This window comes from Lautropia dentalis (genome assembly GCF_003892345.1).
GTDB lineage: Bacteria > Pseudomonadota > Gammaproteobacteria > Burkholderiales > Burkholderiaceae_E > Lautropia > Lautropia dentalis.
This window is the reverse complement of record NZ_RRUE01000002.1, coordinates 1320619-1435961: the sequence shown is the minus strand read 5'-3', so window position 1 is coordinate 1435961 and position 115343 is coordinate 1320619. Positions and strand designations below refer to the sequence as shown.

The window sequence follows — 115343 nt, the reverse complement described above, 5'->3', positions numbered from 1 at the left end:
GCGCTCACCGCCTTTGCGCTGGTGGCAGCCCTGGCCCAGGCGGCCGGTGGTGGCGGGCTGCGCAACAGCGGCCAGATCATTCTGGCCGGTATTGCCGGCTCGCAGCTGTTCAACGCGCTCACCTCGCTGATCATCGCCAAGTCGGGCAGCGCCGAGCAGGCCCGCGGCATCATGTTCTGGCTGCTGGGCAGCCTGAGCGGCGTGCGCTGGCCCGACGTGCCCATCGCCACCCTCGTGGCCATTGCCGGTCTGGTCATCTGCATGCTGCACGCCCGCGCCCTGGATGCCTTCACCTTCGGCGCCGAATCCGCCCAGGCCCTGGGCGTGCCGGTGCGCCGCGTGCAAGGCATCCTGATGGTGACGGCCGCGCTGATGACCGCCGTCATGGTGTCGGTGGTGGGTGCCATCGGCTTCGTGGGTCTGGTGATTCCGCACGTGGCGCGGATGCTGGTCGGCGTGCGCCACCAGCGGCTGCTGCCCGCCAGTGCGCTGATCGGTGCCCTCTTCCTGATGCTGGCCGACATCACGTCGCGCGTCATGATCAAGGGTCAGGTACTGCCCATCGGCGTCGTTACCGCCCTGGTGGGTGCCCCGGTATTTGCCTTCATCCTGCTGGGTCGCGGCAAGGCACAGCGCTGAACGGAGCAGACATGAACATGAACGCAACCCCGTCACCGGCCACGCCGGGCACCGCCACCGCAAACCCGGCTACTGCGGCCAGCACCGGCCAGCCGGCTGGTGTGCACCTGATCCGCGAAGTGCCGGCGCTCGAAATCAATGGTGTGTCCTGGAACGCCGGGCGCCAGCGCATCGTCCACGACGTGTCGTTCAGCGTCAAAACGGGCGAGCTGCTGGGCCTGATCGGCCCCAACGGCTCGGGCAAGTCCAGCCTGATGCGCGTGATCGCCGGCATCTACCATCCGTCGCAGGGGTCGGTGCACCTGCAGGGTCACAACCTGAAGTCACTGCGCCGGCGCCAGATCGCCCAGGTGATGGCCATGGTCTCGCAGACTGCCGACACGCTGGATGCCATCAGCGCCCGCGATGCCGTGGAGCTGGGCCGCACCCCCTGGCTGTCGGCCCTGCAGAGCTGGTCCGAGCATGATGACCAGCTGGTGCAGGAAGCCCTGCGGGCCGTGCAGATGCACGAGAAGCAGGACCGCCAGTGGGGCCAGATGTCGGGCGGGGAGCGCCAGCGCATCCACATCGCCCGCGCCCTGTGCCAGCAGCCGCAGATCCTGCTGATGGACGAGCCAACCAATCACCTGGACATCCACCAGCAGCTGGCGCTGATGGACCTGGTGCACAGCCTGCCCATCACCAAGGTGCTGGCCATCCACGACCTGAACCAGGCCATGCGCTGCGACCGGCTGGCCGTGATGTACAACGGCCGGCTGCATGCCATCGGCACGCCGCAGCAGGTGCTGACCCAAGAACTGATGCGCGACATCTTCCAGGTACAGGCCGACGAACTGACCGACCCGGCCGATGGCGCCCGGGTGCTGCGCTTCCGGTCCCTGCCCGGCCAGGCCGCTGCCTGAACGGCAAGGCAGCAGGGTGTGCCCGCGCGCATGCCCTGCCCGCCGGATCACCCTGCCTGCGCGCATGGCATGACGCCCGCCGGCGGCGTCTGCCACCCCGGCACATCCTTTTCTGGCAGGATTCATGCCAGCCAGAACCCTTACCCTCCCTGGTGCGCGTCATGGATCCATTCGTCCCCGCGACACCACCTTTGCAGACAGAACCATGAACATGAAAACCCTTGCCTCCCGTCTCTCCCTCGCCGGCGCCCTGGGCGCCCTGCTGCTGGCCGCCACGCCGGCCCATGCCGAAACCGTCGAAGTGAAAATGCTCAATCGCGGTGCCAACGATGCCATGGTGTACGAGCCGGAGTTCGTGAAGATCAAACCGGGTGACACGGTGAAATTCCTCGCCTCGGCCAAGGGGCACGACGCCGTGGCCATGAAGGACATGATCCCCGAAGGCGCCGAGCCCTTCCGCGGCAAGATCAACGAGGAAATCGCCGTCACGCTGACCAAGCCCGGTTTCTACGGCGTCAAGTGCCTGCCCCACTATGCCATGGGCATGGTGATGCTCATCCAGGTGGGCGATGACGCCAAACTGTCCGAACTGAAAGTGCCGGCCGACGCCCCTGCCAAGGTGAAGAAACGCTTCGAGGAAATTGCCGAACGCGCCTCGAAGCAGTAACAAACACCGGCCCTCCCCCACGGCCCGTCGCCCTCCGGCACGGGCCATTTTTTTGGTCCCGACGCCTCCTGGCGTGTGTCATGGGCTCATTCGCACCCACGCTGGCCCAGGCCGTGTGCCGACATGGCGCACTGCGCATACAGGGCTGGCCGCCCTGCCAGGCAATGCAGCGCCGGCAGCGCAAGGTTACAGGTACGCGCCATGAGTTTGACGCACCCGCGTGCGCCTCTCTATACTGGCGCCGCTCTGGTTTCGCCAGTCGCCCGCCCGGTTTTCCGGTGGTGTGGTCCGCCTGCTGCTGCAGCACAGGCTCACCCCACTGCCGACAGGCCCGGACAGGCGCCGTGCGGGAGTCACCCGGGGGCCGTCGTCTGCCCTACCGCTTCCGGGCCACTCAGGGAATCCAGTGCGGACATGCGCAGTGCGCCACCCACCAGCCCCATTCACCCGTGTCCTGCCGCAGCCATGCTGCAGGCAGTCCGGCACCGCAATGGCCGGTTGCAACGGTGCACCACACGCCTGCCCGCCCAAAATGGAACTGCCCCCGCAACTGTAGGCATGGAGCCGGCTTCAGCGGAATCTGCACACCACCCGGTCTGCACATCCGTCACACCACTGAACTGCCTAGACAGCGCAGCCCCGCCTCCGGCGGACTGGCCTTCCCTCCGGGAACTGTCTGCACGGTTCGGGAAGGCGAAGTCCGGCGCTGAAGTGCCAGTCAGGAGACCTGCCCGAGCTGAAGGAACCTCACAGGCCTTTGCCGCGGTTCCTTGACGGTTCATGGCCGGCGGGGTGTCTGGCACTGTGAGCGATCCTTGCTGCATCGTGCCTCATCCGCAGGCAGGGCTGCACACACCGGCGGGCTGTACAGGCCCGATAGTGGTGCCGGTCATTTGCCCGCTCCATCCGGCCAATGCCACCAGGGTTCCCCTCCCATGCTCGCCCCCACGGTCCCGGACCACGCCGGCGCAGCCGCGTCGCGCCCGTTCTGTCCCCGACTTCAAGGAGCGAGTCCCATGTTCTCCCGCAACACCGTTTTTTCCCGCATGGCTGCGTTCAGCCACGGCCCCTCCGTCTCCGGCCCGGCCAGCCTCCCCCGCCGGGCCATGGCTGCGGCCATGCTCGTGCTGGGCCTGGGCTCCCTGCCCATGTCCGCACAGGCCACCACCTACCCGCTGAAGGTGGACAACTGCGGCCACACGCTGGAGTTTGCGAAGGCCCCTGCCTCGGCCATCACCATCGGCCAGGCCGGCACCGAAATGCTGTATTCGCTGGGTCTGGGCGACAGACTGAAAGGCACCTCGGTGTGGTTCAACCCGGTGCTGCCGCAGTTCAAGGCCATCGATGACAAGGTGCCCCGCCTGGCCGACAACGACCCGAGCTTCGAGTCGGTGGTCGAGAAAAAACCCGGTATCGTGATCACCCAGTTCGAATGGCACGTCGGCAAGGAAGGCGTGGTGGCCACCCGCGAGCAGTTCCACGACCTGAAGATCCCCACCTACCTCATGCCGTCGGACTGCGAGGGCAAGGACAACCTGACCGGCTCGGACGGCACCCGCACCGCCGAATACAACATCGACGCCCTCTACAAGAGCATCAGCCAGCTGGCGCAGATATTCGATGTGGAAGCGAAGGGCAAGGCCCTGGTCGATGACCTGAAGGCCCGCCAGGCCGCCGCCGTCGACAAGGTGAAGCAGGCCCAGGTGAAGAACCTGTCGGCCGTGGTGTGGTTCTCCAGCGCCGAAATGGACATGGACCCGTACGTGGCCGGCCAGAAGGGTGTGGCCAGCTACATGCTGAAGGAGCTGGGCATCCGCAACGTGATCAAGTCGAATGAAGAATGGCCGACCGTGGGCTGGGAAACCATTGCTAAGGCCAATCCGTCGCTGATCATCATCGCCCGCATGGACCGCCGCCGCTTCCCGGCCGACGACTACGAGAAGAAACTGGCATTCCTGAAGTCCGACTCGGTGACGAAGCACATGGACGCCGTGAAGCAGGGCCGCATCGCCATCGTGGACGCCGACGCCCTGCAGGCATCGATCCGCATTGCCGATGGCATGGAGTCGATTGCGGACGCGGTGGCGAGGATCAAACGCTGAGTATGTCCGGCGGGTGGCCAATGCGATTGGCTACCCGCGAGATCAGCGCCGAGCGTGTTATGGACGCATTCGTCCCCACGCTGGTCCCGAGTCCATGTGCTGACAAGGCGCACTGCACAGTCACCGGATCTACCAGGATGCTGAACCCGCGGTACGGCGGACGCCAGCACACGGTCTGGCAGGAGAATTGACGGGTGACGGGTGACGGGTGACGGGTGACGGGTGACGGGTGACGGGTGACGGGTGACGGAAGGACAGGATAACGGGGCCATTTTTGCATTGGCCCCGCGCTTCTGGGCATACTGTCCCGCTGGTTGACGGGCATTGGCGTGTGTCATGTACGCATTCGCCCCGTCACGCCCGTTTCCTTTCTTCCTGCCTGCGCCCGGCCCATGAATTCACTCCTGTCCATCGCCTTCGTCTATCTGTTCTCCGCCGTCGTGGCGGTGCCCATTTCCAAACGCCTGGGGCTCGGCTCCGTCCTGGGCTACCTGATTGCCGGCATCATCATCGGCCCCGTGCTGGGACTGGTGGGCAGCGAAACCCATGAGATCCAGGAAGTGGCCGAATTCGGCGTGGTGATGATGCTCTTTCTGGTGGGCATGGAGCTGGAGCCGGCCACGCTCTGGCGGCTACGCAACAAGCTGCTGGGGCTGGGAGGGCTGCAGATACTGGGTACCGTGGCCGTGATGGCCGGACTGGGCATGGCCTTCGGCATGCCGTGGCAGGTGGCCGTGGCGGCTGGCTGCGTGGTGGCCTCGTCGTCCACCGCCATCGTGCTGCAGACACTGGGCGAAAAGGGTCTGCTGGGCTGCCCGGGTGGCCAGAGCGCATTTTCCGTGCTGCTCTTTCAGGACATTGCCGTCATCCCCATGCTGGCGCTGCTGCCGCTGCTGGCCATGCCGGAACTGGCCGGCCATGCGGGCGGTGGTGAAGCAGAGACCACCGCCACACTGCTGGACGGCCTGAGCAGCTGGCTCAAGACGCTCATCATCCTTGGGGTGGTGGGTGGCATCGTAGTGGGCGGACATTATCTGTCGCGCCCGGTGTTTCGCTACATTGCCGAATCGCGCCTGCGCGAGGTGTACACCGCCTTTGCGCTGATGCTGGTGGTAGGCATTGCCGCGCTGATGAACCTGGTGGGCCTGTCACCGGCACTGGGCGCCTTTCTGGCCGGCGTGGTGCTGGCCGACAGCGAATATCGCCACGCCCTGGAAAGCACGCTCGATCCCTTCAAGGGCCTGCTGCTGGGGCTGTTCTTCATCACGGTGGGCGCCGGCATGAATTTCGGGCTGCTGGCCAGCGAATTCTTCACCATTCTGGGCATGACGGTGGGGGTCATGGTGGTAAAGGCCGCCGTGCTGTATGCGCTGGGCAAGGCATTTCGCCTGAAGCGTCTGGACAACCAGCTGTTTTCCCTGTCACTGTCGCAGGCCGGCGAGTTCGGCTTCGTGCTGATTTCCTTCGTGGTGCAGCATGCGGTGATGCCGTCGGCCATGGGCGAACGGCTGATGCTGGTGGTGGCGCTGTCGATGCTGCTCACCCCCACGCTCTTCATCGTGTACGAGAAGCTGCTGGCCCCTCGCGCCGCCACCAGCGACACGCGCGAGGCCGACAGCATCGAGGAGGAGAATCCGGTCATCATTGCCGGCCACGGACGCTTTGGCCAGATGGTCAGCAGCCTGCTGCTGGCCTGCGGCCACCGGTCCACCGTGATCGACTACGACGCCGAAACGGTGGACGGCATGACCCGCTACGGCATGAAGACCTACTATGGCGACGCGACGATTCCCGCCCTGCTGGAAACGGCCGGCATCGCCCGGGCCAGACTGCTGATCCTGGCCATCGACGGCCGCGAACAGGCCGTGCAGATCGTCGAGTATGTGCATCGCCTGTACCCGGACCTGCCCATCATCTCGCGCGCCTACGACCGGCTGCATGTGTACGAACTCCACCGCGCCGGCAGCATTGCCCTGATTCGTGAGCTGTTCGACTCGTCCATCCGCTGCGGCCAGACGGCCCTGGAGTTCCTCGGCATGGACGCCGGCCAGGCCGAACGGATGGCTTCGTTCTACGCAGCCCGCGACCGCCGCAGCGTGCGCCTGATGGCGGAAGCCTGGCAGCCAGGCCAGGGCCGCTTCAGCAACCCGGAAATGGCAAAGATTGGCCAGGACGACGATGCCGAGACCCAGGCCATGATGGCCGCCCTGATGCGCGGCGAAGCCGTGGACTGGCAGCCGGGCGAGGAAGGCTGGCGGGAGCGGCTGGCAGCACGGCGAACGGCACAGCGTAGGAGCACGGACAAGGCCGGCAGCGCAGAACGGACGCAGCCCCCGAACACCCGCCCGTGACCTCCGGAAGAAGCGGCGACCATCCGCTCACGGAGCAGCCGGCGGCCACGGATGAAGGCCGGCAGCCATGGATGAAGGCTGGCGGCCATGGATGAAACGGCCGCCTTCCCCGCGGGACGGCTCATGCGCAGACTGCAGTTGCAACATCGGATATCCCCGCATACCGCGGGCGTTGCAAAACGGACTCAGGAAAAACCATTAATATCTTGCAGACGACACCGGCCAGTGACGGGGCATTCCCGCCCCTCCCGGCCCCTGACCGCGCACGACGCAAGGAGTTACGCATGGGTCTGAACGCTCTCTTTCTCGGGTACGGCCGCATGGGCGCGGCCCTGGGTGAAGCCTGGCTGACTGCCGGCCTCGTGGATGGCATCGACGCCGTGGATCCACTGCGTGCCCAGGACGTGAAGGCCCGCATCTACCGTCAGGCCGCGGACCTGCCAGCCACCCGGTACGATCTGGTGGTCATGGCCGTCAAGCCCGCCATGGCCCGCGAGGCACTCAGTGCCCTGCCCGCCTCCCAGCTGGAAAAGGCCACCGTGATGTCGGTGATGGCCGGCGTGTCCATCGACACCCTGCGGGCCGCCCTGCCGGTTCAGCGCCCGGTGGTGCGCAGCATGCCCAATACGCCAGTGATGGTCCGTCAGGGCTGTGTGGGCCTGTACGCCGGCAACGATGTCTCCTCCACCCTGCGTGACACCCTCACCCGGCTGCTCAACGCCGTGGGCCGCGCCTTCTGGGTGCAGAACGAGGACCAGCTGCATGCCGTCACGGCCATCAGCGGCAGTGGCCCTGCCTACTATCACCTGTTCAGCGAGGCGCTGGCCGACGCGGCCGTGCAGCTGGGTCTGCCCCGGGATCTGGCCCGTCAGCTGGCCGCGCAGACCGCGCTGGGAGCCGCCACCCTGCAGGCCCAGGAAGGCGCCGACTTTGCCGAGCTGCGCCAGGCCGTCACCTCCCCCAATGGCACCACCCACGCGGCCATCGAGGCGTTCGAAGCCGGCCATGCCCTGCGGCGGCTGGTGCACGAGGCCGCGGAACAGGCACGCAAGCGGTCGGTGGAGCTGGCCGGAGGCTGAGGCGGCGGCATGCCCGTCCGGTTCCCCGAACGGGCAGTCCTTTCATATGCCATCCAGCCCCGCACAAAACTTCTGCAACGGCATAGTCTGGCGCCCGGCTCCACGGGGGCGATTCGACCATGGCACCATCAAACCGGGCGACAAGGCTGGCAATCACCGCGGCCGTGGCCGATGACGGCACACCCGGCGTAAAGACGCTCGATGTCCACACCGCCGCTACCGGCACCGGTGCGCCATGAATTCCGCCACATAATCGCTGGAGGGATTGTCCACCAGCTCCCGTGGTGTGCCCTGCTGGATCAGCTGGCCCTCGTTGAGAATGGCGATGCGGTTGCCCATTTTCAGGGCCTCATCGATGTCGTGGGTGATGAAGATGATGGTCTTTTTCAGGCGCTGCTGCAGGTCCAGCACGCGATCCTGCAGCTTGATGCGGATGAGCGGATCCAGCGCCGAAAAAGCCTCGTCCATCAGAATGATGTCGGTATCGGCCGCCAGTGCCCGGGCCAGACCGACACGCTGGCGCATGCCACCGGAGAGCTGCTCGGGGTAGCGGTCTTCCTGCCCGGTCAGCTCCATTTCATCCAGCCAGTGACGCGCGCGCTCCTCCTGCTCCCTGCGGGAAAGCCCCTGCACACGCAGGCCATAGCAGGTGTTCTGCAGAACCGTCATGTGCGAAATCAGCCCGAAATGCTGGAACACCATGCTGACGCGGTGACGGCGAAATTCGCGCAGGCCACGTTCGTCCAGTCCGGTGACATGGGTGTCGCAGGCCCAGACCTCGCCGCAGCTGGGTTCGATGAGGCGGTTGACGTGGCGCACCAGTGTGGACTTGCCCGAACCGGACATGCCGATGATGCAGAAAATCTCTCCCTCGTCGATGCCGAGATTGATGTCGCGCAGCCCCACCTGGCAGCCGGTGCGGGCCAGGATGTCGGCACTGCTGGCGCCGTCGCGCAGCATCTCCAGCGCAGGCCCCGTCTTTCGGCCGTAGATCTTGCTGATGTGTCTGAACACGATGCTGGTCATCGCACAGGCCTCCCCGCCATCGGACGCGCCCGGCCCGTCAGGTCCACGCGCCCCCTGGCGTGCCCCTCCCCCGTCCCGGTTCCGGTGAAGCCCTGGTCCATCAGGCGCATCTGCCCCATCATGCCTTCCTCCCATATGCCTGCGTGATGCGGTCGATGACGATGGCCAGAATCACGATGGCGGTACCCGCCTGCACCCCTTGCCCGATGTTGAGGGTCTGGATGGCCTGCAGCACGTGCTCACCCAGCCCCCGGGCACCGATCATCGAGGCCACCACCACCATGCCCAGCGACATCATCACTGCCTGATTGATGCCGGCCATGATGCTCGGACGTGCCTGCGGCAGCAGCACCCACCACAGCAGCTGCCAGCGGGTATTGCCGAAGGAATCGGCTGCCTCCACCATCCGCGCATCCACCTGCCGGATACCCAGTGCCGTGAGGCGGATGAGCGGCGCAATGGCATAGACCACGGTGGCAAACAGCGCCGGTACCTTGCCAATGCCGAACAACATCAGCACCGGAATGAGGTACACAAACGACGGCATGGTCTGGATGATGTCGAGCACCGGCGTGAAGATGCGGCACAGGCGTTCGTTGCGCGCCATGATGATGCCCAGCGGAAAGCCCAGCAGCATGATGAAGAGCGACGAGGCGATCAGCAGGGCCAGCGTCTGCATCAGCGCCGTCCAGAGGCCAAAGCCCCCCACCACATAGAAGCCCGCCATGCACAGCACAGCCATCCAGAGCCGACGGGTGGCGTGCCACGCCACCAGGCCGAGCACGGCCAGCACCAGCCAGGGTAGCAAACCGTCGAGCGCCTGCTCCAGCGGCAGCAGCAGGCCATCGAGCGTGAGCTGGCTGATGCGGCGGAACTGCTCGCCATGCTTCTGCACCGTACGGGCCAGCGAATGGTTCAGGGCATCGGCCACCGACCACGACGGGAAAAAGCCCGCAGGCTGCGCAGGATTTTCTGCGGCACTGCCGTATTTCTGCTGCAGGCGCACGCGGGCATCATCCGATACCCAGTGTTGCCAGATATCGGGATTGTCACGCAGGAAGATACCGGCCTGTTCATCCCCCTTGCGCCGGTGTTCGGCCATGTCGAGGATCATCCGGTTCAGAATGGCCGGCTCGAACTGCAGCTTTTCCAGCAGGGCCACCAGCTCGGGATGCTGCTGCCGGAACGGCATGGATACGGCAACCGTCAGTTTCGAGACGGGAAAACCCGACACACAGCCGGGGCCTCCTCGGCCATCCCTTGCCTTGCCGTCCTTTTCCCCGCCGGCCTGCGCCCCGGCATCCAGCGCCTTGCCATCCTTCGTCTTGCCGTCCTTCGTCCTGCCCTCCGTGCCGGAGGCTGTGCCGTTCACATCCGGTGTACTGTCTGTCGCCGCATCCTGACCGGCAGCAGCATCGTCTTCGGCCTTCAGCAGCGTTTTCCAGCACCCTTCATCGTAGGCCGGAAATTCGATGGGCCGCATGTTGTACTTCGCCATCAGGCCCGAGGGCTGCCAGTAATAGAAGAGAATGGGCTTGTGCTGCTCGAAGGCGGCCGAAATCTCGGCATCCAGCGCAGCGCCGGTACCGGGGTGGACGTTGTTGTAGGCACCGGAGAGGCCGGTGTTTTTCAGCAGGCGGGTGTTGAAGGTTTCGCACACCCAGCCGGAGGGGCAGTTGAGCAGGCGGGCCTTGCCGGGTTTTTCCGGGTCGGGAAACAGGCGGGCGTAGCGGGCCAGATCCTGCACCGTTTTCAGATCGGGATATGCCTTCTGCACATAGTCGGGCACATACCAGCCCTGCACGGCACCACCCTTGAGCGTGTCACCGATGATGGCCACGCGGTGCTCGCGCTCGGCCTGGTCCATCACGGCAGAGCGCCCCACCCACTGTTCGGCAATGAGCTGGATGTCGTTCTGCATCAGCGCCGTTTCCAGCGACGCAGACGAACCGGGCACGATTTCCGTACGGCAGCCATAGCCGTCACGCAGCAGGCGGTCGATGATGGCGGTGGTGATCTGGCCGCTTTCCCAGTCCAGACCGGCAAGGCGGATGGGCGCTTTCGAGGCACAGGCGCCGGTTGCAGAACCGGGCGCCGTGCCGGCAGCAGAACGGCCCTCGTCTTCCCCTGCTGGCGTCCCATCTTCGGTACCGGCTTTGGTACTTGCCTTGGCGCTGTTTTCGGTACCAGCCTTGGCGTTGCTTTCGGTACCGGCTGACGCAAGTACCACCCTGCCGTCAGAGGCACGGGCCGCAGCCGGCGCAACCATGACGGCGCTGCTCGCCATCAGCAGCAAAAACAGGGCAATGAGCCACTTCTTCGGCATGCGCGCGTCTCACTCTCGCGAAGGGAGTTTTGTGGAAAAGGGAGCGCACGCTGCAAGGCGGCAGGACACGCTTCGAAAAGTGTGCCACATCCGGCGCGACAGACGCATGGGTGTTTTGCAGCGATGTAACAGCGCCAATCGCTGCCCTGAATCCCCCCGCCCGTCGTCGCCAGCACGGTCGGGTTGCGTTGCGCCCCCGTCACGCCCTGTCCAACTGCCCTGCCCGCTCGCCCGGTCAGCCCGCCAGGGCGCCCCGCCCTGCCAGCCCACTCTGGCTGCCTGCCAGACTTGCCCGGGTCGTCTGACTTGCCCGGGCAGCCTGCATTGCCCGGGCTACCGGTATGGCGCGTCTTTTTGTTATTTGCGCTGTTTGCCCGCCTTGCCGGACTCGGCCCGGAAGAAGGCCCACTCTTCCACGACGCGGCCATCGGGCAGGTGGCAGTAGCCCACTTCGCCGGCGGCTTCCTGGCGAATCTCCAGCTTGCCGCCCTGCTGGATGCAGAAGTCGGAAGCGGGGTTGGACATGCCGATCATCGGGGATTCCTCCCCGGGCTGCCCACTGGAAGGCTGAACGCCCGATGACGGCTTGCCGGATGACCGGGTTTGCGCAGAGGCGCCACCGGACGGACGGGTGCTGTGTTCGTGCTGCATGGTCTGGCCCGAAGCGGAAGTGCTGTTCTGGACAGCGGTGTTCTGTGCGGAGGATGTCGTACCCTGTGCGGAGGACACCGGTTGCTGCACGGACGACGCTGCATCCTGGACGGGGGTGGTGCACGCAGCCAGGAGACCGGCAGACAGGATCAGCAGCAGTTTCTTCATGAGTTTTACCTCTCAAAATACAACGGTACGCGGCTTCCCGGCACACAGGCACGGCAACACCATGCACCAGGCCGGGAGTACGGCAGCCACACCCCGGCAAGACCGGAACGTCTCCACGGCGAAAAACCGGGAAACCCTGCAATGCCGGACGCCCCTGACGCAACGACGCCCGGCACCGGCACCTGCGTACAGGCACCGGTACCGGGCGTGCAGGAAAACCGGCAGCCCGATGTGATCAGCCGCAGCTGCCCAGCATGCCACACTGGGTGCAATAGTCGCAGCCATCCTTGCGGATCATGGCGTAGGCGCCACACTCGCTGCATTTCTTGCCGGCCATCACGCCCGATTCTGTTCCGGACACCGCCGACTGGACCGCTGCCGACGACTCGGCCGGCAGCTCGTCCGGATCGAACAGCGAGGCCTGCACCGCCTCCTGCCGGCGGGCAATGAGGTTCTGCAGCGCATAGGCAATGGCCGCCACCTCGCTGTCGTGCCAGCGCGGCACCCGGGTGCCATCGGCCTTCTCGTAAAAGCCCAGACGCACCGGACCGCGGTCCCACGTGACCTTGCGCATGTCGGACAGCGCCCGGTCGAGGAAGCCGCCACGGGCGGCCAGGCTCAGCATCCGCATGGTGGCGGTAATCCACTGCTGCGATTCGCCGCTCTGCCCCACCGGCATGAAGAACTCGATGGCGCGTTCCACATGGCTGCCATCACCCGCCTCCACGGGCAGGAAGGACACGATGAGATAAAGGCGCTGCTGACCCTCCTGCGTCCAGTATTCGATCTTCTCGGCCACGGCGTTCAGCGCCCCCGGCGGGCGGCGCTCGATCACCCGGCGCATCGGATCCACGTCCGGCACGGCCGGAGCGGCCGCGTTTTCTGCAGGCTTTTCCTCCGGTTTCGCCGGTGCAGCTTCCAGCACGGCACCCAGCACGTTGTTGGGACGGTAGGTGGCCAGCCCCTTCAGGCGGGCCTTCCAGGCCTGCTGGTACAGGTCCTTGAAGTCCTCGTACGGATAGTCGGCCGGCACGTTGACCGTCTTGGAAATGGACGTGTCGATGAACGGCTGCACCGCTTCCATCATCGCCACGTGTTCCAGCGCCGTCATGCCCAGCGCGTTGACGAAATAGTCGGGCAGGCTGTTCACGTCACCGCCCTGCTCCCGGTAGAGGCGCCAGGCGTGATCTTCCACCACGTACTCGCTCTTCGAACCGTCGGCCTCACGCTTGCGGCGGGTGTAGGTCCAGGAGAACGGCGGCTCGATGCCGTTGCTGGCATTGTCGGCAAAGGCCAGGCTGACGGTGCCGGTGGGCGCAATCGACAGCAGGTGGCTGTTGCGGATACCGTACTTGCGAATGTCGGCCTTGATGTCGTCGGGCAGGCGGGTGGCAAAGGTGCCCTCACCCTTTTTGCTGCCCTTGCCGAGGTACCTGTCGGCATCGAACTCGGGGAAGGCGCCCTTTTCCTTCGCCAGCTCCACCGAGGCCCGGTAGGCCGCGTTGCGCATGGTTTCGGCAATGCGGGCGGCCATGGCACGGCCCTCCGCACGGTCGTAGCGCAGCTTCAGCATGGCCAGCGTGTTGCCCAGACCGGTGAAGCCCACGCCGATGCGGCGCTTGGCGGCAGCCTCGGCACGCTGTTTGTCCAGCGGCCAGAAGGTCACGTCCAGCACGTTGTCGAGGGCGCGCACCTGAATGGCCACCACCTCCTCGAAGGCCGCAAAATCGAAGGCCGGCTCACCGCCCTGGCCAAAGGCATGGCGCACGAAACGGGTGAGGATGATCGGCCCCAGGTCGCAGCAGCCATAGGGCGGCAGCGGCTGTTCACCACAGGGGTTGGTGGCCTCGATGGCCTCGCAGTAATTGAGGTTGTTGTCGCGGCGGATGGCGTCGAGGAACAGGATGCCCGGCTCGGCGAAGTCGTAGGTGGACTTCATGATGGTGTCCCACAGCTGCCGGGCAGGCACACGGCGATAGACCCACTTGCCGTCGGCGCGCTGGGTGGCGCCGGCCTGCATGATCTTGCGACCCGGACGGGCCTTGTGCACCAGCTCCCAGTCGGCGTCGTCGGCCAGGGCCTGCATGAAGGCATCGGTCACGCCCACCGAGACGTTGAAGTTGTTCCACCGGCCCGGCGTGCGCTTGGCAGTGATGAAATCCAGCACGTCCGGATGGTCGATGCGCAGCACCCCCATCTGCGCGCCCCGGCGGCTGCCGGCACTCTCGACGGTGGCGCAGCTCTGGTCGAACACATTGATATAGCTGCACGGACCGGAGGCAATGGAATGCGTGCCCTTCACTTCCGCGCCGTTGGGACGGATGCGGGAGAAGTCGTAGCCCACGCCACCGCCACGGCGCATGGTTTCGGCCGACTCGCGCAGCGCCTCGTAGATGCCGGGGTAGCCGTCGTCGTCGAAGCCCTGGATACAGTCACCCACTGGCTGGACGAAACAGTTGATGAGGGTGGCCTGGATGTCGGTACCGGCGGCACTCATGATGCGGCCGGCACCGATGGCCCCCGCATGCAGGTTGCCCAGGAACTTCGCCTCCCATTCGGCACGGATGTCCTCCTTCTCGACCGAGGCCAGCGCACGGGCCACACGGGCGTACAGGTCGGCCGCCGTCTGCTCATTGCCCTTCAGGTACTTCTCGGCCAGCACGTCCTGGCTGATGGGCTGTACGGGCAGCGTCAGAGCGGTATTGGCGGCAGGCAGGGGATCACGTTTCATGGGAGACAGATTCCAGAACGACAGGGCGCAACAGGGCTTCCGGCCTGTTTTGCCAGAAAGACAGGGGCGTCGAAACCCGCGGGCACAGGGCCCCGGCGGGCAGCATGCGGATGGAGCCGGTGGCTCCGGGAGGAGGCTGGCCGACGCAGCGGCAGCGCTGGACAGGAACAGATGCCTGCCCCAGCGAAGACCGCAGCATAGCACAACATACAGTGCCCAAAAACCCTACACCACACTAGCGACCGGGCGGACACGGAAAGCATTGTAAGCCCGGACGGGCATGGCGGGGTGTTTCAGACAGAAAAACGTTGTGGTGTGGTGAGCGACGCCACGGCGCCCGGCAGAAGACGTGGCAGCCGCGCAGCAGACACGGCAGGCACGGCAAACCCGGCTGACCCCGGCCAACCCCGGGAGGGAGGGCGCCCCCCTTGTGGAAGGGAGGGAAATGGATTAGGATACACAAAAAACATGCACGGAATACACAATGCGCACAAACATAGACATCGATGACAACCTCATGGCCGCCGCCATGCAGGGCGGACAGTACAAAACCAAACGCGAGGCCGTCGAAGACGGGCTCCGGCTCATCGCCCGCCGCAACCACGCGCGCGAAGTGCTCAAATGGGAAGGCAAGCTGCACTGGGACGACCAGCCCGATCCGGCCGCCATCCACACGGACATGCCGATGGAGCCCCGGCCTGCCTGGCCGGGTTCGTCCGAAGGTGCCGGCCAGCCCGGCAGCCCCCGCAAACGGAGCCGCCATGGTTCCGCGGCGTGAAAGCCTCATGACACCGGGTGAAGGCGCCATGATCGTCGTGGACAGCAGCGCCTGGATCGACTTCTTCCGCGGTGCCGGCACCCCGGGCCAGCACATGCTGAAAGAGGTACTGCAGCAGGATGATCCGGCCATCGTCGTGCCGGATCTGGTGCTGTACGAGGTGCTGCGCGGCTTTCGGCACGCCCGCGACTACGCCAACGCCCGGCGGCTGCTGGAAGGCTTTGACGTGGTGCCCGCCTTCAGCCCTGCCCTGGCGTGCCTGGCGGCCGAGCATTACCGCACCCTGGTGGCGCGCGGCTTCACCATCCGCAGCGCGCTGGACGTGATGATCGGCACGTTCTGCCTGTATCACGACCATCTGGTGCTGGACAACGACCGGGATTTCGAGGTGATGGAGCGGGTACTGGGGCTGAGGCGGCTGACAAAGGGGTGAGGGCGAACAGCCCTGCCCCGGCGCGCCATATCGGCACCGCCGCTTTCGGGCATAACCGGGGCAAACAGCCAGGGCATTCATGCGGATGCTTCATGGCGGCAAGGCCATGCGACCGGGCCGCCGCCCGACTGAACGACTGAACGACTGAACGACTGAACGACTGAACGACTGAACGACTGAACGACTGAACGGCTGAATGGCCGGAACGGTGCCGGCTCAGGCACCGACGCCCTCGAAGAGCACGGCGCGGCCTTCGGTAGCAGCCAGCCGGAGTGGCTTCGACTGGCCATACTCGGCACTGTCGTACCAGGCTCGCGCAGACGCCATGTCCGGAAAGCGAAGCACGACCCCGCCATCCGTTGCCGGCCCCTCCAGCGCTTCATTCGCGCCATTGAACACGATGATCTCGCCGTGGTACTTCTCCAGCGTGGGTGCCGCCTCGCGGATGTACTGGTCGTACGCCGCACGATCCTTCATTTTGTCCCGGATGAAAACGATATAGGCAGACATGGCATGCTCCTGGGCTGTTGCGTTTGATGGCCCTGGGATGTGTCATGGACACGTTCGTGCCCGCGTCGACCCCATCCGTGTGCTGACCGGGGCCGCCGGGCGGGTGTTTGGAATAATACTCCTGGAGCGTGTCATGGACTCATCCGAAAAGGATGAACTACCACCAGGTCGACTGGCAAAACTCTGGCATGCTGTGACGGTTGTTGAACCAGGTCACTGTGCAGTTTCCAGCGTATTCGGACATACGCCATGAGCAATATGCCGATACAAGCAAAAGAGCGCCAACCAATACACCAAAAAAACAAGGCTCCCACCCGAGCCTCCCTTCCCCTGACAGCCTGGCCGACGCCAAACTGTATCGGGAACCAAACCACGCCAAAACAAGGGATCCGCATGCCGAAGGAACAAAATACAGCAGGATGGGAATCACCCACGGGCACTCAAGACAGAATATCAGCCAATGAAATGGCAAACCTGAAGTTCCGTCTATCGTCCCATATGAATTGAGCGCGATAGCCCCAAAAACAATCGACACGACAACCACAGTAACAGAGGAGACATTCCCCGCACAGTCCCGAACAAGCCGTCGGTCATCAACCGACATCAGCCAGGAATACCGTTTCCCGGCTCGTCTCCCTGCATCACAACAGGCCATCACAATCGTGCAAAACAGGATTGACAGGACCTGCCCTGAAAGTGAGCCAGTCCAGCCATCAGACAGTGCTGTTGCGGCATTCGCCAGGCCGAGAATCAGGGGAATCCACACAAGAACCGCTGCTATCACTCTCATGAACCACGCTGCTCCATGTACTGCGCCGACTGGCTTACAGCCAGCCCCACTCATCGTAAACAACCATCATTCACTTGATTCAAGATTAATGATTGATTGCCTGTCGACAGTTTTCTGCGTACTTCGAAGAATAAAATATCGCCTTGTCAAGCAAAAACTTGCAATACAAGCTCATATCCATGGAGTTCTCCTGTTGCCAGTACTTGCTCTCCGGAATACGGGAGGCAGAATGAACTACGGGATCATCCCGCCCATCTCTGAACATCCCTATCTCGTTCTCCGGCTCCACCTTGAAGGGGTGCAGACGCGAATCAGGTTTTACGCCATAGAACCCCAAGTGAGCATCATCCTTCCACTCACCATCTACAAGGTACGTTCTCCCGTCTCTTCCCTGTGCAAGGTTCATTATAGACCCTGAATTCTTGTGATTGACTGGCAAATCGATCCGTTTCAAATAATCTGGAAGATCGTGCATAACCACACCCGCATGCTCCGCGCGATCCATCAACACCCACAGCGAAGCATCCGACAGATCACTATCCGGCGCTTTCGATTCGGGGGACCTCCATCCACCTCCAATATCCGAGTGGGCGCCTGCCAGAACGATTTCCTCACGGATGCCGGTCCATCCGCCCGTCGCCGGATCTCGTCGCAGTTTTCTGACCACGTTCGGATCAAGTCCGGTCAGGTCCCCATTGGGTCTCATGTTGATCTGACTACCCAGAGACGTACCCTTGAACAGAATGCCCCGGCGATCATGCGCTGCAACGATGTTCAGGACATTCTCCCAACGATCATCGACATCCATGGGTTTGCACTTCTGCTCCCATCCATCCACGCCCGAATACATGTTCGTCATGACGGGATCCATGAGTCCCATGAATCGGAGCTTGACCCGATCGGCATGGGCTACCTCCCCATTGTTCAGCATTCGTGCAACGATACGTCCGAATTCCAGCGCCTGAACAGCCCCACGTGAGAATCCGACCACATCGATATTCAGCGTTTCGTCTTCCTTGAGGTCTTCCACCGCTTTCATGAAGCGCATCACCTGGAACTCGACGTTATCCTTCCATTTCCACGAAAATATCGGCTCCAGAGTCTCCCGTGTGACACTTACCATGGTTCGTCCATAGGCAGCATCCGGCCCCTGTGCGACGCCAACGCCCTCCAGATACGGTCGTGTAACCCTGCCCGGCCCATTGGCCTCCGTGTTGTAGAGCTGATGGAAATACCAGACATTCGTTGGCGCATCGGGGGCGTTGTACGTCCCATCAAACGCAAACAGCATCAGCCCTGTCGGGTCCACATTCCTGAGCGGATCTGCCCCCGCATACAGGTAGGGGTTCGGGCCCGCCCGTACACCCAGGGGGTCCGGAGAAACGTATCGGCCCATCATCGGGTCATAGTCCCGCTTCATGTTGTAGTACAGTCCCGTAGCTGCATCAGCCCACTGACCCGGCAGCCTGAGCATGAGGTAGCCTGACTTCCGTAGACACCCACATGAGGGAGAATGGCCATGGAGGGTCAACGGATGAAACAGAATCAGAGTTACACAGCCGAGTTCAGGACGGAAGCCGTCAGGATGGTCCTTGAACAGGGACTTTCGCAAGCCGAGGTCGCCGCCAGGCTGGGGGTTCCGAAGGGGTCACTGGCCAACTGGGTGGTCAAGGCCAAGGGGCCGAGCAAGCCATTCTCGGGTGTGGCCGAGGCCAGCCGCGAGGAGCTTCAGGCCGAGGTGGTGCGACTGCGCCGGGAGCTGGCCCGTGCCGAGATGGAGCGAGAGATCGTAAAAAAGGCCGCCGCGTACTTTGCGAAGGAGTCCCTGCAAGGTACGCGTTCCTGAAGGACAGGGTTCACGGCAAGGGGTACCCGTTGACCGTGGCCTGTCGGGCTCTGGAGGTTTCTCGCAGCGGCTATCTGGCCTGGCTCAAGCGCCAGCCCAGCCAACGGGCCAGGGACGACGAGCGCCTGCGTGTTCACATCAGGGCGGCTCACGAGGCGGGGCGCCAGACCTATGGGGTGCGACGCGTACATGCGCTGTTGCGGCACCAGGGACAGAAGGTCGGACGGGATCGTGTCGGACGTCTGCGGCGCGAGATGGGCCTGTGCTGCCGGCAGAAACGCTGCTTTCGCACGACCACGGACTCGGCACACACCTTGCCTGTGGCGCCCAATCTGCTGGCCCAGGACTTCAGTGCCGACGCACCGGACAAGGTCTGGCTGACGGACATCACCTATGTGCGTACGGATGAAGGCTGGCTGTATCTGGCTGGCGTGAAGGACGTGTTCACTCAGGAGATCGTCGGCTACGCCATGTCGAAGCGCATGACACACGAGCTGACACTGGAGGCTCTGAACCGGGCTGTCCGGTATGCCCGCCCCGAGCCCGGACTACTGCATCATTCCGATCGGGGAAGCCAGTACTGCGCAAGTCGCTACCGTGAAAGACTTGATGCCCTGGGCATGCAGGTGTCGATGTCACGGCGGGGAAACTGCTACGACAACGCACCGATGGAGAGTTTCTGGGGATCACTCAAGAACGAGTTGCTGTACCAGCGGCGTTTCGCCACGCGTGCGCAGGCACGAGCGGCGATCACCGAGTGGATCGAGGTGTTCTACAACCGTCAGCGACTGCACAGTGCACTTGGCTACCAGTCGCCAGTGGCCTTCAGGCAAGGTTTTCTTTGAACGGACTTCACATTAAAGCAACTGTCTACGGTTGACAGTACACCTCAACACGACTGTAGCTCTGCCGCAGTTTCAGGCCACACGCCCTGGCAGCCTTGACCAGATGCTGTCTGGTACGCTCCAGAAGCCGGGAATCCGTTGGATGCGCAATCGCCTTCGGCATGACCGTCGTGTCCACGATCACCGTCTTGAAGCTGGATTCCTTGAGCATGCCAAGTTCCTGCGCCAGAACCAGCGTCAAAGACAGCATCTCTTCCACGCCAGCCTCGCCCAGCCTTTTGCGCCAGCGCGTCAGGCTGGACGGATCAATCGGCGGCCTGGTCTGCAGATAGATCTCCCCGGTAAAGACCTGCCAGTACGGGTTTTCCACCCAGGTTGCCACCACTTCTTCATCAGACAGATCGAAGGCGTGCTGCAGATACAGCAGCCCCGCAATCAGACGAGGGGACGTGGCGGGCCGCCCTGTACGGGACTTGAACTGGTCCGCCACCAGTTCATCGATGCGCTCCCACTGGATCCGGTCGCCCAGCAGGATCAGCGGATGCTTCAGGTTCAGGTGATCGCGCAGCGGATACCCGAACAGCTCGCCAGTCTGTGGTTGTGATGGCTTTGGACCCATGAAGACCCCGGAGAAATTGCAAGAAAACGAGCCCTATGATCGCAAATCCTGCAATCTCTGCAGGGTGGTTCCCGGGGTCAGACACTGGGTATCAGGGGGTGAGACGGGTTGTTCAGGACCGACTAGAGTAGCCCCGGATCATCTCAAACATTTCCACCGATCACATCCGAAAGCGCACCAAACGCCCCCGCTGTCAGTTCGATGTCCGCAGCGGAAATGCGGTGCCGACGGGCCACGGCCCGCCAGTCCGACACGGCACGAATGACTTCACGCAGAATGCGCGTCGCCTCCGTGTCGGACAGGTCGTAAAAAGGCGCAGTTTCCAGTACCGTTGCCAGCTCCGGCCTATTGTCGCTGTCATCGATATTCAGGACATGTTCGGCCTTGTCGATGTTCGGGTTCACATCGAAGGCCGGCGCCAGACGCCACCCCCCCTGCCCCAGCAAAAAGCCGTGATTGCGCAGGTGATCGTCCCGGTTCCCGACCGCCACATTGAAGGCAACGCGCCGGAACAGCTGGACAAGATCTGATTCGACATGTTCAGGGTCACCATGAGACCGAATGAACTGGGCCAGCTCCAGATAACTGCTGCCCTCACTCCGTTCTTTCTGCAGGAGCGTCATGGCCGAGGCGTAGAAGCGACGTCTGCCACTCTTTCGGTCAAAGCGTTGAACGCAGAAAGTATGGTAGTCGTTGTTGAACCGCGCCAGCCGGGCGGGTGGAACCACGATACCTGCCTGCTCGGCCATTTGATGCGTGGCATACTCCCATGCGCCAATATCACGGTCATCATCCCGTGTCGGGAATTTGCCAATCCAGAGAGAACCGTCCAACTCAGTGAAGTTGGCTTTCGGACGAGCCCCGCCCAAAGACGCACCGGGCGCGACCAGCACAGCCAGCCAGCGACGCAGTTCATCCAGATCATCCAGCCGACGATGCGTCAGGCGGTATGCTACGGCTTCCAGTTCCCGCAGGCTGGTGACGGGAGGCGCAGCCATTTTCTCGTTATCCAGAAAAACATCGGAACCAGGCAGGCAGAAGCGCAGCGCCCCCTGACGGGTCAGGTCCTGTACACCGACCAGATAATCCCACGCGTACAGGGTGCGGGGAGAGCGCTGTTCATCCCTGGCCTGCAGGGCCTCGCGGCGCTTCATCAGCGTCTGCCCCCAGCGGTCCGGTGACGAATCCAGAAAGATGCCGAAATTTCCCTGGTCAGGCCGGGGAAAGAACGGATGGGAGTCCAGCTGCAGCGCAGGGTCAAGTGCAAAGGCGCGAGGGCTCTTCAGCCATGCCGTGTCGTAGGTGAAGCGGGTCTGGCCACGATCATGCGCCAACATCCCGACCCTGCAGGCAGGGCCAAGATCGTCATCCAGCCAGACCTCGAGCGAACTGGTGTGCTGAATCATGCCCCGCCCTCCTCTTCGAGCAACGACGACGAACGCGCCTGGTCGGTCAGGCACCCAGACGCCTGACAGTCAGCCGCCGAGACCTCCATGCCCGGCTCCCCTGCCATCACAGAAACTTCTTGCTGTGAGACTTTGCCACCGGCGGGAGCGCTGCGCGACCGTGGTCGTATCTTGCGTTTGGGCCGCGGCGGCGGTTCGAGCCCCAGATCCTGCAGTTTTCGGCCCAGCCGGTCATCGGCTGCGATGTGGTCGAAGTCATTGACCAGACTCAGGCAGGCCAGCACCCGAACGCAGGAACCCAGCGTGACACCGGGGTCGCCGGCTTCGATCTTGTGCAGGGTGCTGCGGGAAATGCCCGCCCTGCCCGAGACCGTGGTGGTGCTGAGACGGCGCCGGCGACGGGCAAGGCGGATGCGCTCTCCCATGGAGGTGAGAACGCGCTGTTCCTGCGGAAAGACGATGGGAGGTTTGCTGGGCATGTCCGCCATTATGAACAAAAACATACCATATTGTCCATAATGGCGGACATTGACGCGCTGATGGGAGCGCTGATGGGATGCCGATTGGGGGTCGATGGGATAACGGAGAGGGTGCTGGTGGACGGGCTGATATCCCCTGCCCGACCCCTTCTCTCTCAGCCCTTATTCCCCCGCGCCGACAGTACGGTGGCGAGGATGATCAGCCCGGCCCCGGCCAGCATGCGCAGGCTGGGCTGGTCACCGAAGAGCCACCAGGCGCAGGCAATGGCGTACACGGGCTCCAGCGCGATGATCATGCCGGCGCTGCGGGCATCCAGTCCATCGAGGCTTCTGACGAACAGGGTATGTGACAGGCCGGTGCAGAAGATGCCCAGCACGGCCAGCCAGAACCAGTCGGCAAGATGGGAAGGCGTTGCCACAACGGAACCGGCAGCATCGACGGCATGCGTGGATCTGGCCACCTGGGTGGAACCAGCCGTATGGCCAGCAGCCTCCTTCTGAGCGGAACCGGCCACATGGACCGCAGCTTCCTGCATGGTGGACACGTCGCCGGCCTCCATGCCACCCATCGCACCGGCCAGCGGCAGCACCAGCAGAAACACGATGGTGTTCTGCCACAGGGCGACCTGAATGGCGTCGACACCGCGGCTGCCCCGGCGGTTGAGCACGGCCAGACATGCGAAGGACAGGCCCGACAGCAGCCCCCAGAGCAGGCCGATGGTGCCGCTGTTGCCAAAGTCGAAGGACGGGGTGACCAGGATCAGCCCGAGGGTGACCAGGGTGAGCAGCGTGCCTTCACCGGCGCCGATGCGCTCGCGAAAGACCAGCACATCGAGCAGGGCGATGAAGGCCGGAAAGCTGGCAAAGCCGAGCGTGGCAACCGCCACGCCGCCCACCTTCACGGCCAGAAAGAAGGTGACCCAGTGAACGGCCAGAAAGATGCCGCTGGCCAGCAGGACACGAATATGGCGGACGTTGAGGGCACGCACCACCGGGCGCCTCTGCAGCAGTGCCAGCACCAGGAGGGAAACGGCGGCAAAGCCCGCGCGACCGGCGGTGATGGTGGTGGGGGCGAAGTGAATGAGCGCCCCGAGGATGCCGGTCATGCCGAACAGCACGGCCGCCACGTGGGCAATGATCAGCGCCCTGCGTGGCGAGGTGGCGGGGGAAGTGTCCAGACGGGAAGATGGCATGCTGGCTTGTCTCCTGCCGGCAGGAAAACTCTCTGCCCCAGAGGCCCCTGCCGCCTCGTCCCGCCCCCCAGGAGAGGTTGCGCGGGTGGCGAATGGGCCATTTGTTCCAGGCGGGGCGTGTAAAGGCGGAATCAGTCCAGCCAGTGCACGTTGTGGATCTGCAGGTTGCTGCTGTGCTCCTGCAGCTTCTTGACGCCCTCGATGAAGTGCGGGGTCTTGTTGTGGAAGTCGACGGCGGCCTGATCCTTCCAGTGTTCGACGATGTAGGCGGTGATGCCGTCGTCGGCGTAGGCGGCGTTGTACGAGACGCAGCCGGCTTCCTGACGGCTGCCAGCGACGAGGCCGGCAATGGCCTGCTGCAGGGCTTCCATCTGGCCCGGTTTGGCCTGCAGGGTGACGAAGAGATGAACGGGTTTGGACATGGAGGCTCCTGAATGAGGAGGGGGAAAGAAGGCGTTATGGTAGCGCCCATGGCCGGGGGCCATGGTTCGGTCTCCGGCCAGGGCGGGGTTTTCCATGATGCGGGCCGGATCGGCCCGACGTGGCCATGCAGAGACAGGAGCAGGAACGGCGAAGCGCGCCCCCGGCCATGCCGGGCAGCGCGCTTCGTGCACCTGCGCGGGGCTGTGCTCAGTGGGCCTGGGTGACGGCCGTGGTGATGGCGTCGAAGATGGGCCGGTCGAGGTCCGTGGGTTTGGGCTCGATGTTCAGGTTCACCTCGGAGGCCGTTTTCACGATGACCAGTTCGTTCTGCGGATCGATGTAGATGCGCTGGCCGCCGAAGCCCTGGGCTTCGAAGCTGTGGTCATTGCCCGGGGCGATCCACCACTGGTTGTGGTAGGAGGAACCTTCACGGGCATTGGGACGACCGGCCCGGAAGGCATTCTGGTCACCGCCCTTGCGCAGTTCGGCCACGGTGCCCGGCTGCAGGAAGGCCTGACCGTTGTAGCGGCCTTCCAGGCGGACGGCTTCGCCAAAGCGGGCCAGGTCACGCGTGATGGCCCCCATGCCGGCACCGGCCAGATAGGCGTTGCCGCTGTCCTGCAGTGCGTAGGCGGCCGTCTGGGCACCGATGGGCGCCCAGATGCGTTCGGACACCAGGGTGGGGAAGGACTTGCCGGTGATCTTCTCGATGATCAGGCCGATGACCTCGGCATCCACCGTCTTGTATTCGAATTTGGCGCCATGATCACCGTTTTTCTTCAGGGACTTCAGGAAGTCGATGATCTTCTTGGGCCCCTGGTACAGTGGCCCAACGTTGAGCAGGTCGGCGGCAAACATGTACTGCACGACGCCCGGGTCGGCATCGGGACGCTCGGCGTAGTCAACCGCCGTGGTCATGTCCAGCGTCTGCTGCACGCTGGCACCGTCCCAGGCACTGCCCTGCAGCTCCGGCACGTACTGGGTGACGGGAGCACTGGGGTCGAGCTGGCCGGACTGGATCAGGTCGGTGGCGATCAGGCCGGTGAAGGATTTGGTCATCGACCACAGGGCATGGCGCCGCTCCTCGATCATCCCGTGGGCGTAGTGCTCATAGACGATCTGGCCGCGATGCAGCACCAGCAGGCTGTCGACGTCACCGCGGTTCTGGTAGTCGGCCAGCGTGACCGCGTTGCCATTGCCGTCCGTGACGGAGACGCCGGAGAGATCCACACTGGCCGTTTCCAGCGCCGACGGTGCCGAGCCCGTGGCGATGGCGCTGTTGCGCGGATGGACGAAGTCCAGGTGCTGGTTGACCCAGTGGGTGCCGGGCAGCTTGAACTCTTTCCGGGCGACATGGGAGCCGGACGGTTCGCTGACCGCGGACGGCGTGCTGGCCGCGCCCGGGAGCTGGGCGCGAATGGCGGCCTGGATCTCGGCCTGGGAGAGCGGTGCAGACTCCCCTGCCTGGGCCTGCGATGCCGATGCGGCCTGCGAGGCATCGCTGGAGGCGGCACCTGCCAATGGCGCTTCACTGGAAGCTGCCGCCGCCTTGTCTGCTGCAGGTGATTCGTTACCGGCTGCCGAGGCCACCGACGGGAACAGTGCGGAAACGGCCAGGGCCAGAATGAGGGCGCGGGCGGAAGCGGGGGCACGAAGCCCGGAGAAAGGACGGTTTGACTGGTTCATGTAGACGGTTCCCTGTTCTGGTCTGCGGAATGCATGGGTGAACCGGCACTGGCCCGAGGTTGGGCCTGCCGGCGCTTCCCCGGAACCTTAAGGGAAGCCGCCAGGAAACACATTATCAAGGTGCTGCAGAAATGTATGAAGTTGGCCGCAGATCACAGCATTTATAACAGGAAACGGGGCAAAACCCGGCAGAAACAGGGTTTTCCGGTGGGAGAACCACCAAAAAACAGACATAAAGCGGGGGGTGTACACTGCCTTGCCCTGCACGCCCGAAGGGGGCTTTGCAGGGCTGAATGAGTCCATGACACGCTCCAAGGGGTTTCGCCATGCAAAAACTGTTCTCCTACGGCACGCTGCAACAGGAAAACGTGCAGCTGGCCACGTTCAGCCGGAAGCTGACAGGATCACCGGATGTGCTGGTGGGCTATCGGCTGGACGAGATTGCGATCAGTGATCCAGCCGTGGTGGCCACGAGCGGCAAGACGCACCATCCAATGCTGATCAGGACGGAGAACCCGGCCGATGAGGTGCCCGGCGTGATTTTCGAGATCACCGACGAGGAGCTGGCACAGGCCGACCGGTATGAGGTGAAGGAGTACGCGCGGGTGATGGCGACGTTCCGGTCGGGGGCACAGGCGTGGATCTATGGGGATGCGCGGGAGGCAAAAGGACAGGGATGAAAGCCCCCTGCCCGTCCGTCATCTGAGCGAACAGGGCCAGCCGTTGAGCATTAGCTGGCCATTGGAACGGATTCGCCACTCCACAACACGCTCAGGTACACCCGCCCCTTCGATAGACGCATCGTAGCGTTGTGTCAGGTAATGGAAGCGCTGGTTGGTCGACCCAACCCAGTTCCGCTGCAGGTCAGGGCTTGACGCTTCGTATGGCCCATCCACAAGGACATCCGTCCAGTCGAGAAGCGCTTTCGTCCCCGGCAGTGCCAGATCATCCAGCTCCTGGATGGTATACCCACTGAAGACCATGACGGACAACCCCGCGCGGGATACGCCCTCTGCCACTTCTGCAAGGCCCTGTGCCTGCAGGAAGGGCTCGCCGCCAAGAAACGTCACGCCCTCCAGGGATGAGGCTTCATGCGCAGCCAGAATGCGGTCGATCATGCGGGATGAACTCAGAAGATCCCGTTCGACGATCTTCAGGTAACCCGGATTGCAACATCCTGCGCAGCGCTTGTCGCACCCCTGAACCCAAAGGGCCGCCCTTCTTCCAGGCCCCTCAGCCTCAGTACAGGGAACCCATGATGCAAGATTCAACCAGTGCATGTGCTACTCCAAATCAAACTCGAAGATTGGCCTGTCCCCGGCTTGCATGACCGTGATGCAACGCCCCTCGGACCGGGAAGGAGTTCCTACCTCATCAAACAGAAAACGCGCCATGGGATCAAACAGAGCGGATATCAATGCGTTGAGCACTCCTCTGCCACCACTGCTTTTGTCCACCATGCGCACAACGGCCTGAAGTGCTCTGGTTTCATCCTCAAAAACAAGCTGTTTGATTCCCCACTTCTCCTTGAGACGACGACGCAGGGGCTGAAGCTTGACCCGGGCAATGTCCACAAGGAATTTCTCATCCTTCATGAAATTAAAGGGGATGATGTTGCCTCCACCAATCCGCCCGAGAAGCTCAGGACGCTTCAGTTCATGAACAAAATGTCTGCGGACATGCTCAATAAAGGCATCTCGTGAACTGGGATCATCGGGGCTGATCTGTGCCGCACCAATGTTGGAGGTAAACACAATGAATGTGTCAGAAAACTGGACCGTATCTCCCTTTCCATCCGTGAGTCGGCCATCCTCGAGGATCTGCAGAAACTTGTCGAGGATTCGAGGGTGCGCTTTCTCGATTTCATCGAACAGCAGCAAGGAGAAGGGACGACTTTTGACCGCATTGGTCAACTGTCCGCCCTGTTCAAACCCCACATACCCCGGGGGAGCGCCAACCAGACGCTGATCCGCATGTTCATGATTGAACTCGGACATATCGAATCGAATGCACGCCTCTTCATCTCCAAACAGGAACTGGGCAAGGGATCTGGCAAGCTCTGTCTTTCCGACACCCGTTGGTCCAACGAAGAACAGAGCGCCTTTTGGCGTCCGCTGCTTGCTGGAGTGTTGCAATCCGGATAGCCCGGTATAAGCCCTGATGAGTATCCTGTTGACGGCCTCAATGGCAGATTCCTGTCCCTTGACCCGTTGCTCCAGCGTTTCCTTTGCCTTGCGGAGTTTGTCGTGACTGAGCTGTTCCCAGGGGCTGTGACGCTCTCCAAAGCGATACAGACTGATTAGAGACTCATGAGTCATGCCACGCTGCTGACGCGAAAGTATGGCCAGATTGTGAATATCACGAAGTGTAAAGCCGTCCATGGCGTCCACCATGTCTGCGAGCGATCTGCTCTGGGGCTGAACAGGGGGATCAATATCGAACAAATCCTGAAACCGTAAAACAGCAGCCTGACGCTCATGACGCGAAGGCAATGGAATGTTGATCTCCTTGAACAGGGGGTTGCCCTGATACAGAATCGGCGGCAGGACCGTAAGCCCCTGACAGATGAACACGACGATGCTCTGGACCACGGCCCCACCATTACCTGCAATCGGGTAAAGCCCGGGGTCTCCATCCCGTATCGCCTTGCCCATGCGAAGCAGCCAACCCCGCTCTGTCTCGGTCAGCGCATTGTTCTCGCCAAACAGCAGGTGAGACCAGTCGATCACAAACGCTACCGGATCAGGACGCGCCTTCAGCATGGCCCGGGACACTACTGCCAAAAAGTCGTCTGGCGTCACCATCATTGCCCCCCCTTGCTCTCGCGCCTGGGGGGTACGAACGGTCCGCGAAGGCTCCCCAAAATCGTACGCAACCCCCTCAGCCGTCACATCCCGTTCCACAGCAGAACTGGCCAGATCTCGCCATGTTCGGGGAGCAACACCGGAAACACCGGAGACACGGTCCCAAAAAACGACCTCACGAAAGCCGCGCGTCTTCAGCAGGCGTTCGACCACAGCAGGAACCGTTTCCCAAGCACCGTCCATCCCACCGGAAGAAAGGAAACTATCACCCACATTCCCATGAAGGATGATCCCACGGCGAATGCCACTTTCGCGACGGAAGGCTTCCTGCCAGAAAGAATGTTCTCCAGTCATTTACCTGCTCCTCCGTTTGGTCGGTTGCGGGACGGCGTCACAGCTCCTGTCGTCCGGGTTACGCCACAGAACCCTTTCATCGGAAAGATTGATTCCATAAACAGACTGAATAGCAGGAATGACTTGGTCAATATCGGCTTTGCACTCACTGCCACGATAGCGATCAAATTTGTAGACCACCTCCCTGTTGAGACCAATGCGAAACTCGGCCTGAGACCCTGCGGGCTTGCGTCCCCGGATCAGGACCTCATCAGTATCGCCGTCCCGGATAAGCCTGGGGCCGTCCACCTGAAAACCAGCATCTACCATAGTGTTGACTACGGCGCGAACCATCTCGCGCCGTACCGATTCATCGATACAGCAGGAGTCCACCTCGGCCATCAAGGCCGGAAGCATGCTTTCAACTTCCTCTGCGGGAAGCCGTCGCAGCCCATCAAGCCGCTCCTTAAGATGCTGGGTTTTCTCTCCAGTAATAGAGTCGATCCTTTCGGCAAGCGGGCGAAGAAACTCCTCGACAGCTGCCTGCCGGGACTCCCTGTGCACCTGCTCTCTCTGATCGCGGGCCTCCCTCTCGAATCGGATACGAAGTTCATGAAGCGACGATCGAAGGCCATCCAGGGACACCGCACCATCTTCTCCCAGCAGATTGCCCCGAAGGGCCAGAAGCTCCGGACGTGCGAGAGAAAGCGCGAGCCGGTCACCCCAAGCCGAAAGCTCGTGCTGCCAAAGCAGCTCCGCCTCCTGCCGGACATGCCGTTTGCGTTCGGCCTCCCGCACGGCGGCTTCCCTTGCGGCCTGCTCCTCAGCTTGCCGCACCTCGAGGTACTTCTTTCGAACATTTGCCCCAAGCTCGAGCAGACCTTTTACCCTCGTCCAAAGGGTCGCGCACAGACCCCTGGCCAGAACTGGATCAGTCTCAACCAGCACAGACAGGCGATGGAGCTCGATTTCAGCTTCGTTGAACTCCTCCGGAATATACTGTACAAAATCACGTTGCAGCACCTGATCGAGAGATCGTCTCATGACTGAAAGCAGGTTACTGGCGCTTGCCCGGGCCTGCTCACGAATCAGTTCCTGCTGACGTTGCTGTTGAAGCTCCCACTGAGCCTGGCTCATATGACTCACTTTCTTTTGCCTCCTTTGCCTTTAGCAGAAGAACCTTTCCCTGCATTCAGGTATTCACCAGGACTCATGACACGAACACCAAAGGACACAGCCTTTGCCCGTAGATTATTGTCACCGCTGACAAGAATCACATCATTCAGTTTGTAGTAGCCCGCCGTCGCCAGGATTTGATTGTCTACTATCCCAGCATCAAGGCCACCCAGAAGGCGACGAACAGTATCCTCGTCCAGATTCTGAATGCGCCAGGAAAATTTCTCACTAACAAGCAGGCGGTTAGCCGCACGCACTCTCCCCGCCTTGCGTTGATCGCCGGAGTTCTTCAGCCGCTCCAACTCATCAAAAACCGGGGCGGGAATGACAAGAACATCGCTTTCGTTCACCGAAAGTGCCGTTACCCTGTCGTCCATAAGCGCATTACTATCCAGCACCACGACTCGACGCCCCTCCTCTTCACGAGGAGCGAATCTACTGCTGACTACATCAAGCCACTCTTCCACTTCACGTCTCAGGCGTGTAAGCTGCGAATTCTCATAATGTGAATCAGAAACAGGGTTACGGAAAACAAGCCGATCAGGATGAGTTACATCAAGCCACTTAAGGGCGGCATTCAAAGCAGAGGGTGTGACCGAACGAAAATCAAAATCACCAGACTTCACCTGATGAATATTAAGCAGCCCAATATCGCGATGCACAGCCTTATACGCACGAGACAGTTCAATCATAATTTTCGCGTACGCATGAGGACCATAAACAGAACCAGAAACATCTCGTCCAGAAGATATGACCGAAATCCATTCGTTCAGAATACTCTCCTTGAACATTTTTACCGGGATATCAAACCCCTCTCCTGCAATGAAACGAAACATCTTGATTTCTTCAACATTGGAAATCCGATCGCAGCATTCGACGAGTGCCTCCATGACGCTCGCCTCCCTTCTAAACCCGATCTTCTCAAGATCGAAAACAACCCCCTTTATTAACTCAATCGAATACTTTGGGTAGCCATTAATGGAAATACATCTTTCAAGCGCAACATTCATGGCATTACTCCAGTCCTCGATCCAACGCAATTGCTCATTACCTTTCAATCGCCTCATCCATGAATAGAACCCCTTTGCGCTCTCGACAAAGCCAAGAACTCCCCCCGAAGACGCTGGAATCTGGTCCTGCCATTTCCAGATAGCTCTCGCCCCCCCTTTCCACAGGGAAGTCAGGGCCAATTCAGCTTCGTTTCCGCCTCCAATAAGTCGCCCGTCAATCGAACGACCAAGTTCAATCCATAACGGAGCAGAGCGGCAGTCACCTGCATCAACAAATACCTCCACTTGACGTGGCTGCCCACCCCAGTACAGCCAGACCACCCCCTTCAGCTCAAGACGGGGTTCCGTTGTGCCGTTCTCAATATATATACCCGACAACCCTGCAGGAAAGGCACTCTCTGGTACACCAACCCCAAGAAAAAGCCCCTCGTCACCAGTTCGTTCCTGAACATAACCGGCATATGGATGATTTTTCTCCCTGACAAGAATCTTGACCGTTGCAGAGGTTCTCTCAAGACGCGTCTCATCGGTGCATGCATAAAAGGATCGGCCACCTGGCGGGTCCGCGCGGTTACCTTTCAACACTGTTGTCAGCAACGACACCGACCGGGCATCACGCACTGCTGCATGCCCCAGATCTGGCAGTACAGAAACGTTACCTGAGCAGACTGCGGGGCCGATGATATGGTTCCAGACGAACTCGGGATCCATACGCTCGAGCCAGCTATCCAGGGCTCTGTTTTTAGACTTGAGCGACATAGTACCGTCACTGGAGCACATCAGTGTCAGCTCATGATTCTCAGGGCGAACTTCCAGAACACGGGATTCGATTTTACCTATTACTGTGTTCTCGCTTATCCACTCATGCCTTTCTTCCTTAAGCATCGCTCGCACAGCGGCCGACTGGTCTGACGGATGGAGTTCGTCTACAAAAGTCTCCCATCGTCTCTGTCCATCTTCCGCACCAGTACCAGAATTAATATCGATTTGCGTAGGTGCAGAGATATGACGTGCTCGTCCCACCAGCTTCCCAGTCAGTGGTGAATAAACATGCCATACCTTTTGATACTTGGGCCTGGAGGGAAGCTGTCCGGTCTTCAGGAACTTCCGACCTTCATCTGTCAAGCCAAGGTGCTTCAATGGGCATTTTTCCACTGAACCACCTGATTCAAAGCGGATCATCTGGACTGTAGAGATCTCCTCCATGGCCGCCTTCAGCACACCATCCGTAGAAGAAACCCCGAGCTGGCTCTCAAAAATTTCACATACAGACATCCCTGACATGACCTCATGGCGCTGAAACTCGCTAATGAGTTTCAGTGCCATGCTTTCGAAAACAGTTGGACGACGAATCGTTCTGTACTCTACACTGGACTCCACCACGTAGTGAGGAATTTCAACAGAAAAAGAACCCAGCTTCGTATCCATGATGCATGTTCTCTTCGTTCAGGGGAGATTATTTATTTTTGTTCTGCGCTGGAACACGCATGAACCTGGAAGCAGGGATCAGACGTGCGCTACGGTCAAGACTATCGAGAATGCGCTTGTAGACAGGCTGCTCTGTTGTCACTCCACCATCCATATCGGGAAGGCGAATGTTGTAGGATTCGCACGTGCTTCTTGCTCCGAAGACGATCAGCAGTTCCTGCGCACGCGAAAAGGCTACGTTTATGAACTCAAATCTTGCCACGTTGGCGGAACTCGCCCGACGCCTTCGGGTATTACCCATAGCCTGGCGATCGATGCCATCATTGCGAACCATGCTGACAAGAATGACTGGCTTCTCCTTGCCCTGATAGCGGATGACCGTGTTCACTTCTACTTCCAGACATGAGAACTTCCCATCTGGCCGGACCTTCCTGATTTCCTCACGGATCAGGCGGCATTGACGGGCATAGAACGACACTACGCCAACCTGAAGACGATTGTTATTTGTGTAGCCCACCTGCGCTCCCTGTTCGTCCAGCAAACAGAGTGTATGTGCAACAAGTTGTGCCTCCAGACGGTTGCTGCGCAAGGGCCTGTCATGTTCATCCACATCCTCTCTATGCTGCTTTCCAGCGAGGTTTCTAGTGGTATCTACCCATAGCACATGATCACCCTCATGAACTACGCGCTGCTTCTCGACATCCGGGATGTCTCTTACCGGCCGCGACATGTCCTTTTTTACCAGTTCATTATTGTCATCTCGAGCAGGCGAAACAATTACTCTGCCACCTATGTCCCTGAGCGTTATTCCATGATTTCGGTCATAGTTCGGATACTCAAGTCCACACTTGAGACGATGCTCATAGAAGTGGTTGACCATCGCCATGATCTGCGGATGCATGCGAAACTGGATTTCCAGCCTTTCCTTGATGCTGTCATGCGCCTTTTCAAAATGCTCTCTGAAAAGTGATGCGGTGACCATCTTTTCAAACTTCCTGAAGTTTTCCCGGGTCAGGGCCGTCCTGCGTTCTTCAGACTCGCCCTCCTGCGCGTCAACAGCGTCACTGAACGATTCGGCGTCCATACCCTCCTGGAACAGAGGGGGCAACTGGCGATGATCCCCCACAAGAACGGAACGACTGGCCCGCATGAGTGGCAAAAGCAATTCCGGCGGGGTTGCCTTGCTCACCTCATCGATGATCGCGACGTCGAAGGTGGTTTGGTCGGCATTCTCCAGAGTTCTCTCGCCCTCGTTACAAGTGACGCCAACGACATTGCAGCTGGCAATGTATGCATCCTTGCAATGCTCCCAGTCTCTGAGAGCCACGCCCGGTTGCTTCAGCAATTCATGCCATTCAACCAGAACCGGCTCCCATACATTGCGTTCCTGATTTGCGTCCTGCTGTCGTTCAAGAAGATCCCTTTTCTCATCCTCAAGACGCTCTATCGTTCGAATCAGTATCCCTTCTACCTCAGCCCTGGTGTCGTACTGCGATGCGTGCCCCTCGAGAACCGGAGACTCAAGCATTTCCCTCACACGGTTGCGGCGAGACTCCAGGCGTTTTTCGGCCTTTTCGAGGCTTTCTTCTGCCTCCCTGACGCGTTCTTCGCAACTTCTGTATTCACTCTCATCTACGGGTGGAGCCGCACATTTTTCGATGGCATCTTCTACGTGAGCGACATGCTCGGAGATGCGTTCTTCTATTGACTTCTGAAGCACCTGAATGGCAACCACTCTGTCATTCAGCCAATTTACGACAACAGCTTCATGGCCAGGAGAAGCTCCTGTCAAGGCACTATCTGCGTCAGAGAACAGTCTTTGATACACACCCCCATCAATACCTGAAGCCCTCTTCAGAGACTTCTTTTCATTGATTAAGTTTTTCAACCTTGATATGCCGTACTCAGTATCAGGATCAATCTCTTGTAGTTCTTTTTCGATTTGTTCAAGTCTGTTGACGGACTCTGGATGCAGATGTTCTCCTCTTTCAATATCAGCTGCGTCACGCTTCATCGTGGCAAGGAAGATTTTAACTTCAAACCAGCGCCCTAGGAGCCCCTTAAGTATTTCGCCCTGGTCATCAGGACGGGACTCCCATCTGGTGCGACTGAATGGCAGTTTTACATTTACATCCTCAAGACGAAACAAGGAGTCAGCAAGACGGGGAGAGCATGACGGCATCATGATCCAGTCGACACCAAGAATATCCCTGTCTCCTTTGAGGCCATCAAGCATGCTCTGCAGTGCATTTCTGCGTGCCTGCGCTCTCTCCTGCTCCTTCTGCGCGTTTATAATGCCATCCTGGGATTTTTTCAGGTCTGCGTAACGTTCCGCACGCTCTTTTTCCTTGTAAATCAGACTCGCCTTTGCCTCTTTTATGTTGTCATTAACAAGGTTTGCGTTGGCAAGCCATTGATCGACAGATTTCAGGCGATCATCCTGGGTTTTCCAGTATTCTAGTCTCCCTCCCGTGTACGCTGCCAACGATTCATAGTATCTGGCAAGGGACGCCGATTCCACAAACGACTTTCCGTCATCTGATACTCGACGAACATCACGCGCGAGACGAATCACGCGCATGCCCGGATGCGCTCCCAGGCGGTCCATTGCGTTGTCAACCGCCGTGTGAGCCTGACTTGCAAGAATGACACGATTGCCCTTGCTGGCAAGCTGCAGTACAGCCTCTGCGATCACGGTAGTTTTTCCGGTTCCCGGCGGTCCCTGAACGAGGCACAGTTCAGGCGCACTGATAATTTTTTTTACTGCATTCTTCTGGAATTCGTTCAGATCCTCCCTGTACCAATTGTCTGGTTCGATCAGTGTTTCAGGAATCCACGCCTGCGATGCATCGAACAGGTAGGTGGACAGGTATGGCGCAAGACCTCCCTGGTCCTTCAGGAGATTGATTGATCTTTCATGGCGATTTACCAACGCCATGTCGCCTGCCAGGGACAGCGTGAGAAACCCCTGCGCAGGGATCCTGTCAATGATGAGCTTTCGCCTTTCTTCTCCGCCGTCTGCGTTCTCAAGATCGTTTATATCTTCTTCTGAAAGAGAAACGATCAACTCTGAGCGAACGGGGTTTGACCACGCACATTCCTGTATCTTTCCTGCTGCTTCTGACGTTCCCAGACGCTCCAGAGCCCCCAGAGCAACGCCCCTTGGCAGTTTGTTTATTTTTGTTTCGCTACCAGCTTTGTAGTTCCAGCTGTCCATTGAGGCTTCAAGTCCCTGTACCATTACGTCCTGGCGTGACAGGAAACTGTATGAATTCCTCAACGTCTCTTTGTTCTCCGCCACGACGACAAACACGATCATGGAACCCTTCCCGTTCTCTGACCACGAACGTCCAGTGTAGCGAATTCCCCTCGCCCTTTCCTGAATCAGGTTTCGCTTCCATTGCAGATAATCCGCCCATCCGTCAAGCTTTTTTCCTGTTGCGTAGGCAATTGGAGGAAGGTCTCGCGCAAGCTCTTGCGTCAGAGCATTATTTTCACTTGCTCGTCTGTGGACGGGATTGTTATCGAAGTCGCATACGATGACATCCAACTCACGCTCATAGCTCTGCAGTGGAACGTCCGCAGTTTCGTATATGTCCTGGATCTGCAACCTTGGCATGCGCGCCTGGGTTGGCCAGTATCCCTTGACTGCCAGCGAAACACCACTCCGGAACGGCCAGTGCCCGCCCTTCTCCAAAGGCCGCAATGCCAGTGTTATGTTTCTTTCGGGATTGTTTCTGTAGCTAAGATTCGCCGCGGCATAAGTCATGGGAATGCCATCCGGAAACAGCAGTTCCACCAGCCGGGTGATCGGGTCCTCTGCCGCTTTCAGCCAATCCCTGAACGTACGGTGACGCCGTTGCAGGAGTTCGACCTTTTTCTTCAGGCGCTCCCGAGACTTTTCATCAACCTCAACATACAGATTGGCCATGGCGCAGCCCCCTTGTTTGCGAACCCGTTACACATCCGTACCGGGAACCCCGGTGACGGACAGCGCTTTTCGCAGGAAACGATAGGGGCTGCCTCTGATTACGTCGAGGAACTATGTCACGATTGGTTTGTCGCCATGGGACGAATGGCCTATTTGGGGATATTGCAAATCAGAATGGCTTTTGTTTGTAATTTACCAGTAACGCCTCTCCCAGCCGGCCGGCATCTTCCAGAATGGCCTGCTGCTGCTCAGGCGTGACGGCGGCGGGGCTGTATTTGCAGAGAATGGCAGCAACGCCTTCGGGGTCGTGACCATGACGGGCGATGCTTTCGACCAGGGTTCGACGCTCGATGTCGGGCCAGTTCACCCGGTCGGGAGATTCATGGGCGTTCAGGGCCTCCTGCGCCTGTTCCCAGAAAATATGGGCTGGTCCCCCGGCACGTTCGAGGCTGGGCAGCATGGCCAGACGGCGCTCGTACTCGTCAGCGGCAAGCCTCGCTTCGGCAGATGTCAGGGCATCGGAACCATGAGCGGCGTCGCCAAGCAGGCGGGAGATGGCCAGGGCATAGTTGTCGATGAAGAAGCTGACGTAAGGGGCGTAGTCGCCGGTTTCGTAGTAGTGGACGGTGGCGCGCTGGTAGCGGTCGATCAGTGAGTCGTGGAAGAAGAGGGGCAGAACGTTGCCCTGTACCAGGGCTGCGGTCTGCATCAGACGGGCGGTCCGCTTGTTGCCGTCACGGAAGTACTGCAGGTAGGCCAGGTTGCAGTGCAGGTAGATGGCCCGCTCGAAGGGGTCGGTGTAGCGGCTGGCTTCGGGTAGGATGAAACGGATTTCGGTACGCAGGCGCGCGGGGTCTGCAGGCGGGTCGTAGGAGGAGCCGCCAATGGTGACGTGCGTGGTGCGAACGATGCCCTGTTCGTGCACGGGCAGCAGATCCTTCATGAGGATCTTGTGGAGGTCGCAGAGGTAGTCCAGGTCCAGGCGGGAGTCGGGTTCGATGGCCATGACCCTGGCAAAGCCATCCCGAAGGTTGACCAGCATGATGGCATCGGAGAAGCGCTTGCCACCGGCAGTGACACCCAGACGCAACAGATTGTCGGTGTCGATGCGGTCGTAGGTGTTACCTTCGATTCTGGCGGAGGTGAAGACGAAGTCGACCGCCATTTCTTCGTAGTTACGCGTATCGGCGCGAAACTGCGCCAACGGAAGACGTGCCGCCAGATGGTACAGCCGCTGGCGGTCTGTATCGGACAGGATGGGGCGGTGGGCTACGAAGGATGGATCGGATTGCATGATGGCCTGCCAATCCGTCAGGGCAAAAAAAACCGCCAGACGGGCGACGTGCACCGGACGCTGGCGGAACCATTGTTTGAATGGGTTTGAAACTGGAGCGGGCGACGAGTCTCGAACTCGCGACCTCAGGCTTGGGAAGCCGGCGCTCTACCAACTGAGCTACGCCCGCACGGGGCGCATTGTACGATGGTTTTGGGTTCCGTGAAAGCGCCGGAACAGGGAGAAGACATGCAGAATGAGCAGGAGGACCGGGGCGGGACGCAGGGCTTTCCCCTGAAGCCGGTGCTGGCGCTGCTGACCTCGATGGTCGCACTGGCACTGGGCACGTCGCTGGCCAAGCAGCTGTTCCCGTTGATTGGCGCGCAGGGTACGACGACGCTGCGGCTGGGGTTCTCGGCGCTGGTGCTGCTGCTGGCCACGCGCACCTGGCGGCACCGGCTGCCACGGCAGGACTGGTGGGTGGTGCTGCGCTACGGGGTGACGCTGGGGGTGATGAACCTGATGTTCTACATGGCCATCCGGACGATTCCGTTCGGGGTGGCGGTGGCCATCGAGTTCTGCGGGCCGCTGGCGGTGGCGCTCTTTTCGTCCCGCCGCAGGATCGATTATCTGTGGATTGCCTGTGCCGTGGCGGGGTTGCTGCTGCTGTTGCCCATCCGGGGAGCAGCGGGCTCCCTGGACCCGGCGGGGGTGCTGTTTGCCCTGGCAGCCGCCACCTGCTGGGCGGGCTACATCATCTTCGGCAAGCGGACCCAGCATCTGCATGCGGGCCGGACCGTGGCGCTGGGCGTGGCGACCGGCGCACTGGTGGTGGCGCCGGTGGGGCTGGTGCACGCGGGGACATCCCTGTTTGCGCCGCAGGTGCTGCTGGTGGGACTGGGGGCAGCGGTGCTGTCCAGCGCGATTCCGATGTTTCTGGAGATGAAGGCGCTGCGGGGGCTGCAGGCCGGTACCTACGGGGTGATGACCAGTCTGGAGCCGGCCCTGACGGCGACGATCGCGTTCGTGACGCTGGGTGAGTCGCTGACCTGGGCACAGTGGGGGGCCATCGTGCTGACGGTGGTGGCAGCCATGGGCAGTGCGCTGACCGGGCAGCGGCCGTGAGGCTGCATGCACCAGCCCCGGATCGCGCGGGTGCATCGCGGCAGGGGTTGAGCCGCGGTAAACTGGCAGGCTGCAACCATCTCGGCGCCGTTGTCTGCGTCGATTCCGCGCCGTTCGTCCTGATCCTGCCCGGGAAGGTGCCATCAGGGGGTCCGGCGCGTACCATGGGCATGGTCGCTCCTGCGCACGCAGACGCTGGTCCGGGTCCAGGTCCGGGTCCAGGTCCGGGTCCAGGTCCGGGTCCAGGTCCAGGTCCGGGTCCGGGTCCGGGTCCGGGTCCGGGGTCATTGTGCCCCTTTCCAATCATTCCTCCTCCGCATGAAATCGCTGTTCAACTGGTTTGAAAACCGGATCGATCCGTATCCGGACGAGACGCACCGCATCCCGAACAAGGGGCTGTGGGGCTTCGTGGTGGCCTCGCTGCAGGGTGTGCGGCGCTGGCTGGTGCTGCTGTTCCTCACGGTGGCGGGCATCGGGGTGGTGGAGGCGCTGCTCTTTCAGTGGATGGGCTTTCTGGTGGACTGGATCGGGCGCTATACGCCCGAGACACTGTTTGCCGAGCGGGGCGGCGCGCTGACCCTGATGGTGCTGGTGCTGGTGCTGAGTCCGCTGCTGACGCTGCTGTCGTCGTCGCTGCGCTTCCAGACGCTGCAGGGGGTGCTGCCGATGCGGCTGCGTTGGCGCTTTCACCGGCTGATGCTGGCGCAGAGCCTGAGTTTCTATCAGGACGAGTTTGCGGGCCGGGTGTCGGCCAAGGTGATGCAGACGGCGCTGGCGGTGCGCGAGGTGGTGATGACCTTTGCGGACATGGCCACCTATGTTGCGGTGTATTTCCTGACGAGTTCGGTGGTGCTGTGGCAGTTCGATGCCTGGCTGCTGGCGCCGTTCCTGCTGTGGATCGTGCTGTTTTCGGCCACGATGTGGTTCACGGTGCCGAAGCTGGGCCGGCTGGCGGCGGCGCAGGCAGATGCGCGGGCGCTGATGACGGGGCGCATCACGGATGCCTACAGCAACATTGCGACGGTGAAGCTGTTTTCGCACAGCGAACGGGAGTCGGGGTATGCGAAGTCGGCCATGGAGGAGTTCATGGTGACGGTACATGCGCAGATGCGCTGGGTGACGCGGCTGGAGGTGATGTCGCAGACGGTGAACATGCTGCTGACCGGCGGCACGGCGGCGGTGGGGCTGTGGCTGTGGCACCAGGGCCAGGCCAGTGCGGGGGCGGTGGCAGCGGCCACGGCGATGGCGCTGCGCATCAACGGACTGTCGCAGTGGATCATGTGGCAGTCGGCGCAGCTGTTCGAGAACATCGGCACGATCCGCGACGGGATGAACACGCTGACCCGGCCGCACACGGTGCTGGACAAGCCGGGGGCGCCGGCACTGGAGGTGACGAAGGGCGACATCTGCTTCGATCATGTGAGCTTCTCGTATGACGAGGGCAGCGAACGTGCGCACCGGCCGGTGCTGGAGGATTTCTGCCTGAACATCAAACCGGGCGAGAAGATCGGTCTGGTGGGGCGTTCGGGCGCGGGCAAGTCGACCATCGTGAACCTGCTGCTGCGTTTCTATGATGTGCAGCGCGGGGCCATCACCATCGACGGGCAAAACATTGCGGATGTCACGCAGAATTCGCTGCGCGCGCAGATCGGGATGGTGACGCAGGATACGTCGCTGCTGCACCGGACGGTGCGCGACAACATCCTGTACGGCCGGCCGGATGCCACCGAGGCCGACATGATCGAGGCAGCACAGCGGGCGCAGGCGGACGATTTCATCGCCGGCCTGAAGGATCCGGAGGGCAACACGGGTTACGACGTGCAGGTGGGCGAGCGTGGCGTGAAGCTGTCGGGCGGGCAGCGCCAGCGGATTGCCATTGCGCGGGTGATGCTGAAGAATGCGCCGATCCTGCTGCTGGACGAGGCGACGAGCGCGCTGGACTCCGAGGTGGAGGTGGCCATTCAGGACAGCCTGAACGAGCTGATGAAGGGCAAGACGGTGATTGCCATTGCGCACCGGCTCTCCACCATCGCGGCCATGGACCGGCTGGTGGTGCTCGACAAGGGGCGCATCGTGGAAGAAGGCTCGCACGCCGAGCTGCTGGCACGCAACGGGCTGTATGCGCGGCTGTGGGCCCACCAGAGCGGCGGGTTCCTGCCGGAGCATGTGGTGCTGGATTGAGCATGGACCGGGGCTGCGGAAGCACACCGGCGTGGCATGCTGCCGGCCTGGGTGGAACGGCTTTGACGTGGTACGGTACCTCCGGCCGGACCGGATTGGCCAGCACCAGATGAAGGTCCCGGCAGCAGGGACCGTGCTGCGGTGGAACCGGGACAGGCGCAAAAAGCAGAACGTGGCGGGAAGAGCTTCCCTATAATTGCGCGCCAGTCCCCCGGTGCATCAGCCTGATCGATGCACCGGCCTGATGGCCGCCCTCCGGTGGCGTCACGCGCCTTCCGGGGGCAGCCTGCGCCCTGCGGCGGTTCTGCCCCGGGGTCCGCAGGGCACGAAGTGGCCCACCCCTTCCCTCTCTGTCCGTCATATGAACCAGCATTCCCAACACACGCCGGACGCACAGGATGCGTCCCCATCCCCTGCGCCCGACGAGGCGCTTTCGCGGGCGACGGTGATTGCCGCCCGGCCGCTGCGCCCGCTGCCGGCGCTGATCTTTGCCAGCCGCTGGCTGCAGCTGCCGCTGTATCTGGGGCTGATCGTGGCGCAGGCCGTCTATGTGGAGCACTTCCTGATGGAGCTGTGGCATCTGGTCATGGCCGCCTTCGGGGACCAGCATGCGCTGGATGCGCTGGTGACCAGCATCGGCTACCGGTCGGATGTGCCGGTGACGAAGATCAACGAGACGGTGATCATGCTGGTGGTGCTGGCGCTGATCGACGTGGTGATGATCTCGAACCTGCTGATCATGGTGATCGTGGGCGGCTACGAGACCTTCGTGAGCCGGATGGATCTGGAAGGGCACCGCGACCAGCCGGAGTGGCTGAGCCATGTGAATGCGTCGGTGCTGAAGGTGAAGCTGGCAATGTCGATCATCGGCATCAGCTCGATCCACCTGCTGAAGACGTTCATCAACGCCGACAACTATTCGGACCGGACGCTGATCGCACAGACGGTTATCCACCTGGCTTTCCTGGCCTCGGCCATGGCCATTGCCTATACCGACAAGCTGATGTCGTCGGCGTACAAGCAGGACGGGCATCACTGAATCTCCCTTCGGGGGTCATTCGCGTCCCGTCTCTTTCCTTCCCGGCCGCCCAGGGGGCACCGCTGCCGATGGACGGCAGCGGTGCAGGCGGTGGCAGATGCCGAGGCGCTCAAACTCTTCCTGCAACGCTGGCTGCCGTCGCTGCTGATGATGCGTGACGTGCTGGGCGCACGGCTGCTGTGGACGGTAGCCGGCTGGGTAGCCCTGGTTGGTGTGCTGGCCGGGCTTGTTGCATACTGGGTCTGACAGCGGAGGTTCCGGCTTGGGCGAGCCCCCTGCAGGGATGCCCGGGCCGGGATCCGTAACGCGCGGGGCGGGTATATGCAGGGTATCTGCAGGCAGGCGCCAGTTCCCGTTGCCGTGGACTGGCTGGCACAGTGGCGGATTCTGGCCTGGTATCGATACAGGTTCAGGTTCGGGAGCCGGGCCGGACGGACCAGTGGTGGCTGGCATGAGGAAAGATCGAGATGGACATCATTCTGAATGGTGAGACACACCGGACGGCGGCAGCCACGCTGGCCGAGCTGGTGACGGAACTGGGCTATGCGGGCAAGCGCATTGCCATCGAACGCAACGGCGAGATCGTGCCAAAGTCACAGCACGGCGCCACGGCGCTGGCGGCTGGCGACCGGCTGGAGATCGTGGTGGCGGTGGGGGGCGGCTGAGGCTGCCGGAGGCATCGTTCGCCGGTACAGGGCGCGTCATGGAATCACGCGTCCCTGTGTCGGCCCCTGCCGTGTGCTGACGGAGCGCCGGGCAACCGCATCCGCCGGCATGAGGGCATGCACCGGGCGCATGTCGTGCATGGCCCGGGACATGCGTGGGCGCCGGGGCGGGTACCATTCATGATCTGGATGGATCGGCCGATGCCGGCACGCCGTCATGGCCCCTGGACCATGGAAGTCCCTGACCCACGGAAGCCCCTGGACCACGGAGAGCCCGGACTCGCGGGAAACCCATGATGCACCACGGGCGTCCGGTTCACCATCCCTCCCTCAAACACGCTTTGGAGAATCTGGCATGAACGACACGGTTGCCCCTGATCCGCTGGTCATTGGTACGCGCACCTTTTCTTCGCGGCTGCTGGTGGGAACCGGCAAGTATGCGGATTTCGACGAGACCCGCCGGGCCATCGATGCGAGCGGCACCGAAATCGTGACGGTGGCCATTCGGCGCACGAATATCGGCCAGAACCCGGGCGAACCGAACCTGCTGGACGCGGTGCCTCCCAGCCGCTTCACCATCCTGCCCAACACGGCGGGCTGCTACACGGCCGAAGATGCCGTGCGCACGCTGCGACTGGCCCGCGAGCTGCTGGACGGCCATACGCTGGTGAAGCTGGAAGTGCTGGGCAATGCGAACAACCTCTTCCCGAACATGCCGGAGACGCTGGCGGCCGCCCGTACACTGGTGAAGGAAGGTTTCGAGGTGATGGTGTACTGCAGTGACGATCCGATCCAGGCGCGGATGCTGGAAGACATCGGCTGTGTGGCGATCATGCCGCTGGCCTCGCTGATCGGCTCGGGCATGGGCATTCTGAACCCCTGGAACCTGAAGCTGATTCTGGAACAGGCGAAGGTGCCGGTGATCGTGGATGCCGGTGTGGGCACGGCATCGGACGCGACGGTGGCGATGGAGCTGGGCTGCTCGGCCGTGCTGATGAACACCGCCATTGCCAAGGCGCAGGACCCGGTGCTGATGGCCCGCGCCATGAAGGCGGGCGTGGAGGCGGGCCGCATGGCGTATCTGGCCGGACGGATGCCACGCAAGTATTATGCGGCTACGCCGTCGTCGCCCACCGAAGGGCTGCTGCCGAGCGTGAAAAACTGAGTGGCAGGCATGAAGGGCGGAGCGCCCGGTGTACTGCGTCTGGCTGAAACCAGACCCACCCTGCCAGTCTCAGCCCTGTTCTGCTACGCTTTTGGGCCGCCTGACGGTTCTGCCCGATCACCTTCCCGACACTGAAGCCCCATGACTTCAATGCCTGCCGATTCTTCTTCCCTGCCCTCTTCTGCCGATTTTTCCAGAACGGATGCTGCCCAGCAGGCTGCCTCGGATGCAGTGCCACAGTCTGCCGGAGCGGATGCTCAAGGGGCTGCCGAACCCACCGGATCCGTCGAAGACGCGGCCCGGCAGGCGGCAACCACGCGCGCTCCCTCCATCAGCCCCAACAGCAAAGACACCGGCAGCGAGCCGCCCCGGCGCGGCATCCGCACCTATGTGTTGCGGCGTTCGCACTTCTCGGCCGCGCAGCGCGATGCCTGGGAGCGACTGATGCCGGTGTTCGGTCTGCCCTTTGCAGCGCGGACGCTGGACTATCCGCAGGTGTTCGGCCGCAGCGCGCCCGTGGTGCTGGAGATTGGCTTTGGCATGGGAGACACGACGGCCGAGATTGCCGCGGCGGCACCGGACGTGGATTTCATCGCCATCGATGTGCACACGCCGGGCGTTGGCGCGCTGCTGAAGCTGGTGGAGCAGCTGGGGCTGACCAATCTGCGGGTGATCGAACATGATGCGCAGCAGGTGCTGCGGCAGATGATTGCGCCGGGGTCACTGACCGGCATTCATGTGTTCTTCCCGGACCCGTGGCCAAAGGCGCGGCACCACAAGCGCCGGCTGATCCAGACACCCTTCGTGCGCGAGCTGGTGGCGGCACTGCGGCCGGGGGGCTACATCCATCTGGCCACCGACTGGCAGGATTATGCGGACCAGATGGCAGAGGTGCTGGCGGAGATTCCAGCACTGGTGGCCGAGCCGGTACGGCCGTTTGAAACCACCTCCCTGCCCTGCCCGCGGCCCTCGACGCGCTTCGAGCGGCGCGGGGAGCGGCTGGGGCATGGGATTACGGATTTGGTTCGGTATCGGGTGGGGTGAGGTGTGAGGCCCGGGGGATCGTGATGCCGGAGGAATCGGGCAGAGTGAGTGCTGGCCAGTGGCTGTGCGTCAAAATCAGGGATGGGCGCTGAATCGCAGCACGTCTGGACCTTCATACCGGGCGTAGACCTGACAGTGAGGGTCAAGCTCGATCAGCCTGTGAATCCACACATCCTCATGGGCAATGACCCTTGTGATTCCCCACATCTTTGATCACATGGACATTCCCAGAACGATGTCATCAAGCCGGCGCATCCCCTTCCAGATAACCTCGTTCCCCGGTGGCCTGTCATTCTTTCTGGCCAGATAGCCGCCAAGGCGCGCCACCAGGATCACGCAGTCATGCAGCGTCTCTGGCTCAGGCACCTTGTTCTTCCAGCGTACCGTCACCAGCGCCTTCAGAGCCCGGATCTCCTGCTCCGTGAACACCACCCTCGGGTCGGCCTCGGGTTCAAGGCGATTGAGCATCGTCATCCACATCAGCCGCCATGACAGAATGCAGTACACCGCCATCAGGTTGCTCAACCGTTCTGCGGTGCGAAGCTGCGCGTCCTCGGCCTTGCAGCCCGATTTCATCACCTTGAAGAACGTCTCGATGTTCCAGCGCATCGCATACCAGTCCAGCTTCTCGATGGCCTGCTCGCGCGACTGAACCGGCAGATCCGTGATCAGCTTCCAGCTCAGGGGCTTGCGATTGAGCGGCGCGCCTCGCTCCGTGGCGTGCAGTACCGTCAGCGTCAGCTCGGGCAACTCCTTGTGCTCCTGCGGCGGCCGTATCCGCAGACGCCGATGACGCAGCGTCATGGTCGCCTCGTGCGCATGGCCCCAACGATCACGAAAGAACACCCGGTGCAGGCCCTTGACCGGCGCGTCGGCCATCTCCTCTTCCACTGTCTGCTGGCCGTTACCTGTCGGGCGATCCGTGCTGGTGCGCACCAGGAAATGTGTGCCCAGCTCCCTGGCCGCGTAAAACAGCGCGTAGATGTCGCTTTCGCGGTCCGCGATGTGCACGCATCGCCCGGACTCCGCCTGCAGCAACGCCGTGGCCTGCTGCAGCCCCTCGACCCAGCGATGACTTTCCCTGTCCTCGACACGCTTGCGCGCGGCCCTGCCTGCTGCCTGATCCTTGCTGAATTCCTGCCGGTTCCAGAACTGCAGCGCACACAGCCCCAGGGGCAGCGCATCCTGCGTGATGGCCAGACTCGCGTGCATCAGCATCCCGCAGATCCGCGTCTCCTCCTCGGCTCCCGCCAGCCTGCCCAAAAAACCCACATCCTCTGGATACAGCCGATCAAACGTGAACGAGGTTGTATCGTGCAGCACCAGAATCTGCCCCTCGCTTTGTTGCACGCGACGCCGTGTGGCCTGCAGGTGCCCCGAAATGATCGCCTGGACGTCCACCCGATCATTGGACAGCATCCGGTACGCTGCTTTCGTCGCAGCCCAATCCTCGAACGAGGACGGAATCGAGTTGGTCACATCCTTGCCGAGATGACGCATGATCTCGCCCAGGCGTGCCTTCAGACGCGCATCCGGCATCTGCGCGCCACTGATCTCTTCGTCAACCCACTGGGTACCCAGATCCTGCACTTCAACCTCTGTCCGATCTGCCTTGCCCATTGCAGCGTCCTCCGGTTCGGCTTTGCCTCGTTCTCTTCCTCTGAATTATGGGCGATTCTCTCTTGTCATGTTGATTTCATTGAGAAAGTTGTGGGGAATCACAAGGCAATGACCGGGTGCCTGAAGTACCAGCCCGGTTTTGCGATACTGTCGATGACATTGGCTATCTTTTGTTCGCCAAGCTGGCTGCTGATCAGCCAGGAAAAATCTCTGCCACCGACTGACTCGTGCTCCAAAAAGAATATCTGGGAGAAACCAGTCAGCAACAGGGCTGAACCGGACACGAGCCGGTACGAACGCTTTCCAACCAGCAACAGAAGCATCCAGCCCCCTGGGGAATCAGTTATTTCTGATTTCAAACGGACCAGAACACCCGGGCAATCAAGCCATTTTCTGTACATCGGCGACACCTCGACAAGCCTGAAAGATACTACCCCTCCTTCAACCTGTACACGCGTCCGGCAGAAAATTTCACTTTCCCTCCAACAAAGACATCATCAACATCACCCGCAGCAACACGGTCCAACATGTACTTTACGGCAAAATCATCCCCTTCTTTTTTGCGGGTCTTCGCGGATCAGTGTGGGTGCAATCGGGCGTTTTCGGGTAGTGGAGGCAGGAAACTGGCAATGACCTTGAGCCTCAGATACTCCTCATCCCGGTATCCGTAAGCACTGCGCTGAATGACCCGAATCTTGTTGTTCAGCCCCTCCACCATCCCCAGACTGACCTTGTTCTCGGGGCGGCAGTAGGCGGCAATGCCATCCCAGTGCCGCTCGATCATGTCGGCAAACTTCCTGTACGGCCCAAGACGCTGCCAGCGCAGGCTCTGTTTCCAGCGCTCGAAGAATGCCCGGGCACCGCGCTCGGTTCTGTAGCTCCACAGCTGCCCGAACGATTCCTTCAGCAGATAGGCCGTGTTCAACCGCCGATTGGCTGCCAGCAGCTTCCTGAGTGCCTGCCGGCCTTCCAGCGTCAGGTTTTCCTGCGCCGACAGCAGCGTATAGCGCTGCCCCTTGATCCACGACCTGTCCTTGCCCTGCAGACGCCTGTACTCGTCGCGCCTGACCTGATCAAGCGCATTCGAGAGATGTCGCAGGATGTGGAACTTGTCGAACACGATCTCTGCGTTGGGGGCCTTGTCGCGCACCGCGTTGCGAAACGGGCGCCACATGTCGATCACCACAAGCTCGATGCCATCGCTTGCCTTGCCCCCCAGCTGGGCAAAGAACTGCTCCACATCGGCTTGCGTGCGCCCGTTGCCGCCCATCCATATCGGTCTGCCCTGGTCCAGATCACTGACCACCACGCGATAGTCGTGCCCCTTTCTGACCGCTATCTCGTCAATGCCTATCGCTCTGGGTTTGAGCCGGCCGGCACGACGAACCTGCTCCTGCATGTACAGCTTCGACAGATCCTTCACCGTGCTGTCGTGAAGCCGCTCCAGCTCTGCCACGGCCTTGTTGCTCATGCTCGTGCACAACCTGCCGACATGCAGCGCAAAACGTTCGGTGTAGCGCGGATTCTGCGCCAGCCAGTCAAGCCGTTCTACATGCACGCCGCCGCACCCTGAACAACGTACCCGCCAGCGCTCGAACTCCAGGTACACCACCCAGCCTGCCACCCGAAGATCCCGCACACGGCACGTCCGCTGGTCGTAACGTCCCTGGCAGCGCTGCCCACAATTTGAGCAAATGGCTGTTTTTTTCGGCGTCTCAGCTGTACGACCCTCGCCTTGGGGTCTCCAAAGATTCCCTTCAACTTCGCCGATGCCACGAAGCCGGGAACGGACAAAAGCTCCCTCAGACTGCGACCTGTTTTCATGCACAGCACCTCGATCCAGTGTCGATACACGATACGACATCATCATCTGCGCTGTAAAGCCCTTGATTTCAGGCATCAAACGCCGATTTCGGCCTCCATCTCACCCACACTGATCCGCGAAGACCCCTTATTCATTGCGCTTAACTCGGAACCAAGCCGCATACAGCGCGGGCACAAAGAACAACGTCAACAGGGTGGCCACTGCCAGTCCACCCATAATGGCAATAGCCATTGGCCCCCAAAGCGCCGAGAAAATCAACGGAATCATCGCCAGGATGGCGGCCAGTGCTGTGAGTACCACCGGACGAGTACGGCGCACGGTGGCGTTGACGATGGCCTGCCAGCGTGGCTCTCCCACAGCGATGTTGCGGTCGATTTGATCGACCAGGATTACCGAGTTGCGCATAATCATGCCGGCCAGTGCAATGACACCGAGCGTGGCAATGAAACCAAACGGAACCTGGGTCAGCAGCAAAGCCAGGCTGACGCCGATCATGCCCAGCGGCGCGGTCAGCACGACCATGAACATGCGACTGAAACTCTGTAACTGGATCATCAGGAACGTGGCCCACAGAAGCAACATCACTGGCATGACAGCCTGAATGGAGGCATCAGCCTTGACGCTTTCTTCGATGGTGCCGCCAGTGTCGATGCGGTAGCCGACTGGCAACCCGTCTCGGATGTCCTGCAACATGGACTCGATCTGGCGGGACACGTCCGGCGCTTGTGCCCCCTGTACGTCGGCGCGCACGCTCAAGCTCGGCAGCCGGTTGCGCACCCACAGCCCGCCTTCTTCTATCACCGGTTCGATGATGGCCACCTGGCTCAATGGCACACTACGGCCATGAGCTGTGCGAATGGTCAGCTCGCCCAGTTTCTGTGCATCGAGGCGTTCCGTCTCCACGGCACGGGCCACTACATCAATCAATTCCGTACCTTCACGTACCTGGGTGACGATGGCGCCACTCAGCAGGGTTTGCAGAGTACGAGAAATTTCCTGGGTGTTCAGGCCCAATGCTCGAGCGCGATCCTGATCGACCATAAGGCGCAGCGCCTTGGTGCGTTCGTGCCATTGCAAGTTCACGTCACGCACATTAGGGTGTCTGCGCATGCGGTCCCGCACCCGTGCGGCGATTGCGCGCACAGTATCCGGATCAGCCCCGCGCACGCGGAACTGCACCGGGTAGCCCACGGTCGGCCCCAACTCAAGCCGGTAAACTCGGGTGCGGATATGCGGGAAAGCTCGAGGCAGACGGTCGCGCAGGTCGGCTGCCAACGCACTGGCCTGTTTCAACTCGTGCGGATAGACGATCAACTGCGCGTAGTTGAGCTTTGGCGTTTCCGGATCTAGCGACAGATAGAAGCGCGGCGAGCCGCTACCCACATAGGCGGTGAAGTCGCGCACGCGCGCATCCCTGCGCAACAGTTGCTCGACCCGCTCGGTCTCGGCCAGTGTCGCTGTATAGCTGGCACCTTCCTCCAACTGCACGTCGATGAGGATTTCCTCGCGAGGCGAGTCCGGAAAGAATTGCTGCGGTACGAACTGGATCGCTACCAGAGACAACACAAAGGCGGCTGCGGTGGCGGCCAACACGGTCTTGCGATGTGCCACGCACCAGCCGATCTTGCCGCTGAACCACTGATGGAAACGTTGATGTACATCGCCATGGCCATCACTACCATGTGGCTTGATCTCAGGCAGCAACTTGACGCCCAGATAGGGCGTGAACAGCACCGCAACCACCCAGGACACTAGAAGCGAAATAGTCACGACCCAGAAGATCGCGCCGGTAAACTCGCCGGTGGAAGACTGCGCAAACCCCACGGGCACAAAACCAGCTGCGGTGATCAAGGTGCCGGTCAACATCGGGAAAGCTGTACTGGTCCAGGCGAAACTGGCAGCCTTGAAACGGTTCCAGCCTTCTTCCATTTTCACCTGCATCATCTCGACAGCGATGATGGCATCATCGACCAGCAAGCCCAGCGCGATAATCAGCGCCCCCAGAGAGATGCGTTGCAGGTTGATCCCCATGCGCCACATGATGAAAAAGGTAATGCTCAGCACCAGCGGTACCGATAACGCCACCACGACGCCGGTGCGCAGGCCCAACGCTAACAGACTCACGCCCAAAACAATGCCTAGCGCCAACACAAAGTGGCTCAAGAACTCATTTACCGAGCGCTCCACCAAAGTCGGCTGATCGACGATCTTCTCTATAGTGATGCCGGCCGGTAGCATCTTCTGCATCTGATCCACCACCGCGTCCAGCCGCGGGCCCAGCCTCAAAATGTCGCCACCCTCGACCATCGACACGGCCAACCCGGTCACACGCTCACCGTTGCGGCGCATCGACATCTGAGGCGGGTCGATGAAGCCACGCGTGACTCTGGCTACGTCCCCCAGCCGGAAGGTGCGCCCGCTTATCTCCACGGGCGTGTTCTCGATATCGTGCACCGATTTCACAGCCCCATCTACACGGATATGGATACGTGCCCGCGCTCCCTCGACGACCCCGGCTGGCTCGACGGTATTCTGGCGGCGCAGGCTATCCAGCAACTGCATGGGAGCAATGCCCAACTGAGCCAGCCGGGCATGACTGAATTCTACGAAGAAGCGCGGCTCCTGCACGCCCAGCACAAGCACTTTGGAGACATCGGGTACTTCCAGCACACGCTCGCGCGCAGCCAGCAACACCTGCTTCATCCGCACGTCATCGAAGCCATCGGCATGGAAAGCGTAAATGGAGCCGAAGGTATCACCAAAGTCATCATTGAAGAACGGCCCCTGGATGTCTTCCGGCAAGGTGTGGCGTATATCGCCGACGCGCTTGCGCGCCTGGTACCAGCTTTCTTCTATCTGGGCCTTGCGCGTGCTGTCGTGCAGCACTAGGAAAATCGTCGCCTGCCCGGGCCGGACGTAGCTTTGTACGTAATCAAAACTCGGCACTTCCTGTAACGTGCGAGAGATCTTCTCCACCACCTGCTGCTCAAGGTCACGTGTAGTCGCACCCGGCCATGCTACGTCAATGGTCATTACCTTGATGGTCAGATTCGGGTCTTCGGCGCGCCCTAACTGGAAGTAGGCCAGCGCGCCCAGCATTAGCGACAGGAGCATGGCGAACGCCACCAGCGCACCATGGCGCAAACCCCAAGCGGACAGGTTGAATCCTTCTCTTCTCATGGCAGGCGTCCATCCCACACCCGAACCGCCACGTTGGCGTCGAGCCGATGCACGCCAGCAACGACCACGCGCTCGCCCGGCGCGACACCCCTGGCGACCGCGATGGTGTCGGTACCCATCGCGGCCAACATGATGGGCCGCAGCTCCAACTGCGTAGCATCATCCGGTAACACCCAGACAGCGGGCTGTTCACCCTGCTGGAACAACGCAGAGATGGGCAGTTGCACATGTGTACCCGCCGCACCCTTGAAACGCACAGAGGCGGTCATGCCTAGGCATGCAGCCTCGGGTAGTTCCGGCAACGCCACGCGCACACGGTAGGTACGTGTGGCGCCATCTGCCACGCTGGCAACCTCGCGCACGATTCCGGTCAGCTCCACACCCGGCAGACTGAGCAGGCGCACAGTGGCAACTTGCGCCTGGGTAAGCTGGCCGATACGGCTTTCCGACACATCGACTTGTACCTCCTGCTCACCAGTATGTGCCAATCGCAGCACGGGCGTACCAACAGCCACAACCTGACCGGCTTCAGCCGCCACGTCGGCAATAGTGCCCGCAGCCGGCGCTGTCAGCGTAGCGTACGCCAGATCGTTGCGCGCCCGATCCAGCCGACTCTGCGCGGCCCGCACCTGCGCCCTGGCCTGGATGCGCTGCGTTTGCAGCGCATCGAAATCTGCCCCTGCAATGGCTCCGGACCGTGCCAAGGCACGGTTGCGGCCAACATCGCGCTGCACCCGCGCCAGAGTGGCCCGAGCTTGCGCCAGATCGGCCTGCGATTCCTTTATGGCAAGCTTGAATGGCGTGTCGTCCAGCCGTGCCAGCACGTCACCTCGGGCGACGGTAGCACCCACGTCAGCTCGGCGTTCAACGATGCGCCCAGGCACGCGGAATGCGAGCTGACTTTCAACGCGAGGGACTAGCGTGCCCGAGAAGGTGATCCCTGCCCCCTCCATACTACCGGGCTGGGCGACGACAACGCGAACCGGGATCGCACCGGAAGCCGTCTCGGGTTGATGATCACAGCCTGCCAAGGCCGCGAAGACGGCGCCGATGAAGGTGCCAAACAGAATAGCTCGCCACATTGGAACCACGTGGTTGAGCACATGCAGGGAATGCTGGTACATGAAGGACTCTCGAAGGCTTGGGAAACAAGGCTTTGGTGAGCGAATGGTGTACCAAGACAGAATTTTGTACTGATTCGGAAGGAATATTTGAATTCTGTACCGGATAGACTAGAATAGTCAAGAGTTATTTTTCAAATCGGTACAAAAATGGCGATACGACCACGCGGAAGGCCACGTGCCTACGACCCTGAACAGGCTCTTGAATGCGCCCTGCACGCGTTCTGGAAAGGCGGCTACTCCGGTACGTCTCTGGACACGCTGGCTGCGGAAACCGGACTGAACCGGCCCAGTCTCTATGCTGGGCTGGGAAACAAGCACACCATCTACATTAAGGCAATGCGACGCTTTCAGAGGCGCGCACGAGAGCGTTTCGGCGCTGCGCTAGCATCTCAACCCGACGACCGGTCGTTCGTTGACGTGATCGCGCGGTATCTGCACGCGGTCATCGAAGTAGACGGCCCTCATGAGAGCATCGGAGTCAGTGGTTGTGCCGTGATCTCGACCGCTACGGCAGAAGCCTTGACCGATCCCGAGATACGACAGGTACTTGATGAAGTTCTGGAAGAGATGGATAGCCAGCTTCAACACTGCTTACAGACGGCTGTGGCCAACGGGATGCTTGCACCGAAGACCGACGTCGAAACACTGGCTTTTCTACTAGCTTCAACGGCCCACAGCATCGGCATTCGAGCACGCGCCGGGAAAACGAAGCAGGACATGGAAAAGCACGTGGATGCGCTGGCACGTGTCATTGGCGCCACTGTACAACCGGAGGCCACACATCGTCGCAGTCCAAGTCGACGGAAGGTATGAGGATGGAGTTCTTCTTAGAGCATATTTTGGACTCAGAAAGGAGCAGACGCTGATTCGCGTCATTTCCGCCAGCGACATGCACCGAAAGGAGCGAGCCTTTTATGAACAGAAAGCATAAGGATATCCCGGTCTTCCATGACGAAGCCGATGAACGGGCGTTCTGGGAAGCACACGACTCCACCGGGTATCTGGACTGGTCCCAGGCCAGGCAGGCCATTTTCCCTGACCTGAAACCCACGAGCAGGACGATTTCCCTGCGGTTGCCCCAGCATCTGCTGGATGCCATCAAGGTTGCGGCCAATGCGTGGGATGTGTCGTATCAATCGCTGATCAAGACCTGGCTGCACAAGAAGGTCCAGGGCAACTGCCTCGTAGCCACCCCCTTCACGTTCAGCTTCTGAACCGGCTTCGGGGCGGCGGCCAGGCCCCCACACAAGACGGACGCCGATAACAAAAGCCCCTGGCATCCATGGTCAGCTCCCGTTGCGTCAACGGGTCTGCCGGATACCGGGGCCAGCGCGGGGACAAATGAGTCCAGGGCACGTTCTGGACGATCAGCCACCCAGAACGGGGGGTAATCCAGAAGGCAGAGCGCTCTGCATCTGCCTTTCGCAGCGGCAAACGCTCATTGCGCCTTGAAGTACGCCTCCAGATCGTCGCTGCCGCCGATGTGTTTGCCACCAATGAAGACCTGCGGTGCGGTAGCACGGCCGGTGATGGCACGCACGGCCACGGTGCTGGCGTCGCGGCCCAGCACGATTTCTTCATACGACAGCCCCTTCTCTTTCAGCAGGGCCTTGGCCTTGGCGCAGAACGGGCAGCCGGGCTTGGTGAAGATGGCCACCGAAGGCGGATTCTGGTAGTCGGGTTTCAGGTACTTGAGCATGGTGTCGGCGTCGGACACCTCGAACGGATCACCCGGCTTGTTGGGCTCGATGAACATCTTCTTGACGGTGCCGTCTTCGACGTACATCGAGTAGCGCCACGAGCGTTTGCCGAAGCCCAGGTCGTCCTTGTCGACCAGCAGGCCCATGCCGGCGGTGAATTCGCCGTTGCCGTCGGGGATGAAGCGGATGTTTTCGGCGTCCTGGTCGTCCTTCCAGGCGTTCATGACGAAGGTGTCGTTGACGGAGACGCAGAGAATGCTGTCGATGCCCAGGCTTTTGAACACCGGATACAGTTCGTTGTAACGCGGCAGGTGGGTGGACGAACAGGTGGGCGTGAAGGCGCCCGGCAGCGAGAAGACGACGACCTTCTTGCCAGCAAAGAGTTCATCGGTGGAAACGTCCACCCAGGCATCGCCCTGGCGGGTGTGGAAGACGACGGAAGGAACCTTCTTGCCTTCGTGATTGGGAAACTGCATGTGTATGAAACCTCATGAGGATATGTGGAGGAGCGGGCTGCCAACCGGCGAAGAACCACGCCGGCTGCAGGAAGGAAAGGCGGACACCGATGTGCCCATATCAAGGATGCATGCTGCATGACATGGGTGCAACTGCACCAGGACCCGTACGGCCGGTGTGCCGCGCAATGAATCCCATGTCCGGGGGTGCCCTTCGGCTGCAATCGTACCAGTGATTGCAGCAGACGCCGCAGCTGGCGCGTCCCTCAGCACGTACCATGCCCTCCGTCCCGTCTGCCACGACTCCACGGCTTGCCCATGAATCCTGGTTCGCCCGCGAATCCCGGCTTATCCGTGAATCCACCAGAAGTACGCCAGCAGGCCAATGATGAAGGTAGCGGCGATGTTCAGCAGCAGCCCGGCGCGGAACATTTCACCCAGGCGGATGCGGCCGGAGGCATAGGCGATGGCGTTGGGCGGGGTGGCGATGGGCAGCAGGAAGGCGCAGGAGGCGCCACAGGCGATGATGGCAGCCAGTGCCACCCCGGGCAGCTGCAGGGCATGCGCGACCGGTATGAAAATGGGCATCAGCAGCGCGGCTGTGGCGGTGTTGGAGGTGAATTCGGTGAGCAGCAGCACGCCTGCCGCCAGCAGGAGCAGGGTGCTCACCAGATGCTGCTGGCCCATGGCCTGCACGAGGATATCGGCCAGGATTTTGCCGGCACCGGTCTGCTCCACGACGATGGCCAGCACGAGCGCCCCGCCAAAGAGCAGCAGCACGCCCCACTCGGTGTGCTGCTGTATCTGTTTCCAGCTGGCGGCACCACCCACGCACAGCACGACCACCGCCAGCACGGCCAGGACGGCATCGAGGTTCCGGATGGGGTCGGACAGGCCCAGCAGCTGCTGCAGGGGTACCGCCACCTGCCTGCCAAGCACCAGCAGCAAGGCAGCAAGCACGAAGACGATGAGGGTGAAGACACGCCTCCCCGTCAGCGGGACGGGTTCGATATCCACCCGGAAGGGAACGTTGAAGTCGGGGCGCAGCACGACCCAGAGCGACAGCACCATGGCCGGCATCAGCAGGAGGACCACGGGCATGCCGAACGTCAGCCAGTCGGCAAAGCGCAGGTCGGTCAGGATGGCCAGCAGCGCATTGGGCGTGCTGCCCACCAGGGTGCCGATACCGCCGATGCTGGCGCTGAAGGCCACGCCCAGCAGCACGAAGGCATGGAGCTTGCGATGGGTCTTTACGTCGACCTGGCCGAGCATGCCCTGCGCAAGCGGCAGCATCATGGCGGCCACGGCCGTGTTGTTGGCAAACAGCGAGATGAAGGCCGTGATGGCAAACAGGCAGCAGACGGTGAGTTTCAGGCTGCCCCGGCCCAGGCGAATGGCATGACCGGCCATCCAGAGATCGAGCTTCTGGATGTGCAGCACGGCCGCCATGGCAAAGCCACCGAGGAACAGGAAGATGGCGGGTTCGGCAAAGGACTGGAAGGCAGATCGGGTATCGAGCACGCCCAGGCCGATGGCAAACAGCGGGATCATCAGCGAGGTGACGGTGATGCTGAACGCCTCGGTCAGCCACAGCACGGCCACGAACGCCAGCAGGGCCAGACCGCGGTTTTCCACCGGCGCAAAGGGCAGCCCGCGCACCAGCAGGAAGAACAGGACGAGGTCTGCGGCCAGAATCAGCCAGCCTCGCCGGCTGGCGGTCACGGGTTCAGTCACGGTGCGTGTTCCCGGGAGGATGGAATGCCTGGCTCATGCGCTCGCGCGCCACCTGGCCCGCGGTACGTACACCCCGGGGGGATGGGGATGCCTGTTCCGGCCCGCATCCCCAGCGTGCCATCATCAGCCCGCGTTGTGCCAGTTGATGACGCCGGTGTAGGCGGTGGCCAGGATGACCAGGCCAAACACCACACGGTACCAGGCGAACAGGCGGAAGCTGTTGCTGGCCACGAAGCGGATCAGCCAGTGCACGCAGGCCAGTGCCGAGAAGAAGGCGACGACGGAGCCTACGAGGAACAGCGAGATGTCGTCGGCACCCAGCAGGTCGCGGTGCTTCCAGGTGTCGTACACGCTGGCGCCGATGAGTGTGGGGATGGCCAGGTAGAACGAGAACTCGGTGGCCACCTGCCGCGACAGGCCGAACAGCATGCCGCCGATGATGGTGGAGCCGGAGCGGCTGGTGCCGGGGATGAGGGCGCAGCACTGGGCCAGGCCGAGCTTGAGGGCATCCAGCGCGGTGAGGCTGTCGATGTCGGTGACGCGCGGCTTGATGGACTCCTGCCGCTTTTCGACCCAGAAGATGATGAAGCCGCCAACCACCAGGGCGATGGCCACCGGCACGGGGCCGAACAGGTGCGCCTTGATGGCCTTGCTGAACAGCACGCCGAAGACGGCCGCCGGCAGGAAGCCGATGATGACGTTGAGCGCGAAGCGCTGCTGGACGCGGTCGGTGAACAGGCCGGCCAGCACCTTGCCGATGCGCACGCGGTAGTACCAGATGACGGCGAGGATGGCCCCGGTCTGGATGGCGATGTCGAAGACCTGCGCCTTGTCGTCGTTCCAGCCCAGCAGGGAACCGGCCAGGATGAGGTGGCCAGTGCTGGAGATGGGGAGAAATTCGGTCAGGCCCTCGACGATGCCGAGGATGATGGCCTTGACCATGAGCGGGAGTGTGTAGAGAAATTCCATGGGGCTGGATATTAACGCGGCTGAAGAAAAGAAAACGCAAAATCCTCCCGCTGCCGATGTCATCGGTTGCAGCTTCTACAGATTGCAACAGGCCGGGGCAGGTGGTTCATGCCCCGCCGTGTCGCTGCCCCCACAGGGCGTGGAAGTGATGCACCGGCCCATGGCCCCGACCATCGACCCGGCGCCCCACCTGCAGCTGGCCGGAGGCCGACAGCGCGCCCGCCAGATAGTCGCGGGCGGCGCGGGTGGCGGCCGGCACGTCGTGCAGCTGCGGAATGAGGGCGGCCAGTGCGGCCGACAGGGTGCAGCCGGTGCCATGCACGTTGGGGGTGTCGATGCGCGGGCTGCTGAGTTCGATCATCCGCTCGCCGTCGAACAGCAGGTCCACGGGGTCGCCCGGCATGTGGCCGCCCTTGAGCAGCACCCAGCGCATGCCGCTGTCGGACATCAGCCGGCGCAGGCGTTCGGCCGCCCGGTACATGTCGGGCACACTGGTGGGCGCGCTCTGGCCCAGCAGCAGTGCGGCCTCGGGCAGGTTGGGCGTGATGACGGTGGCCAGCGGCAGCACGGCGTCGCGCAGCATGTGGATGGCGTCGGAGGTGAGCAGCACGTCGCCGCCCTTGGAGACCATGACAGGATCGACCACCAGCGTGGGCAGCGTGCCCGCGGTCAGCCGCAGACCGAGCGCGTCGGCCACGGTGCGGGCGATGGTGGCGGTGCCGAGCATGCCCAGCTTGGCGGCATCGATGCGCACGTCGTCGAACAGGGTGTCGATCTGAAGGCGGATGAAGTCGGACGATACCCCCTCGATGCCGGTGACATGACGGGTGTTCTGCGCAGTAAGCGCGCAGATGACGGCGCAGCCGTAGGCGCCGAGAGCGGAGAAGGTCTTGACATCGGCCAGCACGCCGGCGCCCCCGCTGGGGTCCACACCCGCCACGGTGAGCACGTTGGGGATGATGTGGGCAGGTGGTTCGGGGGAGCGGGCCGGGGCGGCCCAGGGGGTGGGGCCCGGTGCGATGAGCGTCATGGCAGATACTCCGGAAGCGGCCGTTCTGGCCGGAAAGCCACGAGGCATCATCCTATCATCTGGTGACACACCGTGCGTTGCATTGTGTCCCCGCCGCCATACGGTACCTGTGACGGGGACGCGGCCGGCATTGCCCGGACAGCGGCGGGGCAGCCTGCCTGCCCACGACGCCCGTTACTGAATATCCGGGAGTCCTCTTCAGTCGCTGCCAGCCTGAGCGGCAACCGCTTCCCTGCCGAGATCCGGCAGAAACCCGTGCGGGAACGAACAAATTCATGACAGGCTCTGGCCGGCTTTGCGGACTTCTGCGATCATGGCGGGTTGTGCGCATCGCGTAGCCGCAGTCCATCCAGACAGAGGCTGCCATCCGCGGTACCACGTTGCGCACCTGTAGCCCTTTCTCTCCTTTCGGGCGCCCTGCCCTGTCTCCCATGTCTGCCCGCATCCCGAACATCCTGAGCATTGCCGGTACCGATCCCACCGGGGGTGCCGGCATCCAGGCCGACCTGAAGACATTCGGAGCACTGGGCACCTACGGCATGGCGGTAGTCACGGCTATCGTGGCGCAGAACACCCGGGCGGTGACGCAGGTGGCGGCCCAGCCGCCGGCGCTGGTCGCGGCCCAGCTCGATGCGGTGTTCGACGATGTCCGCGTGGACGCGGTGAAAATCGGCATGGTGGCCGATGCGGACATTGCAACGGTAATTGCCGAACGGCTGGCGCGGCACCGGCCACCCTTCGTGGTATTCGATCCGGTGATGGCCGCGAGCACCAAGGGTGCGCTGATGAATGAAAGCCAGCTGGACGACATCCGCCGGCTGCTGCTGCCCCGGGTGACGCTGCTCACCCCCAACCTGCGCGAGGCCGGCCGTCTGCTGGGCCAGCTAGCCCCCGTGGACGAGGCCGGCATGCGGGCCTGTCTGCCGGCGCTGCACGCGCTGGGCGTGAAGAACGTGCTGCTCAAGGGTGGCCATCTGGACGGCGGCGAAGCCGTGGACCTGCTCAGTACGCCAGACGGTGTGGTGCGGCTAGCCTCGCCACGCATCGAAACCCGTCACGGACATGGCACCGGCTGCACGCTGTCGTCGGCCATTGCGGCACTGTGGGCGCGGCTTGCACAGACGGCAGAACCCACGGGAGGCCCCATCCCCATGGATGGAGCAACGGTCAGCGACGGGGCAGCTGCGGTAAAAGGTACGACCGCGGGCAGCTACACAACAGCAGGTAGCACGACCACGGGCAACGACACAGCCGCGAACATCGATACCGTGCATCTGGAAATGGCCGTGCGCCAGGCCAGGGCCTATCTGACCGGTGCGCTGGTCAATGCCGATATCCTGCAGGTGGGGCATGGCAGCGGCCCGCTGCATCACTTCTGGAGCTGAAGGGGCTGAACATCGCCGGCCTGCCATACGCCGCCCACACACCTGCCACACGATTCCGCACACCTGCCATCAGGCAGTTCCCGGGCTTCTGCCGGCCGTCCACGACATACGCCCGGACAGCCCCCTGCCCCGCTGCCGGTCTGCCACTGATTTCCTCCTGATCCGAAAGGCTTCGCCTGCCATGCTGACGATACGACGTTTTCTGGCGCTGGCCGGCCCGTTCTGGTTCCGTGCGAGGCAGTGGCGCGAATGGGTGCTGCTGGCCGCGATGATCGGCTGCACGCTGGGGCTGGTGCGCGTGTTCGTGCTGATCAACGCCTGGAACAAGACCTTCTATGACGCACTGGCGGCCTTCGACAGTCCGGCACTGCCCGGGCTGATCGGCGAGTTTCTCCTGTACATCGGGATGATCACCTTCGTGGCCACGGTGGGCAGCTGGCTGCGCAAGACGCTGCTGTTCCGGTGGCGGGCCCACCTGACCGGTGACTTCGAGGAGCGCTGGCTGGACGACGGCCGCCACTATCGCCTGCAGATCACGGGCGAGCCGGACAACCCGGACCAGCGGATTGCGGAGGACATCCTGATGCTCTCGGAAAAGAGCATCGACCTGTTCAAGGCCTTCATCCAGAACGCCACCAAGCTGGGGGCGTTCATCGTGGTGCTGTGGCAGCTCTCGGGCGTGCAGACCTTCGAGCTGTACGGCAGGAGCTGGACCATTCACGGCTATCTGGTGTGGATTGCGCTGATCTGGTCGCTGGCCTGCACGCTGGTGACGCACATCATCGGCCGCTGGCTGCAGCCACTGAACGTGGAGCGCCAGCACCGCGAGGCCGATTATCGTGCCACGCTGCTGCGCATCCGCGACCATGCGGAGCAGATTGCGCTGTACCGCGGCGAGCACGCGGAGCAGGCGCGGCTGCACGAGCGCTTCGGCCGCATCCGCGACAACTGGCGCGAGCTGATCACGCGCGAGTTCAAGCTGGAGGTGTTTTCCACGGCCTATCTGCGGGTGAGCTTCTTCATTCCGGTGGTGGCCACGCTGCCGATGTATCTGGCAAAAACCATGAGCTTCGGCAGCATGATGCAGGCCGGCACGGCGTTTTCCAGTGTGCAGGACGGCTTTGGCTGGTTCATGGACTATTACAAGCGCATCATGGAATGGGCGGCCGTGGTGGAACGTCTGGGACGTTTTCAGGAAGCAATGGCGGCGGTCGATGGCCAGAAACCGGCAGGGGCAGATGATGGGGCGCAGATGCCCCTGATCGACGTGGCGGGGCTGGCGCTGCACTCCGCGGAAGGCAGGCTGCTGGCACGGAGCGTGCACTTCAGCGTGCAGCCATCGGAATGGCTGCTGGTCGATGGCCGCAGCGGGGTGGGCAAGTCCACGCTGCTGCGCACGCTGGCTGGGCTGTGGCCCTGGCATGCAGGGCATTTCCGGGTGGCTCCGGGCAGCCTTTTCCTGCCGCAGCGCCCTTACCTGCCGCTGGGCAGTCTGCGCGAGACCGTGGCCTACCCCGACGGCACGCTGCCCGACGATGCCACGCTGCAGCGGCTGCTGGATCTGACCGGTCTGGAGCGGCTGGGGGGTGTACCACCAGATGAGGAGCGGGAGTGGCACCGCATCCTGTCGGGGGGCGAGCAGCAGCGGCTGAGCCTGTGCCGGGTGCTGCTGCGCCGGCCGGCGGTGCTGTTCCTCGACGAAGCCACCAACCAGCTCGACGACATCTCGGCCGAGGGGCTGATGCAGATGCTGCGCCGCGAGCTGCCCGACACGCTGGTGGTGGGCATCAGCCACCAGCAGCCGGTCAAGCAGCTTTTCGGGCGCAGACTGGATCTGGGAGCGTTTGCCCCGGTGCCGGACCCGGCCGTGCATGGCGAACTACCTGTCCAAGGTTGAAGGATTCATTATCAGAAGCCGAAGCCACCTCGCCCGGACAGGCAGACAGGCTGCCGGATGAATGCCGGCGCCCTGCACACACCGGCAGCAGGGGTATTGAACGGCGCACACGTGGGGACAGCACATCCCATGCATCACCAGAACGCATGAATGCCCGGGCTTCGGGTTCACCTTCGCGGCACACTGACGTAACATGCAAGAAGGCGCGGCTCCGTGGAGGAAGCCCCGAAGCGTCCGGCGGACCTGTCCGTCCCCCCTGTCTGACTTTCATCGCCTGTCCCCGGTATGAATCTGGAAAAGGTCGTCTTTGCGTTCTTCACGATCCTGGCCTGCACCCTGAACTTCGGTTTCTTTCTGGGTGAGATCGACCGGGCAGATTTCCACCATCCGGCCGAGCTGTTCATCGCCGTGGTCATCAATCTGATCACGCTGATCATCAAGTTCGGCGACCGCACGCAGATGGGCGCCACGCACCTGGCCACCAGTCTGGTGGCCACGACGCAGCTGCTGTTCGCCTCGCTGGTCTGGATGTGGGTGGAGCAGTTCGCCGGCGCGCCGCTGGACGGGCACACCGTCAGCATCATCGTGTCGCTGTCGGGCGGGGCGCTGATCGCCAATCTGGTGTCGGTGTGCCTGCTGATCGGCGAGACACTGCGGCAGACGCGCTGAACCGCGCTGCGTCCGCTGTTCCGATGTCCAGGCCCTCTGCCCGGTTCCGCACAGGCACGACGCTGCCCCCCTCACGGATCGACCCGCCATGATCGACGTCATCTACATGATCCTGCGGCGCCTGCGGGTGCCGCTGATCATCCTGATCGCGGTCTATGCCATCTCGATCTTCGGGCTGGCCATCGCCCCCGGCGTCGATCCGGACGGCAATCCGTGGCGGATGGGGTTTTTCCACGCCACCTACGTGATGAGCTACACCGCCACGACCATCGGTTTTGGCGAGCTGCCCTTCCCGTTTTCCGACCAGCAGCGGGCGTGGCTGATCATCACCATCTACATGTCGGTGATGGCCTGGACCTACGCGGTGGGTTCGGTGTTTGCCATGACCACCGACCGCACCTTCCGCCGCACGGTGGCGCGCAATGTGTTCCGCTGGCAGGTGAAGCGGCTGTCCGAACCCTTCTTCGTGATCTGCGGGGCCGGCCGCAGTGCACTGGCCCTGGCCCAGGCGCTGGACCAGCTGGGGCACCGGCTGGTGGTGGTGGAGATCAGTGACGAACGCGCCACCCGCTTTGCACTGAACGAGTTCCTGAGCCCGCCACTGATTCTGGAGGCCGATGCGGTACACCCCGGCTCGCTGAAGGATGCCGGCATCCACCGCCGCATCTGCCGCGGCGTGATCGCCCTGACCAGCGACGAGCGGGCCAACCAGACCATTGCCATCGGCGCCAAGCTGCTGCGCGACGACATCACCGTCATCGCCCGGGTATCGGACGCCGAGGGCGCCACCAACCTGCATGCGTTTGGGGATGTGCACGCCATCAACCCCTTCCAGGTGCTGGCCACCAACCTGTCGCTGGACATTGCCGCACCCGAGGTGCTGCGACTGGAGGACTGGGTGACGGCCGCCCCCGGCACGCCCATTCCCACGCGGATCAACCTGCCCAAGGGCAAATGGGTGCTGGTGGGCTACGGGCGCTTTGGCCAGACCATCTCGGCCACGCTGGACGAATCGCGGGTGGGGTGGAAGGCCATCGACCCCGACCGGGCGCTGGCCGGCGAGGCACGATTGTTGCGTGGCGACAACTCCGAAGGATCGCTCAAGGCAGCCGGTGTGGCACGGGCCAGTGTGCTGGTGGCCGGCACCGACAACGACACCATCAACCTGAGCGTCACCACCATTGCGCGGCGACTGAATCCGGACATCTTCGTGATCATCCGCCAGAACCAGTCGGCCGACCGGCTGCTGATCGATGCGGCCCGCGCCAACCTGCGGGTGGTACAGTCGCAGCTGGTGGTGCGCGAGATCCTGCAGACGCTCAAAACGCCGATGCTGGGCGATTTCATCACGCTGGTGCGCCAGCGCGGCAATACGGCCGCCAGCCAGGTGATCGAGCACATCATGGCCACCGTGGGCAACGCCTCGCCCCGCAACTGGGCCTTTCACTGCGACCCGACCCAGCCGGGGCTGTTCAACGCATTCTTTCGCAACCGCGGCGGCAGTGCGCTGACCATCGAGCAGATCCTGCGCGATCCGCGCCACTACGAAACCCGGCTGCCGGCCCTGGCGGTGATGCTGGTGCGCCGCGGCGAGCGGGTGCTGCTGCCCGCGCCGTCCACCGAGCTGAAGCCAGGTGACCGGCTGCTCTTCATGGGGCTGGAAAGCGCCCAGCGCCTGCAGCTGAACTTCCTCGAAGACCCTCTGGCGGTGGACTATGTGCGCACCGGCATCCAGCGGCCGCGTGGCTGGCTGTTCCGCCGGCTCGACGCCTGGTGGACGCTGCGGCAGGAGCGCCTTGGAGCACGGAAAGGGCATGGGAAGCCCTGAAGAAAGCGCTGTCCCTCCCCTGCCTGACCCTGCCCGCGTACCGAACCGGAGGCAGAGGCCGGTGTCGCGCCCGGGTTGCGCCCCGGCCGGATCGCAGGCCAGCTGCATCGCAGGTCAGCCGGGCCCCCTCTGCAAAAGTCTGCGAGCACTTTGAGCCCAGGATCGGGATGCGCCAGAAGCGTCAGTTGCCACTTCCCTGATTTGCCGCAAATTTCAGCACTTTTGACAGGTGCATAATTGACGGACATATCGGAAGGCGATATTATTAATGACCATTTAGTCATTAATACATATGGTGAACACGTCCCCCCAGACCGCAGAAAAATGCAAACGCACCCGTGCCTGGGAGCGCCGCAAGGAGCACCGGCCCGGCGAGCTGCTGGATGCCGCGCTGGAAGTTTTCGTGGCCCGGGGTTACGCGGCTGCCCGCCTCGACGACGTGGCGGCGCGCGCCGGTGTATCCAAGGGTACCCTCTATCTCTATTACGCCGGCAAGGAAGATCTCTTCAAGGCCGTGGTGCGGGTCAACATCGTGCCGGTCATCGAGCAGTTCCGGCAGCGCATCGAGCAGGCCACCGGCAGCAACGAAGAGCTGCTCACCAACGTGCTCACCGACTGGTGGCACTGCTTCAGCCAGCCGCATATCGGCGGCATCATCAAGCTGATCATCGCCGAGGCCAGCAACTTTCCCGAAATCGCCCGCTTCTTCCACGAAGAAGTGGCCAGCATCGGCCATGGCGTCATTCGCCAGCTGATCCAGCGCGGCGTGGAACGCCAGGAGTTCCGCAAGCCCTGCGAGATGGACGTGGCGGCCCACCTGGTGATGTCCCCCCTGGTCATGAAGCTGATCTGGGCGCACTCCATGACCCAGTGCGGCGTTCCGCAGCTCGTGCCGTGCGGTGCCGAGTTCATCCATCATCACGTGGCGCTGATCCTGTCGCTGCTGCGCACGCCCGGCACCGGCCTGCCCGGGCCATCCGCATCGGCCGGTGATACGGCCTGCCTTGCCCCCGCCGGCCACCCGGCAGTCCCTGCACATGGTGCAGGCCCGGCCAGCCCCCGGACAGCCGGTGATGACAGGGTTGCCAGCCCTGCGGCAAGCAGTGCCTCTGCCGCCGCTGCGGCCGGTACGATTCTCTGGCCGTCGGGGCACACCTGCATCCCGCCCTGCCTGCAGGGGCACATGCCTGCATCGCGGGAACATACCCCTGCGTCGAGGGAACATGCCTCTGCACCGCAGGAACATACCCCTGCGTCGCGGGGGCTTTCCAGTACGACCACCCCAGGCATCAGCGGCCCGACCGGGCATTCCCGGCCAGCCCCAACCCAACCAACCCCGACCCAACCAACCTGAGCGCAGCGCCATGAACCTCGAGCAAGCCCGCTTCAACATGATCGAACAGCAGATCCGCCCCTGGCGGGTCAACGACGCCCGGGTGCTCGACATCCTGGGCAAGGTACCGCGGGAAGAATTCGTGCCGCAGTCCTGGCGCGGCATGGCCTATGCCGACACCGAGGTGCCGCTCAACATCGGCCCCCGGCCCTCGGGCCAGGTCATCCTGCCGCCGCGGGAGGATGCCCGCATGCTGCAGGCCCTGCAGATCCAGCCCCACGAGACCGTGCTCGAAGTGGGCACCGGCTCGGGCTACGGCACCGCGCTGGTGTCGCACTGTAGCCGGCTGATCCAGAGCTGGGAGATCGATCCCGAACTGGCGGCCTTTGCCGCCGCCAATCTGGCCCGCACCGGCCTGGACGATGGCCTCGATCTGCATGCCGGTGACGGCCACGAGGCCCTGAAGGCGACCGATGCCCGCTGGGATGTGATCATCCTGTCGGGAGCGGTGGTGGTGGAACCGGGCGACTTCCTCGCGCGCCTCAACCCGGGCGGGCGGCTGTTCTGCTTCATCGGCGAGGCGCCGGTGATGGAGGCCCGCGTCTACACCCGCACGGCCGAAGGCATTGCGCCGCTCAACATCTTCGAGACGATGGCCCCGCCCCTGAAGGGCTTCCCCACCGTCAACCACTTCCATTTCTGACCCGGTGAACCGCCTCACGCCCGCCCAGCTGGCCGCATGGCTGGCCGATCCGCAACGCCAGCCACCCCTGCTGCTGGACGTGCGTGAAGAGTGGGAATACGAGCACGTCTGCCTGCCGGACGCGCACAATGTGCCGCTGGCGGAGCTGCCGGCCCTGATCGGCCGGGCGGACCCCGGCCAGCCGGTGGTCTGCATCTGCCATCATGGCATGCGCAGCCTGCAGGCCATGCGTTTTCTCATGCACCACGGTTTCGAACAGGTGTACGACCTGATCGGCGGCATCGACGCGTGGGCGCTCCAGCAGGAACCGGGCATGACACGGTACTGAGCCATGAAACGCACCTCCCTGCCCGCCCCGCGCTCCCGCAAGGGGGTCCCCCTGCGCCTGGCCCTGACGCTCGGCCTGCTGTCCGCCGCCCTGGCGCCTGCCCATGCCACCGGGCTGCAGGAGGCCTTCGAGGCTGCACAGCACAACGATCCATCGCTGCAGGCGGCCCGGCAACAGGTCGACACGTCCCGCGAGCTGCGCCGGGCGGCGCGCGGCGTGCTGCGCCCCTCGGTGGCTGCCGTGGCGACGGCCGGCAAAGGCCGGCTGCACACCAACATGAAGGCGCCGGGCAGCTACCACAACCAGCTGGCGGGCCTGGTGCTGAGCATTCCGCTGTACCTGCCCCAGGAACGCGCCCGCGTGAGCCAGGCCGAGGTGGGCGAACGGCTGGCCTTCAGCCAGCTGGCGCAGTCACTGCAGCAGCTGGCCACCCAGGTGGCCTCCAGTTATTTTGCGGTGCTGCAGGCGCAGGATGCCGTGGCCGTGGCCGAGGCGCAGGGCGCCGCCATCCAGGAACAGTTCGAGGCCGCCCGCGAGAGCTATGCGGCCGGCAACGCCACCATCACCGACCAGCAGGAGGCCCAGGCACGGCTCGACCTGAACCGCGCCCAGCTGGCGGCGGCGCGCAATACCCTGATCAGCCGTCAGGCCAGCTTCACCCAGCTCACCGGGCTGCCCGGCACCCATCTGAACCCCCTGCCCGGCAATGCCCCCCTGCGTCCGGTACCACCGGAGCCGCAGGCGTGGTGGGAGGCCCAGGCCCGCACCCGCAGCTTTCTGGTCCAGCAGGCCGAACTGGGGATGGAAGCCGCCCGGCGCGGCCTGGATGCCGCCAAAGCCGCCCACTACCCCTCCGTGGGAATCGTCTCGCAGGCCGCCACCCAGCACGGCCAGACCAATCTCACCGTGGATACGCCCATCCAGCGCAGCCGCGATGTCTCGGCCATGCTGCAGGTCCAGGTGCCGCTGTATGCCGGTGGCAGCCTGCAGGCCCTGGAGCGCGCACAGGCGGCCACCCTGGGAAAACGCGAGAGCCAGCTCGAAGCGGCCCGCCGGGGCGCTGCCCAGCAGGCGCGCGACACCTACCTCGCCCTGCAGAGCAGCCTGCAGCAGGCCGAAGCCCTGCAGGCCGCCGTGCGCTCCAGCCAGCTGGCGCTGGAATCGAACAACACCGGTTATCAGGCCGGGGTACGGATCAATGTTGACGTGCTGAATGCCCAGCAGCAGCTGTTTCAGGCACGGCAGAATCTGGCGGCCACCCGCTACGCGGTGCTGCTCAACCAGCTGCGGCTCAAGGCTGCCATCGGCGGCCTGAGCGACGCCGACATCGAGGCCGTGGACCGTCAGCTGCAGGTGCGGGCGGGAGGGCCGGGCGCGGCACCGTCACCAGGCCCCTCTTCTTTACCTGCACCCTGAACCTGCAGGCAGACCGCGCAACAGGACGCTGCGCTGCACGCAGCCCCGACGTAGCCGTCGATGGCGCGGATGACAGCCGTCAAGGCCAACTGGCACGTATGGTGCAGACCGCATCGGTCGCGGATCAGCCCGCATCCAGCCGGGCAGGCGGCGGCGTGGTATTCACCAGCGGCACGGCCGGCTTGCCCAGCGTGCGTTCCAGCAGGGGGGCCAGCGCCTCCAGGGTCCGTTCGAGGGCGCCCCGGTGCGCCTGCGCAAACGCCACCCCGGCCTCGGACATGGCACCGCGCCGCTGACTGTCGGCCGCCAGATCGAGGGCGACGGGAATGGCCTCGCGCGGGTTTTCCACCTGGATGGAGGCGCTGAACAGGATGGACGCCTCGGCAGCCTGCTGGAAGTTGTACACCGACGGCCCCAGCACCACCGGACAGCCGGCGGCATTGGCCTCGATCAGGTTCTGTGAACCGAAAGGCAGCAGCGAACCGCCCATCACCGCCACATCGGCGGCGGCATACCAGGCCTGCATCTCGCCCATCGAATCGCCCAGCAGGACACCACTGGCGCTGAAATCGGTCTGCGGATCGTCGAATGCGCGACGGGTCAGCGGCGCCCCGCCGGTATAGCGCTCGATCAGCCGCGCCACGGCCTCGAAGCGGTTGGGATGCCGCGGGACGACAATCAGCAGTGGAAGCAGATCGTCCTCCCCCCCGCCCAGACGGGGATGGCGGTGCAGCAGTACCTCGCGCCAGCTCTCCAGAATGAGCGCCTCTTCGCCCTCCCGGGTGCTGGCCGCCAGCACGACCGGCCGGTTGCCCAGCCGCTTGCGCCAGCCCTGCCCCCGTGCCTGCAGCACGAAATCCGCCGGCTGGTCGAACTTGAGGTTGCCGGTCACGGCCTCGGGACGCTTGCCCAGCAGGGCAATGCGTTCGGCATCGTCCTGCGTCTGGGCGATGATCATCGAGAACCCCGCCACGGCCGGCCGGATCAGCGACTCGAAGCGCTGTCCGCGGGCCAGCGAGCGCGGTGACAGCCGTGCATTGACCGACACCAGCGGCACATCGTGCCGGTTGGCCGCCGCCACCAGATTGGGCCAGACCTCGGTTTCCATGATCAGACCGATGGCCGGGTTCCAGTGCGTCAGGAAACGCTCGACCGCCCCCGGTGTGTCGTAGGGCAGATAGCTCTGCGCCAGCCGCCCGGTCAGATCCTTCAGGCGCTCCTGTCCGGTGGCCCGCCCCGTGGGCGTGGCATGGGTGAGCAGGATGGGCACATCCGGCCACGCCGCCGCGCACTGGCGCAGCAGCGGCAGCATGGCCACCGTTTCGCCCACCGACACTGCGTGCACCCACAACGGCCGCACCCGGCCGGTGTGCCAGGTGTCGATGTCGGCCGTACTGCGCTCGGCCGGCCAGAAGCCCCAGCGCTCGCCCCAGTGCTGGCGGTACTCGGGTTGCGCCAGACTGCGGTAGAGCAGATAGCACCCCAGCAGCGGCGTGGCCAGCCGCCAGCCCCAGCTGTACAGCCAGAGGGCGCGACGGTCCGGAACGGCATCGGGAGGAGGCATGGCAGACACGGGGGCGGAGACGTGCAGGGAGGGAAGAAGCCGGGAGGAGGACGGACAGGACTCAGAACGGCACCACCAGCCCGGGGCGCACGGCCAGCAGTGCGGCCCTGATGCTCTGCTGGATGCGGGCCAGCGCCGCCGGCGTATCGGCCTCGAAGCGCAGCACCAGCACCGGGGTGGTGTTGGACGCACGGACCAGACCGAATCCGTCCGGATATTCGACCCGCAAACCGTCAATCGTGATGATATCCGTTGCGCCGTCAAACGTACCGTGCTGGCGCAGCGCCTCGATGACGCCGGCGTTCTCGCCCTCACCCAGGGCGATGTTCAGCTCGGGCGTGCTGGCGGCATCGGGCAGCGCCTCCAGCACGACCCCCGGGTCGTCCACGCGCGCCAGAATCTCCAGCAGCCGCGCGGCCGTATAGAGGCCATCGTCGAAGCCATACCAGCGATCGTTGAAGAAGATGTGCCCGCTCATCTCGCCGGCCAGTCTGGCACCGGTTTCCTTCATTTTGGCCTTGACCAGCGAATGGCCGGTGCGCCACATCAGTGGCTCGCCACCACGCTCGCGAATCCAGGGCGCCAGATTGCGGGTGCACTTCACGTCGTAGATGATGGTCGCCCCCGGATGCTGTTCCAGCACATCGGCGGCATAGAGCATCAGCTGCCGGTCGGGGAAGATCATCTGCCCACTGGGGGTCACCACACCCAGCCGGTCGCCGTCACCGTCGAAGGCCAGGCCCACGTCGGCCCCATGGGCCTGCACGGCGCGGATCAGGTCCTGCAGGTTTTCGGGGTGAGCCGGATCCGGGTGATGGTTGGGAAAGTGCCCGTCCACCTCGCAGTACAGCTCGACCAGATCCGTCACGCCCAGCGCACGCAGCAGCTGCGGAGCCACCGCCCCGGCCACGCCGTTGCCGGCATCCACCACAACCTTCAGCGGGCGGGCCAGCTTCACCTCGCCGGCAATGCGCTGGATGTAGTCGGGCACCACGTCCCGCGTGCGCAGCTGGCCGGGTGTGGGCGCAAACAGCGCCGCATAGCGGGCCGGATCGGCAATGCTGGCGGCCAGGTCGCGGATGTCGTCGCCGTGCAGCGTGCTGCCGCCCAGCATCATCTTCAGCCCGTTGTATTCGGGCGGGTTGTGACTGCCCGTCACCGCCACCCCGGTACCGCAGCCCGTCAGCACCGTGGCAAAGTAGACCACCGGTGTGGGCACCATGCCGATGTCGATCACATCGACCCCCGCCGCACACAGCCCGGCCGCCAGCGCCGATGCCAGGGCCGGCCCCGACAGGCGCCCGTCACGGCCCACCACCACTTCGCGAATGCCGGCCGCCCGGGCCCGCGCCCCCAGCGCCAGCCCGATGGCCGATACCGCCTCTTCGGTGAGCGCGGTGGCCACGATGCCGCGGATGTCATACGCCTTGAAGATGGCCGGCGACACGGCAGGCGCCTGGGCAGGAGGGAGGGAAACGCGGGTCATGGGAGGATCCTCGGAGGCAGGAATGAAAGGCGGTGGACGGCGAGAGAAGAGGCAACGAACAGGAAGAGAAACAGCCGGGCGACGCAAAAGCCAGGCAATGCTGGAAACGGACGTGCAGAAAAAAGGTGGAGCCCAGCAGCTGCAAAATGCGCCAAAGCGCTGCAAAGGGCCAAAAACCGGTAAATCCGGTAAAAGCCCCTGCCTCTGCCACACCGGCAGACGAAAGCGTGCACAGCCTGACATATTCTGCGCCAGACGGGTGAAACGGCCTTCCGGCCCCTCCGTGTTTGGAGCGCCTCCGCCAGTCACAGAATATACAATCTTCCACCATGGAAGACCCGATCAGCAAGCCCCCGCCCTCCCACGGATGTGTGGTCGTGACCGGCGCTGCCGGTTTCATCGGTCGACACCTCGTGCGCCAGCTGCTCGACGCTGGCCATGCCGTCCGTGCCGTCACCCGCGATCCCGACCAGCTGCGCCGGAACTGGCCTGACGGATGGCCGGCAGAATCCACGGCCCCTGCCCTGCAGCTCGTGCGTCACCCGGGCGTGGATGCCGGGGCCGACTGGCAGCCGCTGCTGGCCGGGGCCGTGGCCGTCGTGCATGGGGCCGGCATTGCACACGTGCCGCTCGACGCCAACCGCAACAGCCAGCGCCAGCTCTGGCGCGTCAACGTGCGCGGCCCGCGCCAGCTGGCCCTGGCCGCCGCCCGGGCCGGCGTGAAGCAGATGATCTTTCTCAGCTCGATCAAGGCTGCCGGTGAATGGTCCACCCCGGGGCACCCGCTGCGCGAGGACGATCCCCCCCGCCCCGAAGACTGTTACGGTTACGCCAAGCTCGCCGCCGAGCGCCACCTGCAGCGCCTGAGCATCAACCACGGCGGACGCCTGCTGGCCCTGCCGGACCCCCTGCCCGCCTTCACCGTGGCCCCCTTTGCGGCCCCCCCGGACAGAAACACGGCCAGCGGACGCGAGCGCCTGCGCATCACCACCATCCGCCCGCCGCTGGTCTACGGCCCGGGCGTGAAGGCCAATTTTGCCGCCCTGCAGAAACTGGCGGCCAGCGGCCTGCCGCTGCCCCTGGGCCGGGTGAACAACGCCCGCAGTTTCCTGGGCATCGACAACCTGTGCGATGCCATCCTGCAGATTCTGGCGCACCCGGAGCGGGCCGGCGGTCTCTACCACCTCAGCGATGGCCCGGCCGTGTCCACGCCAGCCCTGATCCGCGCCATGGCCGATGCCGCCGGCAGGCCCGTACGGCTGCTCGACGTGCCCCCGGGCCTGATGGCCGGCCTGACCCGTCTCATCGGCAAACCCGGCATATGGCAGCGCCTGGCCGGCACCCTGGCGGTCGACAACCAACGCTTCTGCCGGCAGTTCGGCTGGACGCCGCCCGTCCCCCTCGAGGAAGGGCTGCGGCGGATGCAGAACGGCGGAAGCTGACGGAACCGGCAGACGCGCCGGCCCCACGCCCCTCAGTGCCTGTCCTGCAGCTCCGACCAGGCCTGGAACATCAGCACGTCCCACAGCCAGTGCTGCCAGTTGCGCTTGCCGGACAGGTGCTCCAGCCACTTCTGGCGTACCGGCGCCGGTTCGAAAATACCCTCCCGGCGCAGGCGCGACTCGTCCAGCAGGTTTTCGGCCCAGTCGCGCAGCGGCCCACGCAGCCAGGCGGCAATGGGCACCGCAAAGCCCTGCTTGGGCCGCTCGATGAGTTCACGCGGCACGTACTTGTACAGCACCTGCCGCAGCAGCCACTTGCTCTGGCCATCGCGCAGCTTCAGGTTCTGAGGCAGCCGCCAGGCAAACTCCACCACCCGGTGGTCGAGCATCGGCACCCGGCTCTCCAGCGATACCGCCATCGAGGCACGGTCCACCTTCACCAGAATGTCGTCGGGCAGATAGGTCAGCGCATCCAGCGCCATCATCTGCTGCACGCCGTCCAGCCCCGGCAGCTCCGGACGGTTGCCCGTCACCAGCGTGGGCGGCTCCTGCCCGCCGATCACGATCGAGGCCGGGTCGCGCCAGTGGCTGACAAAACCCAGATACAGGTCTTCCACCGAGCGGGCGTCCATCACGCCGGCGCTCTTGTGCAGCTTCTCGCCCAGGTTCACATACCCCGACATCACCGGCAGACGGCCGGCCACGCGGTCCCACTGGTCGGGCGACAGCGTGGTCATCATGCTGGCCATCAGGCGGCGCACCGGCAGCGGCAGCGAACTGATCCGCCCCCACAGCTGCTGCGTCATCTGGTAGCGGTTGTAGCCGCAGAACAGCTCGTCGCCCGCATCGCCCGACAGCGACACCGTCACGTGCTGGCGGGCCAGCTGCGACACCAGGAAGGTGGGAATCTGCGATGAGTCGGCAAACGGCTCGTCGTACATGTGCGGCAGGCTGGGGATGACCGCCAGGGCCTGCTCAGGCTGTACATACAGCTCGGTATGCTCGGTGCCCAGATGCCTTGCCACCGCCTTGGCGTGCTCGGCCTCGTTGAAACCCGCCTCGTGAAAGCCGATGGTGAAGGTCTTCACCGGCCGCGATGACTGCGCCTGCATCAGCCCCACGATGGTCGACGAATCGATCCCGCCCGACAGAAAGGCCCCCAGCGGCACATCGGCCATCATCTGCTGGCGCACGGCGCTGCCCAGCAACCCGTCGAGCTGGGCGATCGCCTCGATGTCCGTGCCCTTCCACGGCGCCGCCACACCGGCGCGCGCCACCCCGGCCAGCGACCAGTACGGCACGGAAGCCGGCAGCTTCTGGTGCTGCAGATCCTGCGGGGACAGGGTCAGATAATGCCCCGGCAGAAGCTTGGCAATACCCTTGTGAATGGAATGGGGCGCCGGCACGCAGTTGTGGCGCAGCAGCAGCGACACCGCCCCCCGGTCGATCTCGCCCGCGAAGGACGGATGCTCGCGCATGGCCTTCAGCTCGGACGCGAACAGAAACGCAGCGCGCCCTCCCTGCCCCTGCCAGCCGTAATACAGCGGCTTCTCGCCCAGACGGTCACGTGCCAGCGTGAGCGAGCGGTCGTGCCGGTTCCACAGGGCCAGTGCAAACATGCCGATGGTGCGCTTGAGCGTCTGCTCCACGCCCCAGGCGTCGAAGGCCGCCAGCAGGGTCTCGGTATCGGAATGGCCCTGCCAGGCCGGTGCCCTGCCCTGCTTCTCCAGTTCCTCGCGCAGGGCCTGATGGTTGTAGATCTCGCCGTTGAAAACGATGACCAGACGACCCGAGGCCGACTGCATCGGCTGATGCCCTGCCGGCGACAGGTCGATGATGGCCAGCCGCCGGTGCGCAAGCCCCAGCCCCGTGTCCGGATCCACCCAGGCCCCTGCATCGTCCGGCCCCCGGGTGACGATGGCACTCGCCATTTGTAACAACTGTTCGGAGGAGGCCCGTTTCCCGGGTTCAAAGTATCCTGCTATTCCGCACATAGATCAGCGCCAGCCGAAGTGGAAGGGGGAGAATGAAAAGGACCCAGTCGGCGAACCTTCGAAGGCTCCACGTGCTGGCGTAATGAGGCCCCCGCGCTGCGGGGTACGCCTCACAGAAAGCCACTGAAAACGCAGGCGACGCCGTAACAGAGGACGCTGGGCGTCACACTTTGCCACAACTATCCGGATCCGGTCCGCATGAAGCACAAGGAAAGCGTTGCACCTTTCCAAAAACAACACACTTTCATACATTATTTCTGATCCGAATACATTTTTGATCATATAGAAACATTACGCGACCATACAAGGAAAGCTCTGCATAAGTCGGCGTACTTTGGCCCCAGGATCGGGATGAGCCAGAAGGCATCGTTTGCCGGCAACAGGCGTGCCATTGCCGCCAGACGACAGCCCCCTGGATCGCCCGGGCATGAGCGTCAAAGTGCCGCAGGACTTTTGCAGAGCTTCCCAAAAACGGGGCGCCCGAAAATCAGGCGCCCCGCTTGTCGCATCAGCCTGCTTCCGGGTGCTCAGGCATCGCGCAGTACCGTTTGCAACAGCACATCCCAGGCAGGCATGTTCAGCCCCCACACCTGTTCGATGCGCGAGAGGTCGAGCCGCGAGTTGCTGGGCCGTTTGCTCGGCATCGGAAACTCCGAAGCCGGCACCGGCTCGATGGTGGGCAGGCGATGCACCTGCCATTCGGGCCGCGGCCGGGCCGCCGTGTTGCTGCCGGCGGCCAGCGTGGCCTCGTGCAGCAGCTTCAGACCCGCCTGGGTGTAGCCATACCAGGAGGTCTCGCCCGACGGTGCCAGGTTCAGGATACCCGACCAGCCGGCCAGCTTCGGATCGCAGCTGCGGCGGCGGATGACCTCGGCCGTCACGTCGGCAATGAACGAGGCCGGCGTGGGCACGCCGATCTGGTCGGCCACCACCTTCAGATGGTCGCGCTCGGCCGCCAGCTTCACCATCGTCTTCAGGAAGTTGCCGCCATGCAGCGAATACACCCAGCAGGTGCGGAAGATGATGTGCGCACAGCCACTCTGCTGAATGGCCTGCTCACCGGCCAGCTTGGTTTCGCCGTAGACGTTGAGCGGCGCGGGCGTGTCGTCTTCCTTCCAGGGGCGGGTACCCTCACCGTTGAACACGTAGTCGGTGGAGTAATGCACCAGCAGTGCGCCATTGGACTTGCACCACTGGGCCAGCGTGGCCGGCACGTCGGCGTTGAGCACCTTCGCCAGCTCGCGCTGTTCGGTTTCGGCCTTGTCCACGGCCGTGTGGGCCGCGGGGTTGATCACAACATGGGGACGCACGCGATCCAGCAGCGCGCGGGTGGCCTCGGCATCGGTCAGATCCAGCTCATCGACGGAGACCGGCACCACCTCGCCCAGCGGTTGCAGGGCGCGGATCAGCTCCCAGCCGACCTGCCCGGTAGTGCCTGTGACTACAAACTTCATTCGTATACCTCGGCCTCAGCCAATGGTTTGCCTACCTTGTCCTTGTCGGACACCAGAACGACACTGGCGCCGCCCACCTGCTCCAGCGGCCAGTCGATGCCCAGCACCGGATCGGACCACAGCAGCGAGCGTTCGTGCGCCGGTGCGTAGAAATCACTGGCCTTGTAGGCCACCGTCGTACCGTCTTCCAGCGACAGGAAACCATGGGCAAAGCCGGGCGGAATCCAGGCCATGCGCTTGTTCTCGGCCGACAGGATGAAGCCGGCCGACTTGCCGAAGGTGGGCGAGCCACGACGGATATCCACCGCCACATCGAAGATGGCGCCTTCCAGCACACGGACCAGCTTGCCCTGCGCCTGCTGGATCTGGTAATGCAGGCCACGCAGCACGCCCTTTGTCGAACGGGACTGGTTGTCCTGCACGAACTCGACATGGGAGCCGGCCATTTCGTCGAAGACCTTCTGGTTGTAGCTCTCGTAGAAGTAGCCACGGCTGTCGCCGAACACCTTCGGCTCGATCAGGAAGACATCAGGCAGGGCGGTATCGATTCGCTTCATCTGGTAACCCGTTCTCAGAAAATCCGTTCGGTCAGGATGGTTTGCAGGTACTGGCCATAGCCGCTCTTCTTCAGCGGCTCTGCCAGTCTGGCCAGTTCTTCGGCCGAAATGTAGCCCTTGCGGAAGGCCACTTCCTCGGGACAGCAGATCTTGAGGCCCTGGCGCTTCTCGATGGTGCGCACGAACATCGACGCCTCGATCAGCGACTCCTGCGTGCCCGTATCCAGCCAGGCATAGCCACGGCCCATCGTCTTGACCTTGAGCTGGCCAGCCTTCAGGTAGTGCTGGTTCACGTCGGTGATCTCCAGCTCGCCCCGGGCCGAGGGCTTCAGGTTGCGGGCGATGTCCACCACCTGGTTGTCGTAAAAGTACAGGCCGGTGACCGCATAGCGGCTCTTGGGTTTGGCCGGTTTCTCTTCGAGGCTGACCGCGCGGCCGGCCTCGTCGAACTCGACCACGCCATAGCGCTCGGGGTCGTGCACGCGGTAGGCAAACACCACGGCACCGCTCTCGTTGCGGCCGGCCTGGGCGAGATCCTCACCCAGCGCGTGGCCGTAGAAGATGTTGTCGCCCAGCACCAGCGCGCAGCTGTCGCTGCCGATGAACGACTCGCCGATGATGAACGCCTGCGCCAGCCCGTCCGGCGAGGGCTGCACGGCATACGACAGCGAGATGCCCCACTGGCTGCCATCGCCCAGCAGCTGCTGGAAGCGCGGCGTGTCCTGCGGCGTGGAGATGATCAGAATGTCGCGGATGCCCGAGAGCATCAGGCACGACAGCGGGTAGTAGATCATCGGCTTGTCGTAGATGGGCAGCAGCTGCTTGGACACAGCCTGCGTCACCGGATACAGCCGGGTGCCGGAACCTCCGGCCAGAATGATGCCTTTCATGATGGTTCTCCTCAGCCTTTGCGATCCTGGTAGTTGTGCTCGATCCAGTCACGGTAGGCGCCCGACTGCACGTTGGCCACCCAGTCCTGGTTGTCGAGGTACCAGCGCACCGTCTTGCGGATGCCGGTCTCGAAGGTTTCGGCCGGCGCCCAGCCCAGCTCGCGGCCGATCTTGGCGGCGTCGATGGCGTAGCGGCGGTCGTGACCGGGACGGTCCTTCACGAAGGTGATCAGCCGCTCGTAGGAGCCGGCCGCATCGGGTTTCATTTCGTCGAGCAGCCTGCAGATCTGGCGGACGATGTCGATGTTGGTCTTTTCGTTGTGGCCACCGACGTTGTAGGTCTCACCCGGCTTGCCGGCCTCGAGCACACGGCGGATGGCACTGCAGTGATCCTTCACGAACAGCCAGTCACGCACATTCTTGCCATCGCCGTAGATGGGCAGGTTCTTCCCGGCCAGCGCGTTGGTGATGACCAGCGGGATGAGCTTCTCGGGGAAGTGATACGGCCCGTAGTTGTTCGAGCAGTTGGTGGTCAGCACCGGCATGCCGTACGTGTGGAAGTAGGCACGCACCAGATGGTCCGAACCGGCCTTGCTGGCCGAATACGGGCTGTTGGGCTGGTAGGGCGTGGTTTCGGTGAAGGCCGGATCGGAGGCGTCCAGCGAGCCATACACCTCGTCGGTGGACACGTGCAGGAAGCGGAAGGCGTCCTTCTCGCCCGCGGGCAGGGCGTTCCAGTACTGGCGCGCGGCTTCCAGCAGCGTGAAGGTGCCCACCATGTTGGTCTGCACGAAGGCGGCCGGGCCGTGGATGGAGCGGTCGACGTGGCTTTCGGCCGCAAAGTGCACCATGGCGCGCGGTTTGTACTTGGCCAGCAGCGCATCGATGGCCTCGCGGTCACAGATGTCGACCTGTTCGAAGTGATGGTTGGGATTGCCGTCCAGCGAGGCGAGGTTCTGCCGGTTGCCGGCATAGGTGAGCTTGTCGACGTTGACTACCGGCTCGTCACTGCCAGCCAGCCAGTCCAGCACGAAGTTCGAGCCGATGAAACCGGCACCGCCTGTCACGAGAATCATGTATTCAGTATCCTTGCAATATGAACGGGGGCGCCATCCGACGGGCGCATAATCTGGGGAGTATAAGCGGTCTGCCCGCTTGCCCCCGTGTATTCACCCCCATCCGCAGGAAGTATTAGGTGACCTCCATCACGCTTTTGCTGATTCTCGCAGCGACCCTGGCGCTCTCCTGGGCCGGGACCGGCCTGATCATCCGCCATGCCGTGCGCTGGGGCCTGGAGGACGTGCCCAACGCCCGCTCCTCCCATACCCGCATCACGCCACGGGGGGGCGGCGCGGCCATCGTGGCGGCCAGCCTGGCCGGCGCGCTGCTGCTGGCGCTGGCCGCCTTTGCCCTTCCCCGGCTGCTGGACGCGCCGGATCCCTACCAGGCCTCGCTCACACAGGCGCCGGCCGCTTCAGCGGCCAGCGGCCCGGTGACAGGCGCTCCCACGACCGGCACCGCACCGGCAGGCACGGCCTCGTCCGGCGCCATGTCAGCCGGTACCGGCACGGCCGCCGCCCCCTCCTGGTGGGCCCTGATGCTGCACCAGGACATAGGCTGGCTGCGGGGCATTTCCGGGCTGGGCGGCCTGGCGGTCATCCTGTTCACCCCGGCCTTCGTCCTCGGCCTGCTGGGCCTGCAGGACGACCGCCGCGGCCTCTCCATCAAACTGCGGCTGGGCTTCCAGCTTTTTTCGGTGGCCTGGCTGCTAGGCAGCGCCTTTGTCCTCATCGGCGGCATGGGTAATCTGTGGTTCCTCGTGGAGCAGCTCTGGCAGGTGCTGGGGCGGCTGGGTATGCCCGGCATGTCCCTGCCGCTCGGCCAGGCCTTCGCCAGTGGCCACAGTTTCCTTCCCCTGCTGCTGACAGGACTGGTCTTCACGGCGCTGCTGCTGGCCGGCGTCTGGTGGATCAACCTCTACAACTTCATGGACGGCATCGACGGCATCGCCGCCAGCCAGGCCCTCTTCATGCTGCTGGGTGCCGTCCTGCTGCGCAGTCTGAGCTTCGTGTCGGCGCTCGGCACCGTCCCCGACACCGCGCCGCTGCACTGCTCCCCCAACGGCCCCGCCGGCCAGCTCTTCGCAACCGACGGCCTGCTGGCCTGCCTGCATCTCGAGAACCTGATGACCGACCCATTCTCCACCGCCAGCCTGATCGTGGCGGCGGCCGTGGCCGGCTTTCTGATGTGGAACTGGGCGCCCGCCCGCATCTTCATGGGCGACGCCGGCAGCCTGTTTCTCGGCAACATCATCCTCATCCTGGCCGTCATCGAGGCCATGATCTGGCTGGGTGAGACGCAGCAGCAGCTCACCCGCCCCGTCAACCCCGACGGCGTGGCCCACGTTATCCATGGCGTCCCGCCCGCCAGCTGGTTCATTCTGGGCGCCCTGTTCATCACCGATGCCACCGTGACCCTCATGCGACGCATCCTGTCGGGCCAGCGCCCGGGCGATCCGCACCGCAGCCACCTTTACCAGCGGCTTGCCCGGCGTTTCGGCAGTCACGCCCGGGTCACGCTTGTATACTGCCTCATCAATGTTTTCTGGCTTCTGCCGCTGGCCGCCCTGGCGCGCCTGCTGCCCGGTGCCGGCATGAGCATGGTCCTGCTGGCCTATGTGCCACTCGTCCTGCTGGCCTGGCTGCTGGGTGCAGGCCGGCCGGAACCGGCGGGAACCTGATTCCCGTCCCGACCGGCCCTGCCATGCGTACCGCCCCACCCGGCGGCCCTGTTCCGCGCCAGCCGCGCCAAGCCCGTTTCCCGACATGAGACTGTTCAACGTCAATCCCCGGACCTTCATTGCCATCGGCCACGACATCGTCGTGGCGGCACTGGTCTGGGCATTCACCTTCTCGCTGCGCTGGAATTTCGAGCTGGACCACGCCACGCAGATCATCCTGTTCCAGACCCTGCCGGTCGCGCTGGCCGTACAGGTGGGGTGTTTCGTCTACTTCGGGCTCTACCAGGGCATCTGGCGCTACGCCTCCATCCACGACATGCGGCTCATCGCCCTGTCGGTGGGGGTGTCGGGCATCATCATCCCCATCCTGCTGCTGCTGCTGCGCAACGGCCTGGGCGTGCCCCGCTCCATCTACTTCCTCGACCCGCTGCTGCTCATCCTCTTCATGTGCACCGGGCGCCTGCTCTACCGCTGGTGGAAGGAAAAGGCCATGGGCACCAAGGGCGTCGAACCCCAGCCCGTCATCCTGCTGGGCGCGGGCAACACCGCCCTCTCGCTCATCGACGACCTCAACCGCAACCCGTACTGGTACGTCATCGGCGTGCTGGACGACAACCCCAACAAGGTCGGCCGACAGCTGGGCGGCGTGCGCATCCTGGGCAACTGGGAGCAGCTCGAACAGATCGCCCGCGACAGCAACTGCAAGCACGCCGTGCTGGCCGTGGGCGCCACCAACCACGCCACCCGCCGCCGTGTGTTCGAGATGTGCGAACGCGCCCACATCAAGCTGCTCGTCATCCCCGACGTGCAGGAGCTGATGAGCGGGCAGGTCAAGGTCTCGCAGATCCGCTATGTGGACGTGGACGACCTGCTGGGCCGCGACCCCGTCAGCCTCGACACCGGTGGCCTGCGCCACATGATCGAGGGCAAGTCCGTGCTGGTCACCGGCGGCGGCGGCTCCATCGGCTCCGAACTCTGCCGCCAGATCGCCCGCTTCAAGCCGGGCGAGCTGATCATCTTCGAGCTGAGCGAATTCGCCCTCTACCGCATCACCGAAGACCTGAAACGCACCTTCCCGCAGCAGAAGGTCGTCCCCGTCGTCGGCGACATCAAGGACCGCGCCCGCCTCGAAGAAATCTTCGAGCACCACCGGCCGGCCATCGTCTACCACGCCGCCGCCTACAAGCACGTTCCCATCCTGGAAGAAAACAACGCCTGGCAGGCCGTGCGCAACAACGCCCTCGGCACCCGCATGCTGGCCGACGTGGCGGCCCGCTTCGACATCGAACGCTTCGTCTACATCTCCAGCGACAAGGCGGTGAACCCCACCAACGTCATGGGCGCCACCAAGCGGCTGGCCGAGATGATCCTGCAGTACCAGCACAGCATGGCCACCCTGCCCATGGTGCTCGTGCGCTTCGGCAACGTGCTGGGCTCCAGCGGCAGCGTCATCCCCAAGTTCCGCGAACAGATCGCCAACGGCGGCCCCGTCACCGTCACCCACCCCGACATCACCCGCTATTTCATGTCCATCCCCGAGGCCACCCAGCTCGTGCTGCAGGCCGGCCTGATGGGACGCGGTGGCGAGACCTTCGTGCTCGACATGGGCCAGCCCATCCGCATCGTGGACCTGGCCCGCACCATGGTGCGCCTGTCCGGCTACACCGAGGCCGAGATCCCCATCGCCTTCACCGGCCTGCGCCCGGGCGAGAAACTCTTCGAGGAGCTGCTGGCCGACAACGAAAAGACACTCCCCACCCCGCACCCCAAACTGCGCGTCTCCCGCCCCATCGACCCGCCCGGCACCAGCTGGGACATCTCGGTGCGCCGCTGGCTGGAATCGAACGGTTCGGTGGGTGACGCCGAAGTGCGCCAGATGCTGGGCCTGTGGGTGCCCGAGTACCGCCCGGCGCCGCTGCACAACCCGACCCCGGATGACAGCAGCGAGCCCGCAGGCGACACAGCCCCCGCCGCCACCGATGCACCGGGCGCGAGCATCCCGCCCGCCCGCACGCCGGTACCTGCAGGAATCACTGCTGCGTCCCTCACGGCCGGCAAGAGCGACAGACAGCCGGTCATCATCCCCGGTGCAGCCTTGCCAGCAGCCATGCCAGCCAGTGCTGCCGCTGCGGCAGACGCGGCGGCAGAGACGGGTGCAGCCATTGCGACAGCTGCGGGCCTGCCGGTCACGCCCAAAACGGCCCCCGTGACGGCCAGACAGGCCGCAGGCGCCCCCGGCGTCCAGCCGGCACCGGCACAACCGTTCCAGCCGTCCCGGCCAGCCCCCCGGGTACAGCCCGCCCTGGCATCGACGACCGCGGGCTTCCGGCCGGCCGCTCCGTTCGGCCCGCTGCCAGGAACCTCCGGGACACCGGCAGACATCCCGGCCATTGCCCAGGCAACCGGGGCCATCCACCTCCCGGCCAGCGCCCCTGAGACCATGACTGTCAGCACCCCGGCCGATTTCCTGGCGGAAATGCCGGAGCGAGACCTCTCGAACGCCCCCACCAGCCACATGGCCGGCGGCGCGCCTGCCAAAAGCATGACCAGCGCTGCAAGCACCGCCGCCCAGGCCGGCAGCATGGCCGGCAACGCGAGCATTGCACCACCCGGCAACACGACCAGCCCTGCATCCACCGGCAACACGGCCAGCAGTACGACCGGCATCACCCAGGCCGGCAGCATGGCCAGCAACGCGACCGACACATCCCCGGCCAGTCCCACTGCCGGGTCACAGCCCGCCAAACCGCCTGCCCGCCCGGCCCTGTCGCCGGCAGCCGCCAGCTTCACGATGGCTGCGGCCCTCCTGGCCGAAAGCCGTCAGGACGACGAGGTACAGTCGCAGGAAGAACTGGCCGCCCTGCTGCCCGACAACGACGACCTGCTGGCCCGCCTGAAACGCCTGGCCCAGGTGGCCACCCACGGCACGGAGCACGACGAAGAAAGCGCCACACGGACGCCTGCCGGCACACGGGCCGCAGCCCCCACGGCAGACTCCACGACGGAAACAGCTGCCCCCCGCGAAATCACCGCCGGAGAACCCGGCAAGACGGCATCCAGCAACGACACCACCGCCACGGCAGAGATCTCCTCGGCCCTGACGGATGCCACTGCAGCCGCTTCTGACGCCAGCACGGGTGCAGGTCCCTGCGCCGAAATCCCCTGCGCCGACGACCCTGCAGAAGAAGCCGCTCCCTGCACCGAAGACGGGTCAGACGACCACGAAGACTGTAGCGGCACCAGCGACGACTGCACAGGCAGCGAAGACGGAGCCAGCGACGAAGGCTGCAACGACAGCACCACCACCGCTGCCCGCCCGGCGCCACGCGGCAAGGCCTCCCGGGGCCGCCGCGGGCGCAAACGCAGGCACTGATCTCCCCCTCCCCCAACCAACAGGAACCCCCGTGACACTGGCCTTCGGAGACCTGCAGGGCTGCCGCCAGCCCCTAGAACAGCTGCTCAGGAAAATCGGCCCTGCCCCCACCGAAACCCTCTGGTTCTGCGGCGACCTCGTCAACCGCGGCCCCGACTCCCTCGGCACCCTGCGCGAGATCCGCAAACTGGGCCTGCGCGCCCGTACCGTGCTGGGCAACCACGACCTGCACCTGCTGGCCCAGTTTGCCGGCATCCGCAGCCCCCGCGCCGGCGACACCCTCGAGCCCATCCTCAAGGCCCCCGACGGCGCCGAACTCATCGACTGGCTGCGCACCCGGCCCCTGGCCCTGCGCCAGGGCGACTTCCTGATGGTGCACGCCGGCCTGCTGCCCGAATGGGAATACGACCAGGCCCGCGACCTCGCCCATGAAGTGGAAAAGGTGCTGGCCGGCCCCCACTGGCAGGACTTCCTGACCGTCATGTACGGCAACACACCCGACCGCTGGAGCGACGACCTGCGCGGTGACGACCGCCTGCGCTGCATCGTCAACGGCCTGACCCGCGTGCGTTACCTGCACACCGACGGCCGCATGGAGTTCAAATGCACCGAGTCACCGGAAAACGCCCCCGACGGGCTGATCCCGTGGTTCCTGGCCCCCAACCGCCGCTCCGCCGGCCGGCCGGTCATCTTCGGCCACTGGTCCTCGCTGGGCCTGAAGCTGCAGCCCGACCTCATCGCGCTGGACACCGGCTGCGTCTGGGGCGGCAGCCTCACCGCCATCCGCCTCGAAACCCGTCAGCTCTTCCAGCAACCCTGCCCGGGAAGGCGGAACGGGAAAAAGGAATGACCGGGCCAGCAAGCCCCGCTCAATCGTCTGCGACCCAACGCCTCACATGACACCATCGCACCGCCAGCCATCACGCAGCCGGTGGCGCCCCCCAGTGGCCGCGCTGCCTGCCGTCATTCATTGCCCACCACCAGCTGCCCCACCTCACGCCCGCTGGCCCTGAGCTGTTCGTAATCCTGCGCGCCCTTTGGCCAGTAGCCAAAGGTCAGCTGTGAATGACCCTCCTGCTGTGGCGCGGCCTTCAGCAGCACCCAGCCCTGCGCGTAGCCTCCGGCATCCACCCAGAACCGCGCGCCGAACAACCCCTCGCCGGGCGTCACCTGCACCGGGGAATTCTCGCGCGGCGCATCGCCCCACAGACGCGCCAGCAGCCGGGCCACCTTGCCGAATGCCTGTTTCGATACCGCATCCGGCTGCGGCGAAGGTAACTGGGACAGCCACACCTGATGAAAACCGCCGTTCAGGAACAGATACTGCGCCAGAAAATCCTCACCCGCCACCACCACCTTCTTTTCCAGCAGCGCAATGGCCCCCGACTCGAAACGCCGCATCCGGGACCGCGCCACCTGCGTCAGCTCCGGCATGGCGCCACGCACCGCCGCCATGGGCATCCCCGCCGTCAACCCCGTCCACAGCTCGTCGGCCAGCGCCTGCGCCTCATCCAGCGCCTGGCCGTGCCCCCGCCTGCCCTTCACCCCCAGATCGGCCGACTGACCGGCACACGGCAGCGCCTGATAGGTCATCCGGCCACCCTCACGGCACTGATGAATGGCGGCCTCCGCCTGCCCGGAAAAACCCGCAGCCAGCACGACCACCAACCCCGACAGCACAGCCCCGATATGCTTCATGATGCAGGCGCAGCAGCACCCTGCGCAGACCGTGCATCACCACACGCCCCCGCGCAGGGCAGACCGCCCCGAAAAGTTTGGACAGGCCGTTATAGAAAATGACGCACCGGGGTGTACAGCACCAGCCGGCAGGCGGTGGCCGGTGGCTGGTAGCTGGCGGTCGTGGCTGGCCAGGTGGCAAACGCGCGCCCCTGCCGCGTGCCGTGCCCCACTACTGAAGCACCAGCTCCTCCCGCTCAACCGGCATCCAGCCATCAAACCCCTGATCGACCAGATCCGCCAGCAGCACCGTATCGTCACGCGCCGCGATCATGCTCAGGCCACGTTCTTCGGAAACCATGAACATGCCGCGCAGTTCGGGCTCCTCATCCATCTGACCGGTCTCCTCGTCCATGGCAGCAAACACCAGCTCCAGGGGGAAGCCCTCCTCGTCCGCCCCGTCATCCTTCGGCAACCGCAGCAGGTGGCCATGCAACGCGTCATACGCACTGTCCCGCCCCAGGGGACTCTGTGCCAGCTCATGCCCGTCGTGGGTAATGAACCACCGGCCAGAGCGCTGCTCGCCCACTTCGTCTTCGACCACACGGCGCCACTCCGGCACCAGGCGACGCACATCCAGGGAATAGAAATCTTCCTCACAGACCAGAGCAATGAAATGCCGATCGGTCAGATAGAAAGCCGCCGTACCCCGCCGCAGCATGCCCAGACCGGATTTGGCCCGCATCTCCATGTCCTCGATCGCCCATTTGAGCATCTGCGCAGAATGGGATTCCCAGGTAATACCCAGATCATCCAGAACCTCGATGGCCCCTTCCAGACGCCCGAGGTTGTATGCTTTCGTGTCGGCTCCAAGTTTTCTTGGCATGATCCTGTCCCTCTTCTTCTCGCTGATCAAAGCGGGCAGGCTATCATATTCATGCCGTCATCACGAAACCGAACAACATGTCGATGATTGGCATGTTTTGGAACAAATCACAGAACAAACGTTCCCCTGTAAAGCCATCGCTTCGTAGTAAATTTCCCTGCTGAATCATCATGGCGTGCCATGGTGAGTCCCTGACACGCGCCAGGGAGCCTCTGCAAAAGTCTGCGAGCGCTTTGGACCCAGGATCGGGATGAGCCGGAAGGCGCCCTGTCGGCAATAGCAGAGCTATTGCCGACAGATGACAACGCACTGGATCGCCCGAGCATGGAAGCCAAAGTGCCGCAGGACTTTTGCAGAGGCTCCCCAAGGGCAGATGGCAGAATGAACCCGACGGAACCACGAGGAGGTAGATGTTCCATGAGCCTGAACGATTTCCGTCAGATGATCGCCCATGCGGTCCGGGCTCCCTCGGGGCACAACACCCAGCCGTGGTTATTTACCGTTGGCAGCGATCACATCACCATCAGCCCCGATCCCGGCCGGCGTCTGCCCGTGGTCGATCCGGATGATCGCGAGCTTTTCATCAGCCTGGGCTGCGCCGCCGAAAACCTGCGCATTGCCGCCAGCCACCAGGGCTACACCTGCAGCACCCGGGTCAGCGACGCGGGCGAGATCGTCATTTCCCTGACCCGGCAGGACGGCGTGACGCCAGATCCCCTGTTCGAACAGATCCCGCATCGCCAGACCAACCGCGCCACCTACGATGGCCGGTCCATTCCCCAGACGCTGCTCGACAGCATCATCGCAGCCACACAGACCAGCCGCGTACACATCCGGACATGGACGCACGGCACCCCCGAGCATGCCCGCCTGACCGAGCGCGTCCTGGCCGGCAACACCGCCCAGATGAAGGACGCCCCCTTCAAGCAGGAGCTGCTTTCGTGGATCCGCTACAACCGCAGTCACAGCGAACGAACCCGGGACGGGCTGAGTTACGCCGTGATGGGCGCCCCCAGCCTGCCGGAGTGGATCACCCGCCCCATCATCCGGTTTTCGCTGCACGGCGAGATTCTGAACACGGCCGAGCGCAAAAGAATTGCCTCCTCCTCCCACCTGATGCTGCTGAGCACCGGCGGCGACACGCGCCCCGACTGGATCGAAACCGGCAGCGTCCTGCAGCGCACCCTGCTGCTGCTCACGCAGCACGGCATTGCCCATGCCTATCTGAACCAGCCGTGCGAAGTGCCCTTCCTGCGGGAGCGGATTGGCGTCGGATTTTCTGCACATAACCGGTATCCGCAAATATTGATGCGGCTGGGGTATGCAAAACCCCGGCCGTGTTCCGAGCGCAGGGCGGTGGATGAGGTGATCAGGGAGGCGTGAGTGCCCCACCCGTCCATGGATCAAAACAGGCGGCCCGCCCCGTCTGCATCTATTTGCCACCGCGTGCCCATCATGACCCGTATTTCCCTCTCCCTCGCCATGACCTCCGTGCTCGTCGCATCATGCGCCAGCACCGACAGGGACACCCAGAACGCGCACGCCACCCAAAACCTCAGCCGTGCACTGGAATGCAGGCAAAACGCCTCTCCCGACGACATTCAGTCATGGGTCCACACCTTGCAGGGACATACCGTCACACACGGCCTGACGCCCGACGACCAGCGCGCCACATACACACTGCCGTCCCCCATATGGGTATTCGACCAGCCCGTCAGCACGATTGCGGTGGAAACGAATTCGGACGACTACGGACCATTCGTCGAATACAGCGCACACTTCGAAGGCCAGAACATGGAAACGGTCGGCCGGGTCGCGCAGCTCTCTCCCGGTCTGGACAATGTCTATCACCGGCAGATCGGCACGCGTGACCTGTCCATCCGTCCCGAATCCGGGCGTTCATACATCGTGTGCGCCAACGGTGTGCGCTCGGTTCCCAAATCCATCCGGTACTGGGCAAAAAGGGCCGACAGATGGCTCAAGCCCAACGGCTACCGGCTCGATCCGGAGCAGCAGAACAACCCGTTTCGCGGCCCCCTGCGCACCGAGCATTACGAAATCAAGGCCAAACCCAAAATGCCCGAAGCATTCAGCTTCGAACCACCGGAAGACAACACCGGAAACGGCAGTACCAAAGGCAGATAAGGGACATCAGGCTCAGGAAGGTGCCACCAAAGGCAGACAGGGCGCGTCAGGCTCAGGGCGTGAGCCGGTTGACATCGCCCAGGTTCTCGCCAGGCGTTTCACCGACGCGATCATTTTTCCCGGCACGCATGATCTTGCCGGCGTCCGGGCGCACATCCCTCCGCAGGTCATCCAGATACTGCATCATCAATCGCTCGGCAGACCGGACGGCCTGCTCATCACGGCGAACCCCATCCAGCGCATCCTTCAGCCGCTTCTCCGTGATATCGCCCGGATTGCCGCCCTGCTCCAGCGCGCGGATCATCTTCGGCAGCATCACCGGATCGGCCACCACATCGTGTTGCCCGGTCTTTCGCAGATAGCCCACCGCGGCATCCAGAACCCCCTGCAGGCCGTTGCGGCTTACGTGTTCCCAGAACGTACCCAGTAACCGTGGTCCGAGAACCGGATGCAGCGCCCGCGGCGTTGCCCCATCCTGCATGCCACGCTCCGAGAAGGTCATGGCATTGAGCCGGACCAGCACCGTACGCCGCGCGCCTGCCACATCATCGATTTCAACCATGGACCGGGGAGGAAAACTCATGCCTTCCGTGTACGGCCTGTTTCCGGGCTTGTTCATGAACCTCTGCTTCCTGGGGCTGTTGTAAAAATGCCAAATCGATTGCACCCAGCCCATATGCCATTATTATCGTTCAGTTCACCAGCGCCCGGTACACTGGTCAACCCCTTTTTTTCGTTGACTAACCCCCTGTTCACTCAGGGCGTCTCACATGGCGGTTCATGGGCGCCGCCATGCATGCCCGCAGGCCCCCCATTGTCACGCGCCATCAGGCTGGCGGCTGCCATTCTGCGAATCACGCCCATGTCGTGGCCGTGCTGCAGCACACCATTTTCCACAACCCACGACAGGAACGGCGCAGACAGCATGGCCGCAGGCGGCGTCTGTCCGGGCATGGGATGAATCGTTACATCATCCCCCGTCCCATGGATCTGGTACTCGAGGCCAAATCCCCGAAGGCCACAGAGAACGGCCATTTCATCGCCCAGATAGACGAAACTCGTCACCAGCTCCGAGGCCATCCGTCCGGCATCATCCGTCACGCCAGCCATGGATGCGGGATGCCCCGCCTGTCTCATCAGCTCGATCTTGCCGCGTACGAGACGCTGCATGGCAGCCAGCCACCTGTCGAAATCGCCCATGACGTTCAGTGCAGCGCCATGGCCTGCCCGGACCTCTGGTGCGCAGCCAGCGGCACCACACCAAAAATATCATTCTCTTCGGCACCGTCACCCGTGTGATGGCCTGCCGGTTCTTCCCTGTCCCGGACTCCGGCATGATGGTTTCCCGGCCCTGCCCGTTCCGTGACCCCGGCATGATGATTTTCCGGCGCTTCCCGCTCCCCGGTTCCGGTATGCTGGCTGGCCGCTTTCTCCTGCTCCCTGGCCTCGAGCCGCCTGATGCGGCGTTCTTCCTTGATCTGCTGCTGCTCTTCAAAGGCCCTGACGACACCCCATCCCCGAACGAGCTGCATCAGCGCGGCACCACTGATTTCGATGCGCGTGTTTTTCAGCTCGTCATCGGACATGTCCTCGGACTTCAGCTGTGCCTCCCAGTCACTAACCTTTCCGATCACCTCGTCGTCGAGCTGCTCATAGGCGGTTCTGAGCGAGTCCAGCAGCGCATTTGCCGTTTTGGGAGAAAGCCGGGGGCCGTTGACCACGGAGCCGGTCACACGCCGGCGTCCCTGCTGCCTCGCCTTCTGGGCCAGCCTGCGGATGACCTGCGCGGCCCGGATGCCGGATTCACGAACGATCCCGATGGCAACGGATGCCTCGATGACACCATCGCGAATGGCCTGATGAACCTCCGGTTCTGCATCGGCCAGCAGGATACGGCTGTCCACCCAGGTCACCGTCACCCCCATGGCCGAGGCAATTTCCTGCCGGCTCATGCCCCGGTTGACCAGTTTTCTGCACGCCCTGGCCTTTTCGATCTCGTCCAGCGCCAGCCCCTTGGCCGATGTCATCATGTACATCAGCTGCTCGGTACTGTTGCCACGGAAAGCCATGCAGCTGAGCCGCAGCTTGAGCCCCCGTTCCCTGACCACACGGTCTGCAGCGATCTTGCGGTGCGCCCCGTCGATGATCACATACTGACCGTTTTCGTTTGCAACCGGCTGCACCAGCAGCGGCGGCACATAGTCCCCTCTTTCATAGGCCGCCATAAGCCCCTCGATATGGGCAATGGCACGCTGTGATTCGTAGCTGTCACGGACATTGTCCTGATTGAGCGCCAGCATGTCCGGCGCAAGCCTGTACACCTCCTCCCCCCGTTTGACATTGCCATCCCCGTCCCGGGACGCTTCCCTGAGCGTCAGGCGGTGCTCCGTCGTGGCATCCCGGGGCATCTCCCCGGGCTCCAGGCCGTTCGTCAGACCGTTATCCGCCGTGATCGTGTCGCGTTGCCGTGCCATGGCGATCTCCTTCTCCCTGTGACTGAACCCATGGCCAGATGGTAGCTTTCGTAAACACCACGGTCAATGTCTTTCCGTAAATCAACATATGGCGCAGATAGTCGTATATGTTGGCGATGTACATCGCCAACATCACATCAACCTCGTCGACACCCTATCATCCAGAATACCGGCCAACTCCCCGACGCTTCCAGCGCAGCACACAGCATGACGAAGACCACCAGCACGACGACACTCAAGGGGCTTCTGACCCAGGCCACCCACAGAAAACAGACCGACGCCACAAAGGGCACCAGGCAGACCACCACCACGTCCCGCCCCCCCCTTCGTCCCGACAGAGCCCCCGGCAGAACGCCAGCCACCGACCACCCGCTCGGCCAGGTGCTTGCGGCCCGGGGATGGAGCATCAGCGACGCCGCCAGACGTTGGGGCTACACACCCACCTACCTGTACCGCATAAACCGCCAGACCGAACAGGCTGCCCTGTGGCTCGATGCCGCCCACGGCATACCGCATCACGACGACGAGACGTCTGCGCCCCATCAGCCAGCCGAAAGAATTGCCGCCATCATCTCGGACATCAAAAGACAGAACGACAGGGCTCCGGTGCATTTTCATGTTTTTTCCACGGGCCATCCGGTATCGCTGGCGGCGTCACGGATCATCACCATCGATACATCCGGCACCCCGGGGCTGTCCCTCGACATGCGGGGACACCAGCCAGCGCAGATGATCTGGCTGGAGCATTTTCTGGTGGCCCTGACCACGGCCTGCCAGAACGGCACTGCGGAGACACAGGACATTCTTGCCATTCTGGCCGACTGCCTGCCTGACACGGGTGATGCCGCCACAACCCCGAATCAGGCACTGACGGATCTGACGAATGCCGTCAACGAATCGGTACTGCTGCACGAAGTGCTCGATCACTACAACCGCCTGGGAGAGATCAGCACCCTGATCAACCGGAAAGCCTCATTCCTGGACAGAAAATCCGGTGTTCCGGCACGATACGCAGACAGGATGGATGCCATCGATACCGCCTTCGGCACCATGACCGCCGCCCTGCTGAACTACGCCCAGGCACTGGCCGCCATGCCGCTGAAAGAAATGCCCATGCCATCCCGCGACACCGACGCGCTTCGCGAATTCGCCACCATGCTGCAGCACCTGCAAAAGACCAATCTGTTTCGGGAAGCGTCCATCGATGAAGCGCCGGATACATCTGTCACGCAATATGACATCAGCGCCCTTTCCGGGCATGAGCAGTATATATTTACCCTGTTTCGCGCAGCCGACGTGATTGCACAATCTGCCGCCCTGAAAAAACCCCATCACGTCGCCATCATCATCGATGAAACCCCCATCCATCCCTGCACGCAGACAGACGCCGTTTGCAGACAGATCAGGCAGTATTATTCGGAAACTTGAAAGATCATGGGCATCCTTTCAGCAAGGCACACAACCGCTTTCGTGACCCTGGCCTGCGTATCGGCCATGCTGACCGGATGCGGATCGGACAATGACGACAAAAGTGCCACCGCCGAAGGCTCCCGGCAGGCATCGACCAGCAATCAGTCTTCCACCGCCCCCCAGCCGGGCACCGACTCCGCGCCGGCCACATCACCCTCGCAAAGTCAGGATGCCGGCCCGGGTGAATCGCCCCCCGCACCGGTCGTGACAAACGGTTCGGTTGCCGGGCAGACACTGGATGGAGACCCTGCCCCCTACGTCATGCCCAACCTGGCCGAGACGGACGAACCCAGTGTGCCAGCTGCCGACGACACCGCCTCCAGCACCGAAGACACGCAGGAAGTCACGGTCAACACACCCGCCGGGCAGTCTTCTGCCGCCACGGCCCGGAGCGGCCCGGCAGCCGCAGCACGAACCGGCGCCGGCACCACCACCCCGAAACACATTCTGCAAAAGTACATCAGTTCCAACCCCTCGGGCTTCAGGTGGAATTCCGTGATGGCCAGCCACCTCTACGGCCCCGGGCTCTTTACCCAGACCACACTCGCCAACACCATCATCGGCGTGTACAAGGGCGTGGAGAACGTCGTGGTCAACCGGTTCCGTGCCCTGGAAGGCGGCCAGCTATCCAGGGTTCGCCTGTACTGGCAGGGAGGCGAGGGCTATTCTGCCGGTACGGGCGGAAGAATCCGCCTCACGGTGCTGCCGGACGACAACACCGCGCGCCACCTGCCCGACTTCAGCCAGCAGCCACTGGCCGAGGCCAGCTTCGTGCCGGACATGCATGCAGGCAACTCGATCTTCCCCGAAATCGCCCTCACCAGCCATGGAACGCTTCAAAAAGGCAAAATCTACCATCTGGTGATGCAGAACACCGACGCCAACCCGGCGGCCAACTACGTCAGCAGCAACAACGCCGCCACGCACATGCAGATCACCCGCCCCTCCCGCTGGATCAGCAGTACCGACTGGGGCACCCTGATGGGCAAGCGCACCCCCGGCTCCAGCACCTTCAGCCGCTGGATGAACCTCACGCACGACGGCTCCGGAAACCACTTTTTCTCGCCCATCCTGCAGCTCACCTTTGCAGATGGCAAGTCCATGGGTGTGTCCGACATGGAAAGCGGCAGCGTCGACCCGGGCCGGGTATATACGGTCACCTCCCAAAAACCGGTACGCGAGCGCTTTGTGCCAGGCGCGGAAAAACGCGTCAATGCCATCTCCGTGGCCACGGCCGCCTCGAAGGCCGGGCAGCTCAAATGGCGTTTGCTGCAGGGCAGCCGCGAGCTGGCCTGGGGCTACATCAAGGCGGCCAGCCCCAATTACAGAACCGTCGAAGCCAAGGGTCTGCAGCTTGCCGCCCTGAAATGGTATGACATCATCTTCCCACCAAGGCAGTACGTGGAACTGTCGGCAGGCAAACCCTATGATCTGGAGTTCCGTGCAGAAGGCAGCAGTGAATGGAAGTTTGCAGATCACCGCAATGGTGCTTCATCCGGATTTACCTGGCCCGCAGCATTCACCGAATCGCAGGCACAGCACCTCGATGGCGGGCGCTGGCTCGACACCAATCACTGGAACTACCACGCCTCCAGAAAAGGCTCCAACTGGCCCGTGGTGTTCCATCTGAATCCGGAAGACTGAACATTCTGCCTTTCAGGGCGCCTTCATGGGATCGTGCATGGGCAGGCCATAGAGCGGGGCACGCAGGCGGGCCACGTCCGTCCATTCCCCCCTGAAGCGCTCATCCGTCAAAACAGACCTGAACGACAGCAGCGGATAGTTCAGGTGCGGGTTGGCAGACTGGTAGAAGATGCAGAACCAGTCCGGAACCAGATGATCCCTGGCATCGATCTGCCTGATCTCGAAAGGCACGGCCAGAATGCCGCCCATGCGCCTGACGGTGTCGCTGCGCAGATTGTCCACCAGCCAGTGCGCCGCATAGCCCAGCATGCCCGCCTCTACCCCGACCAGACAGACGACACGCCCCTTCACGGATTCTGCCTGCTTATCATCCCCATCCGCGCATGGCATGCAGTGCACGCCAGGTGACAGGTCGACGACGGGCGCGCCCGGTGCGGCATTCTGCAGTTCCGTCCTGTCGAGCTGGTTCAGCAGCAATGAATAGGCCTCGAACGCCGCAGGGATATCCCGCTGCGTGGAAGGGTCGTTCCGGCCCATGGCGGCAATGACACCGCAACGGTCGGGCTCGTAAAGAGAGCCGATTTCGTAAAGCAGCATGTTCCGGATATTGCCTGAAATGCCTGTATCCATGTGCGCAACACGCTCCTCCTCTGGCCCAAACTTCATGGTAACAGCGCAGCACCGTGCACATCACGAAAGTAGCGCACCGCACCTTTTGCACCGAGGTAAATATCCTTTCAACTGAAACCCAAACCATCTTCCGTGGGCAGCACGTGCAATACTACGCTCTGCCACCCGCCAGGAGAGTAACACCATGCGCAGCAGAATCATCCCGGGCCTTGCCATTGCGGGGCTCCTGTCCACCACCAGTGCACTGGCCGGCTTCGAAGTCATCGAAAACGAAAACAGCGAACCTCAGTCCGGCCCCGTCAAGGTCGTCACCGAGGCCCAGGAAAACGCCCGCCTCAAGCAGGAACTGGACAGGCTCTCGGACGAGCTGGTACAGCTACGGGGAGACCTGAACAACCAGAAGCGCCGCACGGAAGAACTGGAGGAAAAACAGCAACAGCAGCAGGCCACGCCGCAGCCGCTGCCGCTGCCGCTGCCACAAGAACGACCACAGCCGCAGCCACAACCATATCCACTGGCACAGCCCCCGCTGCAGGCACCGCCCCACTCGCTGGCACAGCCACAGACGCAGCCCCAGACACCGCCCCAGACACAATCCGGTCCAGAACCTCAGCCCCGGCAGAACGACACAGCAACCGCCAGCCCGAAGGAAGATTCCACGGCCAGCGAAGCCCGGCACCCGGACAGAATGATTCTGCCGTTTGCCGCCAGCAGCGCCCGATTCCTGCCCCACCCCGCCATGGCTGACGAGCTGGTGTCTGCAGCGCGCTCAGCGCAGAAAATCAGCATCATCGGCTATACCGACAACAAGGGCAACAAGGCTTCCAGACAGTACATATCGAAGCGTCGCGCGCTGGCCGTCAAGCGCTTTCTGGTCAAACACGACATCGACAGGGACAAGATCAGCACGGAAGGCCGGGCCGACGGCTACGTGGCAACCAACGAAACCGCGCCGGGGCGCCTGGCCAACCGGCGGGTCGAAGTGGAATTCAAATAGGAGCAGCCGACAAAACCGTGCCTCCGTCAGGAGGCACCCTGCATTTGACGGGTGTTATCAACCGCTCGAGGGGAATCAGGGGCTGGCCTTCACCAGCCCATGTCGTATGTCGATTCATCACGACTGCTGATCGAGATGGAGAGAGAAGCACGCAGCTCGCCTATCGCATCATGCACGTCTTCGAGTTCGACGGTTGCCACCTCCCACACCATCTCCAGATCCACGGCGTGAAACCCATGGGCAATTCTGTTTCTGAACTCGTACATCGCGGCCCATGGTACATGTGCATTTTCTTCGGCAAATTCGCTGTCCACGCGCATGACGTTTTTTGACACCTCTCCCAGCACACAGAACTGCATGAGCACGCCGTCCTGAACGAGCTGGTCGCGCAGAAAATCCTCCCGGTACACATCCTCCGTGTACTTCTCTATGCGCCTGATGGACTCGAGCATCTGTTCCAGACAGTCGGCAATACGAAGTGATTTTTCTTCCCTGTTCATACCGGCTCCGCATCGTTCAGCACATCGTCCCTGCAGGATTCGGGCAATGCATTGGGCGTTACCACATCGACCCGCACATTCAGCACACACTTCAGCCTGGCCTGCATCTCCGCAATATCCAGCAGCGAAGCACTCAGGCCGGGCTCGACCAGGATATTCAGGTCACTCTGGACCGTATCCGTTCCCCTGAGCACGGAACCAAAGACACGTGGATTGACCACGTCGTAGCCGGCAATGACCTCCCGCACCTCCTCCCGATGCGCATTCAGCGCCTCGGACGGCCGCAACACCCCAAACTGCAGGCCTTCGTCCCTCCCATCGGGCTCCTTCATGTCATACAGCCTTCTGTAGACCCTCAGCAGCTCAGCCTGCTCCTGGTTCTCACGTTTGTATATATTATCGACCAGCCTGCGATTGCCGGCAGCCGCTGGCTGATCGTGTTCCGGTTTCATGATTCATCACTCCTCTGGGGCGGGTTTCAATGATGCCATATTTCATGGAACCCGCACCCACTTTTCCTGTCACGGGCGATAGTAACGCGCCGGATTCTTGCACTGCGGCGAGCGCTTCATCAGCATGTCGCGCGAAATGCCCGTATCGTCCTTGGTCTGGTCGGTCAGTGTCGTCATCGTCACGACGGTCCATTCCCCATTGTCCTTCAGGCGCTGCGGCGCCGAAGACGCGGCCCCGGGCACGAACTTGCCGCCCAGACTGACGGTGTCGGGCGGATAATAATCGCCCGCCACCGTCATCAGCGCAGGCCCACCCTTCACGAGCCTTGCCTCCACCGCCACCGAAATGGCCTGTGCACCATCCGGCACTTCCACATGCGTGAACCAGCCATGAATGGCGTTCTGCGTGCCCGTCGATGCCTTGCCGGAGAAAGTCGACTTGCAGCGGGACATGTTGACATCATCTGGCGTGCAGATGGCGGCATCGGGCTGCAGGTTGGCCGCCAGCAGGTGCCACTGCTTGTCCTTTTTCGGAAACCAGTACACCGCCATGTTGCGCACCTCGATGTCCGCAGCCACATGACTTCCCGACACACGGGAAATGACGAACCACGGCATCAGCCGGTTCCATTTGCCCGGCACATCCTTGAACTCCGTCAGGTGCCCCCGCTCATCGGCCGGCCAGTGATCCCACCCGCCCAGGGCACTGTTGGCGTGCCCCGCGTGCGACCACGTCCACGACGGATTGACGTTGGCCAGATAGCCCTGGCTTTCGGTCTGGTGCTTGATCATCGCGTCGGGGGTGGCGCAGACGGATTCCCCGGCTGCATCCGGTTTGCTGTACTGGTCGTAATTGTCATGGAGATCACCCAGCGTCTGTTCGAATTTGTCTCCAGATTCGTTCATCGCGCTCTCGACCTTGTCCAGAACGTTGCTGGTTGTCCCTGCCGGCAGTTCTCCGTCGGTCGAGCTGCCACCCTCACTGCTGGAACTACCCGATGACGAGCCGCTGCCATCACTCGTGGCACTGCTGTCAGATGTACTGCCGTCCTGTCCGTCGGCATCATCGGATGAACCAGACGAGGTTTCACCACCCTGCCCGGCATCCGTCGCATCATCGCCTGACGTGTTGCCACTGCCGAACGATGGCGATGTCGTGGGCGTATAGAGCGGTCTGGAAGCACCACCCGTGCCGGACGAGGAGTCGGCATGCCCGGCGCTGTCAGAGGTACCGCTGCTGGACGCACCACTGTCAGACGTACCCCTGCCGGAGGTACCACTGCCGGAGGTACCACTGCCGGACGTACTGCCGCTGGCATGGCTGCCGGAAGATGTGCGGTCACTGCCCCGGGACGAGGACTCCGAAGCAGATGATTCCCCACCGGATGAATCTGACGAACCGGTATCTGCAGAATCGTTTTGTGCAACCGTCGTGGATTCACCGTCACCGGACGAGGTGGATGCAGTGTCGTCCGCCGGGGCATCGGTCACCCCCATGTAGGACGAGGCGGCGGAGCGCCCTGCCGTCTGCCCGGACGCTGAAGCCGGACTGGAAGTACCGGACGCGGTGCCGGACGCATGGCTGCTGCCGGAATCCCCAGAGCCCCGGGCGCTCTGGCCACTGCTGCCCGCGGGCACCGTGGATGTGCCTTCTTCCCTGTCGGAACTGCCCGACGAACGCCGTGACTGGCCATTCACACCGGTTTGCTGCGCCGCGCCGGCGTTTCGTTCCTCCTCCCCTGTAGAACTGGTCTCCTGGTCAGCACCGGCAGACTGGACACCGGTACTGGCGGGGGCAGTAGTGGCACCTTCTGTCTGCCGGTTGGAAGACCCCCCATTTGCATTTTGCGCAGCCTGTTCAGAAGACCCATTCCCCGCCTGGGCAGACCCCTGCCCTGCCCTCCCATTCATCTGGCTCTGCAGCTGCGCCTGGTTGAAAAGCGGTACGACACTGGCAAAGAACTGCCCTTCACGGTTCTGAAAGAGAACCAGTGTCTTGCCATCCCCCAGCTGACCAGCAAAAACCGGACGAAGCCCCACGCCGCCCCCCGCAAGATCGAGGCCAGATCCATTTGTCTCCGTGTTACCGTCGGCCTGCCCGTCTGTCTGGTTCATGCTGAAGAGCGGAACCATACCATTGAGTGCGTTGTTGCCCTGCCGGGACTGGGAAGATGCCTTCAGACCCACCCCACTGGATGGGGTCTGGAACAGGGGTGTAGTAGATGTCGTACTGCCAAATGCACTGGCACCAGACAGTGCCAGTGCAACCGAAACAGCAACCCTGAAAGGTCGGGTATCAGGAACAAAGCATGAGGTACGCATTCGATTACACCCATAAAAAACCCTGTACCTTATTGTATGGCGGCCCAGTCAGAAACAGCAACGAACAGGACCGCTCCAGAGAAAGGCAGTTTCGCCATTTACAAAACCTGTCAGAGCGCACCGGTTATTGCCAATATTTTTTTATTAAGCACAGCGACAGAGTAGAAAATCAGCCGAACGCCCAAAACCGCGCCGCGAAAGAACGAACACCGAAAACTTCTAGCAACATTTGTTACATAACGCAAGAACCGCACTCCCTGTGCGGTTCTTGCGTTATGACCGCGTTCCATTGACGCGACTGGACCGATGGTGATAAGTTAAGCTCAACACGATGGTGCGCCTGCAGCACGGGCATTGGCTGCCAGCAAGCGTGTCATGAACAAGGGAGAACCACATCATGAACGGGTCAAACAACGCCGGCGGCAAGATCAATCTGAGCGGCACCTATGGGCTCGGGCTGGAGATGGATCCGTGGGCATACGAGGCCCGGGGCAGAAACCGTGGCATTGAAATCGGCCGGCAGGAAGGCTATTCCTCCGGGATATCCGTGGGCAATGATGAGGGGCTGATCAGCGGCATCGGCATCGGGGCGGATATTGCATGGAATGAGGCTAATGCCATTATTGATCAGCTGAAGGATGATTTTAATGAAGAAAGAAACGATGGGAATAAAGCTGCTGTGGCGTTAAACGCACTTCGCGAAACAGTTGAAACTCTCATCAAGGAAAACCCTAAGGCTGCTTCTCATATCCGTAAGGTTTTTATAAAAAACTATAAAAAGGAAGTTGTCGAGTCTGTGCGGGATGGATTTATTAAAATTCCCCTTCATTCTGATCCATCCTTTATGAGAACATCCCCTAAAATGTTTGAATTCATTATTAGTGCCCTTTAATTGAATTTGCGTCGCATGGGCGTTTCTCCTTCGGCCAAGGGCAAGGTTTAATACATGATATAACTGATCTGGTGGGAGGCAATACATTTCAATTTGCCAAATGGCATCTCAATTCTCATCTTCTCTCAAATTTATTTTGTCTTTTTCGAACTCGGTCCACCAATCCCTTGGTCCCCCGACATGGTCTGTACCTTGTCAGACGCCCCCTTGTTGCTCCCACTGCTACCACCCCCACCGCCTTTCGCCCCCTTGATCATCCTGGCCAGCCTTTCATCACGCTGCAGCTGCGCCCTTTCCTTCTTCGCCTCCTCCCGGCTCCTGTCCACTGGCAGACTGGTCGATGCCAGCCCCCCCTGAATCTTGCCCATCGCTCCACTCTCGCCCAGGTCCGTCACCCCCGCACCTATCCACTGCAACACCGCTCCGGGCAGCGTCTGCGGCAGCGCAAAGCACATGTGCAGCACCACCACCAGCAGTATGCTCAGCGCCAGCATCCACATCAGAAACTGCGGCACCGCCGACAGGTAGTACAGCACGATGTTGTCTCCCATCCCGCCATCGATGGCTCCACGAATGGCAAAAAAGCCATTGACCACAAACGTCACCAGCGGGTCCGAGATCAGTATCGCCGCGAAAAGCCCGATCACCGCCAGCGCCGGCCGCGCAAACAGCGACAGCAGCAGCAGATACCCTTGGCGCTGGCTGCCCACGAACGTCGGCTCCGGCGTCATGTGCAGCAGTGCCCACAAGGGAATGGCCAGCACCGTCTGCAGCACCCCCAGCAGCCAGCCCACGATCACCACCATGAAAATCACCATCGGCAACGACGGCAGCACCACCGCAAACATGAACGAGACAGGGTCCATGAAGGCCCCAAGACGCGCTATGTGCATCGCCGGAAACGCCAGAAACCAGTCCCACACCACATCTGCCACCTTCGAGACGCCTCCCACGACGGGAATGGAAGAAAGTGCGCCCGTCACGCCGCGAAGCAGCGAAAACTCGCTCTTGAGATCCGCATCCAGAATGTACAGCTGCGATCTTGCTGCCGTGATCATGTCCCCCACGCACTTCATCCGGTTGATCGCACCACCGATGCGGTTGTTCTCCCCGCACATGATCTCGGCCAACTGTCGCGCCTGTCTTTCCAGAAAGGAGTTACCGCCACCATTGGCTCCGGTCACGATGCTCGTGACCTCCTGAATCCACCGGTTCGACGTCGAGTTCAGCTTGTCCGTCAGCATCGACTTGAATCCCGTGATGTCCGGCGCCCTGCCGCCGTCCGTGCCGATGTCCTGGAACAGATTGTCGAACCTCGCCGGCGTGGGGTTCGCATCTCCGATCTCTTCTCCATCCCTGCGAAACGCCTTGATCAGCGTCTTGCTACCCAGATTCACCGTCCGCTCGAACAGCTCCTGCCGCGCATCATCCTTGTCGGTCACCGCCCTGAAAGAGGGCTCTATGGTCGCAACCGACGCCGCCGTCGTGTTGATCAGCGACATCCGGATATGACCAATTTTCTGAAACCAGGTTCCCGCCTCCGCCCAGCCACTTCGCGTGACGTCCTCAACCACCTGCTGGATCACTCCGTCCATCTGACCCTCCGCATTCTGGCCCTGACCACGCAACGCCGCCACGACCTTCGCATCCGCTGCGCGCACAATCTCGTTGAAACGGCTGCTTTTCACATCACTCCAGCCATCCTGATCCGCATCGTAAGGCCAGCTCTCAACCCACTTGTCAAGATCTCCCATCAATGTCCTGATTGCCGAACGCTTGATGGTGTAGGTCTCACGACCTATCCGCGCCAGTGTGCGCGAAGCCTGGGCGTTGCCATTGTCCCCCTGATCCGTCGCTTCAGGCGGCTGGGCCGCTATCCGCAACTCCCCGCAGATCGGCTCCAGTCCCGCAAGATCGCTTTCCTTGTTGCGATCCTTGAATTCATAGACATCGTATCGGCTGTTGCCCAGATCGACGCGGCGATCCCTGGTATCGCGATTGATGCCCACCTTGGGAATATTCGACGCCCCTCCGTGCTCCCCAAACACCTCATTGGCCGCCCTTGCACAGTACGCCGACATCACGTACTTCTGCGCAAACGAGCGCATCCCATAGAAGGACCCCGGGTGATTGATACCCTGCACCGCACTCTCCGGCGCAAGAATCCCCATCTCTATCCCAACCTTGTACACCCCATTGGCCAGCCCCACTCCCCACAGCGCCACCATCAGCACGAATACCTGCGCAAAACTGAAACCCGCCGTCGTCGGCAGCAGCATCCCCATGCCCGCCACCATCCGCGCAACGGTCCACGTCGGGTTCCAGTTCCTGCCAAACACCTCTCCATCGTTGGCACTGTTGGCCACCCCTATGGTCATGATCCCCAGCAGCAGCAGCCCGCCAACAATGGCAAGACCCCCGTTGAAGTAGCCGAGCATGGCCGGCAGAATCTCCGTTTGCCCGGCTGCACCCGCCGGGTCATTTCCGCTGATCAGGTTGTCGATGGTCGACCCGAACACCGACCTGAGCAGGCCGATGGATGTCTCTTCACGAACGCAGTCATCGAGACCATCACAGGGGTTCAATGGCATTTGCATGGTTGATCACCCGCCCGGAAGTTACCTGATTACACAGACCTTTAGTATGCCTGTGGTTATGACCACGTATCCTGTTGAGCAGGTAACGCAATTGCATCAGTCCTTGTCGCGCATTCCTTTGTTATTTACACATTTGCATTTTTCAGGGATCGTATGCCGATGCAATGACCTGACTGCCGGAAAAGGCACGCCAGCAAATCAGGCAAAACCTTGAATGCGGGCATGAATTGCATGACAATATAGGCGTGAACCGGATAAATGGGCTGCATGACGCATGAACGATCAGTCTCGGGATGACATTGACCTGCGCAGACAGTCCGTGTCGCTGCATTTTTCCGCGCTGCTGGGCAGCAAGGCCGGCCTGAATTATCTGGCCGGGATGGATGCCGTTGACAGCTGGGCGTTTGATCACGAACACACCGAAGATGCACACGCAGCAGATGTGGCCTGGACGCTTGCCCGGCTGGGGTCTGCCATTCAGCAGAACATCGAAGTGCTGGATTATGCCCCCGGGGAACTGGTGCGAGTCCTCGCGCATCTCACAACCAGCCGCTCTGTCTACGTGACCGACTACATCACCCGGCACAATCCGCAGGCGCTGGCCGCCATGCAGCTTGCCGGCGAAGATTTTGAAAATGATCCCGTGCTTCTCGAGAAGCTGGTCATGCAGAGACGGCTGGTGGCGCTGGAGAGGGCCGGGGTTCTGGCCAGGGTGTTTTCGCGGGAGCGGCTTGGGGAGATCGAACGGATCATGAACCTGTCGGTCGATGAAGGGGAAAGGGATGGCTCATGAAGTATTCACGGGCAGGCATCACTGCAAACGGCGTTTGGTGTTTGCGGGGCTGGCGGGGGTGTTGCTGGTTGTTCATATGGGCGCGGGAGCGGCAGCTGCCGACGACCCGGATATAGCGGGCGCCTACCGGGACGCCGCCGCCAACTGCGCCGAAGGGCGCACGCCCGGAACCATCGGCTACGCCATCAACGAGGCAGTGCGGGTGCATACGCGCATTGCAGCCACGGCCATCGATACGGACGCCATGTTCAACGACAGCGACTGCTTCGGTGACCTGGGCGAGATGGTCGACCTGTCCGACCATATCCCTAGTGTCGATGCGATCTGGGGGCGTGTGCGGGATGCATTGGGCAAATGGGCAAAACGAAAAGTATGCTCGACGGCGCGCAATCTGGGCACTCGGGTCATGACACCGGTCAATCGCACTATCGAAGATGTCAACCAGATAGCAGACCTCAATGGATTGACCAACGGCATGATCCGCGAAGGCATGCAGGGTCTGGATCCGGAGCTGGGCAATGTCTACCGGGATGCCCGACCAGAGCGCACGGGCACCTATGACGTGAACCGTAACGCCGTCAATGTCCCACCCGCAACACTGCCACAGAATCTCGCCAACCCCGAGGTGCCGCCGCAACTGCAGCAGCAGAACGAGGAGGTGCCAGGCAGCGTTCAGGAGTTCATGAACCGTCAGCAGAACCAGAACAACGCGCAGCAGGAACAGAACGGCGCGCAGCAGAAGTCCCTTCGCACGAAGGGGGTGTCCTCTGGTGAAGGCAGTGGTGGCGTAAGCCTCGAGGACGGCAAGGTTCCGGACAACGTGACGAAAAGTGTTACCGATGCCATGAACCGTGCCCAGGAACAGTTCAATGACAGGCTCTACGACACGCAAAGGCAGATTCAGGAGAGGCATCAGAACGATCAAAATGGCAACCATGGCGCCGAACCGGATGCGGCCGCGCAGACTGGTACCACGCCCGCGACGCCAGAGCCGGAGCAGTACGACAGGGCTGACCAGCAGCCTGAGCAGTCCGGGGAAGAAGAGTCCGACTCGATGTTCGGGCGGTTCCAGAACCTGTTCAACCGGCGGCAGTGATCATGAAGGACAACGGACGCAGGACCCTACAGGCAGCAGCCGGAGCTGCCCTTGGCGTGGCCATTCTTGGAGCCAGCTCCCTGGTCAATGCGCAAACCAGCTGGCATACCGTCATCGAATCCATAAGGGCAATGCTGTCGGAGGGCACATACTGGAAGCTGGTGGCCAACCAGACGCGGGTAAGCGCCGACCGGCAGGTCGAGACGCAGCAGAAGTCGAATCAGCAGCTTGCCGACGCGTTCGACCTCATCCGCAAGCAGGAACGCCTGACCGATGCCATTCGCGACCATGGTGTGGCAACCGGGCAGCCGCAGTCCATTGGCTGTGTCGCACTGGAGCACGCCGACCTTGAAATGCGTGCACGGCAACAGGCTACGCTGGATGCCGCCAAACTGATGCAGAGCTTTGCCGACAGCCGCCAGCGCAGCGGCGCGCAAACCAGTCGCCAGATCAGGGAAAAACTGAAAAGTGAGTATTGCACCGTGTCCGAGGCCAAACAGGGAATCTGCGAACTCAGAGGCAATGGCATGCAGGGCTGGAACAGGAACTATGCGGCGGCATACTCGTCCGAAACGCTGTCACCGGAAGCAGAGAACGCCGCCTACGATTATGCCGAGCTGGCCAGTGCCGGGCCGGGGGACGAGGTGATCGAGTGTGAAGGGGCTGCGTGTGATCGCAACCGGCTGACGTCGCTGGCCCAGACAGCGGTTTCGTCACTGGTTGCCGGAACCTACGTCGGACAGGCCGCCAGCCGCCGGTCTCCCGTCATGACGGGGGAATGACATGAAGAGAACCATTGCGGCGTTTATGACTGTCCTGCTGATCTGCAGCGCAGCTACCGTATCGGCACAGTCCATGTACGGATTCGAAGCATTGAGGGACGTCATCATACGGGTCATTGAGTATTCATCACAACTGAGAAGCCAGCTCGTTGGGTTTCTGAATTCTTTCGGCCTGCAGATGGACCAGGCCCAGGCAAACATCCGGTCGTACATCAAGATAGCAACGGCCCAGGACGCAGCGTCATCGAAGAATGTCGTGGATTCGATCGTACGTTCCGGGCAGGCGCTTGTCGATGTCATGCAGAACCAGGAAATTGCCGATGACATGGCCGACGCCACCGCTGATGTGCACTGGCTCACGGGCCAGGGTTATGATCCATGTGGTACCGCCTATCGGGTGGAGTCCATGGACATGGGTTTCGATATGGCCCGCCAGCGTGCAAGGCGCACGGTTGCGGATGCAGACGCCGCTCCCGGCAAACTCGTTGCCTCCCGTACAAAGGTCATGCAGGATCGCCTCAGAAAGCACAAGGAAAAGTTTTGCAGCGCATCGGAAGCGGCGTCAGGCGTGTGCACACAAAGCGAAGTGCCCGGAGGGGATGTCAATGCTGCGCTGCTCTTCGAACCGGCGGAGGAAGACAGCCTGAAGGCGGAAGCGCGCAAGGCGTACATCGATCATGTATTGGGCGAACCTGACCAGAAAACGGAAAAGCGGGCCGGTCGCACCGCGGCGGGCGAACAGTATTTTCTGGACAAGAGTCACAAGGACTCACTGATGTCCAGCCCCGCGCTCAGCTTCTCAAAAATCGACGCAGACAACACACGCACGAAGGAACTGAACGGCAAATCGCCCAATGAGCTGATGAAAGACGCCGTCAACCAGTATTTCGGCGGTGAGCGCGGCAGAGAGTGGGCACAACGCATGGCCATGCAGCGCATGCGTGGTCTTCTGGCCGAAGCCAACCGCATGGCAGCACTGGAGAACTGGATGCGCTACAAGAACTACGAGCGGGAGCTGCGCATGGAAGCCAGTCTGGCTGCGCTGTCACTGGCCGTCACGAAGGGGAACAGAAGACATGCCAGCATGGCTGGCGACCGGGCATCCGCGAACCAGAAGGCATCGGAAATAGAATGAGAAAACGTATTGCTGTCTGTATTGCCACTGGGGTCCTGAATGTAGCCGCACCTGCAATGGCGCTTGAGTGCTACCCGACCTACGAGAGAATCCCGCATGAGGGAATCTTCTCGTGGTTCAACAGGCTGCGCAGCCAGCATTTCGACCTCATGGACTTCGGCCTTTCCATGAAGCTGCAGGCAAACTCGCTGATTACGGACCAGTCGCTGATCACCATGGCCAAACAGCGGGCGTATTCCGGCAAGCAAATTGCCGATGCCACCAGGATCACGGCCCAGACCGTGGCCAACGCCAGACAGGCGATCAACATCAAGCGGCGTGAGTCCCGGGCAGCGTTCGATTATGGCGTAGCCTATGGACAAGGGTACAACCCCTGCGATCAGACGGCATTTCGGCAGGCGCTGGCCGTGCGCCAGGTGGACATGGACGCAGCGCGTGCAGAGGCCGTGACCCAGGAAGTTCTGGCCGGACCGGGGAATTACCGGAGCCCCGTGAAGGCACGACGGGAACTGCTGGACATGAACCGGAAATTCTGCACACAGGACCAGGTGGACGCGGGCTTCTGCGACACCGTTGGCGGCTTTCCCGGCGCTGCGGTGGATGTGGCAACGCTTTTCGAGTCCAGCGGCAACGACGATCCCGTCAACGAGGCAAAGAAGGGCGTGATCAACAACATGGTTGGGCTGCCTGATAATGTCGTACCCAAGGGAGCCCAGAAAAGCGCTGCCACCGATGCCTATGTGCTGGCCAAGGCACGCAAGGATGCGCTGACGTCACCTGCCATCAACTCCCTCAAGGCCATCGAGCTGGAGCACTCCGGATCGGCTGGAACGGAAACGGGCGAAGCAAAATCGGTGGCCGCGATGTTCGAAGAAGAAGTCAAGCGTTACTCGGGAAACTCTCCGGAGCACCAGAAATGGTCGGCCATGCTGCGCGGGCAGAACGAGCACGGCCTGATGATCGAACTTCTGCGGGCGCAGGGGTTCAAGCTGGCCATCATGCTTCGGGAGTACCAGCAGAAGGAGCGCATGGAGGCCATGCTGGCCGCATTGGTAGCCAACGAGGCGCAATCGAACGGAACGGAGGAGGTAACAAAGGCCAACGCCGGACGGACCAACTCGCAGCGTAGACAGGCTGACATAGAATGAACATGCTGCGCGCTACCCGTGTTCTGATTGCCATGACTGTGCTGCTGGAGGTAACGGCAGCGCATGCGCAGACATGCATGGTTGCGCCGACCGACAAAAAAGTAGTGTCTGGCAGATTCGGCAAACTGCGACCCGGGGGTAGCGGCAATTTTGGCAGTGCAAACACCCGGTCGCACGTGCATGACGGACTGGATTTCTCCACAAGCGCGATGTCCAAGCCAGTATATGCAACAACCGACGGGCTCGTCACCCATGCCGGTGACATGAAAACGGCGGGCACGGCCGTGCTGATCAAGCGGGACAATGGCGATGTGGTTGCCTATTACCATCTGGGAGGGCTCGATCCGAAGATCAGGGTAGGCATGCGGGTGCAGGCCGGGCAGCAGGTGGGGGTATCGGGCAACACGCCAAGCGAGCCCATGGTCAAGCATCTGCACCTGAGCTATGGCAGTGCGGACCAGCAGGCGGCCCGGGCCGCTTCGTTTCAGGGCAAGGCAGATAACCGCAGCAACAGCCCGTTCAGGCCGGATCAGCTTCAGTACGCCTTCAGGCGAAATAGACTGGGATGGCGAACGGATCCTGCCCCCTACTTCTGCGATACGTTTCCGATCAGTGATGGCCATCCGGAGGATGTTCAGACACTGGGGGCCGACACCAAGGCGCAGCACGATATTCTGTTCAATGGGGCTGCGGCTGGCGAAGGTGTGGATTCCGCCCAGGCGATGGCTGCCGCTGCAGATGCCGCCCGGGCCCGTGCGGCCGGGCAGAGTACCGAGGAAGGCATGAAAGATGGCGAGACCCATGGCATGCCGCCTCTGCCGCCAATAGGTGAATATGACGCCATGTCTGCCAACGAAATGCTCAAGACAGAGGCGAGCAAGCGCTTTGGCAACCCGGCCTGGGACCAGGAAATCCGCAAGCTCTCCCTGCGTGGCCTGATGGTGGAGTACCTGAGAACCATCGCCATTGTGAACTACATGCAGGAAGCCATCGACAGAAAAAAGGAGCGGATCGAAACCCTGCTCGCAACCTATACCGTGCAGAAGCTGAAGAACACACGCACCCAGGTAGATGCGGCCCGCAACCGAGCGGCATCGACCAGCAAGCAGTCGCAAATCCAGTGAAGGGGGCTGATCATGGCTGACAGAGACGAACCAAAAATTCCGCCACATACTGCAGCGCCTCTTGTGGGTGAGGAAGAACAGGACAATGACGCAGAAACCGGCGTGAATGGACCTGCAGACCCCACAGAGATGACGCATGATGAAATTCCAGACCTGGATACTGGCGTGTCGGACCAAACCGGTGATGCCGTCGGCAGAACGCCCTCAGCAGATGCATCACATCAGGAACCAGCCGCCGGTGCTGAAGCAGGGATGGATTTTCCCGGTGAGGCAGCGCCAGAAGACGGGGTTCGCGCCGGAGAGTCAGCAGAAATCCGCGTTCCCGACGAGGAACTGGAGCAGACCAGTGACTCATCCGCGCAGCCAGGGATGCCTGACGAAGACATCGTACGTGACGAGCTTCTCGGAAAGGGGCTGTCGGAGGAAGAAGTCGAGCACATACTGCAGGAGATGCGCGAGCAGCCTGATGAACCGGGTACATTGGTCAGCCTGCAACGGATTGTTGCCCAGCTCAACCAGGAAGGCCGGGGCGTGCACGCACAACCCCGGCAGGAGCCGTCCCGGCAAAACCCCCAGGTACAGCAACCTTCCCCGCAGATGGCACTCCGGGGCGTCCCGGGCCAGCAGCCGGTTTCGCAGGGTGTTGCGGATGCTGGTGCGGGTGTCAGTGCCGTTGCCGGCAGTATCGGGACACTCATGGGGACGGTCGGCTTTGCAACGGCAAAGGTTCTTGGCGCCCCCGTCGTAGCTGCCAGAGCCGCTGCCGCCGTGCTCAGGCAAAGAGCCGATGCAAAGCAGGCCCACGCCCAACATGCCGGCATGGCGTTCCATGTCACAGCCAAGCCCCGGCAGGACACCGCGTCCGGTGCAGCGTCGTCTGGTGTCGCGCAACAAGGTGTCCACACATCGAAAAACCCCGCAGCCTCTGCTACGGCACCACAACGCACATACACGAGCCCGCTGGCGTTATCCGCGTCTGATGACGCGCTGACGCGTGCCAGCGAGAATGTGGAACAGATGCGGAGAATGAACCAGGCATACGCCAGTCTGGCAGATGAAAACCGCCAGTATGAGGACCGGTTTCGAACCCGCTTGGGAGAGTTCGCCACATCTCATGGCATGTCCATGGAGGAAGCCATTGGGGAAATGAGAACGGGAGGAAAGGCCGAGCATCTGCTGGGAGAATACTCCGACATGGTCGATGCCAAACCCGCGTACCGACTCAACAGAAAGATTCAGGACCAGATCCTGTCAGGGTTTGCCGAGGGTGATGCCTCGTTTTCAGAGCAGCATCTCGCCCCGTTGTCCATGGGGCCGGAGGACAGAAGCAGATATCTGTCGACCGAGCAAAGACGGAATGATGAGATGTCGTCTATCATGGAAAAGGCGAAGTCACGCCTGCCCGTGCGTGACAGCCAGGATAACCCGGCCGACGCCTTTGACAGCGCAACGCCCATCTCTACCGGGACAGCTGGCGCGATCAGGGAGGCCACCCGCTACGATGGTGAACACCCGGAGATTTTCAGCGCCATTCGGGATGCCAAACTGCAGCAGATCGAGTATCAGGAATCGTTGCTTGCCATGAACAGGGCAACCACACCGGAAGAGGCGCAGCATGCGCGTGAGATGGCCGACAGTGCACTGGACAAGTGGATTCCCAATCATGAGTCGATCATGAAAAGGATTGCAGAAGAGGATGGCAGAGGGCATGGTACGGAAGAACTGAAGGACCTGCGGCAGTATCAGGAACGGGGCGCCGAAAAGATGCTGTCCATGGCAAAACAGGTGCCTGCCAAAGAGCGGTGAAAGTCAAGGCAGTTGTCCGATGGATCATGCAGCCACCTGTCCGTTATCGCGCGGATTGATGGCTGCCTGAGCCACGCTGTCACGCTCCGGGTTGAGCGTGACCCTCGTGATGGGTTGCCAGTTGCGGGTATTGCCCGACCAGCGTGATGGTGTCTGGCTGCGCGCCATCTCGTACAGACGGTGCCGGGCCTGCAGAATGTCCACGTCCTGTCCGCAATGTCGCTGGCTCGGCGTCACGTAGCCAATCCGGCTGTGCCGGTGCTCGTCGTTGTACCAGGCCACGAACCGGTGCCCCCACTGCCGAGCCTCATCCAGACTGGCCACACCACCCGCAGGGAACTCCGGCCGGTACTTGGCCGTCTTGAACAGCGCCTCCACAAATGCATTGTCGTCCGAGACGCGCGGCCGCGAGTAGGAGGGCCGGATACCCAGCCAGTTCAGCATGGCCAGTACCGTGGTGGCCTTGAGCGTGCTGCCATTGTCACCGTGCAGCACCGGACGCTGAGGTTTTGCATGAATATCTTCCGAGAGCGCCACACGCCTGAGCAGCCGCACGGCATGCTCGGCGCTGTCCTGCTCATGGATCTCCCAGCCCACGATCTTGCGGCTGTACAGGTCCATGATCAGGTACAGGTAAAACCACTGGCCCCGGACCTTGCTGGGCAGGTACGTCATGTCCCAGCACCAGACCTGACCCGGTGCGGTGGCCACGTGTGTGGTGGGAGGACGATGTCTGGCAGGGGAACGAGCCCGCCCCCTGCGACGGTTCTGCCCGGCTGCACGCAGCACGCGCTGAAAGCTCGATTCGCTGGCGATGTAGACGCCCTCATCGGCCAGCATCGGCACGATGCGTGCCGGTGGCAAGTCGGCAAAGCGGGGGGCGTTGGCAGTGGCCAGCATGAGCGCTTTCTCTTCCTCGGTCAGTGCGTGGGCCGGCCGGGGCCGGCTGGACGTGGGACGCCCATCAGGCAGGACCTGGCCGTCCTCTGTGCGCCAGCGCTGCAGGGTTCTGGCCGTGATGCCAGCGACCTTGCAGGCCGGCACAAGCCGGGCTCCGGCTGCATGGGCCTCGTCGATGTGCCGGACGATGATTCGGCGATCTTCCAGGGCTGTCATGTGTCCCCGCCCCCGTCCGGATGGAAGATCGCATCCAACTTTTTTTGCAGAACCAGCAACGCAGTGGTCTCGGCCAGCGCCTTCTCCTTGCGCCTCAAATCCCGCTCCAGCTCCTTGACCCGGCGCCGGGTGGCCTGGGTGACGCGCTGCACCTTCTGTGAGGCCTCTTCCGGGTTTTCAAGGGAATGGGTGGCTGTCTCTCGCCACAGCTCCAGTTCCTGGGGATAGATGCCTTTCTCGCGGCACCAGGCGTTGCGGCTGGCCTCGTCCATCGCTGCCGTGGCAATGATGGCCTGCATGCGTGCAGCCGGCGTCCAGATGCGCTCCTTGTCGGGCGCCGCCAGCGCAGCGGCACGCCACCGTTCCAGCGTTGCTGCCGAGATGTGCAGCTCCTGCGACACCACGTCCACCGGAGCGCTCTCCGGTGGCAGCAGTCTGGCCACTGCCCTGTCCTTGAATGCCTTTCCGTATCTGGCCACGTTCCTTGTCCTGTTTCGCCCTCGGGTTATGGAAGTCTATACATCGGACACCTATTCTGCCTCATAGGGAGAGGGAGAAGCGTCCCACGAGACCCGGATGAAGGAAATGGCAGAACGTATCAAAAAGGCCATAGAGAACATCATGAGCCTGTTGCGTGGGCGTACCCATGAGAGCGGCAACACGCCATCACCCGGCTCCTGATCCGTAATCCATGCAACCCGTTGCGCCTTTGAATCAGGGTTTTCACTGACACGGATGAATTGCGCTGACGCCGGATGCGTGACGGCCTGGCAGTTGTGCACGGTTTCGCGCATTTCGTGCTGAAACAACGGAAAAAAATCTTCGGCAAACGGACCATATTCATCAAATAAGCTACAATGTGGTCAGCAACAAACAACATCATGAAAGTGCGGACAGGGAGGCGGTGATGTCAGGAAAGTGGGGCAGGATGTTTGCGGGGGTGATGATTGCTCTGCCACTGGGGGCGTGTATCACCATGCAGAAGAAGGAGGATGGAAAAACCCACATCTCCATTCCAAATCCGCTTGCAGGACTGCTCAAGGGTGAGGAAGCAGATTCGCGTGGTGGTAAGTCCACCGGCACTGCCATGCAGGATGGGAGACAAGCTGCGCAGACAGCGGCAGGAGGGTCTTCCACCCGGCAAACATCGGCAAATGGCAACGATTCCGGGGAAGTCGCGCTGTTCGATCCCCGTTGGACTGATGCCCCCATGATCAGCGAAACGCCTCTTGCAAATCTGTGGCGCAAACATCCCTGGGATGGTCAGGGGCTCGGTCAATACCCGGCAGTGGCATTGACGATTGTCGATTGGTCATTCTCGACCAACCACTTCAGGCAGCGCATGCAGAATGGGGGGTCTGGCGGCTCAGGCGATGGATGCTGGGTTGCAAAGGCTCGCATCTGGTGGAGTGGCAAAAAATCCCAACAGGTTGATCCATTCAAAGTGTGCTGGAAAAGCAGCCTTGGCATGGCCATGACGTTTGCGCCGGCTATCCAGACATACATGCTTCAGGTTCCCGCCGGGCAGCACACCGGCTACAAAAGAACGACAGGACCGTTACCTCCCATGCTGGCGGAGCCGGACCAGCAGGATTCGCCCGTGGGGCTGGACGGTGTAGGGTCGAGTAATTTCATGATCCAGTTTTTTGCCGAAACGGGCTGGAAGGCGACCCAGACAATGAATCTCTGGATAACGGGTTACGACTCAAGCGAAGAGCCGAAGAACAAGCGTTCAGCATCGACCCGAAACGGGCATTCTTCAGATGAAGCTTCCCCCGGGGCGCCGGCAGACGTGGAAGGAAAAACCGCCAAAATGCAGAGGAAGCAGTCATCACAGGAAAAACGCGCGAGTCTTTTAATTCAGAATGCCATCAAGTGCAATAACCCGGAGTCCATGGAAGAGCTTAATGCCTATCTGAAAAATACAGAAAAGTACAAGATGGACGGGACCCCCCTGCCTCTGTCGGGGGATATTACTGTGCTTGGGTTGAAACCCACTACCATTGCTTCTTCCGGGGATGAAGACGGCATGTCAGTGGAAGTTCGGTTCCCCGGTAAAACACCAAAAAAGGTTGCAAAGGCGGCTGGTATAGCCAGAAACCGGTCTGGCGATTACCACAAGAATACCGGTATCGGATATCTGAACATCGTCATGGCATTTGGAGAAGTATCGCTTTCATGTACCTATATCACAGGGGATTCGGAGGTGGAATTACAGCCGAGTGTCGAGGCTGGGGATCCTGCGAACTGATTCAATGCAGACCCGTCGCGATCAGGATATTTGTTCTCGTCGCCGTCCGGTGAGTCAATGGATTTGCATGGTTTTTGAAATGGAAGAAGGAGAGTACAGATGAGGAAGCTGGTATTGGTGGCGATTGCTGTTCAGGTTATGCGAAGCCTGATCCGTTGACCATGCTTGTATGAGCATATTATGTGCAAATTTTGAAAAAGGAGATATTGTCGTGCCAACACAACAAGCCACCCAGGCCGTTCCTGCAGACAGCATGCGTACGTTTACGCTTTGGTGCTACGTCCTGCATGTGCTGGGCGTTGCCACCGGTGGCGTCAGTTCGATTGTCGCTGTCATCATCAATTACATGAAAAGGAAGGAGGCGCTCGGCACGTCCTATCAGGGGCATCATGAGTACATGATCAGAACCTTTTGGGTGTCTGTGATTGGCGCTGTCATCCTCATGGTACTGATGATCCTTTCTGCGGCTCTGATTTACCTGGCGCCTTTTGCATGGCTCGTGATATGGCCGGCGGCCATCGTTCTGCTCGTGTGGGTTCTGTACAGACTGGTTACCGGCGGGCTCAAAGCCTACCACGCTGAACCTCTGTCGTGAGCACATGGCCTGCCCTTGATGGGCCCGCCGGATCCGGACGTTGTCTACCAGACACGGCCGGATTCGGTTTTTTCCCGGCCAGAATGCGGAGGGTCGGGTTGATGGAGTGATACAGCAGGTGGTGGAGGACATCACGCGAAGTAAATGGGCGGAGTGTCTTGCCATTGTTGGCGGGCTGCTGCTGCTGGGGATCATGACCATAGGGGTGGCCAACAGTGCCAACGATGGAGAGGTGTTTGGCAGGAACTGGAACCCGACGTGGACCGTTGCGCGGATGGTGGCGGGCATGGGGATGCTGCTGCCGACGACGGCGGGTTTCAGTTTTGCGCAGGTATTCGTGCTGATGGTGGCGCTGTGGGGAGTGGGGCTGGCCAATGGGGTGTACAAGGTTGGGATAGAGATGGGGATTCTTGCGCCGGAGAGTGCGGTGCAGGGTATCAATCACCCGGGGTCCTTCTATGGGATGCGCTCGTTTGCGCAGAAGTACGTGATGTCGGCGTACTGTGCAAGGGCGGCCAATGAGGTGTTTGGGGAGCACGGAGGGGCGTCGAATATTCCCAAGGTGGGCATCAATCGCGATACCAGGGATCGCCGCGTCGATCTGGGCAACAGCCGATACGATGTCTATGAATTCAAGGATCGCAACAAGGAAAGCGATCTTGCGGGACTGGAGCCGATCTGCGGGGAGTTGCGGATAGCGGCCCAGCCGCCTGAAGCGACGGATCAGGGGGACAATGGCAACGCCCAGGCTTCGCGCACACTGGCGCGGATAGGTCGTGAGACCTACACCATCAAGCGTTCGGCAATCAGGACATTGATGGGAGATCTTGACAAGTGGGTTGAGAGCTGGCCTTACGATGCGGATCAGGATGGCTGGAGTGATGTGAAAAGCAGCCGTTTCAACGAGATTGTGCGCGCAGCGGATGCGAAGGTCGTGGCGGCGTTGCGTGGTCAGGGCCAGAATGCGGAGGGTCAGATGGACGGAGTGATCCAGCAGGTGGTTGAGGACGTCACGCGAAGTGGCTGGGCGGAGGCGGGAACCTGGTTTCAGAAAATTGGTCATATCCGGATGTCGCTGATCAACACGACGGCGGCGTCGGTTGCGACCATAGAGCCCTCTTTCAGGGCGGTGACCGACAAGGATGATGCGCGGCAGGAGCTGTTCGAGCGGACGGTGAATCTGGGTAGCAAGACGCTGATCAAGGCGTTTCGCAGGGATGGAGAAGAGATCGGAGATGCGAACCCCACGCCGGCGAGGTTCGACAATCTGTTCCAGGACATCGGCACGGAC

Annotated in this window: 91 protein-coding genes, 1 tRNA gene and 1 pseudogene (1 of these 93 running past the window's edge); 47 read left to right on the top strand and 46 right to left on the bottom strand. The window is 62.5% G+C overall.

All coding sequences use genetic code 11. From position 1 onward, the window contains the following. The 6 genes from EHV23_RS13820 to proC all read left to right on the top strand — a co-directional run. Positions 1-639, top strand: partial view of a FecCD family ABC transporter permease gene (locus EHV23_RS13820; RefSeq protein ID WP_125096578.1) — the 3' portion only. 420 nt of this gene lie to the left of the window's left edge; only the last 639 of its 1059 coding nucleotides appear in the window; its start codon lies off the left edge, out of view; it ends in the stop codon at positions 637-639. Positions 640-656: 17 nt separating this feature from the next. Continuing rightward, positions 657-1541, top strand: a complete 885-nt coding sequence (locus EHV23_RS13815; protein ID WP_125096577.1) for an ABC transporter ATP-binding protein — start codon at positions 657-659, stop codon at positions 1539-1541. Positions 1542-1746: 205 nt separating this feature from the next. Then, positions 1747-2208, top strand: a complete 462-nt coding sequence (locus EHV23_RS13810) for a pseudoazurin (protein WP_125096576.1) — start codon at positions 1747-1749, stop codon at positions 2206-2208. A gap of 1016 nt (positions 2209-3224) precedes the next feature. Beyond that, complete coding sequence (locus tag EHV23_RS13805) at positions 3225-4310, top strand: ABC transporter substrate-binding protein (RefSeq protein WP_238990463.1); 1086 nt, start codon at positions 3225-3227, stop codon at positions 4308-4310. A 392-nt stretch (positions 4311-4702) separates the two neighbouring features. Beyond that, positions 4703-6661, top strand: a complete 1959-nt coding sequence (locus EHV23_RS13800; RefSeq protein WP_125096575.1) for a monovalent cation:proton antiporter-2 (CPA2) family protein — start codon at positions 4703-4705, stop codon at positions 6659-6661. A gap of 284 nt (positions 6662-6945) precedes the next feature. Continuing rightward, positions 6946-7740, top strand: coding sequence for a pyrroline-5-carboxylate reductase (proC, locus tag EHV23_RS13795; RefSeq protein WP_125096574.1), 795 nt, complete (start codon positions 6946-6948; stop codon positions 7738-7740). Positions 7741-7956: 216 nt separating this feature from the next. Here the strand turns inward: proC and EHV23_RS13790 are convergent, their stop codons facing one another. The 4 genes from EHV23_RS13790 to EHV23_RS13775 all read right to left on the bottom strand — a co-directional run bounded on the left by EHV23_RS13790 (position 7957) and on the right by EHV23_RS13775 (position 14642). Further along, positions 7957-8754, bottom strand: a complete 798-nt coding sequence (locus EHV23_RS13790; protein ID WP_238990462.1) for a betaine/proline/choline family ABC transporter ATP-binding protein — start codon at positions 8752-8754, stop codon at positions 7957-7959. Positions 8755-8884: 130 nt separating this feature from the next. Beyond that, on the bottom strand, positions 8885-11092 hold the full coding sequence (locus EHV23_RS13785) for a glycine betaine ABC transporter substrate-binding protein (RefSeq protein WP_125096572.1): 2208 nt from the start codon (positions 11090-11092) through the stop codon (positions 8885-8887). A 357-nt stretch (positions 11093-11449) separates the two neighbouring features. Next, positions 11450-11911, bottom strand: a complete 462-nt coding sequence (locus EHV23_RS16235; RefSeq protein WP_238990461.1) for a putative hemolysin — start codon at positions 11909-11911, stop codon at positions 11450-11452. 235 nt (positions 11912-12146) lie between these two features. Then, positions 12147-14642 carry an adenosylcobalamin-dependent ribonucleoside-diphosphate reductase gene (locus EHV23_RS13775; protein ID WP_125096571.1) on the bottom strand — a complete coding sequence of 832 codons (2496 nt, stop codon included), beginning with the start codon at positions 14640-14642 and terminating at the stop codon, positions 12147-12149. Between the two features lie 484 nt (positions 14643-15126). Here EHV23_RS13775 and EHV23_RS13770 point away from each other — a divergent pair, with 484 nt between their 5' ends. Beyond that, entirely contained in the window at positions 15127-15420 is a 294-nt protein-coding gene (locus EHV23_RS13770; protein WP_125096570.1) for a type II toxin-antitoxin system VapB family antitoxin, read from the top strand. A gap of 7 nt (positions 15421-15427) precedes the next feature. Next, positions 15428-15853, top strand: a complete 426-nt coding sequence (gene vapC / locus EHV23_RS13765; protein WP_238990460.1) for a type II toxin-antitoxin system VapC family toxin — start codon at positions 15428-15430, stop codon at positions 15851-15853. Positions 15854-16069: 216 nt separating this feature from the next. On the opposite strand, the gene EHV23_RS13760 is transcribed toward vapC, so the two are convergent. Both EHV23_RS13760 and EHV23_RS13755 read right to left on the bottom strand, forming a co-directional pair. Continuing rightward, positions 16070-16363 carry a DUF1330 domain-containing protein gene (locus tag EHV23_RS13760; protein ID WP_125096569.1) on the bottom strand — a complete coding sequence of 98 codons (294 nt, stop codon included), beginning with the start codon at positions 16361-16363 and terminating at the stop codon, positions 16070-16072. Between the two features lie 875 nt (positions 16364-17238). Next, complete coding sequence (locus EHV23_RS13755) at positions 17239-18627, bottom strand: RHS repeat-associated core domain-containing protein (protein ID WP_125096568.1); 1389 nt, start codon at positions 18625-18627, stop codon at positions 17239-17241. A gap of 60 nt (positions 18628-18687) precedes the next feature. Here EHV23_RS13755 and EHV23_RS13750 point away from each other — a divergent pair. Further along, a protein-coding gene (locus EHV23_RS13750) for an IS3 family transposase (RefSeq protein ID WP_125095427.1) occupies positions 18688-19844 on the top strand; the annotation gives its coding sequence in 2 pieces (ribosomal slippage) (positions 18688-18943 and positions 18943-19844; 1158 coding nt in all). Between the two features lie 49 nt (positions 19845-19893). Here EHV23_RS13750 and EHV23_RS13745 read toward each other — a convergent pair. The 6 genes and pseudogenes from EHV23_RS13745 to EHV23_RS13720 form a co-directional block, all read right to left on the bottom strand. Then, a pseudogene (locus EHV23_RS13745) lies at positions 19894-20463 on the bottom strand (transposase); the annotation flags it as partial. A 143-nt stretch (positions 20464-20606) separates the two neighbouring features. Then, positions 20607-21800, bottom strand: coding sequence for a type II toxin-antitoxin system HipA family toxin (locus EHV23_RS13740; protein ID WP_238990502.1), 1194 nt, complete (start codon positions 21798-21800; stop codon positions 20607-20609). Positions 21801-21865: 65 nt separating this feature from the next. Further along, positions 21866-22348: a helix-turn-helix domain-containing protein gene (locus EHV23_RS13735; protein ID WP_125096566.1), complete on the bottom strand. Its 483-nt coding sequence runs from the start codon at positions 22346-22348 to the stop codon at positions 21866-21868. 155 nt (positions 22349-22503) lie between these two features. After that, a complete protein-coding gene (locus EHV23_RS13730; RefSeq protein WP_125096565.1) occupies positions 22504-23541 on the bottom strand; it encodes a DMT family transporter in 1038 nt (345 codons plus the stop codon). A 131-nt stretch (positions 23542-23672) separates the two neighbouring features. After that, the gene (locus EHV23_RS13725; protein ID WP_158615987.1) at positions 23673-23963 is read right to left on the bottom strand and encodes a putative quinol monooxygenase; all 291 of its coding nucleotides are present in this window, start codon (positions 23961-23963) and stop codon (positions 23673-23675) included. Between the two features lie 208 nt (positions 23964-24171). Continuing rightward, complete coding sequence (locus EHV23_RS13720; protein WP_125096563.1) at positions 24172-25650, bottom strand: serine hydrolase domain-containing protein; 1479 nt, start codon at positions 25648-25650, stop codon at positions 24172-24174. 326 nt (positions 25651-25976) lie between these two features. On the opposite strand from EHV23_RS13720, the gene EHV23_RS13715 reads away from it, so the two are divergent. Next, positions 25977-26330, top strand: coding sequence for a gamma-glutamylcyclotransferase family protein (locus EHV23_RS13715; protein WP_125096562.1), 354 nt, complete (start codon positions 25977-25979; stop codon positions 26328-26330). Positions 26331-26348: 18 nt separating this feature from the next. On the opposite strand, the gene EHV23_RS13710 is transcribed toward EHV23_RS13715, so the two are convergent. The 7 genes from EHV23_RS13710 to EHV23_RS13680 form a co-directional block, all read right to left on the bottom strand. After that, on the bottom strand, positions 26349-26930 hold the full coding sequence (locus EHV23_RS13710) for a 4Fe-4S single cluster domain-containing protein (protein ID WP_125096561.1): 582 nt from the start codon (positions 26928-26930) through the stop codon (positions 26349-26351). Between the two features lie 3 nt (positions 26931-26933). Next, positions 26934-28808, bottom strand: a complete 1875-nt coding sequence (locus EHV23_RS13705; RefSeq protein WP_125096560.1) for an AAA family ATPase — start codon at positions 28806-28808, stop codon at positions 26934-26936. Next, positions 28809-29924 (bottom strand): hypothetical protein, encoded by a 1116-nt coding sequence (locus tag EHV23_RS13700; protein ID WP_125096559.1) that lies wholly within the window; start codon positions 29922-29924, stop codon positions 28809-28811. It abuts the gene before it with no gap. A 5-nt stretch (positions 29925-29929) separates the two neighbouring features. Then, positions 29930-32401 carry a PIN domain-containing protein gene (locus EHV23_RS13695; RefSeq protein ID WP_125096558.1) on the bottom strand — a complete coding sequence of 824 codons (2472 nt, stop codon included), beginning with the start codon at positions 32399-32401 and terminating at the stop codon, positions 29930-29932. Positions 32402-32429: 28 nt separating this feature from the next. After that, positions 32430-36332, bottom strand: coding sequence for an AAA domain-containing protein (locus EHV23_RS13690; RefSeq protein WP_125096557.1), 3903 nt, complete (start codon positions 36330-36332; stop codon positions 32430-32432). 169 nt (positions 36333-36501) lie between these two features. Then, entirely contained in the window at positions 36502-37626 is a 1125-nt protein-coding gene (locus EHV23_RS13685; protein ID WP_125096556.1) for a Fic family protein, read from the bottom strand. Between the two features lie 93 nt (positions 37627-37719). Beyond that, positions 37720-37795, bottom strand: a tRNA-Gly gene (locus tag EHV23_RS13680). Positions 37796-37854: 59 nt separating this feature from the next. Between EHV23_RS13680 and EHV23_RS13675 the strand changes: the two genes are divergently transcribed. The 7 genes from EHV23_RS13675 (at position 37855) to trmB (ending at position 44824) form a co-directional block, all read left to right on the top strand. Further along, positions 37855-38730: an EamA family transporter gene (locus EHV23_RS13675; RefSeq protein WP_158615986.1), complete on the top strand. Its 876-nt coding sequence runs from the start codon at positions 37855-37857 to the stop codon at positions 38728-38730. A 318-nt stretch (positions 38731-39048) separates the two neighbouring features. Beyond that, positions 39049-40911, top strand: coding sequence for an ABC transporter ATP-binding protein (locus EHV23_RS13665; RefSeq protein ID WP_125096553.1), 1863 nt, complete (start codon positions 39049-39051; stop codon positions 40909-40911). Positions 40912-41272: 361 nt separating this feature from the next. Beyond that, complete coding sequence (locus EHV23_RS13660) at positions 41273-41950, top strand: TIGR00645 family protein (RefSeq protein WP_125096552.1); 678 nt, start codon at positions 41273-41275, stop codon at positions 41948-41950. A gap of 81 nt (positions 41951-42031) precedes the next feature. After that, positions 42032-42196 (top strand): hypothetical protein, encoded by a 165-nt coding sequence (locus EHV23_RS15355; RefSeq protein ID WP_158615985.1) that lies wholly within the window; start codon positions 42032-42034, stop codon positions 42194-42196. Positions 42197-42417: 221 nt separating this feature from the next. Continuing rightward, positions 42418-42615, top strand: a complete 198-nt coding sequence (gene thiS, locus EHV23_RS13655; RefSeq protein WP_005671787.1) for a sulfur carrier protein ThiS — start codon at positions 42418-42420, stop codon at positions 42613-42615. Between the two features lie 355 nt (positions 42616-42970). Beyond that, positions 42971-43780 (top strand): thiazole synthase, encoded by an 810-nt coding sequence (locus tag EHV23_RS13650; RefSeq protein WP_125096551.1) that lies wholly within the window; start codon positions 42971-42973, stop codon positions 43778-43780. 141 nt (positions 43781-43921) lie between these two features. Beyond that, positions 43922-44824, top strand: a complete 903-nt coding sequence (trmB, locus tag EHV23_RS13645; RefSeq protein ID WP_238990458.1) for a tRNA (guanosine(46)-N7)-methyltransferase TrmB — start codon at positions 43922-43924, stop codon at positions 44822-44824. Positions 44825-45037: 213 nt separating this feature from the next. Here the strand turns inward: trmB and EHV23_RS13640 are convergent, their stop codons facing one another. The 5 genes from EHV23_RS13640 to EHV23_RS13620 all read right to left on the bottom strand — a co-directional run bounded on the left by EHV23_RS13640 (position 45038) and on the right by EHV23_RS13620 (position 52573). Beyond that, a complete protein-coding gene (locus EHV23_RS13640) occupies positions 45038-46444 on the bottom strand; it encodes an IS4 family transposase (protein WP_125096550.1) in 1407 nt (468 codons plus the stop codon). A gap of 98 nt (positions 46445-46542) precedes the next feature. Further along, on the bottom strand, positions 46543-46845 hold the full coding sequence (locus EHV23_RS13635; protein WP_125096549.1) for a hypothetical protein: 303 nt from the start codon (positions 46843-46845) through the stop codon (positions 46543-46545). 176 nt (positions 46846-47021) lie between these two features. Continuing rightward, positions 47022-48308 carry an ISL3 family transposase gene (locus EHV23_RS13630; RefSeq protein ID WP_238990501.1) on the bottom strand — a complete coding sequence of 429 codons (1287 nt, stop codon included), beginning with the start codon at positions 48306-48308 and terminating at the stop codon, positions 47022-47024. Between the two features lie 87 nt (positions 48309-48395). Beyond that, positions 48396-51449 (bottom strand): efflux RND transporter permease subunit, encoded by a 3054-nt coding sequence (locus tag EHV23_RS13625; RefSeq protein ID WP_125096548.1) that lies wholly within the window; start codon positions 51447-51449, stop codon positions 48396-48398. Continuing rightward, positions 51446-52573, bottom strand: coding sequence for an efflux RND transporter periplasmic adaptor subunit (locus EHV23_RS13620; protein ID WP_125096547.1), 1128 nt, complete (start codon positions 52571-52573; stop codon positions 51446-51448). Before EHV23_RS13620 ends, EHV23_RS13625 begins: the two co-directional genes overlap by 4 nt. A 147-nt stretch (positions 52574-52720) precedes the next feature. On the opposite strand from EHV23_RS13620, the gene EHV23_RS13615 reads away from it, so the two are divergent. Together EHV23_RS13615 and EHV23_RS13605 are read left to right on the top strand one after the other, a co-directional pair. Further along, complete coding sequence (locus EHV23_RS13615) at positions 52721-53386, top strand: TetR/AcrR family transcriptional regulator (RefSeq protein ID WP_125096546.1); 666 nt, start codon at positions 52721-52723, stop codon at positions 53384-53386. Positions 53387-53487: 101 nt separating this feature from the next. After that, complete coding sequence (locus EHV23_RS13605; protein ID WP_125096545.1) at positions 53488-53787, top strand: BrnA antitoxin family protein; 300 nt, start codon at positions 53488-53490, stop codon at positions 53785-53787. A 224-nt stretch (positions 53788-54011) separates the two neighbouring features. On the opposite strand, the gene EHV23_RS13600 is transcribed toward EHV23_RS13605, so the two are convergent. The 4 genes from EHV23_RS13600 to thiD (EHV23_RS13585) all read right to left on the bottom strand — a co-directional run bounded on the left by EHV23_RS13600 (position 54012) and on the right by thiD (EHV23_RS13585) (position 58461). Further along, complete coding sequence (locus tag EHV23_RS13600; protein WP_125096544.1) at positions 54012-54749, bottom strand: glutathione peroxidase; 738 nt, start codon at positions 54747-54749, stop codon at positions 54012-54014. A gap of 327 nt (positions 54750-55076) precedes the next feature. Continuing rightward, on the bottom strand, positions 55077-56462 hold the full coding sequence (locus tag EHV23_RS13595) for an SLC13 family permease (protein ID WP_125096543.1): 1386 nt from the start codon (positions 56460-56462) through the stop codon (positions 55077-55079). A 123-nt stretch (positions 56463-56585) separates the two neighbouring features. Next, entirely contained in the window at positions 56586-57431 is an 846-nt protein-coding gene (locus EHV23_RS13590) for an undecaprenyl-diphosphate phosphatase (RefSeq protein ID WP_125096542.1), read from the bottom strand. Between the two features lie 106 nt (positions 57432-57537). Beyond that, positions 57538-58461, bottom strand: a complete 924-nt coding sequence (gene thiD / locus EHV23_RS13585) for a bifunctional hydroxymethylpyrimidine kinase/phosphomethylpyrimidine kinase (protein ID WP_125096541.1) — start codon at positions 58459-58461, stop codon at positions 57538-57540. Between the two features lie 431 nt (positions 58462-58892). Between thiD (EHV23_RS13585) and thiD (EHV23_RS13580) the strand changes: the two genes are divergently transcribed. From thiD (EHV23_RS13580) to EHV23_RS13545, 8 genes are all read left to right on the top strand, one after another. After that, complete coding sequence (gene thiD, locus EHV23_RS13580) at positions 58893-59846, top strand: bifunctional hydroxymethylpyrimidine kinase/phosphomethylpyrimidine kinase (protein ID WP_125096540.1); 954 nt, start codon at positions 58893-58895, stop codon at positions 59844-59846. A 181-nt stretch (positions 59847-60027) separates the two neighbouring features. Next, positions 60028-61743: an ABC transporter ATP-binding protein/permease gene (locus tag EHV23_RS13575; RefSeq protein WP_125096539.1), complete on the top strand. Its 1716-nt coding sequence runs from the start codon at positions 60028-60030 to the stop codon at positions 61741-61743. Positions 61744-62028: 285 nt separating this feature from the next. Continuing rightward, the gene (locus tag EHV23_RS13570; RefSeq protein WP_125096538.1) at positions 62029-62412 is read left to right on the top strand and encodes a DUF6394 family protein; all 384 of its coding nucleotides are present in this window, start codon (positions 62029-62031) and stop codon (positions 62410-62412) included. An 88-nt stretch (positions 62413-62500) separates the two neighbouring features. Beyond that, complete coding sequence (locus tag EHV23_RS13565) at positions 62501-64240, top strand: potassium channel family protein (protein ID WP_125096537.1); 1740 nt, start codon at positions 62501-62503, stop codon at positions 64238-64240. Between the two features lie 292 nt (positions 64241-64532). Beyond that, positions 64533-65594, top strand: coding sequence for a TetR/AcrR family transcriptional regulator (locus EHV23_RS13560; RefSeq protein WP_125096536.1), 1062 nt, complete (start codon positions 64533-64535; stop codon positions 65592-65594). Positions 65595-65604: 10 nt separating this feature from the next. Continuing rightward, positions 65605-66276: a protein-L-isoaspartate O-methyltransferase family protein gene (locus EHV23_RS13555; RefSeq protein WP_125096535.1), complete on the top strand. Its 672-nt coding sequence runs from the start codon at positions 65605-65607 to the stop codon at positions 66274-66276. A 4-nt stretch (positions 66277-66280) separates the two neighbouring features. Beyond that, entirely contained in the window at positions 66281-66604 is a 324-nt protein-coding gene (locus EHV23_RS13550; protein WP_125096534.1) for a rhodanese-like domain-containing protein, read from the top strand. A gap of 3 nt (positions 66605-66607) precedes the next feature. Continuing rightward, positions 66608-68020: a TolC family outer membrane protein gene (locus EHV23_RS13545; RefSeq protein WP_125096533.1), complete on the top strand. Its 1413-nt coding sequence runs from the start codon at positions 66608-66610 to the stop codon at positions 68018-68020. A gap of 124 nt (positions 68021-68144) precedes the next feature. Here the strand turns inward: EHV23_RS13545 and EHV23_RS13540 are convergent, their stop codons facing one another. Then, positions 68145-69584 carry a 3-deoxy-D-manno-octulosonic acid transferase gene (locus EHV23_RS13540; RefSeq protein WP_125096532.1) on the bottom strand — a complete coding sequence of 480 codons (1440 nt, stop codon included), beginning with the start codon at positions 69582-69584 and terminating at the stop codon, positions 68145-68147. A gap of 61 nt (positions 69585-69645) precedes the next feature. After that, on the bottom strand, positions 69646-71070 hold the full coding sequence (locus EHV23_RS13535; RefSeq protein ID WP_125096531.1) for a phosphomannomutase/phosphoglucomutase: 1425 nt from the start codon (positions 71068-71070) through the stop codon (positions 69646-69648). Positions 71071-71399: 329 nt separating this feature from the next. On the opposite strand from EHV23_RS13535, the gene EHV23_RS13530 reads away from it, so the two are divergent. Beyond that, positions 71400-72512 (top strand): NAD-dependent epimerase/dehydratase family protein, encoded by a 1113-nt coding sequence (locus EHV23_RS13530; RefSeq protein ID WP_125096530.1) that lies wholly within the window; start codon positions 71400-71402, stop codon positions 72510-72512. Positions 72513-72544: 32 nt separating this feature from the next. Here EHV23_RS13530 and asnB read toward each other — a convergent pair whose 3' ends face one another. The 5 genes from asnB to rfbB all read right to left on the bottom strand — a co-directional run bounded on the left by asnB (position 72545) and on the right by rfbB (position 78483). After that, positions 72545-74506: an asparagine synthase (glutamine-hydrolyzing) gene (gene asnB / locus EHV23_RS13525; protein ID WP_125096529.1), complete on the bottom strand. Its 1962-nt coding sequence runs from the start codon at positions 74504-74506 to the stop codon at positions 72545-72547. 527 nt (positions 74507-75033) lie between these two features. Beyond that, a complete protein-coding gene (rfbD, locus tag EHV23_RS13520) occupies positions 75034-75960 on the bottom strand; it encodes a dTDP-4-dehydrorhamnose reductase (RefSeq protein WP_125096528.1) in 927 nt (308 codons plus the stop codon). Continuing rightward, complete coding sequence (gene rfbC, locus EHV23_RS13515) at positions 75957-76517, bottom strand: dTDP-4-dehydrorhamnose 3,5-epimerase (protein ID WP_125096527.1); 561 nt, start codon at positions 76515-76517, stop codon at positions 75957-75959. Before rfbC ends, rfbD begins: the two co-directional genes overlap by 4 nt. Positions 76518-76531: 14 nt before the next feature. Continuing rightward, positions 76532-77407, bottom strand: a complete 876-nt coding sequence (gene rfbA / locus EHV23_RS13510) for a glucose-1-phosphate thymidylyltransferase RfbA (protein WP_125096526.1) — start codon at positions 77405-77407, stop codon at positions 76532-76534. Positions 77408-77418: 11 nt separating this feature from the next. Then, the gene (rfbB, locus tag EHV23_RS13505) at positions 77419-78483 is read right to left on the bottom strand and encodes a dTDP-glucose 4,6-dehydratase (protein ID WP_125096525.1); all 1065 of its coding nucleotides are present in this window, start codon (positions 78481-78483) and stop codon (positions 77419-77421) included. Between the two features lie 119 nt (positions 78484-78602). Here rfbB and EHV23_RS15350 point away from each other — a divergent pair, with 119 nt between their 5' ends. The 3 genes from EHV23_RS15350 to EHV23_RS13490 all read left to right on the top strand — a co-directional run bounded on the left by EHV23_RS15350 (position 78603) and on the right by EHV23_RS13490 (position 84370). Beyond that, entirely contained in the window at positions 78603-80147 is a 1545-nt protein-coding gene (locus EHV23_RS15350; protein ID WP_158615983.1) for an MraY family glycosyltransferase, read from the top strand. Between the two features lie 85 nt (positions 80148-80232). Beyond that, positions 80233-83520 carry a polysaccharide biosynthesis protein gene (locus EHV23_RS15645; protein WP_203229011.1) on the top strand — a complete coding sequence of 1096 codons (3288 nt, stop codon included), beginning with the start codon at positions 80233-80235 and terminating at the stop codon, positions 83518-83520. 31 nt (positions 83521-83551) lie between these two features. Then, complete coding sequence (locus EHV23_RS13490) at positions 83552-84370, top strand: symmetrical bis(5'-nucleosyl)-tetraphosphatase (RefSeq protein ID WP_125096524.1); 819 nt, start codon at positions 83552-83554, stop codon at positions 84368-84370. Positions 84371-84483: 113 nt separating this feature from the next. On the opposite strand, the gene EHV23_RS13485 is transcribed toward EHV23_RS13490, so the two are convergent. Both EHV23_RS13485 and EHV23_RS13480 read right to left on the bottom strand, forming a co-directional pair. After that, positions 84484-85218: a hypothetical protein gene (locus EHV23_RS13485; protein ID WP_125096523.1), complete on the bottom strand. Its 735-nt coding sequence runs from the start codon at positions 85216-85218 to the stop codon at positions 84484-84486. Between the two features lie 211 nt (positions 85219-85429). Beyond that, positions 85430-86083 carry a hypothetical protein gene (locus EHV23_RS13480; RefSeq protein WP_125096522.1) on the bottom strand — a complete coding sequence of 218 codons (654 nt, stop codon included), beginning with the start codon at positions 86081-86083 and terminating at the stop codon, positions 85430-85432. A gap of 417 nt (positions 86084-86500) precedes the next feature. Here EHV23_RS13480 and EHV23_RS13475 point away from each other — a divergent pair, with 417 nt between their 5' ends. Both EHV23_RS13475 and EHV23_RS13470 read left to right on the top strand, forming a co-directional pair. Beyond that, the gene (locus tag EHV23_RS13475; protein WP_125096521.1) at positions 86501-87466 is read left to right on the top strand and encodes an Acg family FMN-binding oxidoreductase; all 966 of its coding nucleotides are present in this window, start codon (positions 86501-86503) and stop codon (positions 87464-87466) included. Between the two features lie 72 nt (positions 87467-87538). Then, complete coding sequence (locus tag EHV23_RS13470) at positions 87539-88228, top strand: hypothetical protein (RefSeq protein ID WP_125096520.1); 690 nt, start codon at positions 87539-87541, stop codon at positions 88226-88228. Positions 88229-88280: 52 nt separating this feature from the next. On the opposite strand, the gene EHV23_RS13465 is transcribed toward EHV23_RS13470, so the two are convergent. From EHV23_RS13465 to EHV23_RS13455, 3 genes are all read right to left on the bottom strand, one after another. Continuing rightward, positions 88281-88847 carry a hypothetical protein gene (locus EHV23_RS13465; RefSeq protein WP_125096519.1) on the bottom strand — a complete coding sequence of 189 codons (567 nt, stop codon included), beginning with the start codon at positions 88845-88847 and terminating at the stop codon, positions 88281-88283. 137 nt (positions 88848-88984) lie between these two features. After that, complete coding sequence (locus EHV23_RS13460) at positions 88985-89398, bottom strand: hypothetical protein (protein WP_203229010.1); 414 nt, start codon at positions 89396-89398, stop codon at positions 88985-88987. Positions 89399-89433: 35 nt separating this feature from the next. After that, positions 89434-90702, bottom strand: coding sequence for a ParB/RepB/Spo0J family partition protein (locus EHV23_RS13455; RefSeq protein ID WP_125096517.1), 1269 nt, complete (start codon positions 90700-90702; stop codon positions 89434-89436). A gap of 207 nt (positions 90703-90909) precedes the next feature. Here EHV23_RS13455 and EHV23_RS13450 point away from each other — a divergent pair, with 207 nt between their 5' ends. Both EHV23_RS13450 and EHV23_RS13445 read left to right on the top strand, forming a co-directional pair. Continuing rightward, entirely contained in the window at positions 90910-92130 is a 1221-nt protein-coding gene (locus tag EHV23_RS13450) for a hypothetical protein (protein ID WP_125096516.1), read from the top strand. 42 nt (positions 92131-92172) lie between these two features. Continuing rightward, a complete protein-coding gene (locus EHV23_RS13445; protein WP_148098596.1) occupies positions 92173-93816 on the top strand; it encodes a hypothetical protein in 1644 nt (547 codons plus the stop codon). Between the two features lie 12 nt (positions 93817-93828). Here the strand turns inward: EHV23_RS13445 and EHV23_RS13440 are convergent, their stop codons facing one another. Beyond that, positions 93829-94413, bottom strand: coding sequence for a hypothetical protein (locus EHV23_RS13440; RefSeq protein ID WP_125096514.1), 585 nt, complete (start codon positions 94411-94413; stop codon positions 93829-93831). Positions 94414-94630: 217 nt separating this feature from the next. Here EHV23_RS13440 and EHV23_RS13435 point away from each other — a divergent pair, with 217 nt between their 5' ends. Then, complete coding sequence (locus EHV23_RS13435; protein WP_125096513.1) at positions 94631-95443, top strand: OmpA family protein; 813 nt, start codon at positions 94631-94633, stop codon at positions 95441-95443. Positions 95444-95532: 89 nt separating this feature from the next. On the opposite strand, the gene EHV23_RS13430 is transcribed toward EHV23_RS13435, so the two are convergent. The 3 genes from EHV23_RS13430 to EHV23_RS13420 form a co-directional block, all read right to left on the bottom strand. Further along, positions 95533-95943, bottom strand: a complete 411-nt coding sequence (locus EHV23_RS13430) for a HepT-like ribonuclease domain-containing protein (protein ID WP_125096512.1) — start codon at positions 95941-95943, stop codon at positions 95533-95535. Beyond that, positions 95940-96395 carry a nucleotidyltransferase family protein gene (locus tag EHV23_RS16520; RefSeq protein ID WP_338034515.1) on the bottom strand — a complete coding sequence of 152 codons (456 nt, stop codon included), beginning with the start codon at positions 96393-96395 and terminating at the stop codon, positions 95940-95942. The genes EHV23_RS13430 and EHV23_RS16520 overlap by 4 nt, the downstream gene beginning before the upstream one ends. 69 nt (positions 96396-96464) lie before the next feature. Next, on the bottom strand, positions 96465-98093 hold the full coding sequence (locus tag EHV23_RS13420) for a hypothetical protein (RefSeq protein ID WP_125096511.1): 1629 nt from the start codon (positions 98091-98093) through the stop codon (positions 96465-96467). Positions 98094-99114: 1021 nt separating this feature from the next. Between EHV23_RS13420 and EHV23_RS13415 the strand changes: the two genes are divergently transcribed. Further along, positions 99115-99609: a FliH/SctL family protein gene (locus EHV23_RS13415; protein WP_125096510.1), complete on the top strand. Its 495-nt coding sequence runs from the start codon at positions 99115-99117 to the stop codon at positions 99607-99609. A gap of 131 nt (positions 99610-99740) precedes the next feature. Here EHV23_RS13415 and EHV23_RS13410 read toward each other — a convergent pair whose 3' ends face one another. Then, positions 99741-102200, bottom strand: a complete 2460-nt coding sequence (locus tag EHV23_RS13410) for a DotA/TraY family protein (RefSeq protein ID WP_158615982.1) — start codon at positions 102198-102200, stop codon at positions 99741-99743. A gap of 280 nt (positions 102201-102480) precedes the next feature. Here EHV23_RS13410 and EHV23_RS13405 point away from each other — a divergent pair, with 280 nt between their 5' ends. The 7 genes from EHV23_RS13405 to EHV23_RS13375 are packed head-to-tail and all read left to right on the top strand — an operon-like array spanning position 102481 to position 110090. Further along, the gene (locus EHV23_RS13405) at positions 102481-102999 is read left to right on the top strand and encodes a type IVB secretion system protein IcmW (RefSeq protein WP_125096508.1); all 519 of its coding nucleotides are present in this window, start codon (positions 102481-102483) and stop codon (positions 102997-102999) included. Continuing rightward, positions 102974-104095 carry a hypothetical protein gene (locus EHV23_RS13400; protein WP_158615981.1) on the top strand — a complete coding sequence of 374 codons (1122 nt, stop codon included), beginning with the start codon at positions 102974-102976 and terminating at the stop codon, positions 104093-104095. The genes EHV23_RS13405 and EHV23_RS13400 overlap by 26 nt, the downstream gene beginning before the upstream one ends. Positions 104096-104097: 2 nt before the next feature. Further along, complete coding sequence (locus EHV23_RS13395) at positions 104098-104877, top strand: hypothetical protein (RefSeq protein WP_125096506.1); 780 nt, start codon at positions 104098-104100, stop codon at positions 104875-104877. 1 nt (position 104878) lies between these two features. Then, complete coding sequence (locus EHV23_RS13390; protein WP_125096505.1) at positions 104879-106012, top strand: hypothetical protein; 1134 nt, start codon at positions 104879-104881, stop codon at positions 106010-106012. A 56-nt stretch (positions 106013-106068) separates the two neighbouring features. Beyond that, entirely contained in the window at positions 106069-107160 is a 1092-nt protein-coding gene (locus tag EHV23_RS13385) for a hypothetical protein (protein WP_125096504.1), read from the top strand. Next, positions 107157-108284 carry a M23 family metallopeptidase gene (locus tag EHV23_RS13380; RefSeq protein ID WP_338034514.1) on the top strand — a complete coding sequence of 376 codons (1128 nt, stop codon included), beginning with the start codon at positions 107157-107159 and terminating at the stop codon, positions 108282-108284. The genes EHV23_RS13385 and EHV23_RS13380 overlap by 4 nt, the downstream gene beginning before the upstream one ends. A gap of 12 nt (positions 108285-108296) precedes the next feature. Then, positions 108297-110090: a hypothetical protein gene (locus tag EHV23_RS13375; protein WP_125096503.1), complete on the top strand. Its 1794-nt coding sequence runs from the start codon at positions 108297-108299 to the stop codon at positions 110088-110090. 24 nt (positions 110091-110114) lie between these two features. Here the strand turns inward: EHV23_RS13375 and EHV23_RS13370 are convergent. Continuing rightward, a protein-coding gene (locus EHV23_RS13370; protein WP_125096502.1) for an IS3 family transposase occupies positions 110115-111685 on the bottom strand; the annotation gives its coding sequence in 2 pieces (ribosomal slippage) (positions 110115-111238 and positions 111238-111685; 1572 coding nt in all). Between the two features lie 380 nt (positions 111686-112065). Here EHV23_RS13370 and EHV23_RS13365 point away from each other — a divergent pair. The 3 genes from EHV23_RS13365 to EHV23_RS13355 all read left to right on the top strand — a co-directional run. Continuing rightward, positions 112066-113457, top strand: coding sequence for a hypothetical protein (locus EHV23_RS13365; RefSeq protein ID WP_125096501.1), 1392 nt, complete (start codon positions 112066-112068; stop codon positions 113455-113457). A 211-nt stretch (positions 113458-113668) separates the two neighbouring features. Continuing rightward, positions 113669-114052 (top strand): DUF4870 family protein, encoded by a 384-nt coding sequence (locus EHV23_RS13360; protein ID WP_125096500.1) that lies wholly within the window; start codon positions 113669-113671, stop codon positions 114050-114052. Between the two features lie 118 nt (positions 114053-114170). Beyond that, positions 114171-115343 (top strand): DotA/TraY family protein (locus EHV23_RS13355; protein ID WP_203229008.1); only part of this gene is annotated, 1173 nt, incomplete at its 3' end.

Coding starts and splice junctions, on each gene's coding strand:
- rfbC (WP_125096527.1), bottom strand. CDS start 76,517: ATGAAGCGAATCGATACCGCCCTGCCTGATGTCTTCCTGATCGAGCCG.
- EHV23_RS13705 (WP_125096560.1), bottom strand. CDS start 28,808: ATGACTGGAGAACATTCTTTCTGGCAGGAAGCCTTCCGTCGCGAAAGT.
- thiD (WP_125096541.1), bottom strand. CDS start 58,461: ATGACGCTCATCGCACCGGGCCCCACCCCCTGGGCCGCCCCGGCCCGC.
- EHV23_RS13560 (WP_125096536.1), top strand. CDS start 64,533: ATGGTGAACACGTCCCCCCAGACCGCAGAAAAATGCAAACGCACCCGT.
- EHV23_RS13440 (WP_125096514.1), bottom strand. CDS start 94,413: ATGCTGCTTTACGAAATCGGCTCTCTTTACGAGCCCGACCGTTGCGGT.
- EHV23_RS13740 (WP_238990502.1), bottom strand. CDS start 21,800: ATGTTGGCGCATGATCGTGGCCAGACCCGCTTCACCTACGACACGGCA.
- EHV23_RS13815 (WP_125096577.1), top strand. CDS start 657: ATGAACGCAACCCCGTCACCGGCCACGCCGGGCACCGCCACCGCAAAC.
- EHV23_RS13690 (WP_125096557.1), bottom strand. CDS start 36,332: ATGGCCAATCTGTATGTTGAGGTTGATGAAAAGTCTCGGGAGCGCCTG.
- EHV23_RS13725 (WP_158615987.1), bottom strand. CDS start 23,963: ATGTCCAAACCCGTTCATCTCTTCGTCACCCTGCAGGCCAAACCGGGC.
- EHV23_RS13730 (WP_125096565.1), bottom strand. CDS start 23,541: ATGCCATCTTCCCGTCTGGACACTTCCCCCGCCACCTCGCCACGCAGG.
- EHV23_RS13450 (WP_125096516.1), top strand. CDS start 90,910: ATGACGAAGACCACCAGCACGACGACACTCAAGGGGCTTCTGACCCAG.
- EHV23_RS13620 (WP_125096547.1), bottom strand. CDS start 52,573: ATGTACCAGCATTCCCTGCATGTGCTCAACCACGTGGTTCCAATGTGG.
- EHV23_RS13800 (WP_125096575.1), top strand. CDS start 4,703: ATGAATTCACTCCTGTCCATCGCCTTCGTCTATCTGTTCTCCGCCGTC.
- EHV23_RS13530 (WP_125096530.1), top strand. CDS start 71,400: ATGGAAGACCCGATCAGCAAGCCCCCGCCCTCCCACGGATGTGTGGTC.
- EHV23_RS13685 (WP_125096556.1), bottom strand. CDS start 37,626: ATGCAATCCGATCCATCCTTCGTAGCCCACCGCCCCATCCTGTCCGAT.
- EHV23_RS13600 (WP_125096544.1), bottom strand. CDS start 54,749: ATGCAGTTTCCCAATCACGAAGGCAAGAAGGTTCCTTCCGTCGTCTTC.
- EHV23_RS13455 (WP_125096517.1), bottom strand. CDS start 90,702: ATGGCACGGCAACGCGACACGATCACGGCGGATAACGGTCTGACGAAC.
- EHV23_RS13380 (WP_338034514.1), top strand. CDS start 107,157: ATGAACATGCTGCGCGCTACCCGTGTTCTGATTGCCATGACTGTGCTG.
- EHV23_RS13665 (WP_125096553.1), top strand. CDS start 39,049: ATGAAATCGCTGTTCAACTGGTTTGAAAACCGGATCGATCCGTATCCG.
- EHV23_RS13470 (WP_125096520.1), top strand. CDS start 87,539: ATGACCCGTATTTCCCTCTCCCTCGCCATGACCTCCGTGCTCGTCGCA.
- EHV23_RS13590 (WP_125096542.1), bottom strand. CDS start 57,431: ATGGAATTTCTCTACACACTCCCGCTCATGGTCAAGGCCATCATCCTC.
- EHV23_RS13675 (WP_158615986.1), top strand. CDS start 37,855: ATGCAGAATGAGCAGGAGGACCGGGGCGGGACGCAGGGCTTTCCCCTG.
- EHV23_RS13555 (WP_125096535.1), top strand. CDS start 65,605: ATGAACCTCGAGCAAGCCCGCTTCAACATGATCGAACAGCAGATCCGC.
- EHV23_RS13760 (WP_125096569.1), bottom strand. CDS start 16,363: ATGTCTGCCTATATCGTTTTCATCCGGGACAAAATGAAGGATCGTGCG.
- EHV23_RS13485 (WP_125096523.1), bottom strand. CDS start 85,218: ATGAAGCATATCGGGGCTGTGCTGTCGGGGTTGGTGGTCGTGCTGGCT.
- EHV23_RS13410 (WP_158615982.1), bottom strand. CDS start 102,200: ATGCCATTGAACCCCTGTGATGGTCTCGATGACTGCGTTCGTGAAGAG.
- trmB (WP_238990458.1), top strand. CDS start 43,922: ATGACTTCAATGCCTGCCGATTCTTCTTCCCTGCCCTCTTCTGCCGAT.
- EHV23_RS13435 (WP_125096513.1), top strand. CDS start 94,631: ATGCGCAGCAGAATCATCCCGGGCCTTGCCATTGCGGGGCTCCTGTCC.
- EHV23_RS13405 (WP_125096508.1), top strand. CDS start 102,481: ATGAACGATCAGTCTCGGGATGACATTGACCTGCGCAGACAGTCCGTG.
- EHV23_RS13605 (WP_125096545.1), top strand. CDS start 53,488: ATGAACAGAAAGCATAAGGATATCCCGGTCTTCCATGACGAAGCCGAT.
- EHV23_RS13430 (WP_125096512.1), bottom strand. CDS start 95,943: ATGAACAGGGAAGAAAAATCACTTCGTATTGCCGACTGTCTGGAACAG.
- EHV23_RS13415 (WP_125096510.1), top strand. CDS start 99,115: ATGAACGGGTCAAACAACGCCGGCGGCAAGATCAATCTGAGCGGCACC.
- EHV23_RS13615 (WP_125096546.1), top strand. CDS start 52,721: ATGGCGATACGACCACGCGGAAGGCCACGTGCCTACGACCCTGAACAG.
- EHV23_RS13775 (WP_125096571.1), bottom strand. CDS start 14,642: ATGAAACGTGATCCCCTGCCTGCCGCCAATACCGCTCTGACGCTGCCC.
- rfbD (WP_125096528.1), bottom strand. CDS start 75,960: ATGAAGTTTGTAGTCACAGGCACTACCGGGCAGGTCGGCTGGGAGCTG.
- EHV23_RS13540 (WP_125096532.1), bottom strand. CDS start 69,584: ATGCCTCCTCCCGATGCCGTTCCGGACCGTCGCGCCCTCTGGCTGTAC.
- EHV23_RS13390 (WP_125096505.1), top strand. CDS start 104,879: ATGAAGAGAACCATTGCGGCGTTTATGACTGTCCTGCTGATCTGCAGC.
- EHV23_RS13475 (WP_125096521.1), top strand. CDS start 86,501: ATGAGCCTGAACGATTTCCGTCAGATGATCGCCCATGCGGTCCGGGCT.
- EHV23_RS13720 (WP_125096563.1), bottom strand. CDS start 25,650: ATGAACCAGTCAAACCGTCCTTTCTCCGGGCTTCGTGCCCCCGCTTCC.
- thiS (WP_005671787.1), top strand. CDS start 42,418: ATGGACATCATTCTGAATGGTGAGACACACCGGACGGCGGCAGCCACG.
- EHV23_RS13755 (WP_125096568.1), bottom strand. CDS start 18,627: ATGCTCAGGCTGCCGGGTCAGTGGGCTGATGCAGCTACGGGACTGTAC.
- vapC (WP_238990460.1), top strand. CDS start 15,428: ATGACACCGGGTGAAGGCGCCATGATCGTCGTGGACAGCAGCGCCTGG.
- EHV23_RS13715 (WP_125096562.1), top strand. CDS start 25,977: ATGCAAAAACTGTTCTCCTACGGCACGCTGCAACAGGAAAACGTGCAG.
- EHV23_RS16520 (WP_338034515.1), bottom strand. CDS start 96,395: ATGAAACCGGAACACGATCAGCCAGCGGCTGCCGGCAATCGCAGGCTG.
- EHV23_RS15645 (WP_203229011.1), top strand. CDS start 80,233: ATGAGACTGTTCAACGTCAATCCCCGGACCTTCATTGCCATCGGCCAC.
- EHV23_RS13545 (WP_125096533.1), top strand. CDS start 66,608: ATGAAACGCACCTCCCTGCCCGCCCCGCGCTCCCGCAAGGGGGTCCCC.
- EHV23_RS13375 (WP_125096503.1), top strand. CDS start 108,297: ATGGCTGACAGAGACGAACCAAAAATTCCGCCACATACTGCAGCGCCT.
- EHV23_RS13640 (WP_125096550.1), bottom strand. CDS start 46,444: ATGGGCAAGGCAGATCGGACAGAGGTTGAAGTGCAGGATCTGGGTACC.
- EHV23_RS13695 (WP_125096558.1), bottom strand. CDS start 32,401: ATGGATACGAAGCTGGGTTCTTTTTCTGTTGAAATTCCTCACTACGTG.
- asnB (WP_125096529.1), bottom strand. CDS start 74,506: ATGTGCGGAATAGCAGGATACTTTGAACCCGGGAAACGGGCCTCCTCC.
- EHV23_RS13385 (WP_125096504.1), top strand. CDS start 106,069: ATGGCGCTTGAGTGCTACCCGACCTACGAGAGAATCCCGCATGAGGGA.
- EHV23_RS16235 (WP_238990461.1), bottom strand. CDS start 11,911: ATGAAGAAACTGCTGCTGATCCTGTCTGCCGGTCTCCTGGCTGCGTGC.
- EHV23_RS13810 (WP_125096576.1), top strand. CDS start 1,747: ATGAACATGAAAACCCTTGCCTCCCGTCTCTCCCTCGCCGGCGCCCTG.
- EHV23_RS13660 (WP_125096552.1), top strand. CDS start 41,273: ATGAACCAGCATTCCCAACACACGCCGGACGCACAGGATGCGTCCCCA.
- EHV23_RS13465 (WP_125096519.1), bottom strand. CDS start 88,847: ATGAACAAGCCCGGAAACAGGCCGTACACGGAAGGCATGAGTTTTCCT.
- rfbA (WP_125096526.1), bottom strand. CDS start 77,407: ATGAAAGGCATCATTCTGGCCGGAGGTTCCGGCACCCGGCTGTATCCG.
- EHV23_RS13400 (WP_158615981.1), top strand. CDS start 102,974: ATGAAGGGGAAAGGGATGGCTCATGAAGTATTCACGGGCAGGCATCAC.
- EHV23_RS13625 (WP_125096548.1), bottom strand. CDS start 51,449: ATGAGAAGAGAAGGATTCAACCTGTCCGCTTGGGGTTTGCGCCATGGT.
- EHV23_RS13635 (WP_125096549.1), bottom strand. CDS start 46,845: ATGTACAGAAAATGGCTTGATTGCCCGGGTGTTCTGGTCCGTTTGAAA.
- EHV23_RS13785 (WP_125096572.1), bottom strand. CDS start 11,092: ATGCCGAAGAAGTGGCTCATTGCCCTGTTTTTGCTGCTGATGGCGAGC.
- EHV23_RS13570 (WP_125096538.1), top strand. CDS start 62,029: ATGAATCTGGAAAAGGTCGTCTTTGCGTTCTTCACGATCCTGGCCTGC.
- EHV23_RS13575 (WP_125096539.1), top strand. CDS start 60,028: ATGCTGACGATACGACGTTTTCTGGCGCTGGCCGGCCCGTTCTGGTTC.
- rfbB (WP_125096525.1), bottom strand. CDS start 78,483: ATGATTCTCGTGACAGGCGGTGCCGGTTTCATCGGCTCGAACTTCGTG.
- EHV23_RS13395 (WP_125096506.1), top strand. CDS start 104,098: ATGAAGGACAACGGACGCAGGACCCTACAGGCAGCAGCCGGAGCTGCC.
- EHV23_RS13535 (WP_125096531.1), bottom strand. CDS start 71,070: ATGACCCGCGTTTCCCTCCCTCCTGCCCAGGCGCCTGCCGTGTCGCCG.
- EHV23_RS13630 (WP_238990501.1), bottom strand. CDS start 48,308: ATGTCGTATCGTGTATCGACACTGGATCGAGGTGCTGTGCATGAAAAC.
- EHV23_RS13700 (WP_125096559.1), bottom strand. CDS start 29,924: ATGAGCCAGGCTCAGTGGGAGCTTCAACAGCAACGTCAGCAGGAACTG.
- EHV23_RS13770 (WP_125096570.1), top strand. CDS start 15,127: ATGCGCACAAACATAGACATCGATGACAACCTCATGGCCGCCGCCATG.
- thiD (WP_125096540.1), top strand. CDS start 58,893: ATGTCTGCCCGCATCCCGAACATCCTGAGCATTGCCGGTACCGATCCC.
- EHV23_RS13460 (WP_203229010.1), bottom strand. CDS start 89,398: ATGCAGCGTCTCGTACGCGGCAAGATCGAGCTGATGAGACAGGCGGGG.
- EHV23_RS13480 (WP_125096522.1), bottom strand. CDS start 86,083: ATGCCAAGAAAACTTGGAGCCGACACGAAAGCATACAACCTCGGGCGT.
- EHV23_RS13650 (WP_125096551.1), top strand. CDS start 42,971: ATGAACGACACGGTTGCCCCTGATCCGCTGGTCATTGGTACGCGCACC.
- EHV23_RS13805 (WP_238990463.1), top strand. CDS start 3,225: ATGTTCTCCCGCAACACCGTTTTTTCCCGCATGGCTGCGTTCAGCCAC.
- EHV23_RS13710 (WP_125096561.1), bottom strand. CDS start 26,930: ATGCACTGGTTGAATCTTGCATCATGGGTTCCCTGTACTGAGGCTGAG.
- EHV23_RS13565 (WP_125096537.1), top strand. CDS start 62,501: ATGATCGACGTCATCTACATGATCCTGCGGCGCCTGCGGGTGCCGCTG.
- EHV23_RS13735 (WP_125096566.1), bottom strand. CDS start 22,348: ATGCCCAGCAAACCTCCCATCGTCTTTCCGCAGGAACAGCGCGTTCTC.
- proC (WP_125096574.1), top strand. CDS start 6,946: ATGGGTCTGAACGCTCTCTTTCTCGGGTACGGCCGCATGGGCGCGGCC.